Consider the following 102,728-nt stretch of genomic DNA (forward strand, 5'->3'; position numbering starts at 1 on the left):
CACCTGAACATGCCCGATAACGTGTTCCTGCATGGGCGTCCCGACTACCAGAAGATGCAGCTGGGCAAGACCGAGTCGCGCACCGAATGGCACTATGAGCAACGCAAGGACGACAGCGGCAAGCTGACCTGCCTGCACACCACCGCCACGTTCAAGCCCCATGGCGGCACGCTCGAAAGGGCCACCAGCAGCCTGCACAGCGCCCTGCGCAATCAGCTCATCGACGCGCAAGACACCAATGGCGTGATCACCCGTTATGGCTATGACACTGTCAACCGGCTGGTCGCCGAAACCGTAGCGCCGGACCAGCCCGAGTACACCGCCACCCGCGGCTATCGCTATGGCAGGGTCACGGAAAACCAGCGCACGCTGTGGTACGCCGAGACGACCGACGTCAACAAGGTGGTCACCCGCACCTACCATGACGGGCTCAATCGCCCGGTGCGCGAAGAACGCACCCTGAAGGCGCTGGACGACCCGCAGTCCACCATCACCCGCAAGGTGTGGGAAACCACCTACGACTCGCTTGGCCGCGTCGCCAGCAAAACCCAGTTCGACTACCTGCCCGCCGCGCCTGGCAGCGACAACAGCGACGAGCAGGTCATCGCGCTGACCTCACACTTCAGCTACGGCACCTGGGGGCAACGCTGCCAGGTGCTGCAACCGGATGGCGTCAAGCTCATCAGCCAATTCTCGCCCTTCGGTGCCGACGGCAACAAGATCGAGCAGTGGCAGGAGCGCCCTGACCAGCCGGGCATCAAGCAGCAACACCGTGTGACCGAATACAACCGCTTCGACAAGCCGGTTTACGAATACCGCCTGCATCTGCCCGCCGATGCCGAAGAAGGGGCCAAGCCGGTTCAAGTCGACCGCACCGACTACGTCTACGATGGCCTGGGCCGGGCCGTGACGGAAACGCTCAGCTTCGCGCCCGAGCACAACCTAAAGCCGCGCGTTACCGAGTACAAATATGACCACTGGGCCCGCCTGTTCGAAACCGTGCGTGCCGATGGCAGCGTGCTGACGCGCACCTTCGACGAACGCAGCACCGCTGAACTGACCACCCTGCTGACAGTGCAAGATCGCAGCGGCGCACCGGCAAGGGCCGTGTGCAAACGCACGTTCGACGGCCTCGAACGCCTGACCAGCATGGCGGTAGGCCCGCGCCTGGAAACTTACCAATACCAGGGCCAGACCGACCTGATGGACTCACGCACCATCAGCAACACCGACCCGGCCCGCAACGACCCACGCAAGCACGTCGAGCGCTACCAGTACAAGCCGGCGCTGACCCTCCAGCCCACCCATATCACCGCCACGCTCGAAGGCACGCCAGAGCCGCACGCCGCCAACGAAGCCGAATTCGCCTTCCGCCCCACCAGTGCCGAAGTGGTCAGCGCCGACAATGCCAACGGTGGCCGCGCCTACACCTACACCGACCAGGGCTACCTGGCCGAGGAACAGTGGAGCGTAGACGACAAGGAACAGTACAAGATTCACAACCAGCACTCCCTGCAAGGGCGCCTGCGCTACCGCAAGCACAGTGACGGGGTCGCCTGCCTGTATGCGTATGACTCGCTGGGGCGGGTAACCACCGTCACCCAGGGCCACCTGCAGGCCAGGCTCGAATACAACAGCCTGGGCCTGCTGGAAACCACCACCACCTGCGATACCCGCGAGCCAGCACGCTTTGTGCGCACTACCCAGACCTACGACGACCTGGGCCGTGAACATCGGCGCACGCTCGAAACGCAGGACCACAAGCAAGTACTGGTGTTGAAATGGCTGGATGGCACGACGCTGCAATCACGCACCCTGTACAACGACAGCGATGCGAACGAGGACGCGTTCCTGCGCAAGGAAGTGTTCGAATATGACGAGCTCAATCGCCTCCGGGCTCACGATTACCAGGGTGACTGGGGCACCATACCCAAGGAAGACGAACGCTGGCAGGCCTTGCCGTGCAATACCAAAGGCCGCTCGATCTACTCGCAAACCTTTGCCTTCGATGCCCTGGACAACCTCGAGCGCTGCGTGACACGGTTTGCCGATGGCAGCAAGGACACCGCGCGCTTCACCTATGCCAACGACGACAGCTTCCAGCTGACCGAGGTGACCCACACCCACGCGGACTACCCGGCCACGCAAAGCTTCCGCTACGACACGCGCGGCAACATGCTCAACGACGAGCAGGGGCGCACCCTGGAGTACGACCTGCGCGGCCGCCTGGAACGCGTGCTGGAAGCAGACGGTAGCGAACTGGCCCGCTACCTGTACGATGGCCATGACCAGTTGCTGGCCAGTGTGCACGGTGGCAGCCGCGTGGTGCAACGGCGTTACCAGGACCATCGCCTGGACACTACCCAGGAAGGCAACCTGCTGACCCAGTACCTGCTGGAGGGCAACCATGCCCTGGCGGTGCAGCGCTCGGACGCACCTACCGACCCGCTGTTGCTGCTGACCGACAATGCCGGCAGCATCGTCACCGAGGCCGACCGCGAAGGCACACGTCATGCCAACTACAGCGCCTATGGCGAACGCCCTGACGACAATGGCATGCGCTGCCTGCTGGCGTTCAATGGCGAGGTGCGCGAGGAAGCCCTTGGCTGGCACCTGCCCGGCAGCGGCTACCGCGCCTACAACCCGATGCTGATGCGCTTCCACAGCCCCGACTCGCTGGCACCGGAAGAAGCAGGGGTCAACCCGTACCAGTATGCCCTGGGCAACCCGGTCCGGTGGCGCGACCCTACCGGGCATAAGGTAAGCCCGATTAGCGGCGACAGGGCGCCTCATTACCAGGATGATTCAGGCAACAGAATAGTGAGCACACTCAAAACGATAATCGTAGCGCTTTCGGCCGTGGTCCTCGTCGGGTCGATCATCGCTGCGCCATGGGGCCCCCCTTTGACGCTTCAATTTGGACTGGCCTGGACCGGTGTCGCTTTTCAGGGTGTTGGTCTGGCCCTGCAGATTGCGGGCACAGCCACTCAAAAGAAAAACCCAGAGCTTTCCAACAAGTTAAGCTATGCGGGTTGGGGGGTTACCGCAGTTGGGATGCTATTCACTGGAGCTTCTGTTGTAAGGGGGATTAAAAAACCCACCATTTCGAACTGGCGAAATAGAAGGCTTCATCAGGCTCGGGTGAGGGACCATCAAATAACGGGAGACGCTACCAGACAAAATCCGCGATCGATGCGAAATTCTCTGACACAAGAGGATAATATATCACTGCAGGAAATCCGAGCACATCGCCCGGCTTCACCCGGTGGTTCGAGGGTTCTACCAGATTATTCGCCTCCAGCCTATGAGCCGTCATCATTTTCATATAATCCACCGCGAGAAACTTCGCCGTCTCCACCATCATATGATGACTTGTTTCCAAAACCTACGCCACACCCTGCAACATCTAACGCTATGGATACCAGGATGGATGACCCTGTAAGGCAATCTCAAAGCGCCCGTTCAACCCGCACTTGAGCTTCCCCATCTGAAACGATGAGGTTAACAGAATCGCCGGGGCCGCTTTGCGGCCCTTTCGCGACACAAGGCCGCTCCTACAGGCCATGTTCCATCCGGGGCCTGCGCTGTACCAGTGGGAGCGGCCTTGCGTCGCGATGGGCTGCAAGGCAGCCCCAAGGGCTCTGAAGTGAATCAGCGAGCTCGCCAGCCCGAAGGAAATGATTACAATGCGCGCCCCAACCTGAAATATGTTTTTCCCATGAAATCACTGCTTTACGCCGTATCCTTACTCTTTTCCTTCACCCTCCCCGCGCTTGCCAGCCCGCCGGCGACCTTCACCGAGGCCAAGGTGGTGGCCAAGCAGAAGGTGTACATGGACCAGGCCAGCAGTGCCATGGGCGACCTGTACTGCGGCTGCAAATGGGCCTGGGTGGGCAAGTCTGGCGGGCGTATCGATGCTGCCTCGTGCGGCTACCAGGCCCGCAAGCAGCAGAACCGCGCCGAACGCACCGAATGGGAGCACATCGTGCCGGCCCATACCTTCGGCAACCAGCGCCAGTGCTGGAAGAACGGTGGCCGCGAGCATTGTGTGGATGACGACCCGGTGTTCCGCGCCATGGAGGCCGACCTGTTCAACCTGTACCCGGCAGTGGGCGAGGTCAACGGCGACCGCAGCAATTTCAACTACGGCATGGTTGCTGGCAATACAGGGCAATACGGCCAGTGCTCCACCAAGGTCGACTTCGTGCAGCGTGCTGCCGAACCACGTGACGAGGTGAAAGGCCTGGTTGCCCGCACCACCTTCTACATGTACGACCGATACAAGCTGAGCATGTCGCGCCAACAGCAGCAGTTGCTGATGGCCTGGGACAAACAGCACCCGGTTTCGGCCTGGGAGAAGGAGCGTAACCGGCGCATTGCCGCGATCATGGGGCATGCCAACCCCTTCGTGACCGGGGAACGCAAATGGACTGCCAACTACAAGCCGGTCGGCGGCGGTGTGGTGCAAGCGGTGCCGGCGAAGGCCGCCAAACCTGAGGCCAAGCCGAGCCTGGCCAGTGCCGGGTCGGTGGGGGCAGTGCTTGGCAACCGCAACAGCCATGTCTATCACCTTTCCGTCGGCTGCCCGGGCTATAACCAGGTTGCCGCGAAGAACCAGGTCACCTTCGCCACCGAGGGTGAGGCGCAGGCAGCGGGTTATCGCAAGGCGGGCAACTGCCGCTGATCGCCTTGTTCGGGGCCTGCGCGGCCCCATTTGCAATCGGCTTTGCATCGCGAGTGGGCTGCACGGCAGCCCACCCAGGATGACCACCCGTCGCCCAGACGGCACCCCGCCCCCTGCCTCCAGCCCAACGAATGACAGATCATCCGCTAAGGAGACGTTCCATGATCCGCATTCGCCCCTTCTCTCTGTGCCTTGCCCTTGCCCTGGCCAGCGTCACTGGCACCAGCTTCGCCGCAACCGACACAGACACCGATAGCCGCCCGCAAACCGACCAGCAGGGTGGCAAGACCGCCGGTGAAGGCAGCAGCGTCAACAGCCCTGGCAGCAGCAAAGCCAACGACAGCAGCGACACCGGCAGCAACAGCGATGCCGCCGACGGCGCCGCAGGCGGCTCCAACAGCACTGGCGAAGCCACCGGCTCCGGTGCCGGGCATTCGGGTGGCACCGCCGAGGACCAGGACAGCCATTGAGGCCGGCCTGGGCTACACTGCGCCGGAACGCCCTGCCGAGGATTCGCCATGAACCTCAAACCCTGGCTGCTCACCGCCCTGCTGCCGTGCAGCGTCTTGGCCGTCGCCGGCGGCCAGGGCGCGCTGTCGATCAGCTCATCGTCTTTCACCGATGGCGGCGTGATCGCCTTGCAACAGGTTGGCCCGGACCCGGCCTGCGGTGCTGGTGAAGAGCGCACTCCGCAACTGAGCTGGGAAAACCTCCCCGCAGGCACCCGGTCGCTGGCACTGATCATGTTCGACCCAGACGGCGGCAAAGGTATTGGTGTGGTCCACTGGATCGCCTACAACATCGACCCGGCCCAGGATGGGCTGAAGGAAGGCGTGGCCGGGCTGACCGGGCAAGGGGTGACGGTGGGGCGCAACTCGCGGGGCACGCTCAGCTACCGAGGCCCCTGCCCACCCGCCGGCGACAACCCGCACCACTACGCGCTGACGCTGATCGCCACCGACCTGCCATTGGGTACCCTGCCCGAAGGCCTGGACCGCAGCGGTCTGCTGCAACTGCTGCAAGGCCACGCGCTAGGGGCGCAGAGTCTGGTCGGGCGCTATGGCCATTGAACCAGGCAGTACAGGAACAATTGATCATCCCCATAGCACTTATCCATTGAATGGCCCAGCCGAACTGAAGTAAGCTCGGGTTCATTCACTGGAGAGCAACATGCCGAAACACACCCGCAACCACGCCAACCACACCGGTCGCACCCTGCGCCCTGTGCTGGCCGTTGCCGGCTGCGTGGCACCTGCCAGCTATTACTTCGGGTATTGGTTTAGCCACTAGGCGCCGATACCCACACGGCGCCCACCTTCGAGGGGCCGCCGAACATGAGAATACTCAAACCCCCGGTCGGCTCCCCGACCGGGGGTTTTGCTTTTCAGGCCTTTGAACAACACCGATTCACATTGAGGACAGATTCATGAACTACGCCACTTACTACGCAAACACCTTCGCCTGGCGATTTAGCCAATCCCGTTCGGGCCAGCCTGCCGCCTCCGTTCGGTCTTGCACAGGTGGCAATGCAGCAACCAATACGAATTCAACGATCTGTCGAACACCTCGATAGGGCCGACCACGCGGGCCAGAACCCGCCGTCCGCCCAGGGAAAAACGCCATGCAAGCTTCCAGCCTCGCCCTGACCCAGCCACAAGCAGCCAACACCACCGTCAGCCAGCGCCTGCCCAGCCCGCACCTGCTCAAGCAGCAAATGCCGCTGTCGAGCGAACTTACTCAGCAAGTCCATGCCCACCGCCAGGCCATCCGCGACATCCTCGAAGGCCGCGACCAGCGCCTGCTGGTGATCGTTGGCCCGTGCTCTATCCACGACCCGCGCTCGGCCCTGGAATACGCCGACCGCCTGGCCGCCCTCAGCCGCGAAGTCGACGACAAGCTGCTGTTGGTGATGCGCGCCTACGTCGAAAAGCCCCGCACAACGGTCGGCTGGAAAGGCCTGGCCTACGACCCGCATCTCGATGGCAGCGACGACATGCACGCCGGCATCGCCCTGTCCCGCGGGCTGATGCTGAACATGATCGAACGCGGCCTGCCGGTCGCCACCGAACTGCTGCAGCCAATGGCCGCCGGCTACTTCGATGACCTTCTGGCCTGGGCCGCGATTGGTGCGCGCACTACCGAGTCGCAAATCCACCGCGAAATGGTCAGTGGCCTGGAGTTGCCGGTCGGCTTCAAGAACGGCACCGACGGCGGCATCGCCATCGCCAGCGACGCCATGCGCAGCGCCGCCCACCCGCACCGCCACTTCGGCATGGATGCGCAAGGCTACCCGGCCATCATCGAGACCTTGGGCAACCCGGACACCCACCTGGTGCTGCGCGGCGGCCACAAGGGCCCGAACTTTGACGCCGACAGCATCGCCATGGCTCGGCAGGCGCTGGCCAAGGCCGGGTTGCAGGCGCGGATCATGGTCGATTGCAGCCATGCCAACAGCGGCAAGGACCCGGCGCGCCAGCCGGCGGTATTCAACGATGTGCTGGAGCAGCGCCTGGCCGGCGACCGCTCGATCGTCGGGGTGATGATCGAAGGGCACCTGTTCGACGGCTGCCAGGCGCTAGGCAAGGGTGCGCTGAAATACGGCGTGTCGATCACCGACGGCTGCCTGGGCTGGGCCTCGACCGAAACCCTGTTGCGCGAGGCGGCACAAAAACTCTAGGCAGCGGGTTGCAAGCCTGGCGAGACATACCCCGGACAAGTGCGCTAGGCTTGCCTTTTTTACCCCAAGGAGCAGTACCCATGGCCCGTGCAACCGCCCGCCACATCCTGGTCAGCAGCGAAGATAAATGCAACGAACTGAAAGCCCAGATCGAAGCAGGCGCCGACTTCGCTGAAATCGCCAAAGCCAACTCCACCTGCCCGTCCAGCCGCCAGGGCGGTGACTTGGGCTCGTTCGGCCCAGGCCAGATGGTCAAGGAATTCGATACCGTGGTGTTCAGCGCCCCGATCAACACCGTGCAAGGCCCGGTGAAGACCCAGTTCGGCTACCACCTGCTGGAAGTGACCAGCCGCCAGGACTAAGTCCGCGCAGCCGATGAAATCCCCTGTGGGAGCGGGCGAGCCCGCGAATGCGTCAGCCCGTACAACGAGGCTACCTGATCTGACGCATTCGCGGGCACGCCCGCTCCCACAGAGATTGTGGTGCCTGCTCCTGCTTTGCCTGGCTTTCAATGCCCACGCTGCCTCCACCCACGCCCTCACCGTCTACGGCGAAGCCCCCCGCTATAACGCCACCTTCCAGCATTTCGACTACGTCAACCCGAACGCCCCCAAGGGCGGCATCCTGCGCCGCTCGGCCATCGAGATCGGCCAGTTCGACCATATCCTGCCGTACATCGACAAAGGCATCGGTGTCAGCGAGGTCGATGGCCTGCTGTACGCACCACTGGCCGTGCGCTCGTTCGATGAACCCTACACCGTCTACGGCCTGATCGCCCGGCGCATGGAGCGCGGACCGGAGGATGCCTGGCTGCGTTTCGAGATCGACCCACGCGCCACATTCGCCGATGGCAAGCCGGTGCGCGCCGAGGACGTACGCTTTACCTTCGAACTGCTGATGAGCAAGGGCAGCCTCAAGTACCGCACCCAGTTCGCCGATGTTGCCGCTGTCACCGTGGAAAGCCCGCACAGCGTGCGCTTCGACTTCAAGCCCGACCACGGCCGCACCCTGCCGCTGGACCTCGCCAGCCTGCCGGTACTGCCCGAGCACGACTGGCAGCAGCGCGATTTCGCCAACGGCGCCGGCTTCGACAAGCCGGTCGGCAGCGGGCCGTACCGTATCGGGCGCATCGACAACGGTCGCAGCATCACCTTCGAGCGCGACGCCAACTGGTGGGCGCGCGACCTGCCGGTCAGCCGTGGCCGCTACAATTTCGCCAAGCTGCGCATCGAGTACTTCGGTGATACCGAAGTGGCGCGACAGGTGCTCAAGGGCGGCGGCTACGATTACAACCGCGAATTCTCCGCCACCGCCTACACCCTGGGCTACAACGGCGCGCAACTGGACGACGGGCGCCTGCAGCGCGCCCACCTGGGCCCGGCCAAACCGCAGGTGGCCCAGGGCTTCGTGTTCAACCTCGATCGGCCGCAGTTCAAGGACCGCCGCGTGCGCCAGGCGCTGGGCATGCTGTGGGACTACGAATGGAGCAACCGGCAGATGATGCGCAACATGTACATCCGCCAGCAGAGCGTGTTCTCCAATACCCCGCTGGCTGCCCGCCAACTGCCGGATGCCGGCGAGTTGAAACTGCTCGAACCGTTGCGCGGCAAGGTGCCGGACGAAGTCTTCAGTACCGTGTTCACCGCCCCGGTCACCGATGGCTCGGGGATCGTCCGCAAGCAACAGCTGGAGGCACTGGCGCTGCTCGAACAAGCCGGCTGGCGCCCCGAGGGCGACCGGCTGGTGAACAGCCAGGGCACGCCGCTGGCGTTCACCTTCCTCAACGGCCAGGCAGGCATGGAGCGCCTGCTGCTGCCGTGGAAGCGCAACCTGGCCCAGATTGGCGTGACACTGGACATCCGCAACGTCGATTCGGCCCAGTACGTCAACCGCCTGATGGCACGTGACTACGACATGATCGTGACCGGCTACCCGGTCACCCTGTCGCCCGGCGCCGAGCTGTACAACTATTTTGGCTCGGCAGCAGCCCACGACCCTGGTTCGAACAACCTGATGGTGCTGCAGGACCCTGCCGTGGACCACTTGATCGACGGCCTAGTGCGCGCCGACAGCCAGGCCGACATGCTGCACCACGCCCATGCCCTGGACCGGGTGCTGCAATGGAACTACTACTGGATCCCCAACTACTACCCACCCGGCAGCTCCACCGCCTGGTGGAACCGCTTCGGCCTGCCCAAGGTCCAGGCTGCCTATGACGAAGGCCTGGACACCTGGTGGGAAGTCAGCCCCACTGCGCTGACCAACGCGCAAATGGCCGAACGCCGGAAATCCTCGCCATGACTACCTACATCCTGCGCCGCCTGTTGCTGATCATCCCCACGCTGCTGGCGATCCTGCTGGTCAACTTCGCCATCGTCCAGGCTGCACCGGGTGGCCCGGTGGAACAGGCGGTGGCACGCCTGCAAGGCATAGGCGGCGGCGCTCCTGGTGCCCGGGCCGAAGTGGTACACGGCGAGTCACGAGCCACCCGTGGCCTGGACCCGAAACTGATCGAGGAAATCAAACGCCAATACGGCTTCGACAAGTCCGCCCCCGAGCGCCTGTGGTTGATGCTGGGTCAGTACGCTCGGCTGGACTTCGGCAACAGCTTCTTCCGCGGCGCCAAGGTCACCGACCTGATCCTCGACAAGTTGCCGGTCACCCTGTCGCTAGGCTTCTGGGCCACGCTGATCACCTACCTGGTGTCGATCCCGCTGGGCATCCGCAAGGCGGTGCGCCATGGCAGCCGCTTCGATGCCTGGAGCAGCGCGCTGATCGTGGTCGGCTATGCCCTGCCCTCGTTCCTGTTCGCCCTGTTGCTGATCGTGCTGTTCGCCGGGGGCACCTCGCTCAGCTGGTTCCCGGTGCGTGGCCTGGTCTCGGACAACTTCGACGAACTCAGCCTGCTGGGCAAGGTCGCCGACTACTTCTGGCACCTAGTGCTGCCGGTCGGTGCCTTGGTGATCGGCGGCTTCGCCACCCTGACGCTGCTGACCAAAAACGCCTTCCTCGACGAGATTTCCCGGCAATACGTGGTTACCGCACGCGCCAAGGGCCTGAGCGAGCGCCGGGTGCTGTATGGCCACGTACTGCGCAATGCCATGCTGCTGGTGGTAGCCGGGTTGCCGCAGGCGTTGATCACGGTATTCTTCGCCGGCTCGTTGCTGATCGAGGTGATCTTCTCGCTCGACGGCCTGGGCCGCATGAGTTACGACGCGGCCGTGTCGCGGGATTACCCGGTGGTGTTCGGCACGCTGTTCATCTTCACCCTGGCGGGCCTGCTGATCCGCCTGATCGGTGACCTGTCGTACACCCTGCTCGACCCACGTATCGACTTCGACGCGAGGGCGCGCTGATGCTTTCACCGATCTCCCGTCGCCGCCTGCAACGCTTTCGCCGCAACCGCCTTGGCTGGGTTTCGCTGTGGCTGTTCGCCGCCCTGCTGCTGCTGAGCCTGTGTGCCGAGCTGGTGGCCAACGACAAACCGCTGCTGCTCGCCTACAAGGGCGACCTGTACGTGCCGGCGCTAAAGCGCTACACCGAGCAGCAGTTCGGCGGCCAGCTGCCGTTCCAGCCAGACTACCGCAGCGCCTATGTACGCCAGCTGATCGAGCAGCAAGGTGGCTGGATGCTGTTCGCACCGATCCCGTTCAGCGCCGATACCCCCAACTACGACCTGCAGGTGCCCACCCCCAGCCCGCCGAGCGCAAGCAACTGGCTGGGCACCGACGACCAGGGCCGCGACGTGCTGGCCCGGGTGCTATATGGCATGCGGGTATCCTTGCTGTTCGCCTTCGCCCTGACCGTGGTCAGCGTACTGATAGGGGTGGCAGCCGGGGCCCTGCAAGGCTATCACGGCGGCTGGGTCGACCTGGTCGGCCAGCGCTTGCTGGAAGTGTGGTCGGGGTTGCCGGTGCTGTACCTGCTGATCATCCTCAGCGGCTTCGTCGAGCCGGACTTCTGGTGGCTGCTGGGGATCATGGCGCTGTTCTCCTGGCTGACCCTGGTCGATGTGGTACGCGCCGAGTTCCTGCGCGGTCGCAACCTGGAATATGTGAAGGCCGCCCGGGCGCTGGGGTTGCCAGACAGCCAGGTGATGCTGCGGCACATCCTGCCCAATGCCATGAACGCGACGCTGACCTATGTGCCGTTCATGCTGACCGGGGCGATTACCACCCTGACAGCACTGGATTTTCTCGGTTTCGGCATGCCGGCCGGGAGTGCTTCGCTGGGTGAGCTGGTGACCCAGGGCAAACAGCACCTGGAGGCGCCATGGCTGGGCTTTACCGCGTTCTTTGCGCTGGCGGTGATCTTGTCGTTGCTGGTGTTTATCGGCGATGCCTTGCGCGAGGCGTTCGACCCCAGGGGATAGGTTTTCAGGCCTGGCCTCTTCGCGGGTGAACCCGCTCCCACAGGTACCCCACAGTCCTCAAGATTTGTAGTGAACTTGTGGGAGCGGGTTCACCCGCGAAGAGGCCGGGCCTGCTTTTACAGATTTCAGGATTTCTACCCATGCACGACAGCGACAGCCTCAAGGACTACCCCCAGGTACGGCAACTGGCCATTCGCTCGCTGTTCGAGATAATCGAGCAGTCCAGCGAGGGCACGGTAATCGTCGACCGCCAGGCGCGCATCGTCTGGATGAACGAACGCTACGCCCGACGCTTTGGCCTGGCCGACGCCGCCAGTGCCATCGGCCAGCCGTGCGAGGCGGTGATCCCGGGCAGCCTGATGCGCGAGGTAGTGAGCAATGGTCGGCCAATCCTGCTGGACATGCTCGACACCCCGAACGAGCCGCTGGTGGTAATGCGCCTGCCCATCCACGACGACCAAGGTGCGCTGATCGGCGCCATCGGCTTTGCCCTGTTCGATGAGTTGCGCAGCCTGTCGCCACTGCTAAAACGTTACTCCAGCATGCAGCAGGAGCTGGCCTCTACCCGCTCGCAATTGCGCGCCCGCCAGGCCAAGTACAGCTTCGCCCAGTTTGTCGGCAGCAGCGCCGCCAGCCTGGAGGCCAAGCGCCGCGCCCGGCGTGGTGCAAGCAGTGATTCGCCGGTGTTGCTGCTGGGCGAAACCGGCACCGGCAAGGAGCTGCTGGCCCATGCCATCCATGCGGCGTCGGCGCGGGCACACAAGGCGTTTGTCAGCATAAACAGCGCGGCAATCCCCGAGACATTGCTGGAAGCCGAATTCTTCGGCACTGCCCCCGGCGCCTTCACCGGCGCCGACCGCAAGGGCCGCAGCGGCAAGCTGCAGCTGGCCGAAGGCGGTACGCTGTTCCTCGACGAGATCGGCGACATGCCGCTGGCGCTGCAGAGCAAGCTGCTGCGGGTGTTGCAGGAGAAGGAGTACGAGCCGGTAGGCTCGAACCAGATGCTGCGCAGTGATGTGCGCATCATTGCCGCCACCTCCATCGACCTGCAGGCGGCCATCGCCCGCGGGGCATTCCGCGCCGACCTGTATTACCGGTTGAACGTGCTGCCGATCGAAGTGCCGCCCCTGCGGCAGCGGCTGGAGGACCTGCCGGCGCTGTGCGAGGCCATCCTGGGCGAACTGGGCAGCCAGTACGAGCTGGAGGCCGAAGCGCAGCAGCTATTGGCGCGGCATGCATGGCCGGGGAACATTCGCGAGCTGCGCAATGTGCTGGAGCGGGCCACGCTGCTGGCGGATCAGCCGCGGCTGGGGGTGGCGGATCTACGGGCGGCATTGGGGCCGTTGAGCCCGGTGGCGGGTGAACCTGTGCGGCAGAGCTACCGCGAAGCCTGCGCTGAGTTCGAGCGCAAGTTGATTGCCGGGGCCTTGGCTGAGCATGAGGGAAATGTGCCAGAGGCCGCGGCAGCGTTGGGGCTGGGGCGGTCGACCTTGTACAAGAAGATGGTGGCGCTGGGACTTTCGTCTCCAATTGGAGACTGATGTTTCTGATTTGAGATTGCTGCGAGGGCTTCGCCCTCGATCGCGACACAAGGCCGCTCCCACAGACGGTATGCGATCTCCTGTGGGAGCGGCCTTGTGTCGCGATAGGGCCGCAAAGCGCCCCCAAAAATCTCAAGTCAGAGACAAAAATCCACTAGAAAACAAAATACTCACATAAATCAACAAGTTAAAAACTGGCACGATTCCCGCTATCTCCTGCTCACCGATAAAAACAAGACTCACCCAGGAGACCCACCCCGATGACCGTGCTCATCGCACTCGCCGCTCTGGCCCTGCTGATGCTGGCCGCCTACCGCGGCTACAGCGTAATCCTCTTCGCCCCCATCGCCGCCCTCGGTGCGGTACTGCTCACCGACCCGTCCGCCGTGGCCCCCGCATTCACCGGGGTGTTCATGGAGAAAATGGTCGGTTTCATCAAGCTCTACTTCCCGGTGTTCCTGCTGGGGGCCGTGTTCGGCAAACTGATCGAACTGTCCGGCTTCTCGCGCTCGATCGTGGCTGCTGCAATCCGCGTGCTCGGCACCCGCCAGGCGATGCTGGTTATCGTGCTGGTCTGCGCCCTGCTCACCTACGGCGGCGTGTCGCTGTTCGTGGTGGTGTTCGCGGTGTACCCGTTCGCCGCCGAAATGTTCCGCCAGAGCAACATCCCCAAGCGCCTGATCCCGGCAACCATTGCGCTGGGCGCGTTCTCGTTCACCATGGACGCCTTGCCCGGCACCCCGCAGATCCAGAACATCATCCCCAGCACCTTCTTCAACACCACCGCCTGGGCCGCGCCCTGGCTGGGCCTGATCGGCACGCTGTTCGTGTTCTGCGTCGGCATGGCCTACCTGCAGCGCCAGCGCAACAAGGCCCAGCGCGCCGGCGAAGGCTATGGCAGCGACTTGCGCAACGAACCGGAAACCGCTGCCGACCTGGCGCTGCCCAACCCGTGGCTGGCCCTGTCGCCGCTGCTGCTGGTAGGGGTGATGAACTTGCTGTTCACCCACTGGATCCCGCAATGGTATGGCCCCAGCCACAGCCTGCAACTGCCCGGCATGAGCACGCCGGTGCAAAGCGATGTGGCCAAGCTCACTGCCATCTGGGCGGTGCAGGCGGCGTTGCTGGTGGGCATCCTGATGGTGCTGGTGTGTGCCTTCGGCGCCATTCGTACCCGCCTGGCCGAAGGCACCAAGAGCGCCGTGGGCGGTGCCTTGCTGGCGGCCATGAACACCGCCTCGGAATACGGTTTTGGCGCAGTGATCGCCTCGCTGCCGGGCTTTCTGGTGTTGGCCGACGCCTTGCGCGGCATCCCCAACCCGTTGGTCAACGAAGCCATCACCGTGACCCTGCTGGCTGGTATCACCGGCTCTGCCTCGGGCGGCATGAGCATCGCCCTGGCGGCCATGGGCGACAGCTTCATCGCCGCCGCCAACGCCGCCAACATCCCGCTCGAAGTGCTGCACCGGGTGGCCGCCATGGCCAGCGGTGGCATGGACACCCTGCCGCACAACGGTGCGGTCATCACCCTGCTGGCCGTGACCGGGCTGACCCACCGCGAGGCCTACAAGGACATTTTCGGTATTACCCTGATCAAGACCCTGGCGGTGTTCGTGGTCATTGCCACGTTCTACGCCACCGGCATCGTCTAAGGAGCTTTGCATGACCCTCAAAGGCAAGACCGCACTCGTCACCGGTTCCACCAGCGGCATTGGCCTGGGCATTGCCCAGGTACTGGCCCGCGCAGGCGCCAACATCGTGCTCAACGGCTTCGGCGACCCAGCCCCGGCGCTGGCCGAGATCGCCCGGCACGGGGGGAAGGCAGTCCATCACCCGGCCGACCTGTCGGATGTGGCCCAGATCGAAGCGCTGTTCGCCCTGGCCGAGCGCGAGTTTGGCGGCGTCGACATCCTGGTCAACAACGCCGGTATCCAGCACGTGGCGCCGGTGGAGCAGTTCCCGCTGGAAAGCTGGGACAAGATCATCGCCCTCAACCTGTCGGCCGTGTTCCACGGTACGCGCCTGGCCCTGCCCGGCATGCGCGCGCGCAACTGGGGGCGCATCATCAACATCGCCTCGGTGCATGGCCTGGTCGGCTCCACCGGCAAGGCGGCCTATGTGGCAGCCAAGCACGGCGTGGTCGGCCTGACCAAGGTGGTCGGCCTGGAAACCGCCACCAGCAACGTCACCTGCAATGCCATCTGCCCTGGCTGGGTGTTGACCCCGCTGGTGCAGAAGCAGATCGACGATCGTGCTGCCAACGGTGGCGATCCGCTGCAAGCACAGCACGATCTGCTGGCAGAAAAACAGCCATCGTTGGCCTTCGTCACCCCCGAACACCTGGGTGAGCTGGTACTATTCCTGTGCAGCGAGGCCGGTAGCCAGGTTCGCGGTGCCGCCTGGAACGTCGATGGTGGCTGGTTGGCCCAGTGACGGGCGGCCTGGGCCTGGCGACGGTCTTGCATTCGTTTATCTGCAAGGAGGCCCTATGCGCCCTACCCCAATGACCGCGATCCTGGCCCTGACCCTGGCTACCGCCGCACCCGCGATGGCAGCCAGCCTGAAGGACGTCGCGCCCTACCCCGAGGCGGAAAAAGGCTTCACCCGGCAGGTCATCCACCTGCCGGCCCAGGCTGATGAATCGGCCTATCAACTGGAAATCCTCGCCGGCAAGACCCTGAAGGTGGACTGCAATCGCCAGCGCCTGGGCGGCAGCCTGGAGGAACGTACCCTGGAAGGCTGGGGCTACAGCTACTACCGCCTGGACAAGGTCAGCGGCCCGGTCAGCACACTGATGGCCTGCCCCGATGGCAAGAAGACCGAGGCCTTCGTGCCAGTGGTCGGTGAAGGCTTCATGCTGCGCTACAACAGCAAGCTGCCGGTGGTGGTGTATGTGCCCAAGGACGTCGAAGTGCGCTACCGCGTCTGGACCGCGTCGCAGGACGTGCAAAAGGCTAAAGTAGAGTAAACGGCGCGGCATTCTGTGCCGCGCAGGGCCGTTCGCGATTCTTGTAGGAGCGGCCTTGTGTCGCGATCGGGCTGCAAAGCAGCCCCGGCAATTTTGCTGTAACGCTGAAATCCTGGGGCCGCGCTGCGGCCCTATCGCGACACAAGGCCGCTCCTACACAGGAAGGCCTACATCCGGCAGCAACAGGAGGTTCGGCATGAACGATGTGCTCTGGCGCCCCTCCACGGCGCAGATCGAGGCCAGCCGGATGGATGCCTTCCGCCGCCGGGTCAACCTGCGCTACAACCTGCAACTCGACGACTACCAGGCGCTGCACCGCTGGAGCATCGAGCAGCGCTCTGCCTTCTGGCAAACCCTTGCCGACTATTTTCACGTTCATTGGCATACGCCGCCGAGCCAGGTGCTCAGCGAAGGGCCGCAGATGCCCGATGCCCAGTGGTTCACCAATGCCACCCTCAACTTCGCCGAACACCTGCTGCGCCGCCGCGACGATCGCCCGGCCCTGGTCGCAGTGCGCGAAGACGGCCAACGCCAGCTGTTCACCCATGCCCAGCTGGCCGCCCAGGTAGCCGGCCTGCAAACAGCCTTCAAGGCCGCCGGCATCGTCCCCGGCGACCGGGTAGCCGCGGTCATGCCCAATACCTGGCAAACGCTGGTGGCCATGCTTGCCTGCACCAGCCTCGGTGCGGTGTGGTCCAGCTCCTCACCCGAGTTTGGCGTACACGGCATCATCGACCGCTTCGGCCAGATCGAGCCCAAGCTGCTGATCGCCTGCGCCGGGTACCAGTACGCCGGCAAGGCCATCGACCAGGTGGACAAGGTCAACCAGGTGTGCGCGCAACTGCCCGGGCTGGAACGGCTGATCGTGGTGCCCCATACCCGCAGCGGGACGCGCGCCGACGAATTCCAGGCCGCCAACGTCAGCCTGTGGGACGAGTTCTTTCAGCCCGGCGGTGAACCCCGCTTCACCCCGCTGCCCTTCGATCACCCGCTGTACATCCTGTATTCCAGCGGCACCACCGGCGTACCCAAGTGCATCGTCCACCGCGCTGGCGGCGTGTTGTTGCAACACCTGAAGGAACATGGCCTGCACAACGACCTGAAGGCCGATGACGTGCTGTTCTACTACACCACCTGCGGCTGGATGATGTGGAACTGGCTGGCCAGCGGCCTGGCGGTGGGCGCCACGCTGGTACTGTACGACGGCTCGCCCTTCCATCCCGGCCCCGAGCGGCTGCTGGACCTGATCGACGCCGAGGGCATCCAGGCCTTCGGTACCAGCGCCAAGTACCTGGCGGCGCTGGAGCAGGCGGGCCTGGAACCTGCGGCAAGCCATCGCCTGGCGCGCTTGCGCCTGCTACTGTCCACCGGCTCGCCGCTGTCGCCACACAGCTACGACTACGTGTACCGCAAGATCAAGGCCGACCTGTGCTTGGCATCGATGTCCGGTGGCACCGATATCGTTTCTTGCTTCGTGCTGGGCAACCCGACCCTGCCAGTGCGCCGTGGCGAGATCCAGTGCAAGGGCTTGGGCATGGCGGTGGAAGTGTGGGACGAGCATGGCCAGCCGGTGGAGGGCGAAAAAGGCGAGCTGGTCTGTACGCGCAACTTCCCGTCCATGCCGCTGGGGTTCTGGAAGGATGCGGACGGCAGTCGATACCACGATGCCTACTTCAGCCAGTTCCCGGGAGTATGGGCCCAGGGCGACTATGCCGAACAGCGTGCCGATGGCGGCCTGGTGATTCATGGCCGCTCCGATGCCGTGCTCAACCCCGGCGGGGTGCGCATTGGCACGGCGGAGATCTACCGCCAGGTGGAAAAGGTCGAGCAGGTGCTGGAAAGCGTGGCCATCGGCCAGGACTGGCAAGGCGACGTGCGGGTAGTGCTGTTCGTTCGCCTGCGTGACGGCCTGCAATTGGATGAGGCCCTGCGCCAGCATATCCGCCAGGTAATCCGCCAGTACACCACGCCCCGCCATGTGCCGGCGGTGATCGCCCAGGTCGATGACATCCCGCGTACCATCAGCGGCAAGCTGGTGGAGTTGGCGATTCGCAACGTGGTGCATGGCTTGCCGGTGAAGAACACCGATGCCCTGGCCAACCCCGAGGCGCTGGAGCAGTTTCGGGATCGCGAGGAGTTGCGCACCCCGTCATGAAGGTATTCACCGTCATTGTGGGAGCGGCCTTGCGTCGCGAAAGGGCTGCAGAGCAGCCCCGGGATTTCAGCAGCGAAGCATAGATTTCTGGGGCCGCTTTGCGGCCCTTTCGCGACGCAAGGCCGCTCCCACATTGGCCTCAACTCGACTCGATCAGGCATAATGCGCACTTTTTTGCCCCCCCGAAGCACAGGTACCCCATGAAAGCCCAAGCCCGCCACATCCTGGTCAAGACCGCTGATGAAGCCGAAAAGCTCAAGCAGCGCATCGCCAATGGCGAGGCTTTCGACGTGCTCGCGAAAAAATTCTCCATCTGCCCTTCGGGCAAGCGCGGCGGCGACCTGGGCGAGATTCGCCCTGGCCAGATGGTCGGCGCCATCGACCAGGTGATCTTCAAGAAACCTCTGCGCGTGGTCCACGGGCCGATCAAGAGCAAGTTCGGCTACCATCTGGTGCAAACCTTCTACCGCGACTAAGCGCGGCGCGCAGCCAGCAGCCCGAGGCCGGCGCAGCCCAGCAATGAGGCGCTGACCCGGTTGAACAGCCGGCGTGGGCCGGGCTGGCTGAACCAGCGCTGCAGGTACGCCCCCAGGCCGGCGTAGATGGCGATGGCGGCCCACTCCAGCAACAGGAACAGCACGCCCAGCCAGAGGAATTGCTCGCTCACCGGGGTGCCACTGCCGACCGAGACGAACTGTGGCAGGAAGGCGGTGAAGATCAGGATCGCCTTCGGGTTACCAGCGGCCACCCAGAACTCCTGGCGTGCCAGGCGCCAGGTGCCGCGGGGGTGATCGCTTGCCACCACCGCCTCGCCAACCGGTGCCCGCCACAGTTGCCAGGCGATATAGAACAGATACGCCGCCCCCACCACCTTGATGGCCAGGAACAGGTATTCGCTGGTGTGCAGCACCACGGCCAGGCCCATGGCCGCCAGGGCGATCATGCCGCTGAAGGCGACGATGCGCCCGCCACCGGCCATGCAAGCCGTGCGCAGGCCGTAACGGCTGGCATTGTGCAGCGACAGCAGGTTGTTCGGCCCCGGCGCCATGTTCAGGGCGAAACAGGCGGGGATGAAAAGCAGCAGGCTCGAGAGGTCCATCATTGTTTTCCTTTGGCGACAGGCGTCTATTTCGGCGGGTAGCGGGCCTTGCGGTCAAGTTACAGCCAGCGGAAAAAACTGTATGGGTGCGCGGCGCCTGTTAAGCTGCCGAACATATCGAGGACCCTGTGATGCCCCGTTCCCATGCCGCGCTGTGGCGCGACCCGGCGCTGCCGCATGTCGAAAGCCGCCGCGCCTGCCATAGCCGCGCCTGCTACAAGGCCCACAGCCACCCGACGTTTTCAATCGGTGTGGTGGACGCCGGCCACAGTCATTTCACCGGTGCCGGCAACGGCCAGCAACGCCTGACACCCGGCACGCTGGTACTGGTCCCGGCCCGCCGGGTACATGCCTGCAACCCCGAGCCCGGGCAAGCGTGGAGCTACCAGATGTTGCATGTGGATGCCGACTGGCTGGCACAGCTGCACCTGGAGTCCGGGCTGGAGGGTGCCGGGCCCGGCGAGCCGGCACGTATCTGCCAGGTGCCGGAGGTGTATCGGCTGTTCTGCGAACTGAACAGCCTGCTGTTCTCCAACGCCAGCCATGGTGAGAAGGATGCGGCGCTGATTGCCTTTCTGGGTGACCTGGACTGTGTCAGGCTCGCGCCGCTGGCGCCGGCACCGGCCCTGGGGGCGAGCGAGCTGAGCGGGCTGATCGCGCACATCGAGGACCAGGACCCGGCGCAGTTGAGCCTGGCGGTTCTGGCCCGGCAAGCCGGGCTTGGGCGCTACCAGTTGATTCGCGCATTTCGCGCGGCCACCGGGTTTACGCCGCATGCCTACCTGCTCAATGCCCGAATCAACCGGGGGCGACAGTTGTTGGGGGAAGGACAGGCCCTGGCGGAGGTGGCCTATAAGCTCGGGTTTGCCGACCAAAGCCATTTCCAGCGGGTGTTCAAGACCCATGTGGGGGTGACACCGGGGCAGTATCGGGATCTGCACAGCCGCTGAGACCATGGGGGCGCTTTGCGCCCCTTTCGCGACACAAGGCCGCTCCCACATTGAACGGCGTACGCAGCACCTTGTGGGAGCGGCCTTGTGTCGCGAAAGGGCTGCGCAGCAGCCCCGGCAATGGGCCTGCAATATTGTTCAATACGGCATGAACGCCGAAGGGCAGAGTCAGGCTTTCCGCCAGAGCCGCCCACCCCATGCAACAATTCCTGATCATCGCCCTCGCCCACTTCCTTGCCCTGCTCTCTCCCGGCCCGGACTTCTTCCTGGTCGCACGCACCTCGGTCAACGCCGGCTGGCGCATCGCGAGCGGTGCCTGCCTGGGTATCGCCCTGGCCAACGGCGTGTTCATCGCCATGGCCTTTACCGGCCTGTCGGTACTGCAGGAAGGCAGCCTGCTGTTCACCATCCTGCAACTGGCCGGCGCCGGCTACCTGCTGTACATCGGCACCCTGTTCCTGCGCCATGCCGGGCAAACCAGCCTGGGCGCAGTCGCTGGCAAGCAGACAGTTCAAGGGTGGTGGCGGGGATTGGGCATGGGGTTCCTGTCCGGCATTCTCAATCCCAAGAATGCGCTGTTCTATGCCAGCCTGGTCAGCATGGTTGCCAGTGCCAGCGTTGCCTGGAAAGCAACCTGTGCCCTGTGGATGTTCGGCATCGTGCTGCTATGGGACCTGCTGGTTGCGATAGCCATCGGCAACCCGCTGGTGCTGCGGCGCTTCGCCCGCTGCCTGCCGTGGCTGGAGCGGGCCTCCGGGGTCATGCTGGTGCTATTGGCTGTGGCACTGTTGTTTCATCTGGCCTGGGGCTGACCAGTTGCAGGGTGCGCATGTCCATCAAGGTGAAATGGCCACTGGCCCAGCCCCCGGTATCCAGGTGCCAGACGTTGCCCAGCTGCTTGGCCTCCAGCACCGGCGTGTGGCCCACCAACAAGGCACGCAGGCCCTGCACGGGCTGGGTATCGCCTAACTTCAGCCGGCGCCGTGACCATTGGCACACTTCTCGTACCTTGGGGTCGTCATCCAGCTCCAGCCAAGTCCTCAGCACTGTCCAATCGGCATACGGGCTGTCGGCATGCAGCAGGCCTACCAGGCCCGCCGCACTTTCAACTTCTATCGCAATCGGCAGTTGCTCGAAGCGCTCCACGAAACCCAACTGCCGGGCCCGCGGCAGGTCCAGAAACCAGCCGCCGCCAGCGGCGCGATACATGTCCAGGTCGAGCCGCCCGCCGCGAACGCGGGTGATTGCCAGGGCCTCGTGATTACCTTGCACGGCATGGAACCAGGGCTGCGCCAGCCATTCCAGCGCCGCCTCGCTGTCTGGGCCACGGTCGACCAGGTCACCCACGCTGAACAGGCGGTCCACGGCCGGATCGAACCCCACCGCATCCAGGCATTGCTGCAGGCGCTGGAAATGACCATGGATATCGCCAACCGCCAGGTCACGCCCCCGCAGGTTGGCAATCAGACGCCGAAACCGTGCCATTACAATCTTCCTCTGCCGTAGCGCCATGCCAAGGGTAAAATGGAGGCATGCGCAATCTGCCCCGGAGGTGCATCATGCGTACCACCCTAGTGTGTGCCGTGCTCATGGCGCTGTCACTGGACAGCATGGCACAAGGTACCCCGGCCGCGCAGGTCGAGGTACGTTTCGACCATCCGGAAAAATTCCGTGATGCCAGCCTCGACAGCCACGGGTACGAGCGTGGCGCCGACGCCTATGTGATGAAAACCTTGAGCCAGTACCTGCAGAAGCTTGGCCAACGCTACCTGCAACCCGGCCAGCAACTGGTCATCGATATCCGCGACATCGACCTGGCCGGGCGTTTCGAGCCCTGGCACGGCCAGGCCTACGATGTGCGTTTCATGCGTGAAATCACCTGGCCGACCATCGACCTCAGCTACACCCTCAGCCAACCGGGCAAACCCGACCAGCAGGCGCAGGAGCGGGTCAGCGACAAGATGTATCTCAGCCGCCCGGGCCGGGTCACGAGCAGCAGCGACCGCCTGTATGCCGAAAAGGCCATGCTCGACGACTGGTTCCGCCAGCGCTTCGCCGTCCACTCGGCTTCCTGAATATCCCTTCACTGGAACAGGCGATGGTGCCGGTAGTATGCTCGGCCCTTCAACCTGTACCAGGGAAGGGTCATTCATGAAGTCGTGTGCCGTGCAACTGGCATCGCTCAAGGGCGATGTGCAAGCCAACCTCGAACGCCACCTGGCCTGCATCGAACAGGCCGCAGCCCTTGGCGCCGAACTGGTGGTGTTTCCCGAACTGTCGCTGACCGGCTATGAGCCGACCCTCGCGCGCCAGGCCGCCCTGCCAGTCGGTTCGGCGCGGCTGGACCCGCTGCAGGCAGCCTGCGACCGCTTTGGTATCACCGTCGCCGTGGGCCTGCCACTGCCGACACCTGACGGCATCCGTATCGGCATGCCAATTCTCAGCCCCGGGGCACCGCGCCAGGCCTATGCCAAGCAGCGCCTGCATGATGACGAACTGCCCTGGTTCACCCCAGGCGATCAAGCCTTGCTGCTGCAGGTGGGTGCGCACCGGGTAGCGCCTGCGATCTGCTACGAATCGATGTTCATGGCCCATGCGGCAGCCGCGCGGGAACATGGCGCCGACCTGTATCTGGTCAGCGTGGCGAAAACCGCCAAGGGCATCCGTGAGGGTTATCAGCACTACTCCGAGGTGGCTCGTGAGCTGGGCATGACGGTATTGCTGGCCAACTGCGTGGGGCCGGCCGACACCTTCATCGGCGCCGGCGGCTCGGCGGCCTGGGACAGCCAGGGGCGCTTGCTGGCCAGCCTGGACGACCACAGCGAAGGGCTGATCGTGCTGGATACCGCTAACGGGACTGCCATGGCGGTGCCGTTGGCCCTGCAACCGGCATGATCTATCTGTTTCTGGCGTTGCTGAGCTATGCCTGTACCTACTACCTGACGGGGCTGCTCATCCAGGGGCAACTGGCCGATGTGGCCGAGGGATTGCGCCACCGGCCTGATGCGCCGACACCCGGCGAATACCTGCGCGCAGTGAGGCCCCATGCACGCCGGGCCCATCGGCAGTACACCCTGCTGGCTGGCTCGGCATTGGCCGTGCTGGTCTGCCTGGCTGCCAGCTGGTTCTGTTGACGCTTACAGGTCCAGTGCCAGACTTTGCCGGCCCTCCAGCGCCAGCAGGTACTGCTTTGCCGCCAGGCCGCCGGCAAAGCCGGTCAGGCTGCCCGAAGCACCGATCACCCGATGACACGGGGCGATGATCGAGATCGGGTTGCGGCCATTGGCGGCGCCTACCGCACGCACTGCACTGGGGTTGCCGATCTGCCGGGCGATGTCGCTGTAGCTGCGGGTTTCACCGAAGGGTATTGCCAACAGCGCGGCCCACACCTGACGCTGGAATTCGGTGCCGGCAAAATCCAGCGCCAGGTCGAAGCATTGGCGTTTCCCGGCAAAGTACTCGCCGAGCTGGCTGGCGGCTTCCCGCAGTACCGGGCACTGGTCATCACGGTGCAGGGCGCCAAGGCGCACACGGTTTTCCCGCTCCTCCTCCCAGAGTACGGCTGCCAGGCACTCGCCGCGTGCCACCAGGGTCAAGGTGCCGACGGGCGACTGCATGAAGGTGAATGCGCTGGACATAAGCAGGCTCCTGCCAGGTTGCGATCGACCTACTGTACGCATCCACAGCCCTGCCTGCATCCGCTTTCTTGCTCAGGCAATTGTGCGTAGCCGGTGCCAACCACCGCGTCGCCTGCTTCGCGGGTGAACCCGCTCCCACAGGGAACCCCACCGCCGAAAGAATGCGCAATACCTGTGGGAGCGGGCGCGCCCGCGAACACCGGCGTAGCCGGTGCCAGCCACCGTGTCGCCTGCTTCGCGGGCATGCCCGCTCCCACAGGGAACCCCACCAGCCGAAAGAGTGCGTAATACCTGTGGGAGCGGCCTTGTGTCGCGATGGGCTGCGAAGCAGCCCTAAAATCCCGAGCCTCAATAATAGGTCCGGGGTTGCTCATCAGCCTTGTTCAATACCGTCCCCACCAGGTTCACCCTTGCCAGGTGATGAAGGCAATCCTCGATTTCCTTCCTGTTGTTCATACCGTTGGCCACCACCAGCAGCACACAGTCGAACTTGGGTATCACAGTGATCGCATCGTCAGAACTGAGCAACGGCGGCAAATCGAAAATGCAGATACGCGACTCGTAGCGGTTGCGCAGTTCGCTTATCAGGTTGTTCACTTTGGGCGACGACAGCATTTCGGTAGACAACGGCACCGGTACCCGCGTGGGCAGTACCACGAACCGAGGTAAGGTCGGGTTGACCAGGCAGTCCTGCAGCTCGGCCTTGTCCGTCAGAAACTCGTTCAACGCCTGGTCCATGGGCAGGCCCAGGCTGCTGCCGACCTTGGGCCGACGCAGGTCGAAGTCCACCAGCAACGCGGTCTTGGTGGTGTGGTGGGCGATGCTCATGGCCAGGTTGATCGACAGCACCGTCTTGCCCGCTTCAGGGGTTGGCGAGGTAATGGCCAAGGTTCGCCAGCCATTCTCGTCCATGGTCCTGAGCACTTGCGTGCGCAGCAGGTCGATCGGCCCATTCATGTTGGAGTTCTTGTTGTAGGCGACGATACGGTGACGCTCAAGGTGCTCCGCGCGCAGCGGCACCACCTTGGTGTTCACGTAATCGAACTGGCCAGGCACTTCCGCCAGCGCCGTACCTGGGGCGGGTGACAAGGCCTGCGGGGTACCCGGGGTAACCTGGTGAAGATTATTGCCAACAGCCGACGTGGTCCTGTCCATCACTGCTTTCCTATGCAAACCGAGACATGACTTTGAACAACAGCACATCCAGTGGCATGTAGAACACGTGCACCAGCACCACCATGATAGCCGTCAGCGCCAGTGCCGCCAGGATCAGCCAGTTGCGCCAACGCTTGCGCCTGGCCACATCGGCCTTGGTATCGATGTATGGCAGCGCCACCAGCACCCGTCTGCCCAGCAGGTTTTCCAGGGCACCGACGCCGCGAATGCGCTGGTTGAACATTTCCATCAGCATCACCAGCGCACCGCCACCTGCCGGTGCCAGCACCAGGCCCAGCGCCGCGATTTTCTTGCGGTTGGGCTTGATCGGTTTCTCGGGCATCAGCGGTGGCTCCAGCAGTACGAAGCGCTCGGCCTTGTTCTCCTGCTCGAGGCTCTCGGTAATCTTCGCGCCCATTTCCTTGGCGCGGATTTCCTCGTACTTCTTGCGCGCGTTGTCGTGGTCACGCATCAAGGTCACCAGGCCACGCTCGACCTGCGGCGCCTCGAGGATTTCGGCCTCGTAGCCTTCCATCTTGCGGGTCAACTCGCGCTTCTGCTCGGCCAGCGAAGCGATGCGCTCCTGCGCCGCGCTCATCTTGGCGCGCACGCGAGCGACATCGAGGCCGACCGTGGAAGCCGCCGCCGTGCGGCTGCCACTGGCTTCGAGCGCCTGAATCCTGCGCTTGACCGCCACCACATCAGGGTGGGCTTCCTTGTAGCGGCTCAGCAGCCGGGCATACTCGGCCTTCAGGCTGGGCAGGTCCTGGGGCTGGTCGGCACTGGCCGCCCTGGGCCCTTCGCCGGCCTTGGTGGCCAGCCCGGCACTGGCCGCAGACAGTTCCAGCTCAAGGTAACGCAATTCTTCCTGGGCGGCCTTGTAGTCACGGTCAACCTCGCGGAACTCCAACTCCGAGCGTGACAGCATGTTCATGCGCAGGGTCTGGTGCTCGGGCAAGGCATTGGCGTGGGCCTGCTTGAAATCCGCCAGCTGGTTTTCCAGGCTGGCAAGCTCCGCCCCCAGTTTGTTCGCCTCCTGGGTGAGGAACTCGGTGGTTTCATTGGCCCGCTCGGTACGCTGCTTGAGGTTCTCGTTGAGGAACAGCGTCACCAACTCGTCGGCGACTTCCTTGGCCACCTCTGGCTGCTTGTGCTCGAAGGACACATTGAACGCCACGGTCGCTTCACCGCGCCCGCGTACAAAGGTGGTGAGGGTCTCGACCACGACGGCACTGCGCATGTGGTCGATCTTGTCGCTATCGCTGAAGCGCTTGTCGGGGAACAGGTTGTACTTGTCGATGATGCGCAGCAGGTTCTCGCGGGTCATCACCCGCTGGCGAATCACTTCGATGCGTTCATCGGCAAAGCTTGTGTTGTTGGTCGATACCAGTTCGGGGGAAATCTGTTGCGACTCCACCAGGATGGTACCGGTCGACTGGTAGATCGGCGGCACCATCACTGCGACTGCGACGGTCGCGGCCAGAATGACTACGATGCTCCCCCCCAATAACAGGGCCCGGTCCTTGATTATGGCGATGTAATCTCTGAGGGAGAGCTCGTAGTCGGACTTCATGGGGCCACCTGCCTGAAGTTCAGATGTCGGGGTACCTGTACGTCAACGTCAAACCCACGATAGTAGCGTTCGCATCGGCTTCGTGATCCTGCTGCCGTTCCTTGTACATCAGCGACAGGCGCAGGTCCCAGTACGGCGAAAACTGGCGGCTGGCCCACACGCTGTAGGTCTGCAGGGTGTTGGGGGTCTGCCCTTTGCTGTCTTGCCAGGCAGCGTCCGTACCCACCCGGGTCAGTTCGCTGACGGCGTAACTCCACACACCGCGCACCTGGTCAAGCTCGGCGAAGCCGCCTTCGGCGCTGGCCACAGTGCTGCGTTCGGCGGTGAAGCTGGCGTCGGCACGCACACCGGTGTACAGCAGCGCAACCCCACCCTCCCCGCGTCGGCCACCCTCGTCGCCGGAAACCTCGGTAACCCCCACATGCGCATCGGCGCTGAGGCGTTTGGAGAACTGGTACTTGACCCCGACCGCCGGGCTGTAGCTGTTGGACGCCGTCGCCGTCTGGTCCTGCTCGGGCTCATAACGCCGGGCGCCGAAGCGGCTGTACAGATCAGCCCGCTCGCTCCAGGCGTAGGTCCAGGTGAACACGTTGCCCAGTTCTTCGTAACCCGTCAGCGTACTGATGTCATAACGGGCACGGTTGTAGGTGGTTTCGTTGCTCAAGGTGCTGCGTTCGGAAACCGCCTGGCTCCAGTTGCCGGTCAGCGTATACAGCTTTTGCGTGCCATCGGTGGTAACCACGCCGGTATCCAGCACCGTTCCCGACAACGTCGAGCTTTCGTTGTAACGCGCCAGCAGGCCAAACCGCCCGCGCTCTGTCTGACGCTGCCAGCCCAGGCTTACGTCGGGGTCCTCACGGTTGTCGACCACCGCGGTGTCGGACGAGCGCAATACATTCATGCCCAGCCCCAACCTCAGTTCGTCCCGGTCGAAGGTACCGATCAGGGTGTAATCCGGCGCGATGATCGTGCGCGTTATGCCCTTTTCACCCGACGACAACAGCAAGGGATTGCTGTCATGTTCGACGGAAGTCGGTACCACCACCGTAGACTGCCAATTTGCTGCCAGGACTGGGTCCGCAAACGGCAACACCAAGATTGCCGTTGCAATGCTAGTTGTTCTGAGAAGAGGCATTAAGTGTTCTTATTAAAGGCAAGATCAAGGAACGACCAGCGTATCGCCAGCCTGCAGTTGGATGTTGGTGGACATATCCCGGCCAGACACCAGGTCTCTATATCGCACGGGCAGGATTTTTTGGGAAGCGCCGGTGCCACGCACCACTTTGATTTCGCTTTCATCGGCAAACTTGTCCAGGCCGCCCGACATGCTCAGGGCCTGCAGCACTGCGGTAGGGCCTGCCATCTGTACCGGCCCGGGCTTGATCACTTTGCCTTGTACATAGACCAGGTTGCCGGCGATGCTCTTGACGACAACGCTGACGTTCGGGTCGGGGAGAAACTTCTCGAGTTTGGCAGCCACCTGTTTTTCAACGGCCGTTACATCCAGACCGGCAACATCTATGCGCCCGGCCAGGGGGAACGTGATACTGCCATCGGGAAGTACGGTAGCTTCCTGGCGCAGGCTATCTTCCTGCCACACCGAAACCATCACTACATCGCCGGGGCTGAGCAGGTAGGTAGCACTGTGCGGGTCGGCCTTACCGGCACCAGACCACACCATCAGCATGCAGAACGCGGCAAACATTGAACGCACCATGAGGGTCCCTCCGGCCGAAAAGGCCCGACAAAGAGCACTGAATGAGAACAGCACACCAACTCTCGCTCCGCTTCGCGGCATACGCCAACCGCGATGGCCTCGATCTTCCGAAGGCCTTGCCTTGACGCTCTGCAGCCTGGGCTGTGCTGCCTGCAACCGTGGACCTGCACGGGCTACTGGCAATATAGCAACGGCTGGGGAATTGACAAGCCAGGCCCCGGGCCGCTGGCGTCAAGGGTAAAAACCCAGGCTGGCGGACTCATATATTTCTTCTGTTGGCGACTGCCACAAAGCCAACCACAGCAAATGCAAAGAACCACCCTGCGGTTGAAACAGGGATGATACTGTTCTGATTGATATACAAATCCGCCGCACGCGCCGCGCCACTCAACAGCGCCAGCAAAGACATCGACTTGATAATCAGAGCCGTGCGCATACGCCCCCTCCTTTAAAGAGGAAAATCAACTATTTGTTGGCGTGGTGTTCGGGAGTTGTTTCACTGTTGAATTGAGCTTATGAACACAATGACATTGCGTCAATGATTCGACACTATAATAAAATTCAATGAGCACCGGGCAGCGTCGTCAAAATATCGACGCGCAAGACGAGCATGGCCCGCTGCCTTAGTGGCGCCAAAGTTTCATCGCTGAGAAAGGCAGGCTGCGGGGCACTTCAGCGCCCCGGCGCCCTATTCGTCTGGGTGGTGTACCACGACCAGCAATTGCGCCGGCAGCGGCCCCACCGACCTTAGCCGGTGTGGTGTCTGGGCATTGAAATGCAAGGCATCACCTTGCTCCAGCAGCACCCGCTCGCTCATGAAGTCCACTTCCACCTGGCCGACATGGACGAACAGGAATTCTTCGCCCAGGTGTTCCTTGAATGTGGGGTCGCTGAATTCGGTCGGCGGCTGGATCAGGAACGGCAGCAGGCTGCGCTGCCCGACCTGGCTGGTGAGGGCAGCGTACCCCGGCCCTGCCCCATCCCCTACCAGGGCCTGGCGCTCGCCATGGCGCACCAGGCTGTAGCGGCTCTTGCCGGCCTGCTCTTCGGCGAACAGTTCTTCGACATTGACATTCAGTGCCCGCGCCAGCTTCAGCGCGGCGGCGATCGAGGGGGTATTGAGGCCGCGTTCGACCTTGGACAGGTAGCTCTTGGTCATGCCGGTCTTGTCGGCCAGCAGCTCCAGGGTCATCCCCAGTTTCTTTCGCAGCAGTTTCAATCGGATAGACATGTGACGCGTGTTTCCCAGGCGAAGGCAGCCTGGCCATCATACGTGGACTGCCAGGGAAATGCTGGGGCTGCTGTGCTGAGCCTTGTAGGAGCGGCCTTGTGTCGCGATAGGGCTGCAAAGCAGCCCCGGCAATTTGTGCACTATTGCTGAAACCCTGGGGCCGCTTTGCGGCCCTATCGCGACACAAGGCCGCTCCTACAAAAGCCAGCGCAGGCCTAGGGTTACGGCATCACCGGCGGCAGGTACTGCAACGTCGTGCCCAATGCCCACAGCAACACCAGCACCAGCGGCACGTGCACCAGCAACTGCACGAACGAGAAGCCGATCAGGTCGCGCGCCTTGAGTCCCAGCACCCCCAGCAGCGGCAGCATGTAGAAAGGGTTGATCAGGTTCGGCAAGGCTTCGGCGGCGTTGTAGATCTGCACTGCCCAGCCCAGGTGATACTGCAGGTCATTGGCCACCAGCATCACGTAAGGCGCCTCGATGATCCACTTGCCACCGCCCGACGGGATGAAGAAGCCCAGCACCGCCGAATACACGCCCATCAGCACGGCATAGGTGTCATGAGTGGCGATCTGGGTGAAGAACAGCGAAATGTGGTGGGCCAGGGTCTGCTCGTCGACGCCCTTCACCTGGGTGAGGATGGCAGCAATCGAACCATACAGCGGGAACTGGATCAGCACCCCGGTTGTGGTCGGAACCGCGCGCGCCACCGCATCGAGGAAGCTGCGCGGGCGCCAGTGCAGCAAGGCACCGAGCATGATGAACAACAGGTTGTAGGTATTCAGCCCGGAAATGGCAGTAATCGCCGGCTTGGTGGCGAACTCCTGGTACAGCCAGCCGGCGGCCAGGGCCACTAGCAACAGGATCAGGATGGGGCTGTGTTCCAGCCACTCGCCCGGGCGGGTGCGCTGAGGTGCCGGTGGCGCGGTGAAGCTGGGGTCTACCCCGCAGTCCTGGGCGCTGCGCGCGCTGTTCGGGCCCGGGGCCGTGGCGTAGGCGATCACCAGCGAGACCACCACCAACGCTGCCAGCATCACGCCGGACTGCCAGAGGAAGATGGTTTCGGTGAACGGGATTACCCCGGTAATCGACAGGATCGACGGTGGCAGGCTGGCCGGGTTGGCCTGCAGTTGCGCAGCCGATGAAGACAGGCCCAGCGCCCACACCGCGCCCAGGCCCAGGTAGGCGGCAGCGCCGGCTGCGCGGTAGTCCATCTTCAGTTCGGTGCGCCGAGCCAGGGCCCGCACCAGCAGGCCGCCGAACACCAGCGACAGGCCCCAGTTGAGCAGCGATGCCAGCATCGAGATCAGCGCCACCCAGCACACTGCCGAACGGCCATTGCCGGGGATGCGCGCCAGGCGGTCGATCAGACGCGCGGCGGGCGGCGAGCTGGCCACCACATAGCCACCGATGACCACGAAGGCCATCTGCATGGTGAACGGGATCAGGCTCCAGAAGCCATCGCCAAAGGCCTTGGCGGTGTCGGTCGGCTTGGCGCCCATGGCCAGGGCGCCGATGCACACCAGCAGCACAGCCAGGGCGGCAAACACCCAGGAATCGGGGAACCAGCGTTCGGCCCAGTTGGAGCAGCGCAAGGCAAAGCGGGCGGAGCGGCTGTCTTGGATTTCAGCGGCCACAGTTCAATTCCTTTTATTGGTTTTATGGGGTAAAGCAGCATTGCCAGACAACACAAAACCCTGTGGGAGCGGGCGTGCCCGCGAATGCGTCGGTAATTTCACCGCAGCATTCGCGGGCACGCCCGCTCCCACAGGGTAGGATTGTGTAATGCCTTAGAAAGTCATTTCCTTCACATCATCCGGCACGATCAGTTTGCCGGCGGTCTTCTCGATGATTTCCTCAACGCTCACCCCGGGCGCGGTCTCGCGCAGGATGAAGGCGCCGTCTTCGATTTCCAGGTAGGCCAGGTCGGTCAGCACCTTGCGGATGCAGCCAGCGCCGGTCAATGGCAGGCTGCACTGGGGCAGCAGCTTGGACTCGCCATCCTTGGAAGCGTGGGTCATGGTAACGATGATGTTCTCGGCGCCGGCCACCAGGTCCATGGCACCACCCATACCCTTCACCAGCTTGCCCGGGATCATCCACGAGGCGATGTTGCCTTGCACATCCACTTCGAATGCGCCGAGCACGGTCAGGTCGACATGGCCGCCACGGATCATGGCGAACGACTGTGCCGAATCGAAGATGGAAGCACCGCGGCGGGCGGTGACGGTCTGCTTGCCGGCGTTGATCATGTCGGCATCGATGGTGCTTTCGGTGGGGAATTCGCCCATGCCGAGCAGGCCGTTTTCCGATTGCAGCATCACATCCATGTCGGCGGGTACGTAGTTGGCCACCAGGGTCGGAATGCCGATACCCAGGTTGACGTAGTAGCCGTCCTTCAGTTCACGGGCGACGCGTTGTGCCATCTGTTCGCGGGTCAGTGCCATGGTCAGGATCTCTTTGTTGTTCTGGTAGATGGCGCTCAGGCCTTGACGGTGCGCTTTTCGATACGCTTTTCGAAGGTGCCGACGATGACGCGGTCCACGTAGATGCCCGGGGTGTGGATCTCGCTGGGCAGCAGCACGCCAGGTTCGACTATCTCTTCCACTTCGACCACGGTGATCTTGCCGGCGGTGGCCGCCAGTGGGTTGAAGTTTTGCGCGGTGTTGCGGTACACCACGTTGCCGTAGTGGTCGGCCTTCCAGCCCTTGACGATGGCGAAGTCGCCGGTGATGGATTCTTCGAGGATGTACTTGCGGCCGTTGAATTCGCGCACTTCCTTGCCGTCGGCAACCGGGGTGCCGTAGCCGGTGGCCGTGTAGAAGGCCGGGATGCCGGCGCCACCGGCGCGCATCTTCTCGGCAAGGGTGCCTTGCGGGGTCAGTTCCACTTCCAGCTCGCCGCTCAGCAACTGGCGTTCGAACTCGGCGTTCTCGCCCACGTAGGAAGCGACCATCTTGCGAATCTGCCGGTCTTCCAGCAGCACGCCCAGGCCAAAGCCATCGACACCGCAGTTGTTGGAGACCACGGTCAGGCCCTTGACGCCCCGGCGCTTGATTTCGCTGATAAGGTTTTCAGGGATGCCGCACAGGCCGAAACCACCAGCCAGTACCGTCATGTTGTCGGTCAGGCCTTCGAGGGCCTGTTCATAGGTTGCAACGCGCTTGTCCAGTCCGGCCATGCTGATCCGCCTTTTGTAGTTGTTGAACCGACGAGGCTGTCGGTGAGCGTGTGGGGACATCTTCACCGCAAGCGACTGATTTGTTAATTTTGTTTTCATCATCGATTGATAACTTTTGCAAAACAACCAAAAGGCCTGTCATGAACGTCAAGCAACTGCGCGCCTTTGTCGCTGTGGCCAAGTTCCAGAGCTTCGCCCAGGCCGGTGAACACCTGCATGTCTCGCAACCGGCCCTGAGCCTGACCATCAAGGCCCTGGAAGAAAACCTTGGCGGCGCCCTGCTCAGCCGCACCACGCGCAGCGTCAGCCTGACTGCCGAGGGCGAGGTACTGCTGCCGCTGGCACGGCGCCTGCTGGCCGACTGGGATGACACCGAAGAAATGCTGCGCCAGCGTTTCACCCTGCAACTGGGCAGGGTTTCGGTGGCGGCCATGCCGGCCTTTGCCGGCAACCTGCTGCCCCATTCGCTGAAGGTCTTTCGCCAGCGTTACCCGAAGGTCAACGTCACCGTGCACGATGTGATCAACGAACAGGTACAGGAACTGGTGCGCCATCGCCGCGTCGAACTGGGCATCGGCTTCGAACCGGACAACATCGATGGCCTGGATTTCCACCCGTTGTACATGGACCGCTTCGTCGCCGTGGTGCCCGCCGATTCGTCCTTGGCGCAGCTGCCCCAGGTCAGTTGGGCCCAGTTGCTGGCCGAAGACTTCGTGGCCCTGCAGCGGCCTTCGGCGGTGCGCCTGCTAATGGAGCAGAACGTGGCCGCCCGCCACGGCAAACTGGCGGTGGCTTTCGAGAGCCACCAGTTGACGACTATTGGCCGAATGGTTGCCAGTGGCCTGGGGGTCAGCGCCGTGCCTGCGCTGTGCATCAACCAGATGCAAGAGCTGGGCGCTCGCTGCGTAACCCTGGTCGAGCCCACGGTCGAGCGCCGCATCGGCGTGATCGCCCTCAGCGAACACAAGCTTTCCACGGCGGCGCAAGCGCTGCTCGAGGTACTGCTTTCCAATACCCGCATCCCGGAGGTGACATGCGTTACGTGAAACTGGCAGGTTCGAGCGTTCCGGCCATTGGCCAGGGCACCTGGCACATGGGGGAGGATCCGGCCCGCAAGGCGGCCGAGGTGGCGGCCCTGCAACAGGGTATTGAACTTGGCCTGAGCTTGATCGATACCGCCGAGATGTATGGCGAAGGTGGCGCCGAACAAGTGGTCGGCCAGGCCATTGCGGGGCGCCGCGACCAGGTGTTCCTGGTCAGCAAGGTGTACCCGCACAATGCCAGCCGGCGCGGTATGGCGGCGGCCTGCGAGCGCAGCCTCGCTCGCCTGGGCACCGACTGCATCGACCTGTACCTGCTGCACTGGCGTGGCCAGCACCCACTGGAGGAAACCGTCGAGGCCTTCGAGCGCTTGCGCGAGCAAGGCAAGATCAAGCACTGGGGTGTTTCCAATTTCGACGTCGACGACCTGCGCGAACTGCACAACCCCGATTGCGCCACCAATCAGGTGCTGTACAACCCGGCCCAGCGTGGCATCGAGTTCGACCTGTTGCCGTGGTGCGAAAAGCGCGCGCTGCCGACCATGGCCTACTGCCCGCTGGCCCAGGCCGGGCGCCTGCTGCAGCACCCGGTGCTGGCGGAAATCGCCGAGCGCCATGGCGCCACGGCGGCTCAGGTCTGCCTGGCCTGGGTGACCCGTGATGACGGGGTGATAGCCATCCCCAAAGCCGTGACGCCCGAGCATGTGCGGTTGAATGCGGCTGCGGGTGCGCTAACCCTGACCGGCGAAGACCTGCGGGCGATCGACCGGGCGTTCCCGGCACCGACGCGCAAGCAGCGGTTGGCGATGGTGTAGCGACTGTCGCGAAGAGAACTGAATTCGCAACCAATCCTCGTACCCTGTGGGAGCGGCCTTGTGTCGCGAAAGGGCCGCAAAGCGGCCCCAGGATTGATGCGCAACAGTTGAAATTGCTGGGGCTGCTTTGCAGCCCTTTCGCGACACAAGGCCGCTCCCACAGGAATCGCGCCGCCTTTTGGAATTTGAGCAAGACAGTTGCTCCCACAGAGACCGCGCAAAAACCAGGATTTTGCGTGAGGTGCCAGTGATCAATGGAAATCCCGGCTACGCACATCCAGCCCTTGCAACAACGGGCTCACATCCTCCAGCCGCCGTGCTATCAGGTGACGTACGCCCTTCTCCTGCTCCAGCCGCCCGCTGACCTTGAGCAACTGCGACCCCACCAGCGCCCGCCGCTGCCGTTCGGCAAGCTCCCGCCACACCACCACATTGACCATGCCGTGCTCGTCCTCCAGGGTGACGAAGGTCACCCCACTGGCGGTCTGGGGCCGCTGGCGGCCCACCACCAGCCCGGCCACGGCAATGTTGTCACCATGCCCGACATCCTGCAGCTCGCGCGAACTGCGACAGCCCAGCGCCCGCAGGCGTGGGCGCAACAAGGTCAAGGGATGCGGCCCAAGCGTGGTACCCAGGGTCTGGTAATCGGCCATCAAGTCCTCTGCCACGCTGGGAACGGGCAGTTCAACGGTGCTTTCCGGCAAGGCTTGCATATCGGCGAACAAAGGCAGTTGCGGCTGCACCGCCGCCACCTGCCAGCGCGCCTGGTGCCGGTCGCTGGCCAAGGCGCGCAGCGCGCCGGCATCGGCCAGGTGGGCGCGGGCACGCGGATCGAGCCCGGCACGCAGGCACAGGTCTTCGACATCGCGCCATGGCCGCTGCGCCCTCGCCTGCTCCAGGCGCCTGACGTCGGCCTCGGCAACGCCGCGCACCAGGCGCAAGCCCATGCGAATGGCCAGGGCCTCTCCAGGCTCAGGCTCGAGCGTGCAGTCCCAGTCACTGTGGCATACATCGACCGGCCTGACCTCGATGCCCTGGCGCCGGGCCTCTTGCAGCAACTGGTCGGGGCTGTAGAAGCCCATGGGCCAGCTGTTGACCAGCGCGCAGGTGAAAATCGCCGGTTCATGGCACTTGAGCCAGCTGCTGGCATAACACAACAAGGCAAAGCTGGCCGCGTGCGATTCCGGAAAGCCATAGCTGCCAAAGCCCTTGATCTGCTCGAAGATGCGCTCGGCAAACGCCAGGTCGTAACCATTGCGCAACATGCCCTGCACCAGCCGCTCGCGGTGCGGCTCCAGGCCGCCGTGGCGCTTCCAGGCGGCCATGCTGCGGCGCAACTGGTCGGCCTCGCCCGGGGTGTAGTCGGCCGCGACCATTGCCAGTTCCATCACTTGCTCCTGGAACAGCGGCACACCCAGGGTGCGCTCGAACACTGCCTTCAGTTGCGGCGAGGGGTACGTCACCGGCTCCTGCTTCAGCCGCCGGCGCAGGTAAGGGTGGACCATGTCGCCCTGGATCGGCCCGGGGCGGACGATGGCCACCTCGATGACCAGGTCGTAGAACTTTGTGGGCTGCAGCCGCGGCAACATGGCCATTTGCGCGCGGGACTCGATCTGGAACACGCCCATGGTCTCGGCACGGCTGATCATTTCGTAGGTGGCCCGGTCTTCGCCCGGTATGGTTGCCAGGGTCAGGTGACGGCCACGGTGGCGTTGCAGCAGGTCGAAGCAACGGCGCAAGGCGCTGAGCATGCCCAGCGCCAGCACATCGACCTTGAGCAGGCCGAGCATGTCCAGGTCATCCTTGTCCCACTGGATCACCGTGCGCTCCGGCATCGCAGCATTCTCCACCGGTACCAGTTCGTCCAGGGGTTGCTGCGAGATGACGAAACCGCCCGGGTGCTGTGACAGGTGCCGAGGGAAGCCGATCAGTTCACCGGCCAGCACCAGCACCCGGCGCAGCGAAGGGCTGCCCGCCTCGAAACCGGCCTCGGCCAGGCGCTGGTCATCGGGTATGCGATCGCTCCAGCGGCCACAGCATTTGGCCAGGGCGTCCACCTGGTCGGCGGGCAACCCCAGCACCCGTGCCACATCCCGCACCGCACCGGCGGCATGGTAGGTATTGACCACCGCGGTGAGCGCCGCCCGGTGCCGGCCATAGCGACGGAATACATACTGGATCACCTCCTCGCGCCGGTCGTGCTCGAAGTCCACGTCGATGTCCGGCGGCTCGTTGCGCTCGCGCGACAGGAAGCGCTCGAACAACAGGTGGTGTTCCATGGGGTCGAGCTCGGTGATGCCCAGCACGAAGCACACCACCGAGTTGGCGGCCGACCCCCGCCCCTGGCACAGAATGCGCTGGCTGCGGGCGAAAGCGACGATGTCGTGCACCGTCAGGAAGTAGCTTTCGTAGCCCAGCTCCTCGATCAGCGCCAGCTCCCTGGCCAGCACATCCCGCACCTTGCTGCTCGGCCCGCCTGGCCAGCGCAACGGCAAACCCTGCTGGCACAATTCGCGCAACCAGCTTGCCGGGGTATGCCCCTGGGGCACCAGTTCGCATGGATACTGATATTTCAATTCGCTCAATTCGAACTGGCAGCGCGCAGCGATGGCCAGGGTCTCGGCCAGCAGGTCGGCGGGATAGAGTTCGCCCAGTTGCGCCTGGCTGCGCAGGTGCCGCTCGCCATTGGCAAACAGGAAGCGCCCGGCCTCGGCCACCAGGCAGTGCTGGCGAATGGCGGTCATGCAATCCTGCAAGGCGCGGCGACCGCGCACGTGCATGTGCACATCGCCACAGGCCACGGCGCGGATGCCGACCCTGGCCGCCAGGCCGCGCAAGCGTTCAAGGCGCAAGGTATCGTCACTGCCGCGGTGCAGGTGCACGGCCAGCCACAGGCGCTCGCCGAACAGGCCATGCAGCCACTGCCCGGGGGTGGCATCACCGCTGTCATCGGCCACCCACAATGCCAGCAGGCCCTGATGGTGCTGCTGCAGGTCATCGCGAAACAGTTGGTAGTCGCCCTTCTGCGCCCGTCGCCGGGCCCGGGTGATCAGCGCGCACAGGTTCTGGTAGCCGGCCAGGTCCTGCACCAGCAGCACCAGCCTGGGGCCGTCCTGCAACTGCACTTCACTGCCCACGATCAGCCGCAGCTGGTGTTCCTTGGCCGCCTGCCAGGCACGGACGATGCCGGCCAGGGTGCATTCGTCGGTGATCGCCAGAGCCTGGTAACCCTGTTCGCGCGCGCGCCGGAACAGCTCGTCGGCGCTCGACGCGCCACGCTGGAAGCTGAAGTTGGACAGGCAATGCAGCTCGGCATAACCCGGGGTATTCATGCGAACCAGCCCTGCAGCCACAGCGGGCCGGCCTTGCCCAGGTCGCGGTAGGCCCAGCCACGCAGGCCGTCACGGGTTTCGATGCGGTAATAGTCGCGGCGCACATCGCCGCCATCCCACCAGCCCGATTCGATGCGCTCGGCATGGCCTTGCAGGCGATAGCCGGTCTCGTCCAGTGCCACAGGGGCCGACAGCAGCCAGCCAGGGCGGCTGCCTGGGGCGACCGGCATGTTGCCCTGGGCGCCCTGCTCTCCCGCTTGCCAGGCATATTCGGGGCGATGATCGGCTGCCGCGCTCAGGCCCTTGACCGCCTCATCGCCCAAGCGGGCGCGCAGCCGTTCGCGCAATTGTTCCCAAGGTTGCGCCTGTTGCGCACGGGGGTCGAACAATGCCTGGTGTTGCGGCACGAAGGGTGGCAGGTCCTCGGCAACCAGCCGCAGGTTGCGCACCGGTGCGGCAATGCGCAGCGGCTCCAGGCGCCCGCGCGCCAGTTCGAACAGCATCGCGGCATCGCGTTCGGCGGCCAGCAGGCCTACCTTCAGCACGGTATCCGGCCCTTCGGCATGCTCCAGGTACAGGCAGAAACGCTGCACGCCACAGTCCCGCCCGGCGAGGAACGCGGCAAGGTCGTTGAGCATGCGTCGCAGCGGGAACAGCAGGGCCTGGTGTGATTCAACATCGAAATTCAGCTCCAGCCGGGTCTCGAACCGGTCCGGTGGCTGGTAGAAGCCCAGCCCCAGGTTGCGCAGGCCGAGCAACTGGTCAAGGTGCAACTGCACCTGGGCCGCAAAGCGTCTGGCCAGGCTGTCGCGGGGCAAGGCCAGCACCTGGCCCAACTGGCGCAGGCCCATGCGGGCAAAGGCCTCGGCAGCCTGCGCAGGCAGGCCGATACGCTCGATGGGCATGCCCAGCAGCGCCGCACGGGTGGCCTCGGCGTCACTCACGGCCAGGCCATCGTGAGCGTTGGCAAGCATGCGCGCCGCCACCGGGTTGCTGGCCAGGACGATGCGCTGGCGCAAGCCCAGTTCCGCCAGTTCCTGGCGCAGGCGTGCCTCGAACAGCGGCCAGGGGCCGAACAGTTGCAGGCTGGAGCCCACCTCCAGCAACAGCGCCCGTGGATAGTGCAGGCTGACCTGGGCACTGAAGCGGTAGGCCCAGGCTGCCAGCAACTGTTGCACCTGGTCGATGCGCCTGGGGTCGGCTTCGACACAGCTGAAGCCATCGGCCAGCGCACGCGCCGCTGTCAGGGTTTGCCCGGCCCGCAGGCCGAGCGCGGCCGCCGCCGGGTTGACCGCCTGCAGTACGCGTCGCTGGGTCGGCCCGGCAAGCAGCACCAGAGGGGTATCGGGGTCGTCACGCTCACGCAGGACCGTGTCCAGCGCCAGCTGAGGGAACAGGATGCAGGCCCAGAGCATGTTGCATCAACCCCGCCCCGGGCAGGCGATGGGCAGCGCCGGTGGCATGCCGCCACGGCTTTTCAGCACGCGCCATTGTGCCGGACGGGTGTCGACGGCAATGCGCAAGGCTGCGGGTGAAGGGTTGTGCGCCGCCTGTTGCGGACGGCAGGCGAAGGCCAGCGCCTGGCCGGTTTCGGCAGCCACCTGCAAGCGCCGCAGGGCGCGGTCATCGGCACGTTCCGGCCAGCACAGCACCGCCGCACAACTGCCGGAGCGCAGGCACTGCTCGGCGGCCCACAGGGCATCGGCAGGTTCGGCGTCCACCTGTACCAGCCAGCGCAGGTCTACCCCCGCGGCCTGCCAGGCAGGGGCGTAAGGAATGAATGGCGGTGCCACCAGCACGATTCGACTGGCTTCAGCGCTCAAGCGGGCCAGGGTTGGCCACAGCAGCTGCAATTCGCCACAGCCGGGGCTGGCCAGCAACAGTTCACTGAGGGCAGCCGCCGGCCAGCCGCCTTCCGGCAGGCATTGATCAAGGGCTGCATGGCCCGTGGGCTGCAGGCCGAGCGGCCGCGCCTGGGCCTGCCGGCCGCGCCATACCCGGCGCTGGTCGAGCAACCTGTCGAGGTCGACCACCGCGCCCATCAGTCACGCCTCAGCAAGCCGCAGAACACGCCTTCGATGAAGAACTCCTGTTCAGGCCGCACATCGATGGGCGCATAGGCCGGGTTGCGTGGCAACAGCCGGTAATTGCCACCTTGGCGCTGCAGGCGCTTGATGGTCACCTCGCCGTCCAGGCGCGCGACCACGATCTGGCCATCGCGGGCGTCGGCCTGCTGGAGGATGCCGACCAGGTCGCCGTCGAAAATGCCATCGTCGATCATCGAGTCGCCACGTACCTTCAGCAGGTAGTCGGGGGTACGGCGGAACAGGCTGGGGTCGAGCAGCAACTGCTCGTGAATGTCGAGGTCCGGGCCGATGGGGGCGCCTGCCGCCACCTGGCCCAGCACCGGCACTTCGAGGATTTCCGGGCGGCGCAGCGGCTCGGCCAGGCGAATACCACGCGCCTGGTTCGGCGTGACATCGATGTAGCCGGCCTGGCACAGGGCGGTGATGTGCTTGCGCGCCACGCTGCGCGAGGCAAAACCGAAGCGCGTGGCGATATCGGCCAGGCTCGGCGGCTGGCCTTGATCGGCGATGCGCTCACGGATGAACTCGAAGATGGCGCGACGTTTTGGGGTAAGATTGTCCATGGAGCACATTTGTACTCTTTTCGGAGCACGCTGAACAGCCCCCTTCGTCGTCGCCTTCGCGGCTACGATCAAAAGCGATAGGTTGCCTGGACTGATACTCCATGGGCGTGATTTTCATATTCAGCCGTGTACTCAGGCTGGAGTCCGGTATTGTTTTCCTGCTTCACAGAAACCCTGGCATCCCAGAGGTAACCGTAGGCAAAATCAATGGTGAGGTCAGCGCTAGGCGAATAGGCGCCGCCCACGGTCACAGCTTGACGATCTCCGACCGGAATTCGCACGCCACGATCGGCATTTTCTACGGGTGCAGGGTCATAAGCGTAACCAGCCCTCAATAGCCACCGTGGGGTGACTTGGTTGGACACCCCTATCGCCGCCGACCATGTGTCATGCCAGTTCAACGACTCACCCACTTTCCCAAACCCGAGTAGTTGGCCGGTGGATGACACACCACTGTTGACCGCCTCAAACTTCTGAAGCCGGCTCCAACGGGTCCAGGTGGTTCCCAGATATCCGGTCCAACGGCTATTGAACTTGTGAGTGATAGAGGTATCCAGAGACTCTGGCATGGTGAGATCCACTGAGGCGTTATACTTTCCGTCCAGCGACAGTGCACTCGGCGCCCCGGACACCTCGGTATGCCCTTCGAGGTGGTAGCTGACTTTTGAATGATAAGTCACCCCCCAGCGTGTCGACGCATTGAAGTCGACAAGCAAGCCGACGTTATAGCCAATCGCGACATCATCGCCCTTGATGGTTACCAGCGTGTCCTGGCCATTGTTCATGGGGCCTGTAGCCAGATAGTTTTCAAGTTTCGCATTGAACCGATTGAACGTCGGTCCTCCACCAATCGACAAGACGTCATTGACGCGATAGGCGATGGTCGGTTGCAGGGTCATTTCCTTGGTCGTGCTGTAGGAGCCGTGGTAACGCCCCTGAAATGAACGTTCATAATCGTTGACCAGCCCACTCGGCGCATAGAAACCCAGGCCAATCGCTAACCGCTCGTTAATGGGTGTGGATGCATAGCCGAAGGGTATGGCCGCCAGAGGTACCGAGTCGCCTTTGTTCGTCCCTGAAACACTGCTCCGGGCATGGCTGATATCGTCGCTCACTGCGAGTGAGGCGAATCCACCGGACAGTTCACTGCGCTTCAGCTTGGTCAACCCGGCAGGGTTACCGTAGAGGGTGCTTGCATCCAATGCAGAAGATGACCTGCCTGCGTACGCTGTTCCGGCACTACTGGAACTTTGCTCGTTAAGAGCAATGCCATTGGCGCTTGCAACGCCAGAGGCACCAAGTACCAGCAACGAACCGAAGAGTTTGATCGATGGCCTCAGTAGCGCATGGCCGCCGATAAAGATTGAACGGTTTTCCAGTTTCATTTCCCACCTCTTATTATTGTTTTTGTTGCACGCAGACAAGGCTTCGCCTACCCGGACGATTTCCGCCGGGGGCAAGTGAATACATCTGCCTATAAAACCGAGCTATTTGTGCCAGCGATCGGCTGATTTTCAGGTGACGTTTTTAATGGGTCACCCACTCCACCTGGAAGTTGTAGCGACCAAGGAGTTGCGCCAGGATTTCCTTATGTTCACCGGCTTGAATGTGCGCGACCAGCCCACGCCGTTCGTCCTGGCGTACTTCAACGGCGATATGCCTGAGCCCCGCGTATTCCACTTCACGCCCGATCACCCTGCTGATCTCTCGCTGGTGCAAAGCCGGCTTGAAAATCTTCCCCACTGCCGTCAACGGCATTGTCTGGAGTATTTCAATACGCTTTGGTATCGCCGCCCGCTCGCTGATGTTGAGCTGGGCAAACGCTTCGAGCGTCTTCGCGTCGCAGCTGTGATCGGGCCGCAATTGTACAAACGCGACCGGAACCTCACCGGAATAGGCATCCGGGCTACCGATCGCTGCAGCCAGTGCCACGGCAGGATGCGCCTGCAAGGCTTCCTCGATCTGTTTCGGATCGATGTTATGGCCCCCGCGAATGATCAGTTCCTTCTTGCGCCCCGTCAGCCAGAAGTAGCCCTCGGCGTCCTGGCGCCCCAAGTCCCCGGTGTTGAGCCATCGTTGACCATCGATCTCGACCCACAAACCCCGGTTGTGGCCCTCCTCGAGGTAGCCGTTGAAGACATTCGGGCCTGAAAGCGAAATGACGCCAACCTCGTCTACAACGGCATCACGCAGGTAATGCCCCGCCTCATCGAGCAGGACCGAGCGCATTTGCTGATGAGCGATCCGAATGCCGATGGAGCCGATACGGCGTTCACCATGCGGCGGGTTGACCGAGGAAATGCAGGTGCCCTCGGTGAGCCCATACCCCTCGAGGATCTTGACACCAGTGCTACGTTCAAACTCACGGAACAGTTCCGCCGGCATGGGTGCGGCACCGCACACCGCATAGCGCAGCGTGGAAAGATCGCGGCCCTTCGATTCATGTTGCAACAGGGCCGCACACACCGTTGGAACGCACGAAAAGAAGTTGATGCCGAACCGCTCCACCATCTCCCAGAATCGTGCGATCACTCCATCGCCACGATAGCCGTCCGGTGTACCGAGGATGACATGCCCGCCCTGGGTCCAGGGCATCAGCCCGGTGACCATCTGCGCATTCACGTGAAACAGCGGAAGACCACAGAAGAACACATCGCCTTCGTTGTGCGGTTGCAAATGCGCCGCAGCCGCCCAGGCATTGAACACTTCCGAGCCATGGGTTCGCGCGGCAATCTTGGGCAGGCCGGTGGTACCCCCCGTGCAGATGTAGGAAGACAGTTCCTCCGAGCGGATTTGCCGCCCGCTTTTGAGGTGCGTGGCGGGCTGCCTGTCCATGAGCGCATGCCATTCATGGATCTCGATGTTGTCGTAACCAGCCCGCGCTTTCAGCGCCACCGCGTCAAGCGGGGCGCGCACGGGTTCGCTGAAGTAGTGGCTCATGCTGACCCATACGATCGACTTGACCGAGTGCAGGTGTTCCAGTTGCGATGCAAGCTTCGGCCACAGATCGCTCGCCGGTGCAAGGGTGATGACCACGGAAGCTTTCGCCGCGTTCAACAACCCGGCAATCTGCCTGGCCTCCAGCAGCGGATTGATCGCCATGACGATGCCTGCTGCCTCTGCACCCCAGATCGTGAAGTGGGTTTCGGGCAGGTTGGGAAGCAGAAACGCAATCACGTCACCGGGTTTGACGCCCAGGTCGTAAAAAGCATTGGCTGCACGGGTAACGTCCGCGAAGAGCTCGGAGTAGCTCCACTGGCGGGTACGGGACAAGTCAGCCGCGTCGGGCAAGAAGCTCAGCGCCGGGGCCTGGGGCCTGCGCTCAGCGGCAAGACGCAACGCCTCATACGTGCTCGAAGCCAATCCACGTTCCGCTAACGGAACCTGTTCAAGGTCGACGACATCCTGCAGTGCCCGGACCCGCATCACGCTTCCCCCACCACGCGGTTACGCTGTACGCCGAGGTCAATCACGCCATCGGCACTGCGAATACGCGCTTCGACCACATCACCGTACTTGAGGTACTGCGTGCGGCCTTCTTGCGCTTTGAGGAACAGCTTCCACTTCGTGGCTTCGGGCATCAGTGCAGCGATGCGCTGCTTGGCGGGGGATGGAATCGACAAGGCGCATCCCGCCGGTGTGCCGGTGGCAATCAGATCACCTGGGGCCAGGTCCTGCACGCCAGACAGCTCGGTCAGTGTTTCAGCGGGGCCATACACCAGGTTGGCAGTGCTATCGCTCTGACGCACTTCATCATTTACCGTAAGGCGCAGGTTCAGCGCCTTGAGGTAATGCATGTCATCGGGCCCCAGCAGGCAAAGGTACGGGCCGACTGGCCCGAAGGTGCGGAAACTCTTGCCTTTGTAGAACTGCATCTGCGGGATCTGGACGTCTCGCGCCGAATAGTCGTTGACGATGACCACGCCCGCAATGAACTCGTGCAGATTGGCCTCAGTGACAGAAACCGCACCGGTGATGGCGCGCTTCATGACCAGGCCCAGTTCGATTTCATAATCCAGGAAACGCACCGATTTCGGCTTGATGAGGACGCTGTCCGCTGGCACCAGGCAACTGGTCGCTTTGGTGAAAATCATGTTGTACTTCTTCGCGTCGGGGTCCATGCCCGACTCGATCATGTGCTGCCGGTAGTTTGCCCCTTGGCAAACGAACTGCTGATTACGGGTCAGCGGCGACAACAGCTTCACCTCATACTCGTCCAGCTCCTGGCCTTGCAGCCGTGCAAGCGCCTCGACGCGATTGTTGTTGATGAAATCGCCCGTGGTAGCGAAAGCGCCTGGCACAAGCGTGATACGGCCTTGGCGTATCACGCCCCAGTGGATAGCGTTTTCGAACTCAAAACGAACTACGTGCACGACAGACATGGAAGATACTCCTGAAGCAGCGTTTATCCCGGGCTCAGCGGCACGAGAACTTTGATGTTGTTCCGATGAAGAGCTGGCCAGGCCGTAAATCAACGTGCCGCCGGCTATGACGGCCCCGGCTTTGAGCAGGTCGCGCCTGCCGAAAGGCTCTGGTTTGCCTGACATGGCAGGCATTACCCAAACAGCCGCATGAGCGTGATCAGCTTGCGCAGAGTCAGGTCAGGGGTGCGCCGAAGGTTGCGCAACAGCGTGACCAGATTGGGTAGGCTGAGCCTGGGTTTGGTAAAGCTCCTGGGCATGCGCTGGCCCCATTGCGCCATCGCTTCGGGGCTCACGGGATGGATTCCGGTAGGACATGTGGCGGTGAAGATATCGCCGTCGCAGTAATGCTCGTGCTTGTCGCCCCATGGGTCCTGCCAGTAATCGAAGATCTGACTGCCGAGAATGTGCCGGCCGATCCCCCAGGAATGCTCCCAACCGCGATCTCGCATAACGCGCTGCCCCATGCCTACCGCATCGGCATCAACCACTTCATAGGCGCTGTGGCTGTAGGTCGCCATGAAGCCTTGTGCAATGGCCAGGGTATGGTGATCGGCCGGAATGTCACCGAGGTCCAGACGCATGAAGGCGACAATGGGTGAGCCATCGGGCAACACCTGGACATCGCTTGGGATAAAACCGAAATGCTGCGTGTACCAGGCGCAAGTGGCTTGGTACGCGGCCACCTCAAGCACGATATGGCCCAGTTTCAGCACCTCGGGGGGCGCGATGGGCGTGCGTTGCGTGGCGTTGATTCGCTGCTGTGCAGTGGCCAGGTTCCAAGACAGCGGCGCCCTGCTCGCCAATGCCTGGCTTGGCCCCTGCCCGTACACCGCCTCGACAATGAAGCCCGAAGGGTCGGTGAGGCTGACGAAATACCCTCCGCCCGGATGGGGCGCAGGTTGTACCGAGGATGCGCCAGGGATTTGCGCGAGTTTTTCCAGGTCCGCGCGCGATTGCACGGCCAGGCCAAACCCGACGAAGCGGGCCTGGTCCGCCTGGTGGATTCGGTAACAGTAGGGGCCGGGTTCAGTTGCGCGCAGGTACAGCGTATCGGCGCAGCGCTGACTGACGGTCAGGCCGAAGTCCACCAGAAACCCGGATGCCTTGTCCAGGTCGGGCCGTTGGAAGATCAGGTGGGTCAGCGCCTTGGCCCTGACTGTGGGCTGCAGATGGCGTGACGGCTGTGGCGTGGCCAACCGGGGTGTCTCATTGTGCTGATTCATTGTTGTTGTTTTCCAGTTTCTTGAGGCTGAGCGCTCCCGGACCCCGGAATGAACAGGGGTCGAGAATCTTCAAACAACGCGACTGCGTTTAGTCGAGAGGCGGCAGTACCGGCAGCTCCCGGGTTGACAGCTGCCTGGCTTCTTCCGGAGGTACACCCAATGCCCGTAGAACCAGTTCGGCGGTGTCAGCCCCCGCTTCGCGCCAGGTCCGGTGCCCCTCGAGGACCAGGAACATGGCACCGAGCACGCTGCTCGAGATCAGGCTAAGGACGCTTAGCAGCTGATCCTGGCGAAAGCTGTAGCGGCCAGCGGCAAGGCCGTTCAGCAGGTCGGTTGTCGCCTGGCTGGTAAACATCTCGCGTAGCGAGGCGTTGTGCATGGAGAACTTGTGGATGAATGCCCCCCATTGTGCGTCCTCATGGGCACGCCGTATGAAGAAGCGGATGCCATTCGCCAGCCGCTGAGCCGGGTCGGCAAGGTCCGCGAAGCTTTTTTCCACTCGCCCATGCATTTCAGCACTCAGTTGGGCCGCCACGGCGCCGAACAGTTGCTCGGTGCTCTGCACATGGCTGTAAATGGTGCCGCGCGCAACGCCGGCCTCCTGCGCGAGATCGCTGATACTGACGTCGACCGAACCGCGTTGAGAGAATAGGCGGACGGCCGCTTGATGGATTCGCCGCTGTACTGGATTCAGGCTGTGCACAAAAAATCTCCAGACTCATCTGAATCTAGATTGAACACTCGTGTTCAATTTTCGTCAACGAATTTTTTATTGAACACAGTTGTTCAATTCCAGACGACAAACCACCACCGACTGGAGGCTCCCCCAGTGCAGCAACAGTGACAAAGCAGGCTACTCAGACAGGCAGGGGTTTTGCGGCAATCTTGCTGGCTTTGGCAAGCGATACGCCTAGCGCCTGAAGAACCATTTTGGTGACCCGCACATCATGCCCTTCCACCGCCCGGCCTTCGACAACCGAGCGCATGGCGCCGGTTGTACAGGAGAGCACCAGGTCCAGGGCAACACCCTCATCCTCATAGGAAAACGTGCCCGCGCGAAGACCTTCGCGCAGATCGCCCAGCACATGCGTGGCCAGCCGTGAGCGCATGGCCTGATCGAAGTGGATGATGCGCAGCAAGGCGTTGGCCCACTGATGGTCAGCGGCGGCGCGGCAAATGAACATGCGCACACCGATGGAAAGCCGCTGCGCGCCGCAGGAGACATCGGCATTCAGGACGGAAATGGCATCGGAGAACTCGGCAGCCATGGCAATGCCCACGGCCTCCAGGACTTCCTCTCGCGTGCGAAAGTAGTTGTAGATCGTACCGTTGGAAACCGCCGCCTCCGTGGCGACCTCCAGCAGGGCGATTTCCCCGACTTCCTTGCGCGCGACAAGCCTCAATGCCGCATCCACCAGTCCACGGCGGGTGCGCTCGCGCTTTTTATGCCCTCTCGTCAGAGGCGGTGTCGCAGTATCTGGAAGCGGAAGTGGGGGAAGCATCATCAAACTCGCAGGCCGACAGGATCATTCAGGCTATGGACACGCTCGTCGCAGCAGCCCTTTCGCCCAGCAGCAACGCCCGACAATTTCGAAGCAGGCGCTCCGCTGCGGCACCCGGCGCATGATCCATGATAATGCGGTCTGGGCGCACTGCGGCGATCGTTCCCTTGGTAGCAAGGGGTAGAATCTCATGGTTCATGTCTTCAATGAAGTCGCATGTGCCGTCAGAGACTTGGCCGCGGGCTCTGATCTCCAGGAACAGCCCACCTTGATTGACCCACGAAGCGGCTTGCTCGCTGCTCAGTAACGACCTTGGATTCACACCGAAGCCAACCAGAGTCAGGTTATTTCGCAAGGCATCATCGCTAAGCACGATGTGCTTTTGCATGTTCCTCACCCACGCCTGCGGGAACAGGCTGCCATGAACCAGCTTTTCACCCCTGACATGCGCCGTGAACAGCCCGTGCCTGAACGTGTTTTCAGGCTTGATATCGAGTTGCTCGAAGTACCGTCTTGTTGCGGGTGTCAGTGCCAGCAGGCGCATCAGGCCATGGATCGCGAAGGCGGCGATCTTGTTCCTGGGCATGACCAGTCGCCCCATGAGTTTCGCCAGGTTGATCATTGCCTGGGCATGTGGGCGGCGCTCGACGTCATAAGTCTCGAGAATGGCAGGGGCCGCATGACCGCGCAGCACCCAGGCCAGTTTCCAGGCAAGGTTGGCGCCGTCCCGCAATCCGGCCACCAGGCCCTGGCCGACGAATGGCGGGGTAATATGTGCTGCATCGCCCGCCAGAAACACCCGCCCCTTGCTGAACCGGTTACAGCAGCGGGCGTGGAAGCGGTAGACCGCCTTGCGTTCGATTTCCAGTTCCTTGGGATCGATCCACGGCGCGATCAGGCGGGCAATGCTCTGCTCGCTTTGCAGCGCCTCGCGAGACTCACCCGGGCGCAGCATGAACTCCCAGCGCTCCCTGCCGCCGGGGGCAGGCATATGCGGCGTGGGGCGCTGCGGGTCGCAAATGAACTCAACGTGGTCGATAGCCGACGCATGACGATTCTTGACATCCACGATCAGCCAGTCCTCGGCATAGGTCTGGCCCTCGAACTCCTGACCGATCAATGCCCTGACCTTTGAACTGGCGCCGTCCGCCCCCACCAGGTATCGGGAGCGAACAGTATGAACCTGCCCTTCCTGATCACGTACCGTAGCGACCACGCAGTCCGCTTCGTGGATCAGGTTCTCAAGCTCGAAGCCGCCCAGGCTGGCCACCGACTTCAGGCGAGAAACCTGGTCGCGCATCGCATGCTCCAGGTCCGGTTGGTAGAAGGTCACGAGCTTGGGATGGCCATCGATGCACCCCTGAGTATCGGCACGGCCAAACTGCCCAAGGACCGGTGAATGCATTTTGACCTGAGGAATAACGATCTTTGCGAATGCATCTTCCGCAAGGCCGGCCAATTGCAGAATCCGCAAAGCCTCGTTGTCCAGCGCGATGGCCCTGGGCATCAACATCACCTCGTGAGCCTTGTCCAACACCAGGGTAGACACGCCGTAGCGGCCAAGCAGCGCTGCAATGGTCGCACCTACCGGGCCGTAGCCGACGACCAGCACGTCAACCTCGGCGGGAAGAAATTCGATCGCATTCTTGTTCTTGTTCATCTCGAGCCCTTGTTGTGATTGGGGTCATGAAGGCGCAAAGGCCTCATCGTCAGGCAGGATGAAGGTATGCAAAATTGAGAGAGTTTTCAATATTGATGTTTTCGTCATTGTTTTCTGCGATCATGCCATTCCCGCATCCGCCTGAGTCGAGATACCGGTAGTCCCACGTCGCCGACTCACTGGCTGCATGCACTGCGCCCAGTGCGCAGTGGTCCCGGGCACTACCCTTCCAGTCGCCACTGGGATTCGTTGCAATTCTGAGAAGTCATTGCCTTGGGTGTTGAATTTCGCCCGCCGGCACTCAGGGAAGCCGGACTCTCCGCCGGCAGTGCTCATCAATCGGGCGGGACAGCGCGAGGCACGTTTCAGTACCTCGCTTGCAAGGCCTGTTGCAGATCCCGGCGCAGCGACCCGACAGCCTCCAGCCCGACATGCAAACGCACCAGCGTACCCTGCACTGGCGTGGCAAAACGCCGATCTCCCAGGTCGCCAAGGGTCACCAGGCTCTCGTACCCGCCCCAGGAGGCGCCGATGCCGAACAGCCGCAAGCCGTTGGCGAACGCCTCTGCCCGGCCTTGGCTGCCGTCGACCAGTTCCAGGCTTAGCAGGCCGTTGCTGCCCTTGAAGTCCCGCTGCCACAAAGCGTGTCCGGGATGCTCCGGCAACCCTGGGTGATACACCCGTGCCACCTCCTCGCGTGCTTGCAGCCAGTGGGCAATTTCCAGCCCCTGGCGTTCGTGCACCAGCATGCGGCTGGCCAGGCTGCGGGCCCCGCGCAGCACCAACCAGGCATCGTCCGGGCTGACCGTGCAGCCGCAGGTATCGCTGCTGCGCGACAGCGCGGCGAAGGCCTCGCGGGTGGTACAGACACTGCCCATCATCACATCGCTGTGACCGGCGAGGTACTTGGTCAGGGCCATTACCGAGATGTCCGCCCCCAGAGCAAGCGGCTGGTGCAGGTAACCCGAGCCCCAGGTATTATCCACCGCCAGCAGGATCCCGCGCGGCTTGCACAACGCGGCCATGGCCGGCAGGTCGTTGAGCTCGTACAGCAACGAACTGGGGCTTTCGCTGTAGACCATGCGCGTGTTCGTCTGCAACGCTGCTTCCAGCCCCTGACCATCGGCGGCGAAGTACCCGACCTCGATGCCGAACGGCTGCAGCAGTTCGCGGGCCAGGCGGCGTACAGGGCCATAGACACCGTCGCTGATCAGCAGGTGATCACCTGGGCGCAGGTAGGCAAGGAATGTCTGGCTGATCGCCTGCAGGCCGGTGGCAAACAGCTTGCTGCGATAACCGCCCTCCAGTTCGCTGACCAGGTCTTCCAGCGCGAAAGCAGTGGGGTTACCCCGCGCGCCATAGCTCAGCACTCGCTGCTGGTCACGCTGGCCACGAGCCGCGCGAAGGTCGGCGATGCTGTCGAACAAGACGGTGCTCAGGCGACTGACCGGCGGGTTGACGCCATGGGCACCCGGGCCCGGCTCGCCGCGACCGCCATGCACCAGCCGGGTGGCCAGCGGGTCGCTGTGGGGCAACGGGGTGAAGCTGGCGATCTCGGCCGGGTTCATCTGCGAGATCAGGCCGGTTTCCCAGGCCAGGTAACGGCGGGCCGCGTCCTTGTTGCCGGCATGGCGGTCGTGAACGAAGAAGAGGAAATCGATGCAGGCCGCATCGTCCAGGCTGGTATCACCATCCACCTGCGGCCACTCGGCGAGCAATGCACGGGGGAACAGCCCTGCGCGCTGGCGCTGGGCGGCGGGCAGTTCACTGACGGCCAGCTCGGCAATGCGCGGGTCGTCGCAGATGAACACCAGGCGGCGGCCCTCTCCCCTCACCTGCTCGGCCAGGTTCGGGCGGATCGCCCACTTCGCGCCACGCAGGTGACGCTTGCGATAAGCGGTGCTCGCGCGCAGGTCGAGCAACAGGGCATCGTCCAGCTCGGCGGCACTGACCTCGGCCAGGGTCAGCGGCATGGCTGCCGGGCAAGACAAGGCCAGGCCACTGGCCAGGCCGCCTTCGAGCACATAGGCGTCATGGCCCATCTGCCTCAGCCAGCTGGCCACCACCGGGGCGCGCACACCATCATCATCGAACAGCACAACCCTCGCTTGCCGCACACCAATGTACAGGTCGGTGCCCTGGATCAACTGGCCACCCGGGCAGTGCTGGGCGCCGGGCAGGCTGCCAGCGATGAACTCCTCAGGTGTGCGCACATCACACAGGAACAGGCTGCGCTGCGGGTCCTGCTGCCATTGCCGTACCTGCGCCGCCGACACCCTGCGTACCCCGGCCTTTTGCGCCAGGGCCTCGGCACGGGCGCGCTGCTGCTCCAGTGCGGTGCCGCTGTGTGGCGGGTAGTGTTGCCGACCACCGTGCTCCAGCGGCAGGTCCACCAGGAACCAGCCTTGGGTGCCGTTCTCCAGTGCGTAGACCGGATTTTCGATGCCGAGGTTGATCAAGGTCTGGGCGCCGATAATGCTACGGGTGCGTCCGGCGCAGTTGATCACCACCGGAGTTTGCCGGTCGCTGACCAGGTCTTCCAGGCGATAGCTCAGCTCACCGTTGGGGCAGCAGACGGCGCCGGGTATGTTCATCTTGGCGAATTCGTCCAGCGGACGGCCGTCGAGCAGCACCAGCGGTTTGCCTTGGCGCTGCCACTCGGCCAGCTCCAGGGCGCTGATGCGCGGGGTGTGGCAGGCGTGCTCGACCAACTCACCAAAGGCCTTGGACGGCAGGTGTACGCCGGCGAACAGCTCGAAGCCCGCAGCCTGCCACCCCAGGCTGCCGCCTTCGAGCCAGTGTACTGCCGTGTAACCCAGGGCCTGCAGGCGCCGGGCACCGCGCTGCGCCAGTTCGCTGCCGGTTGCGTCATAGACCACCAGCCGCACCGCCGGGTTGGGCGCCAGGCGCGGGGCCTCGATTTCCAGCCGGCTGTACGGCAGGTTGACAGCGTAGAACAGGTGAGCTTCGCCGTACTGACCCTGTTCGCGCAGGTCGAACAGGGCGATTTCCTGGCCGTCGAACAGCCAGTCATGCAGGTGCGCAGGGGTGATGCTGGGTATCATGGGACGCAGTCCTTGGTCGATCAGGTTGGAAAATGCAGTGCCTGTGCCACTCTCTTCGCGGGTGAACCCGCCCCCACAAGGACAACTCAGTATGCAAGCGGTCCGCGTATCGTGTGGGAGCGGGCGTGCCCGCGAAGAATCCAGTGCGGTGCATGGCACCGGCCGCATACATCAAAGGCCATAAGCCTCGATCGAAGGCGCCATCTGTGACTTGTTGTAGTTCACCACACTGCCGTCGTCCTTGACGCCGTAGCGATTTTCCAGCGATTCCAGCGGCCGGCCATAAAGGTGGAAGTGCAAGGTCGGCTTATCGCCTTCGACGCGAATGCCATGCAGGTCCTCGCCCAGGAAAGCCACCGGCGTCCCCGGTTGCACCACGATCTCGCGCTCCAGTGCCAGTCGGGCGCGGGCCGGGTCGCTGCCGTCATCCTCGCGGCGGTACACCCGGTTCAGCTCCTGCCCCTCGACGGCAACGATGATCGCCCAGGTCTCGTGGTTGTGCGGCAAGGTCGCCTTGCCCGGCAGCAGCGAGTTGACGTACAGGGTCGGTGACTCGCCGTCGTCGTTAAGCCGGTAGCGGAACTGGGTTTCGCCGGTGGCGGCAACGGGCGCCGGGAAGCGCTCGAAGTTGAACAGCTCGCGGCGCTCGGCCAGGACTTCGAGCAGCACGATGATCTGCTGCAGCGCGGCGCGGTCGATGCCCCGCTCATGGATGGCGCGCACTTGCGCGAGAAATGGCTGAATCACGGAATCACGGGACATGCTCGGTCTCTCTTCTGGGTAGGCTGCAATCACACGCTGAGGCTGTAACGCCCCAGGTTGCTCAATACATCGGGCGCCGGACGGCTGGGGCGCTGGCCGCCCTCGCCCAGCGCATGCTGGAGGAACGCACGGGTACGTTCGTGCGTGGGGGCGCGGAACACTTGCTCAGCGCTGCCGTGCTCGACGATGCGACCGTGCTCGGTGAAATACACCTGGTCGCTGATCTCTTCGGCAAAACGCATTTCATGGGTGACCAGCACGCAGGTCATGCCCTCCTCGGTCAGCTGGCGAATCACCGCCAGCACCTCACCGACCATTTCCGGGTCCAGCGCCGAGGTTACTTCGTCGAACAGAATCAACCGCGGGCGCATGGCCAAGGCGCGGGCGATGGCCACACGCTGTTGCTGCCCGCCCGACAGTTCGCCCGGGAACGCAGCGGCCTTGTGCCCCAGGCGCACCTTGTCGAGCAGCGTCAGGGCCTGCTCACGGGCTTCGCTACGATCGCGGCCGAGCACCTTGGTCGGGGCGATCAGCAGGTTGTCGAGCACGCTCAGGTGCGGGAACAGGTTGTACTGCTGAAAAACGAAACCCACCTGCTTGCGCAGCGCGATCAGCCCGGCCTCGCCACGCAGTTGCTCGACCTGGGTGTCGCCAATGCGAATGCTGCCGCGTTGGGGCCGAAGCAGGCCGGTCAGGCAACGCAGGATGGTCGACTTGCCCGAGCCGGACGGGCCGATGATCGACACTGCCTGGCCGGCCTGCACATCCAGGTCGATGCCACGCAGTACCGGGTTGTCGGCAAAGGCCAGGTGCACGTCGCGTAGCTGGATCAGGGGTTCAGAAGGCATAACGGCGCTCCAGGCGTTGGGTCAGGCGGGCAATCGGGTAGCAATAGGCGAAGAACAGCGCCAGCACGCTGAAGTACACCAAGACAGTAAAACCGCTGCGGTTGACGGTGTTGGCGGCGACCTGGGCGCTGTCGATCAGGTCGTGCACGCCCACCAGTGAAGCCAGGGCGGTGCCCATGGTCACCACCGCGTACAAGTTCATCCACGGCGGCAACATGCGCCGCAGGCACTGCGGGAGGATGATCGAACGAAAGATCTGCCCGCGGCTGAAGGCCAGGGAGCGCGCGGCCTCCCACTGGGTGCCCGGGATCGAGGCGACCGCGCCGCGGAAGATCTCGGCCACATTGGCGCTGGCCGGCAAGGCCAGCCCCACGGTGACCTTGAGCCAGTCGGGGAACGCCACCCAGGTGCCGGCCACCTGCACATCAAAGGGGAACACGTAGGAGGTGAAGTAGATCAGCACCAGCCAGGGCGCGTTGCGAAACACCTGCACCCATAGCCGTGCCACCACGCGCAAGGGCGCCAGCGGCGACAGCAGCAACGTGCCCACCAGCAAGCCCAGCAACGTGCCCAGGCCGATGGCGCCGACGCTGATCTGGATATTCTGCAACAGGCCCGCGCCCAGGGTCGGCGACCAGTGCCACAGGGTGGCGAGGTTTTCAGTGGCCATAGCCAGGCATCCTCAGGCGCGCTTCCAGGGCGCGGCCGGCACAGTTGACTGCAAAGCTCAGCAGCCCGAAGTAGGCCAGGATGATGATCATCAGCTCGACGACGTTATCGCCCTGGGTCCAGATCATGATCGAGGCATAGGTGATGTCGTTGACGGCGATGGCCGAGGCCACGGCGGTCATCTTCACCAGGTCGATGAGGTTGTTGACCAGCGCCGGCAAGGCGAAGCGCACCGCCAATGGCAACTGCACCTGGAGCATTTGCTGGCGGCGGCTGAATGCCAGCGAACTGGCCGCCTCGAGGGTGACCGCCGGCACCGCCTCGATGCCGGCGCGAAGGGCTTCGGCATGGAAGGCGCCCTTGTGCAGCGAGATCACCAGCACCACCCAGGCGAATGGGGTCATGGGGTTGGCGCTACCCAGGCTCTGGTTGATGAGCATGTTCAGTACCAGAAACGCGCAGTACAGCTGCACCAACGTCGGGGTGTTGCGGGTGACCTCGATGAAGGCCCGCGCCGGCCACGCCAGCCAGCGCCGCGCGGAGGTCACCGCCGCGGCCAGCAGCACGCCCACCAGCAGGCTGCCGACGATGCCGCACAGGCACAGCCACAGCGTGGTCAGCGCGCCGTCCAGCAGCTTGCCGCTGGCGTAGGCGTCGAAGATGAAGCCATAGTCCAGGCCGAGCCGGGCGAGCTGCCCGACCAGCCAGTGCAGAGCATCGCTCATCAGGCGCCTTCGCCCAGCAACTGGGTGCGCAGTTCTACCAGCGCCGGCGAAGCCGGGGTGATGTGGTTGGCCTGCTCACGCTCGATCAGCCAGCCGCTGCGGTGCCACTGCTTGACGAGGGGATCCAGGCGCTGCTGGGTATCGCTCTCGCCCAGGCGCGTCCAGATCACTGACGGCGCCGGGTTGAGCTCGGGCGCCAGGGCGCGGTAGCCGCTCCACTCGCCGCCCTTGGCCAGCAGCGGGTTGATCAGCGTGGCGTCATGCACGGCGGCCACGCAGTTGTTGCCGCGCAGGGCCAGCAGCGATTCGGCGGAGGTCTTGAAGGCCTTGATGTCGGCGCCCAGTTGCACCAGAGGCTGGGTGTAACTGCTGCCCTGGCTGGTGCACACCGGCTGGCCCTTGAGGTCGGCCCAGGTCTTGATCGGGCTGGTGTCGACCAGCGCCGCAGTACCGCCGACGCGGTAGAACGGAGTGGGTACGTGGCCCAGCAGCTTGTCGCGCTCGGCGTTCCATTCCATGTTGGCGATCAACAGGTCGACCTTGCCCTGCTGCAGAAACTGCACGCGGTTGGCTGGCTGTACGGCCACCAGGTCTACTTCGACGCCCAGCTGGCGAGCCAGGTCGCGGGCCAGGTCGACACTGAAACCGACAGGCTGGCGGCTGACCGGGTCAATGGCACCGAACGGGCCTCCCGACAGCACAACGCCCACCGACAGCTTGTGGCGTTGCTGAATCTTGTCCAGGGTGGCGTCGGCCTGGGCCAGGCCGCTAGCGGCCAAGGTGGCGGTGGCCAGCAATGATGCGTACAGCCCGCGGCGGGCTACGGTGGACAGCGACATGTTAAAGCTCCTCATCCTGGCAGCCGGAACGCCCGGCCAATGAGGGCGCATGCTAGGAAGTTGCCGAGGTGAGGGGAAATTCAAATATTGACTATTCTTATAACTCGTCCTGTGTTGCCGAGCTGCCAGAATGGAATAAGCCAGCAAACACTGAGCAAGATAGACTTGCAACTTTGTTGACGCTGCCATAAACATAACGCTTCATTATGTTTTTTCGCCTGCCGTTAATGCAAAACTACCAATGGAAGCAGGCCTGCTTGCCAAATTGCCCGTTGTCGGCGTAACCCCCGAGACACGTCATCCGGCACATGGCTGCTGCTTTGCAACCACCCCATTCACCAAAGGCCCTGCCCCATGACCGCCCCCGCCCTTGACCTCGACCTGCTACGCACGTTCGTCGCCATCGCAGACCACACAAGCTTCGCCGAGGCCGGCCGCTCCCTGTCTCGCACGCAGGCTTCGGTAACCCAGCACATGCAACGCCTGGAGCAGCAGGTGGGCGTGGCGCTACTGCGCAAGCAGGGCCGGCACAAATCCCTCACCGATGCCGGCCGTCAGCTGCTGCGCCACGCCCGGCAGATGCTCGCGCTCAATGACGAGGCCCTGGCTGGGCTGCGTCACGACAGCCTGAGCGGCGTGCTGCGCATCGGCTCACCCCATGACATTGCCGACACCATCCTGCCGCCGCTGCTCAGCCATATCGCCCGCTCCGCGCCCAACCTGCGCCTGGAGATCGACGTTGGCCGCAGCCCGTTCCTGATGGATGACCTGCAGCGCGGCAAAATCGACATGGTCATCTCTACCCGCACCGCCCCCGGCCTGGAAGGCTTCGCACTGCGCGCCTCGCCGGTATGGTGGATATGCGCGGCCCACTATCAGCACCTGCCAGGGGAGCCCCTGCCACTGGTGCTGGTGGACGAACCCAGCTTGTACCGCAAACTGGCGCTGGAGGCGCTGGAGCAGGCCGGCATCGCCTGGCGCCAGACGTACCTGGCGTCGAACCTGATAGGCGTGAAGGCAGCGGTGCGCGCCGGCCTGGGCATTACTGCGCGCAGCCAGGAAATGGTCGGCCCCGATATGCGTGTGCTCGGGCAGAGCGATGGTCTTCCGGCACTGCCTGATGTGACCTACCACCTGTGGGTGCGGGCCAACAGTGCCAACCCGCTGGTCCGCCAGGCTTACGCAATGGTGCGGGCCAGCGTCGGGGTCGGGGTCTGAAGCGCATTGTTCGGTCAGTATCTGGCCGTAGGCCTTGCGGGCACATGCAGGGAAGTGTCAGGCCGGCAAACGGTGAATCTATATTCCGATAACGAATTACCAAATCAGCAATCAGTATTATGAGTTATATGAAAGCTACGTAGAATTGCGCTTGGCCTCTCTGTTTCAGATAAGGATCCCTCATGAGCCAAGCCGCTACCGTCATCGACTTCACCCTGTACCGCAAACGCAAGCTGGCCCAGCAACAGGGTCGCCTGCTCTGGGCGATGTATGCGCAGCAGGCCGGCTTTGCCATGCAGGCCGCGAGCGTCTGCATCATCACCTCGACAGCGCCGCGCCAGGCGTGAGCAGCATGGACGCCCCCAACCGCTTTCTGGTGACATCGGACGAAGCTGCGCTGCCGCTGCCCGGAGCTGTTGCAGAGGACGACGATGGTATCGGCCAGCGTGTCGCCAACAATCTCCAGCGTCTGCGTGCCAAGCGCCAGTTGTCGCTCGACGCCTTGGCTCGGGCCAGCGGGGTCAGCCGGGCGATGCTTGCGCAGGTCGAATCCGGGCGCAGCGTGCCGTCGATCCGCGTGTTATGCAAGATTGCCCGGGCCCTGAAGGTGTCTGTGGCGGCATTTCTGGAGCAGCGCGACTGCGCCGGGGTGACGCTGATGTCGGCGCGCGAGAGCAAGCGCCTGGTCAGTGCCACGGGGGCCTTCGTCAGCCGCGCGTTGTACCCGGTAGACGCGCCACAGCAGGTGGAATTCTACGAATTGCGCATCAGCCCGCTGGGTGAGGAACACTCAGCCGGGCATGGCCCGGGAGTGCGGGAGAACCTGGTGGTGGCCCAGGGTGCGCTGGAGATCAGCATAAACGAAGAGCGCTTCCTGCTCTCGACCGGCGATTCCATCCTCTTCTACGCCGACCAGCCGCACCGCTATCGCAATCCGGTGGACAGCGAGGCGGTGGCGTACCTGGTAGTGACCCATCCCGAAAGACAGGACTGAAGCAGAAACCGTGCAGCCCCTGTGCAAAAGGCCTACCTGCGCTCACGAGGCGGAACTACCGCCTTGATTGCGAAGAGACCGGCACCTGCAGCGCTTCCCTAACCCATTGACTTCGGGTCAGCAGGTGCAGCACATCATCGGCATGCCGTTGCAGCTCATCATCATCGGCATGCTGCAATCGTTCATCATCTTCATCATCAGCATGCAGCAGCTGTTCATCATCTGCATGCTCATACCTGCCATCGGCATCAGCTTACAGGTCATGCCGTCGGCCATGACAGTGCATTCCATCATGCATTGCATCATCGGCATCATCATGCCATTCATCGGCATCATGGGCATGGTCATCTGGTTCATGCACATCATCATCAGGTTGCCGCACTGCATTGTCATCGGCATGCCGCAGTTCATCATCATCTGCATCATTTCCGCGCTGTTGCGGAACATTGCCATGTCCATGCCGGCAGCAGGTTTCATGGTGCAGAGCATACCGTCGGCGACCATCTCGCAGCTCATGGTGGCCATCATCATCGGCATGCCAGCCATCGGCATCATCGGCATGGCGGTGTTCATCATCGGCATCTGCATTGCGTTCATCATGGTGAAGTCCTTGTTCAAGAGTGACGAGAGAAGATGCAATCAGGTTCGCTGATCGGCCTGAGAGCCGCAATATGGCGGCAAAGCAGCTACCGGCGCGGTGATCGAAAACTTCTCATCGTTCCTGCCAGGAAAATGAACGCGATAACGTCGAATGGGCAAATATAGCGAAGTATTTGTAGCGCCTGACGGCGAAACCGACAATATGGATATTCCCGGCGGTTCCAAGCTCATAACTTGCATGCATATTCGATCTAAGCCATGACGAAAAAAACCACCGCCAACTACCCTTTTACACACCGTGCTCAGGACGCCCCGTTCAACCGTCGGCTCAATGCGCCAATGGCTCGAACAGGTTCACATCCTTTGCATCCACTGCCTTGGGCAACAGCCCTTCGCGATAGAACGCATCGGCAATGCGCTGCTGCTCAGCCAGGTTCTGCGGCTTCACCGGCTGCACGTCGTAACTGCGACGGGCGTTCGCCTGCTGCACCGTAACGCTATCCAGATTGCCCCAAAGAGGGCCGAGAATACGCGCCGCTGCTTCCGGGTTGGCCTTGGTCCAGGCCCCGGCCTCACGCAAGGCCAGATAGAGCTGCTGCAACACGTCCGGATGTGCCTGGGCATAGTCGCTGCCCGCCAGGTAGTAACGCTGGTAGCTGGCAAGTTCGCTGCCATCGGCAAGGATGCGCGCGCGTTGCTGGCGCTGGGCACTGGCCACGTACGGGTCCCAGGTAACCCAGGCATCGACCTTGTGGTTTTCGAAGGCGGCACGGCCATCGGCGGGAATCAGGTAGGCCGGGGTGATGTCCTTGAAGGTCAACCCCGCCTTGGCCAGGGCCTGGATCAGCAGATAGTGGCTGCCGGCGGCCTTGGTCACCGCCACACGCTTGCCCTTGAGGTCGGCCAGGCTCTTGAGTGGCGAGTCCGCCGGCACCAGGATCGCCTGGGCCGTGGGTGACGGCGCTTCCCGGGCGAAGTAGGTCAGCTTCGCACCTGCAGCCTGGGTGAACACCGGCACCGTGTCGGCGACATCCGCCGACACGTCGACATTCCCCAGGTTCAGCGCCTCCAGCAGCGGCAGGCCGCTGGGGAATTCATGCCAGCTGATACGAATACCCTGGGCCTGCAGGCGCTGTTCCAGGCTACCCCGTGCCTTGAGCAGGGTCAGCAGGGTCGAGGACTTCTGGTAGCCAATACGCAGGGTCTGCTCGGCACTGGCAAGGCTCGGCAGCAAGGCGCTGGCCAGCACCGCCAGGCCTAGCTGGCGCAAGGGTTTCCAAGACATGAAATGATCTCCGGGTCAGGGTTGCGCAGCCAGTCTGGCGGCGTCAGGAAGGGTGAAACCGGTGGCGAAGGTGGGAGCAACGTCGAGGCGTTGGTTCATCAGGCCATGAGCGTGGTAGAAATCGGCAGTGTCCTGTTGCTCGGCCACGGTCTGCGGGCCTATCACCTGCCAGCGCAGTTGGCGACGCTCGAACTGCAGGCGGGCGGCATCCTCGGGGAAGCCGATGATCGCTGCGAGGGTCTTCGAGTAGCTGTCGAGGTGCTGGTTGGCCCACACCTGCGCCCCGGCCAGACGATTGAGGTAGTCCTGCAGCGCTGCACGCCGAGCCGGTTCAGCCAGTGCCTGGTCGGTGGCGGCGAGGAAGCTGTTGCCGCTGGACAGACCGCGGCCGTTGACCAGTACCCGGCCCTGCCCGCTCAGCTCGGCCAGCGCGGTGTAGGGCTCCCAGGTCGACCAGGCGTCCACCGAACCATTGGCGAGGGCGATCTTGGCATCTACCGGCCCAAGGAAGCGGAACTCCACGTCCTTCTCGCTCAAACCGGCCTGGTCCAGCGCCTTGAGTGCCAGATGATGGCCGATTGAACCCCGGCCGGTGGCAATGCGCTTGCCCTTGAGTTCGGCCGCATTGTGCAGCGGCGCATCCGGGCGCACCAGCAACGCTGTGCCGTAGGGGTCGGACTTGTCGACGGCGATGGCCTTGACTGGCGCCCCCGACGCCAGCACGAACAGCAGCGGCGCATCACCGATGATGCCGGCATCGATCGCACCGGCATTGAGCGCCTCAGCCAACGGCGCTGCGGCGGGGAATTCGGCCCAGTGGATGTCGTAGGGCAAGTCGCGCAAGGCGTCGGCAGCCTCAAGCTGGGCGCGCATGTTGCCCTTCTGGTCGCCGATGCGCAGGGTCAGGCGCTCGGCGGCGCTGGCCTGGCCCACGAGCAACAGTGCAGCGGCAAGGGTCAACAATTTCGTTCGAATGGACATGGCGCTCCTCGGTGTCTTGGCGGACGGCGTCATGCGGCCCGGTCAGGCGACTCTAGCGAGAACCATCAAATAAATTAAATTGATTTTAGGAATAACCTAATATGCATTTTCATCGTCACAAATCATACAGATGGCATTAACCGCCATTACGATTATGCTAATGCCTTATTTTCCCGTTCGAGCGCCGATTATGAAAATCGATGATATGGACGCCTTCGTCGCGGTCATTCGTTGCCAGTCCACCAACCTTGCCGCCGAGGCCCTGCAATTGACGCAACCGGCCATTACCCGCCGGGTGCAGAATTTCGAGGAAGACCTCGGCGCCACCCTTCTCGACCGCAACACCAAACCGCTCAAGCCCACCCCCATGGGACTGCGGGTGTACGAACAATGCAAGGCGATCCTGCGCGAGATCGACTCGCTGCGCGAACTGGTGGCCAATGATGGCGCACCGTCGGGCACCCTGCGCCTGGGCGTGCCGCAGACGCTGGGGGACGTGGTGCTGCTCGAAGCGCTGGCGCGGATCCGCGAAGCCTACCCACAGCTGCGTACCCAGGTCAGCAGTGGTTGGGGCAGCAGCCTGATCGCGCGCATGGAGAACGGCGAGCTGGACGCGGCTGCCGCGTTGTTCCCGCCAGGCAAGATCTTCCCTGAGGGCATCGCCAGCCAGTCCATTGCACGCATGCCGTTGAAGGTGGTGGCGGCCAAAGGCAGCGCTGGCAAACGCAGTTACAAACTCAAGGATTGCTACACCCGTGGCTGGGTGCTCAACCCCGACGGATGTGGTTTCCGCGCGGGGCTGCAGCGAGCACTGGGGGAACAGGGGCTGAGCCTGTCGATCAATCTGGAGACCTTCGGCACCGAATTGCAACTGGGGCTGGTCGCCAATGGCCAGGGCCTGGGACTGGTCCCGGAACCGTTGTTGCAAGCCAGCCGCCATCGCGATGCGCTGGATGTGCTCAACGTCAGCGATTTCAAGCCACAGGTGGACCTGTGGCTGTTCCATCCGCGCTATCTGGGCAACCTGCAGGAGCCGGTGGAGCTGTTTGGCGAAGTAGCCGGACATCGCATGCTGGGCTGAAATCCTCGCAGCCGTGTCGCTTCGCATTTAAATGCAATTTTTGCATACATAGATAACGACTAAATTCTTAAAACAAATAATTAGCATAGAACAAAAAAGACTTTTACAGCCTTCATCCATACGAATACGGTCTTAGGCAACACACGTCATTCAGGGATGAAACCCCATGAGTCACCCCTCTGAGAGCGCCCTCGCCGAGCTGACGCAGGCCCTCGCAGCCAATGCCGAGCGCTATGACCGCAGCGCCCAGTTCCCGCAGGACAACTTCGATCTGCTGCAACGTCACGGCCTGCTTGCCCTCACCGTACCCCGTGCCCTCGGCGGCGGTGGCGCCGAGCTTGCCAGCGCCCGGCGGGTGATCGGCGCGGTCGCCAAAGGCGACCCGGCCACCGCGCTGATCCTGGTGATGCAGTACCTGCAGCATTTTCGCCTGCAGGACGAAGCGCGCTGGCCCGAACACCTGCGCCAGCGCGTGGCCCGCGATGCCGTGCAGCACGGTGCACTGATCAACGCCCTGCGCGTCGAACCCGAACTCGGCACTCCGGCCCGCGGCGGCCTGCCTGCTACCGTGGCCCGGCGCACCGGCGAGGGCTGGCGTCTGAGCGGGCGCAAGATCTACTCCACCGGCAGCCACGGCCTGACCTGGTACCTGGTCTGGGGAAGAAGCGACGACGTCGACCCTCTGGTAGGCGGCTTCCTGGTGCACCGCGACACCCCCGGCATTAGCATCGTCGACGATTGGGACCACCTGGGCATGCGCGCCACCTGCAGCCATGAAGTGCGTTTCGATGATGTGCTGATCCCCCTCGATCACGCCGTCAGCGTCAGCCCGGCGAGCGCGCCGAAGGCCGAACTCGACGGCGACAGCCTGCTGTGGATGGCCGTGCTGCTGCCTGCGGTGTACGACGGTGTGGCCCGTGCCGCCCGTGACTGGCTGGCGGGCTTCCTCCAGCAGCGCAGCCCTTCCAACCTGGGGGCGCCGTTGGCCAGCCTGCCGCGCTTCCAGGAAGTACTGGGCCGCATCGATACCCTGCTGTTCGCCAACCAGAGCCTGCTCGACTCCGCCGCCGGCGGGCAGATCGCCGCGCCCCATGCCGGGCAGCTCAAGCATCTGGTCAGCGCCAACGCCATCCAGGCCGTAGAACTGGCCATCGAGGCTGCCGGCAACCCCGGGCTGTCCCGGCGCAACCCGCTGGAGCGGCATTACCGCGACGTGCTCTGCAGCCGCATCCACACTCCGCAGGACGATGTGGTGTTCGGCCAGGTCGGCCGTGCAGCGCTGTCAGGGGTACAAGCATGAGCCATTCGATCATTGCCAGCCAGCTCGACGCCCAGGCCAACCAGCAGCTACGCACTCACCTGCCGGACCATGAAGTGATCGACATCGCAGCTGGCCAGCTGGTACTCGAGGCCCCGGCCGATATATTCATCCTGCGCCCGATCAATGTACGTGGGCAGCGCGTCGACACCCCACCGCCTGGCTGGCCCTGGGGCCTGAAGTGGGTGCAACTGGTGTCCTCGGGCATTGACTTCTACCCCGACTGGGTATTCCACGGCGCACCGGTGACCAGCGGCAAGGGCGCCAACGCCGAACAGGTGGCGGAGTTCGCGCTGGCCCTGGCATTCGCCGCCGCCAAGCAGCTGCCGGGGCTCTGGGTCAAGGATGCCGACTGGCGCCTGACCCCACTGGCACCGTTGCGCGGCCGCACGCTGGGCATTCTTGGTTTTGGCAGTATCGGTCAGAGCCTGGCACGCAAGGCCGTAGCCCTGGGCATGCGGGTAACTGCCATGAGCCGCCCCGGCCAGGCCATTGCTGATGTGCCCGCGGTGGAGCAGGCCGCCAGCCTGCAACAGCTGTTCGCCAATAGCGACCACCTGGTACTGGCCGCCCCGCTCACCGCGGCCACCCGCGGCCTGATCGACCGTCAGGTGCTGGCCCATGCCCGGCCTGGCCTGCACCTGATCAATATTGCCCGTGGCGGGCTAATCGACCAGCAAGCCTTGCTCGATGCGCTGGACAGCGGCCTGGTCGGCCGGGCCAGCCTCGATGTCACCGACCCTGAGCCGCTGCCCGCCGGCCATCCGCTGTATCACCACCCGCGGGTGTTCCTGTCACCGCATACCTCGGCCATTTCCGAAGACGGCTACCCGGCCTTCCTCGACGCCTTCATCGCCAACTTCCACCGCTACCGCGAGCAGGCGCCCTTGGCCAACCTGGTCGATACCGCGCGCGGCTACTGATTACCGGAGAGCACCCATGAGTTCATTGTCTGCCGTCATCACCAGCACCGCCAACGTGCGCGACCGGGTCAGCGCCGAAGAGTGGGAGGTACGGGTCAAGCTGGCCGCCGCCTACCGCCTGGCCGCCCTGTTCCGCTGGACCGACCACATCTACACGCACTTCTCGGCTCGCGTACCAGGGCCTGAGGAGCATTTCCTGATCAATGCCTTCGGCCTGCTGTTCGACGAAATCACCGCCTCCAACCTGGTCAAGGTCGACGTCGACGGCACCCTGATCGACGACCCGCTGGGGCTGGGCATCAACCAGGCTGGCTACGTGATTCACAGCGCCATCCACCGCGCCCGCCCCGACCTCAAGGCCGTGCTGCACACCCATACCCGCGACGGCGCAGCGGTATCGGCCCAGCGTGACGGCCTGCTGCCGATCTCCCAGCACGCCCTGGCCTACTACAGCCGGGTGGTTTACCACGACTACGAAGGCGTAGCCCTGGACCTGGACGAACAACAGCGGCTGGTAGCCAACCTGGGCGACAGCAACATCCTCATCCTGCGCAACCACGGGTTGCTCACCGGGGGGATCAGCGTGGAGCACGCTTTCCGGGAACTGCATGGGCTGGAGCGTGCCTGCAACATCCAGGTGGCGGCCCAGGCCGGTGGCAACGACCAGCTGCTGCATGCTTCGCAGGCAGCGATTGCCAAGGTTCATGAGCAGTCGAAGCGGTTTTCCGATGGCAAGGGGGAAGGCATTCAGCGGCACTGGGATGCGTTGATCCGGCAACTGGACCGTGAGGGCCGCGATTACCAGGACTGACTGAGAGCTATCCATTAGCTGTGCTGGCCTGCAAAGGGGCCAGTACCGGAGAAACACAATTCACTGAAGGATCGCCCCATGCCCTCACTGCACCGCCTGTTCGCCATCGGCTCCCTGGCCCTGGCTCTCACCGCCTGCTCGCCGGCCGACACCCCGTCCGCCAGCAAGACCTTGAACATTGCCTTCTGGGGCGACAACACCACCCTGGTCAGCGTCGACCCCTTCCAGGTTTACTGGCTGGAGCATCGCGTGCTACTGCGCAACGTCGCCGAATCCCTTACTGACCAGGCCCCCGAGACCGGCCGCATCATCCCTTGGCTGGCGAAAAACTGGGAAGTCAGTGCCGATGCCCTGAGCTACACCTTTCACCTGCGCCAGGACGTCACGTTCAGCAACGGCGAACGCTTCGATGCCCATGCCGTGAAAACAGCCTTCGACAGTAACAAGGCCTTCGCCAGCCAGTTGCCCGCGACCTTCGGCGCCACCTACCTCGCCGGCTACGACCACGCCGAAGTGATCGACGACTTCACGGTCCGGCTGGTGCTGTCGCGGCCAAACGCGGGCTTCCTGCAGGCCACCTCCACCACCAACCTGGCAATCCTCGCCCCGGCTTCATACCGGCTGACCCCCCAGGAACGCTCGCTGGGCAAGATCGTCGGCACCGGCCCGTTCATCCTCGAGCACTACACCCCGGAGGTTGGCGCGCGCCTCGTCAAGCGCGCCGACTACGCCTGGCCGTCGGCCAACGTGCGCAATCAGGGCCCGGCGCATCTGGATGCGGTAGACATCAGCTACATCCCTGAGGAAAGCGTGCGCAACGGCTTGTTCCTGCAGGGCAAAGCCGACATCCTGTGGCCACGCAATCCGTTCTCTGAAGTCGACCTCAAGCTGTTCCAGTCCAGGGGCGCAACCATCCAGAGCCGCTCGCTGCCGGGCCCGGCGCTGAACCTCTACCCCAATACCCGCAATGATCGCGTGCTGGCCGACCGCCAGGTACGCCAGGCGCTGCAGAAGGCCATCGACCGCACCAGCTACGCGCGCACCGTATACAACGCTGCGTTCCCGGTGGTAAGCGGCGTGTACGACGTCACCACGCCCTACTTCAAGCCCCAGGCCGACAAGCTCGCCTATGACCCCCAGGGCGCCGAACAGCTGCTCGATGCCGCCGGCTGGCACAAGGGCGAGGACGGCTACCGGCACAAGGACGGCCAGCGCCTGACCCTGCGCTACAACCTGACACCGGCCGAAAGCGCCGGTGACGTGCTGGTACAGGACCAACTGCGCAAGGTCGGCATCGACCTCAAGCTCAACGTGCTGACCCGCGCCGAATGGGTGGCCGGCAACGCGGCCGGCAACTACGACCTGACCTCCACCTACATGACCCGCGCCGACCCGATCATCCTGCAGACCATTCTCGACCCGCGTGCAGCCAACAGCGCCACGGTGGCCACCAACACCTACGAGCCACCTACCCTGGCCAGGGCCCAGGCGCTGTTCGACAGTGGCATCACCGCCACCGCCGACTCGCAGCGGGCCCAGGCCTACGGCCAACTGCAGGACCTGCTGGTCGAGGAGGCGTCCGCATTCCCGCTGTACGAGCGGGTCTGGCAGGCCGCCACCGCGCCGCGGGTCAAGGACTTCCGCTGGACCGCCGAAGGCTTCGCCCTGCTCAGTGACATCCAGGTCGGCCAGCCATGAAGCGCTACCTGATCGGCCGGATCGGCCAGGCACTGCTGGTGCTGTGGGGCGCCTACAGCATCACCTACTTCATTCTTTACCTGCTACCCGGCGACACCCTGGCGATCATGCTCAGCGCCTCGGGCATGGAAGCCGACGGCCTGTCCCCTGAGGACCTGGCCAGGGCCCGCGCCTACTACGGCCTGGACCAGGGCCTGCTGGAGCAGTACTTCGACCTGCTTTGGCGAGCGCTGCACGGTGATCTCGGGCAATCGCTGTCGCTGGGGCGGCCAGTCACGGCGCTGCTGGCCGAGCGCCTGCCGCAAACCCTGGCCCTGGCCGGCGTCGCCGTCGCCCTGTCGCTGCTGGCCGGGGTCGGCCTGGCCTACCTGACCGCCTACCTGCAATGGCGGCCACTGAAGACCGCACTGGCGCGCCTGCCTTCGCTGGGCTTTTCGGTGCCGGTCTTCTGGATGGGTTTGCTGCTGATCCAGGTGTTCGCCTTCACCCTCGGCTGGTTCCCGGCCACCGGCAGCCAGGGCCTGGCCAGCCTGGTGCTGCCGGCGATCACGCTGGCGATTCCCAGCGCCGCGGTGTACGCCCAGGTGCTGCAACGGGGTTTCCAGGGCGTGTGGCAGGAGCCCTACATCACCACCGCCTTCGCCAAAGGCCTCAGCCGGGCCCAGGTGCAGGCGCGCCACGGCTTGCGCAACGCGGCCCTGCCGCTGCTGACCCTGGTTGGCCTGCAAGTTGGCAACACGGTATCAGGCGCGGTGCTGGTCGAGACCATCTTCTCGCGCAATGGCGTCGGACGACTGGCCCAGGAGGCCGTGCTGCGCCAGGACATCCCGGTGGTGCTGGCCATTGTCGCCGTCTCGGCCGCCGCCTTCGTGTTGGTGAACCTGATCGTCGACCTGCTCTACCCGTACCTCGACCCGCGCATAACCCACATGGCCAAGGTGAACTGAAATGACCGTCGATATTCCTCTGACCCCGGTCGACAGCAGGCCGCTCGGCAGCCTGCTTGTCAGCGACGCGGCCCGCCCCGCCGCCCCCTGGAAGCGTCGCACGCGCCTGCAGCGCGCACGGCAGCGCTTGACCCCGTTACTGCGCCGGCCCGGCTTCACCCTGGCTCTGCTGATCGTGCTGTTCGCCCTGCTTGCCGCCCTGGCCCCGCAATTGCTGACCAGCTTCGACCCTTACACCACCTCGCCCGCCGAGAAGCTCAGCGCCCCCAGCCTGACGCACTGGTTCGGCACCGACGAACTGGGCCGTGACCTGTATACCCGACTGGTCTACGGTGCGCGCCTGTCAGTGCTGGCAGCATTGCTGGCGGTGACCATCGCCCTGCTCGGCGGCCTCGGCCTGGGCGTGCTGGCCGGCTTTGCCGGCGGGCGTGTCGATGCAGCGCTGATGCGCCTGATCGACGTGTTGTTGGCGCTGCCCGGCCTGCTGTTGGCGCTGGCCATCGTCACCGCCATCGGCTTCGGCACGGTACCCGTGGCAGTCGCCGTGGGCGTCGGCATCATTCCCGGCTTTGCCCGTACCACCCGCGCCGAAGTGCTGCGCATCAAGACCCTGCCCTACGTCGAAGCTGCACGGCTGGGCGGTGCCAGCTGGGCACGCACGCTGCTGCGCCATGTGCTGCCCAATGCCTGGGGCCCGGTGGCGGTGCTTGCCACCCTCGACTTCGGCGCCGCCATACTGGCCACCGCAGGGCTTAGCTTCCTTGGTTTTGGCGCGGCACCACCAGCGGCGGAATGGGGCACGCTGATCGCCAACGGTCGCCACTTCCTGATCACCGCCCCCTGGGTATCCCTGCTGCCGGGGCTGTTCGTGGTGGCGGTGGTGTTCAGCCTCAACCACCTGGCGCGCAGTGCCGAGGAGCATGCCCGATGAGCCAGCCGCCCCTGATCGAGGTTCGCGACCTGAGTATCAGTTATGCCTTCGCCGGGCAACGTACCCAGGCTGTGCGCCAGTTGTCGTTCAGCCTGGGCCAGGGCGAGACCCTGGCCATCGTCGGGGAATCCGGCTCGGGCAAGTCGACCCTGGCCAATGCCCTGCTCGGCCTGTTGCCCGCCAATGCGCAGATCGACCAGGGCCAGCTGTGGGTCAACGGCGTCGATATGGCTGCAGCCAGCGAGCGCACCCGGCGTCAGTTGCGCGGGCAGACCATCGGCCTGGTGCCGCAGGACCCGATGGTCAGCCTCAACCCGACCCAGCGCGTTGGCAGGCAGATCGCCGAGGCCCTGTTGCAGGCCCGCGGCCGGCGCTACCCGGGGCTGGATGCCGAGGTGCTGGCAATGCTGTCCCTGGTCGGCCTCGACGACCCTGTACTGCGCGCCCGCCAGTACCCCCATCAACTCTCCGGCGGCATGCGCCAGCGGGTACTGATTGCCATCGCCCTGGCCGGCGAGCCCCGGCTGATCATTGCCGACGAACCCACCAGCGCGCTGGACGTGACGGTGCAGCGGCGCATTCTCGACCACCTGCAGCGGCTGGTAGCCGAGCGCGGCATCTCGCTGCTGATAATCACCCATGACCTCGGTATGGCCTGCGACCGCGCCGATCGCCTGCTGGTCATGCAACAGGGCCAGCGGGTCGAGCACGCCACCCCACGGCAGATCCTCTGGGGCACCCGGCAACCCTACACCCGCGACCTGCTCAACGCCGCCCCGGCCTTCGTGCCGCGGCGCAGGCCTGGCGCGCCAGCAGGCAAAGCAGCGCTGCTGCGCCTGAGCAATATTGGCAAGCGCTTCGTGCTGCCCGGGCAAGACAGGCATTTCACGGCCCTGCATGACCTCAACCTTGAACTGCACGCTGGGCAGACCCTGGCCATCGTCGGCGAGTCGGGCTCGGGCAAGAGCACCGCGCTGCGTATCGCCCTTGGGCTGGAAAAGCCCAGCCAGGGGTGCGTGGAGTTCGCCGGTGTTGACATAAGCAGCTGCAGCTGGCGGCAGTTGCGCCCCCTGCGCCAACGCATCCAGCTGGTACAGCAGAACCCGTTCGCCGCGCTTGACCCGCGCTTCACCGTGTTCGACAGCATCGTCGAGCCGTTGGTGTCGTTCGGCCTGCTCAAGGGCGAGGCACTTGAACGCAAGGCCCGCGAGCTGATCACCCGGGTGCACTTGCCGGTGCACTTTCTCGACCGCCTGCCCCGGGAGCTCTCGGGTGGTCAGCGCCAGCGGGTGGCGATTGCCAGGGCCTTGGCACTGGCACCGGAGCTGCTGCTGCTCGACGAACCGGTGAGTGCGCTGGACGTGTCGGTGCAGGCGCAGATCCTCGCCTTGCTGGATGAGCTGCAGCGTGAACTGGGAATGGCCTATGTACTGGTCTCCCACGACCTCGCGGTGGTAGCGAGCATGGCGGACCAGGTGCTGGTGCTGCGGCGCGGCCAGGTAGTGGAACAAGGCCCGGCGCTGCAGGTGCTAGGCCAGCCGGCCGACGCCTATACCAGGGCGCTGATCGAGGCGATACCAGGGCATTCGCGCAGCGTGCTACCCGTAGCGGTTTGACGTTATGCCGTGCAGCACGGTCGTGCTGCACGGACTTTTGATGCACATACGACAAGAGGTAGTGCTCGTGAGCAAACGACAGATTCATCTCGGTGCAATGATTCACGGTGTCGGCCACGGCTGGGGCGAATGGCGTCACCCCGATGCGCTGGCCGATGCCAGCGTCAACTTCGGCTTCTACAAGCACCAGGCACAATTGGCCGAGGCAGCGAAGTTCGACTTCGCCTTCATCGCAGACAGCCTTCACATTCACGCCCGCTCCAGCCCTCACTACCTCAACCGCTTCGAGCCGCTGACCATCCTCTCGGCACTGGCGGCGGTCACAACCCACATCGGCCTGGTGGCAACGGTCACGGTCAGCTATACCGAGCCTTTCCAGGTCGCCCGCCAGTTCGCCTCACTGGACCTCATCAGCGGCGGCCGCGCCGGCTGGAACGTGGTCACCTCATGGTTGTCGGGCACTGCCGACAACTTCGGCAAGGACCAGCACCCACCCCATGCCGTGCGCTACCGCATCGCCCGCGAGCATGTCGAGGTTGTCCAGGGCCTGTGGGACTCCTGGGAAGACGATGCCTTCACCCGCAACAAGCAGACCGGCGAATTCTTCGACCCGGCCAAGCTGCATACCCTGGGCCACCAGGGCGAGTTCTTCAAGGTCAAGGGCCCGCTGAACATCCAGCGCTCGCCCCAGGGCCAGCCGCTGATTTTCCAGGCTGGCGTGTCGGAAGACGGCCGAGACTTCGCCGCGCAGAATGCCGATGCGATCTTCGTCAACCCCGAATCGTTCAGCGATGCCCGCGCCTATTACCAGGACCTGAAACAGCGCGCCGCACGCCATGGCCGCGACCCGGACCAGTTGTTCATCCTGCCGGGCATCCGCCCGATTGTCGGCCGCGACGAAGCGGAGGTCGAACGCCGCTACCAGCAGGCCGTCGACCTGGTGAGCATCGAAGATGCCCTGGTCGCACTCGGCCGCCCGTTCAACGACTACGACTTCAGCCAGCATGCGCTGGATGCGCCGTTCCCCGACCTGGGCAGCCTCGGCGACAACAGCCACAAGGGCACCGCCGACCAACTGAAGCAACTTGCTCGCGCCGAGGGGCTGAGCCTGCGCGAACTGGCACTGCGCTTCTCCCGCCCTCGGCGTGACTTTGCCGGCACCCCCGAACAAGTCGCCGATGCCCTGCAGAGCTGGTTCGACAGCGGCGCCGCCGACGGTTTCATCATCAACTCGCTGCTGCCTGACGGCTTGCAGTTCTTTACCGAACTGGTAGTGCCGCTGCTGCAAGGTCGCGGCCTTGTACGCAGCGAGTACACCGGCAGCACCTTGCGCGACAGCTTTGGCCTGAGCGTACCGACCAACAGCAACACGTTGCGCCGCAAACAGCCTGCGGTTGCCTAACCCCCCCGGACGAAAAGGAGTTCCACTGCATGAGCCTCGAATTCATCGGCCTGATCGGCCCACAGGAAAGCAGCGAATCGCAAGCGCCGCGCGGGCCGCTGGTTGACCTGGACTTCATCAAGGCCTTCGCCCAGGCCCAGGAATACGCCGGCTTTGACAAAGCCCTGCTGGCCGTTAACACCAGTGCACCCGACTCGATGATCCTGGCCAGCTACGTCGCCGCACTTACCGAACGCATCGGCTTGCTGGTGGCGCATCGCCCTGGCTTCCAGGCACCGACTTTTGCCGCCCGCCAGTTCGCCACGCTCGACCAGCTCAGCCGTGGTCGCGCCTCGATCAACGTGATCACCGGTGGCGACAGCGGCGACCTGCAACGCGACGGTGATTTCCTCACCAAAGAGGCCCGCTACGCACGCACCGACGAGTACCTGCAGGTGCTGCGCGACACCTGGACGCAGACCACGCCATTCGACCACCACGGCGCGCATTACCGGGTGGAAGACAACCTGACCCTGGTCAAACCGGTGGGCCAGCTGCCGGTGTACTTCTCCGGGGCCTCGGACGCCGCGGTTGAAGTCGCGGCGAAGCACGCCGATGTGTACATGATGTGGGGCGAGCCACTGGAGCAGGTGCGCGAACGCATCGCCCACGTGCGCAAGGCCGCCGCCCGCTACGGGCGAGAGCAGCACATCCGCTTCAGCCTGTCACTACGGCCGATTCTTGGCGCCACCGAGGAAGAAGCCTGGGCACGCGCTGAGCGGATTCTGGCCGATGCCAGGCAACGCATCGGTATCCGTCAAGGCAACCGCCGCGAGAAGAACTTCGGCAAGAGCAACGTCGGTTCCGAGCGCCTGGTACAACTGGCCAGCCAACGCAAGGTACACGACACCCGGCTATGGACTGAGATCGCAGCACTGGGTGGTGGTGCCGGCAACTCCACCTCGCTGGTAGGCACACCCGAGCAGGTAGCCGAAGCGGCACTGGCTTACTACGAACTGGGCGTGAGTACCTTCCTGTTCCGAGGTTTCGAGCAGTTGCGCGATGCAGTGGAGTACGGGCAGGAGCTGATTCCGCGGATCCGCGCGCTGGTGGCCCAGCGTGAGGCAGGACGCAGTACGCGTTCTGCCTAGGCCCTTGCCGCCTGTGCATGCCCTTTTGCGACGCAAGCCTGCACTCCTGGATTTTGTAGGAGCAGCCTTGTGCTGCGAGAGGCCGGCACTGACCACGCATATCTACTGCCCGTACGGGCCTCTTCGCAGCACAAGGCTGCTCCTACAAAGGGCGCGCCAAGCGAGCGATATTCATCTGCAACCACCCCATAAAATCGCTATTACGCATTTTGATATATAACGATTATTAACAAAAAACATAATTAACATAGAACGAAAAAGCCTTTCACAGCTCCGTGAAAGTCCATTAGGTTCTGTAAACCGACCCCGATATGGCGGAGGCAAATGGATTTGTGCCAACCGTCGTCGGGTCTGTAGCTCCGATCCGCCTGCCCGTTGCGCACATCCGAATCCAAACTTTTTCGGAGCATGCGACATGGGATTGTCCCGTAGAGACCTGATCACCCGCCTCGCCGCCATTGGCGGTTATTCGGCGGCCCTGGGCGCACTGGGGCAGAATGCCCTGGCCGCCACCTTCCAGCCCTTGCAACTGGCCGCCAATGGCGGTAACGGCAAGCGCGTGGTGATTGTCGGCGCCGGTATTTCCGGCCTGGTATCAGCCTACGAGCTGCGCAAGGCCGGCTTCTCGATCACCGTGCTGGAGGCCCGCGAGCGAGTCGGTGGCCGAGTCTGGACCTTGCGCCAGGGCGACCGTATCGAGCACAACGACGGCACGGCACAAACCGTCGAGTTCGACCCGGGCCACTTCTTCAACGCCGGCGCTGCACGCCTGCCCAGCCATCACCTGACCATCCTCGGCTACTGCCGCGAACTGGGCGTGGAACTGCAAGTACTGGTCAACAGCAGCCGCAACGCCCTGGCCCAACCAGACCTGGCCCGCCCACCGCTGCTGCTGCGCCAGGCGGTCAACGATACCCGTGGCCATTTCAGCGAGCTGTTGGCGCGCAGTATCAGCCGCAACAGCCTCGACAGCGAGCTCGACGGCAGGCAGCGCAAGGCGCTGCTGGAGTTCCTCAAGGTCTACGGCGACCTCGACAACCAGCAGCAGTACCGCGGTTCCGTGCGCGCTGGCTACACCCGTTTCGCCGGCGCCGGCGACCAGACCCCGGTCCAGCGCCAGCCAGTGCCGCTGGACCAGTTGCTCGACAGCAACCTGCTGCTACCGTTGGTGTTCGACGAAATTCCAGAATTCTCCTCGACCATGTTCCAGCCGGTCGGTGGCATGGATCAGATTCCCCGCGCCTTCTACCGGCAGGTCAAGGACAGCGTGCGCCTGGGTGCCGAAGTGCTGGGGATAGACACAGGTGACAACGGCGCCAAGGTGGTGTGGCGCGACCGCAAGAGCGGCCAGCAACACATCGAACAGGCCGACTACGCCATCGTCACCCTGCCCCTTCCATTGCTGGCAAAACTGCCGAACAACTTCGATAACAGCTTCAGGCAAGCCATTGCCAGCGCCGAAGGCGACAAGGCCAACAAGGTAGCCTGGCAGTCACCGCGTTTCTGGGAAACCGACTTCCAGATCTACGGCGGGCTCAGCTATATCAACCACGAAGCGCGTACCCTGTGGTACCCGAGTGATCACCTCAACAGCGCCCAAGGCGTGTTGGTCGCCACCTACAACACCGGCGCAGTGGCCCAGCAGTTTGCCGCCAAGTCGCTGGACGCGCAAATTGCCTCCTCGCGCCATGCCGTGGAGTCGCTGCACCCTGGCCACAGCCACAAGCTGGGGCGGCCGGTGGTGGTGAACTGGTCGAAGATCCCCTTCAGCGAAGCGCCGTGGATCGTCCACGACGAAGTTGCCCAACCCGGCTACGACCTGCTCAACCAGCCCCAGGGCCGGACCTGGCTGGCCAGCGATGCCCTGGCCCATGGCGGAGTCGGCATCTGGCAGAACAGCGCCGCCGAATCCGCCCGCCGGGTGGTCGGCCTGATCGCCCGCCATGCCGCACAGACCACCCGCGGCGTTGCCGCCTGACAGTCACGGAACCTGACCCATGCCTCGTCTTCTTCTGCTTGCCGGAGTACTCATGTCGCTTACCCTCAACGCCCACGCTGACGGCATCCAGCGGGTCGCCCCGCCCGGCTCGAACTTCCCCATTTCGCAACTGGTCACCGTACCGGCCGGCAGCCAGCTGACCTTCGTCAGCGGCACCCTGCCGGACGTGACCGACCCCAAGGCCGCAAAAGGCAGTATCGCCGCCCTGGGCAACACCGAAACCCAGACCCGTTCAGTGCTGAACAAACTGCGCACGGCGCTGCGCAGCCAGGGCCTGGACCTGGGTGACATCGTCCAGCTGCGGGTCTTCCTGGTAGGCGACCCGGCCAATGGCGGCACTCTCGACTTTGCCGGGCTACAGGCGGCCTACACCGAATTCTTCGCCACCGCCGAGCAGCCACGCACGCCCACCCGTACTGCCATCCAGGTGGTGGCCTTGCCCCTGCCGGGGGCGCTGGTGGAAATCGACGCGATCGCGGCCAAGGCGCCTTGAGCGCGCCAGCCCAGCCTGACAAGGAACTGTATGCATGAAGCACGCGTTCAAATCTGCTCCTTTATTCAGTGTCGCCCTGGCCGCCGGGCTGCATACGGCCCCTGCCCTGGCCGACGAACCTGCCGCCCAGGCCTTGGGCACGGTGATTGTCACCGGTAACCGTGGCAGCGAGAAACGCACCGTCACCAGCAGCCCGGTACCCATCGATGTGATCAGCGCCAGGCAGTTGCAGGAAACTGGCAAGCCAGGCCTGATGGAAGCGCTCAGCGCCAGCGTGCCGTCGCTGACCCTGCCGGAAAAGACCGGCTGGGACGCCAGCGGCATGGCCCGCGCGCCCAACCTGCGCGGGCTGAATGCCGCCCAGGTGCTGGTGCTGGTGAACGGCAAGCGGCGCCATACCAGCGCCACCTTGAACATCAGCGGCATCAACGCCGGTGCCGCGCCCAGCGACCTCGACCTGATCCCCATCGGCGCCATCGACCATGTCGAAGTGCTGCGGGACGGCGCGGCGGCCCAGTATGGCTCCGATGCCATCGCCGGGGTCATCAACGTGATCCTCAAGGCCGACGCCAGCGGCACCGCCGTGACGACCGCTGGCCAAGGCTACGACGGCAAGAAACAGACCGTGCAGCAAAACCTCGACAAAGGCTTCGAGATCGGCCGCGACGGTATCCTGCACCTGGCCCTGGACGCCCGCAGCCAGAACGACGACAACAAGGCCAGTGCCAACGGTTACAGCCAGGCCGAAGCGCTGGACCGTGCCGGCAAGGTCACCTATGGCGGCTATGGGACGCCGAAGATCAACCTGCTCACCTTGGGCTACAACGCCGAACTGCCACTGGACGATGAGCTCACCTTGTATTCGTTCAGCACCTGGTCATACCGCAAGGCCGAGCAAGGTCAGAACTTTCGCCTGCCGACCATCGTCAACACGATCACCACCGGCCCCAATGGACGACCGTCCGGCTATACGCCCACCTGGTACATCGAGGAGTACGACTATCAGGCCGCCTTTGGCGCCAAAGGCCTGGCCGGCGAGTGGGACTGGGACCTGTCCAGCACCTACGGGCGCAACGAGGCCGAACAGGGTACCTGGAACAACCAGAACCCATCGCTGGGCGAGGCCACACCGAATCATTTCGAGTCCGGCACCTGGGTCAGTTCGCAGCTGACCAGCAACCTCGACCTGCGCCGCAGCTTCGAGGTCGGCCTGGCCAAGCCGCTGGACGCCTCCTGGGGCCTGGAGCAACGCCGCGATACCTACCAGGTGCAAGCCGGCGACTGGGCCAGCTGGGCCGACGGAGGCTACTGCGCAGCACCCGGCAACTGTGCTGCCTCCGGTGCCCAGGTCACCAACGGCATCTCCCCGGCCGAGGCAAGCAGCGCCAGCCGCAACAGCTACGCCGGCTACCTGGATGTAGGCTTCAATCCGCTACCGCAATGGTACTGGGGCGCCGCCCTGCGTTACGAGCATTATGACCGTGGTATCGGCGCGACCCGCAGCGGCAAACTGACCACCCGCTACGAGCTGACCCCGGCGCTGGCGCTGCGGGCCACGGTCAGCAACGGCTTCCGTGCGCCATCGCTGGCCAACAGCCTGTTCAGCGCCCGCTCCACCACCTACGGCGTGGTCGATGGCGTATACCAGTCGATCAACTACGGTGTGCTGCCGGTCGATTCGGCTGCCGCCAAGGCGCTGGGCGCCGAACCGCTGAAGCCGGAGAAGTCCACCAACTACAGCCTCGGCCTGGCCTGGCAGCCCGGCGAGCACGTGGCCTTCACCGCCGATGCCTACCTGATCAACGTGCGCGACCGCATCACCCTCACCGGTACCCTGCTCGGCCCCGAGGTCACCCAGGCCCTGCTGGCCAACGGTATCGACTCTACATCGGGCGGCCAGTACTTCACCAACGGTGCCGACACTCGCACCAAAGGCCTGGATCTGGTGGGCAGCTACGACCAGCAGCTGGGCCGCGGCGGCAGCGTGAAGTGGACGGCTGCATTCAACTGGAACGACACTGAAATCCTCGATTACAAGGAAAGCGTCAACATCCTCGGGACCGCGTACGAGCTGATGAACCGCCAGGCGCGCAACCTGCTGACCGAGGTACAGCCGCACACCAAGCTGATCCTCGGCGCCAACTGGCGCCTGGACCGCTACCGGGTCAACCTGGGGCTGACCCGCTACGGTTCGTGGCGCGAGGTGAATGCCGCCAATGACCGCTCGCTGGACCGCGAATACAAGGCGCGCTGGATCACCGACCTGGACCTTGGCTACCAGCTGACCAAGAACCTGGAAGTGGCGGTCGGGGCGCGCAACCTGTTCGATGTCTACCCCGAGCGCCAGGCGCCCAGTAGCAAGACCATGGTCAAGGGGTATGGGGTGTATTCGCCGTATGGCTTCACCGGGGGGTACTACTTCGGGCGGGTGACCTACAACTTCTGAAATTGCCGGGGCTGCCATGCAGCCCGGCGACTACCGGGTGAACCGCGGAATTGCCAACCCAAGGCTCTCGCGCAAGGTAGAACCTTCATAAGCCTTGCGATACACCCCACGCTCCTGCAGCAACGGCACCACCTCAGCAGTGAACCGGCGAAACTGTGCAGGGTGGCCAATGTAGATATTGAACCCGTCCACCGCCCGTGCTTCGAACCACGCGGCCATCTTCGCCGCCACCGTATCAGCCGAGCCGACAAAGGCTCCAGGCCGCAGCTGGCGACCGAACTCGACGGCCTGGCGCAGGCTGAAGCCCTTGTCCCGCGCCTGGTCGGCAATGCGTTTGGCATTGGTGAAGAAGCTGCTGCGGGCGTACTCCAGGCTCTCCTGAGGAAATGGCGCATCCAGGTCGTACTGGCTGAAATCATGCCAGCCGAAATTGCGCCCGAACTCTTTCAATGCCAGCTCGAAGCTGTGATCGGCCTGATGGTAGTGGCGCTCGATCTCGCGCGCATGTTCGTCGCTGTCGCCCACGTAGATTTCCGCACCCGGCAACACCAGTAACTGTTCCGGATCACGCCCCAGACGTGCGGCGCGGCCCTTGATGTCGCGGTAGAACGCCTGGCCCTGTTCGAGGCTGGCGGCATGGGTGAACACCACGTCGGCTGTGGCCGCCCCCAGCTCACGACCCTGCTCGGAATCACCTGCCTGGAAGATCACCGGCTGCCCCTGAGGTGAGCGCTGGATGTTCAGTGGGCCGACCACCGAGAAGTGTTCCCCCTTGTGCTCGAGCGCGTGCAGCTTGGCCGGCTCGAGGAAACGGCCACTGGCGCGGTCGCGGGGGAAGGCATCGTCTTCATACGAATGCCACAGGCCATGGACCACCTGCACATGCTCCTGTGCGCGGGCGTAGCGGGTGTCGTAGTCGTAGTGCTCGTCCAGCCCGTAGTTGCCGGCGGTGCCGGCGTCGCCGCTGGTGACTACGTTCCAGCCTGCCCGGCCCTTGCTGATCAGGTCCAGCGAGGCAAGCCGGCGGGCCACGTTGTAGGGCGCGTTATAGGAGGTGGTGAGGGTGCCGACCAAGCCGATATGACGGGTACTGACAGCCAGGGCCGAAAGCAGCGTCAGAGGCTCCAGGCGGTTGAGGTAATGGGAGGGCGAGCCAGGGGTGATGAACTGGCTGTCGACGATGAACACCAAGTCGAACAGCGCGGCCTCTGCCTGGCGAGCGATATCGATGTACCAGTCGATGTTGACGCTGGCATCGGCCGGCAGTTCAGGGTCAAGCCACAGATTGTGCCGGCCCGGGCCGCCGCAACCCATGGTCAGGGCGCCGAGTTTGATCTGTCGTTTACTCAAGGGGGAACTCCTTCGATCTGCTCGACGGCGCAGGCCAATGGGCTGCGCGATCAGAGCAGGCTGATTCAGTTGCGACTGATGGCAGGTTGGCCAAGGGCCGCGCCAAACGAGGTGTCGAAAAGGCTTGCCGCCGGGTAGGTCTTGATCAGCCCAAGCCCGGCAAAGAAGTCCACGGTCTTCTGTGCGTCGTCGATCACCTGCGGGTTCAGCGGTGCCAGGTCGGTGCGGGCACGGGCGAACCAGGCACGGGCGATGGCAGCGTCAGCACGGGTGCGCTTGGCCCAGGCATCGGCGTACGCCTCAGTGTTGGCGGCGTTGCCAAGGGTCCAGTCACGGGCTTTCTTCAAGCGCTGCAGGAAGTCGGTGATCTGCGCGCGCTTCTGCTCCACCGCCTTGCTGTTGGCCACCACGAAGCTCTGGGCCGGAATAATCCCTTCGGCAGTGGCCAGCACCCGGGCGCCCTGGCGCTCCTGCTGGGTGACATACGGTTCCCAGGTGGCAATCACATCCACCGAGCCACCGTCCAGGGCATGCGAGGCGTCCAGCGCACTGAGGTAGCGCAGTTCCAGCGCATCACGCGGGACCCCCGCCTTGTCCAGCGCGCTGAACAGCAACTGCTGGCTCCATGAGCCCTTCCAGATCGCTGCACGCTTGCCGCGCAGGTCCTGCAGGGTATGGATCGACGAGTCCTTGCGCGCCAGGATGGCGACGCCTTCGAGGTTCTGCCGGCTTACCGCGATTACCTTGATCGGCGCACCGAGGGCGCCAAGAAACAACGGCGGTGCATCGCCCAGCAAGCCGATGTCGAGGCTGCCGACATTGAGCGCCTCGGCCACCGGTGAACCTGCGGTGAACTGCTTCCATTCCAGGGTGTAGGGCAAGCCGTCGAGTACGCCCGCCGCTTCCATCACCGCGCGGGCGTTGTAGCTCTGGTCACCGACCACAAGGGTCTGGGCTGCGGCGGCAAGGCTGAAGGTGGTGGCCACCAAGGTGGCGGCCAATTGCTTGAAGTAACGCACGTTCGTCTCCAGTAACCCGCTTGGGGCATGTAGGCGATCCGCGCGTGCGGTCTCGTCAGGGTGGGCAATGCCAGCTCATGCGTTGCGCGCGACGAGCCTGGCAAGGGACGCATTCGCGCCTGGCCTGATTTGAAAGCAGAACAGCGCATCTGTAAATGCATTTTTTGCATATTAGCTTATGATAATTTTGCATTTTGATTATGGTTCACAGCTTTGCTAGGTTACTTCGAACCTATGAGCCGAGCCTTAACCATGAGCCATGACCTGCGCCCGGAGCGCCTGCGCCATTTCATCGAAAGCCTTGCCAGGCTGCTCGATCAACAGCCGGACGAAGCCACCCTTCTCGATCACGGTCACAACCTGCTGGCCGAACTGGTCGCCCATGACGACTGGCTACCGGATGACTTCGCCCAGCCCGACCCGCAGCGCTATCAGCAGTACCTGTTGCATTGCGACTCCCGCCAGCGCTTTTCGGTGGTGAGCTTTGTCTGGGGACCAGGCCAGCGCACGCCAATCCACGACCACCGGGTCTGGGGGCTGATCGGCATGCTCCGCGGCGCCGAGCATTCGCAAGGCTTCGCCCGCGACGAGGCAGGCGCGCTGCGGCCGAATGGTTCGCCGGTACGCCTGGTACCTGGCCAGGTGGAAGCGGTGTCGCCGCGCATTGGTGACATTCACCAGGTCAGCAACGCCTTCACCGATCAGGTATCGCTCAGCATCCACGTCTACGGCGGCAACATCGGCGCCGTCAAGCGCGCGGTCTACACCGAGGGCGGCAGCGAAAAGCCTTTCATTTCCGGTTATTCCAATACCCGCCTGCCCAATATCTGGGACCTGTCCAAAGAGAACCCTGCCCCATGAGCACCGTCACCACCCGCCATTACCACGACATCCGCCGCGCCCTGGTGGCCCGGGAGGAAGTGGCCCTGATCGACGTTCGTGAAGAAGACCCGTTCGCCCAGGAGCACCCACTGTTCGCCGCCAACATTCCATTGTCGAAGCTTGAGCTCGAAATATATGCACGGGTACCACGCCTTGACACCGCCCTTACCGTCTACGACGACGGCGAGGGGCTCGCTGACGTGGCAGCACAACGCCTGCTGGACCTGGGCTACCGCGACGTCGCAGTGCTGGAAGGCGGCCTGGCCGGCTGGCGCGCTGCCGGCGGCGAACTGTTCCGCGACGTCAACGTGCCAAGCAAGGCCTTCGGCGAACTGGTGGAGAGCGTGCGCCATACGCCCTCTCTGGCCGCCGAGCAGGTGCAGGCGCTGCTGGATGACGAAGCCGACATGGTGGTGCTCGATGCGCGCCGCTTCGACGAATATCAGACCATGAGCATACCCGGAGGCATCAGCGTACCCGGCGCCGAACTGGTACTGCGGGTGGCGGAACTCGCTCCCGACCCGGCGACCCGGGTGATCGTCAATTGTGCCGGGCGTACTCGCAGCATTATCGGTACCCAGTCACTGGTCAACGCGGGCATCCCCAACCCGGTGGCCGCCCTGCGCAATGGCACCATCGGCTGGACCCTGGCCGGCCAGCAACTGGCCCATGGCCAGGAGCGGCGCTTCGCCAAGGTCAGTGAGGGTACGCGCGCCAACGCTGCGCGCCAGGCGCGTGCAGTTGCCGACCGCGCAGGTGTGCTGCGCCTGGAGCGTAACGGGCTGGTCGACTGGCAGGCCGAAGCCACGCGCACCACCTACCTGTTCGACGTGCGTACGCCCGAGGAATACAACGCCGGCCACCTGCCCGGCAGTCGCTCGGTGCCGGGCGGCCAGCTGGTGCAGGAAACCGACCATGTGGCCAGTGTGCGCGGGGCGCGCATCGTGCTGGTGGATGACGACGGCGTACGGGCCAACATGAGCGCCTCCTGGCTGGCACAGATGGGCTGGCAGGTCGCCGTGCTCGACGGTTTGTCCGCAGAGCATTTCAACGCCACTGGCGAATGGCAGCCGCCGCTGCCCGAGCTGCCCGCCGCCAGCGAGATCGGTGTCGAGCAACTGGCCAGCTGGTTGCAGCAGGACGGCACTGTGCTGCTGGACTTCACCAGCAGCGCCAATTACGTCAAGCGCCATGTCCCCGGTGCTCACTGGGTGATCCGCGCCCAGCTGGCCGAGGCGCTGGAACGCCTGCCACAGGCCAGGCGCTATGTGCTGACCTGCGGCAGCAGCCTGCTGGCGCGCTTCGCCACACGCGATCTGCAGGCCCTCACCCGCACCCCGGTTTACCTGCTCAAAGGTGGCACCGCGAGCTGGATCGCTGCCGGACAACCGCTGGAAAGCGGCGAAACGCAGCTTGCCGTACCGCGCAGTGATCGTTACCGGCGCCCCTACGAGGGAACTGATAACCCTCGCGAGGCGATGCAAGGGTACCTGGACTGGGAGTTCGGTCTGGTTGAGCAACTCGCGCGCGATGGCACCCATGGATTCAAGGTGCTCTGAATCTGAATGCAAGTCCGAGGGGTTCGTCGGGGTTATCGTGGTAACAGGCGGCGATTAAAGGTCCAGGGCACCACCGAGCAAGGCGCCGAGCATGGCTGCAGCATCAGCGCGTTGCTCGTCCAGCAGACACAGCGGGAGGCCCTGCCAGGCTAGCTGCGATGCGGTCAGCCCCTCGCCCATCAAGGCCAGCGGACACGTGATGCCCATCTGCAACGAACGCAGGCGCTTGGCCAAGGCGGGGCTCACCTGCGCCTGAACCTTGATCACCAGTGCCGCAGGCTGCATCGCCGCACACAGTATGGGCAGCTCTTCCAGCGGCTGCCCGCAACCAAGCACTTCGATGCGTTGCTGCTCGCCGCTCAACAGCAGCCCGGCGCACAACAGCTGCAGTTCGGCTTGCCCCTCGCTGCCCGCCAGCAGCACGCGCGGTGCATCGGCCTGGTTCATCTGCAGACGCAGCAGCAGGCGGGCGCGCAGGAACATGTCCAGAAACAGCCATTGGCTCCGCTGGCCTGGCGCAGTGCCTGCAGCCAGGTCATGCCAGACCGGCATCAACACTTCACGCAGCGCGGTGGCCTTGGGCAAGATCGTGAACAACTGCCCATGGATGCTTTCCAGCGCTTGCGTATCAAATGCCTTGGTTGCGCGCACCACGGCGGCGCGCCAATCGTCAAAGGCCGAGTGCTGCTGCCCGGATGCCTCTGGCTGGCCTGCGAGAATATCGCCTACCTTGCTGATGGGCACGCCGCTGGCGGTCCAGCGCAGGATGTCGCGTATGCGCTGGACATCCCGGGCCGTATACAGGCGATGGCCACCCTCGGTGCGCTGCGGGCTGATCAGCCCATGGCGCCGCTCCCACGCACGCAAGGTCACCGGATTGATGCCGGTCAGGCTGACCACATCGCGCATGGGGAGCAAATCGGCTGGGGTGGCGTCAGTCATAGCAAGGGTTTATCCAGGTGGTTGCACATTCTAAACCCATAGGCACCTTCTGCGGCGAGCCTGCTTGGTTCATCATGCAACAAACGGCGCGAAGCCTTCTGCCGGAGGCCAAACTGCGCACATCGCATACGAAATGCCTGTAGGTGGCCCTATGATCAACGCAAAACTCCTGCAACTGATGGTCGAGCATTCCAACGAGGGCATCGTCGTCGCCGAGCAGGAAGGCAATGACAGCATCCTTATCTACGTCAACCCCGCCTTCGAGCGACTGACCGGCTATAGCGCCGAGGACATCCTCTATCAGGACTGCCGTTTTCTCCAGGGCGAGGATCATGACCAAGCGGCCCTCGCAACCATCCGCGAGGCGATCCGTGAAGGCCGCCCCTGCTGCCAGGTGCTGCGCAACTACCGCAAGGACGGCAGCCTGTTCTGGAACGAGTTATCCATTACGCCGGTGCGCAACGAGGCCGACCAACTGACCTACTACATCGGCATCCAGCGCGACGTCACAGCGCAGATCTTTGCCGAAGAAAAGGTCCGCGAGCTGGAGGCCGAAGTGGCGGAATTGCGCCGGCAACTGGGCCAGGCCGGGCGCTGAAAAAACCTGTACAAGATTGTTGACTTGTATAGATTTACGCTTAGGCTTCAGTTATACCTGTACAGCAGATCTTTTTTGTACAGGATTTTCTGGAGCTCAGCATGTCCGCGTACTTACAACAATTCGCCGAATGCTTCGCCAGCCTCGACGGGGGTAACCTCGACACACTTGAAAAGCTGTACAGCGAGGACATCACGTTCCGCGATCCGCTGCACCAGATACAGGGGCTGCCAGCCCTGCGGGCGTACTTCGCGCAGTTGTACGCCAACTCACACGACATCCGCTATGCCTTCTCCAGCATCGACGAAGTGATGCCTGGCCAGGGTTACCTGCGTTGGACCCTGCAGTTCCGGCACCCACGCCTGTCCCGCGGCCAGCAGCTCACCCTGCAAGGGTGCAGTTATTTGCAATGGCATGACCGGGTCCATTTTCACCAGGACTATTTCGACGCTGCGGCCCTGCTTTACGAACATGTCCCGCTCATGGGCGGTGCCATCCGCTGGCTCAAAGGCAGGCTCGCATGAGCCGCTGCTGGCTGACTGGCGCAAGCAGCGGTATCGGCGCCGCACTTGCGCAACACCTGCTGGAACAAGGCCATCAGATTGCTCTGGGCGCAAGGCATGCGGATCGTCTTGCGCCGCTGGCTGAGCGCTTTCCCGGGCAGGTAATGCTGGCCGTTGGCGATCTTGACGACCCTGTGCAGGTAGCCGCCATCGCAACCCGTATCGAGCAGGCCTGGGGAGCACTGGACAGGGTGATTCTAAATGCGGGCACCTGCGAGTATCTGGAGCCTGGCCATTTCGACCCGGCCTTGGTCGAGCGCGTGATCCGTACCAACGTCCTGAGTGTCAGCCACTGCATGGCCGCCGCCCTGCCCTTGCTTCGCGCCGGCCATCGCCCGCATCTTGTGGTGATGGGCAGTTCGGTGACCTGGCTGGCCTTGCCCCGCGCCGGCGCCTATGGCGCATCCAAGGCAGCCCTGCGTTACCTGGTGGAGTCACAGCGCATCGACCTGGCCCGCGAGGGCATCGCTGTCACCCTCGTCAACCCAGGCTTTGTCGACACACCACTGACCCGCCGCAACGATTTCCCCATGCCACAGCTTTGGTCGGCGCAGCGCGCCGCCAGGCACATTGCCAAGCGCCTGCCCGAACGCCCGCTGGAAATCAGTTTCCCTTGGCTTTTCACCCTGGTACTGCGCCTGCTCGGCGCACTGCCGGCGCGACTTCGCCTGGCGCTGGGGCAACGTCTTGCCCGTCATGAACAGGAATGATGATCCATGCGCATAGCCATTATCGGCAGCGGCATCGCAGGTCTGTCCTGCGCTCACCTGCTGTCACGCAAGCACGAAATCACAGTGTTCGAGGCCGAGCAATGGATTGGCGGCCATACGCATACCGTCGATGTGGCCTGGCAGGGCGAACACCATGCGATAGACACCGGCTTCATCGTTTTCAACGACTGGACCTACCCACACTTCATCCGCTTGCTCGACCAACTGCAGGTCGCCTCGCGGCCGACCGAGATGAGTTTCTCGGTGCATGACCCGGTCACTGGCCTGGAATACAACGGTCACGACCTGAACACGCTGTTCGCGCAACGTCGCAACCTGGTGTCCCCAGGCTTCTGGGGCATGCTTCGGGACATTCTGCGTTTCAATCGCCAGGCGCTCGCCGACCTGGATAACCAGCGTATCGATGCCAACGCTACCTTGGGTACCTACCTTCAGGCGCAGCGCTATGGGCAGCGCTTCATCGACCATTACATCGTGCCGATGGGGTCAGCGATCTGGTCGATGTCGCGCGCCGACATGCTCGGTTTCCCCCTCGCGTTCTTTGTGCGGTTTTGTCGTAACCACGGTTTGTTGTCGGTCAACCAGCGCCCACAGTGGCGCGTGCTTGAAGGCGGTTCGCGCAGCTATGTCGGGCCGCTGTGCCGACCATTCGTTGAACGCATCCGCCTCAACTGCAAGGTTTACCAGGTCAGCCGTGACGAAGGTGGCGTCACCCTGGTGAGTGCTGCCGGCACCGAACGCTTCGACAATGTAGTGTTCGCCTGCCACAGCGACCAGGCCCTGGCACTGCTGGAAAGCCCGAGCATGCAGGAGCGGGCCGTGCTTGGCGCCATCGGCTATGCCAGCAACGACGTGGTGCTGCATACCGATACCCGTCTGCTACCCCGCCGCAGGAACGCCTGGGCCAGCTGGAACTACCGCCTCGGCGGCCCGGAGCAGGCCCCTGCCGCGCTGACCTACAACATGAACATCCTGCAAGGTATCCAGTCATCGACAACCTTCTGCGTGAGCCTCAACCAGACCGCGCTGGTGGATCCGGCGCAGGTCATCGCCCGCTTCCGCTACGACCACCCGCAGTACAGCCTTGCCGCGTCCGCTGCGCAGGCGCGCCAGGCGCAACTGCAAGGCCGTCAACACAGTTACTTCTGTGGCGCCTATTGGGGCAATGGCTTCCACGAGGACGGGGTGGTCAGTGCGCTGAAGGTGGCCGCGCATTTCGGAGAACGACTGTGAACAGCAGCCTTTGCCTGGGCTGGGTCAGCCACCGGCGCGTGGCGCCGCGGCCCCACGCGTTCCGCTACCGCATCGGTATGTTCTACCTGGACCTGGACGAGCAAGCGTGGCTGATGGGCCTGTCACGCTGGCTGGGGCGCTGGCGCCTGGCGCCGCTGAGCTGGCGCCAGACCGACTACCTGCCAGCGCAGACCCGCCGGGGCGAGACGCTGGCCCAGGCTGCACGCTTGCTGGTGCGCAAGGCCACGGGACAGTTGCCTGAAGGCCCGGTGCACCTGCTCACGCAACTGCGCTGCTGGGGGCTGTCGTTCAACCCGGTAAGCTTCTATTTCTGCCATGACCGCGACGGCCACCTGACGGCGATCCTCCTGGAGGTGCGAAACACCCCGTGGCGTGAGCGCTACCACTATGTGCTGCCGGTACAAGGGAACCTGGCCAGGCCCTTCACCGTCACCAAGGCCTTCCATGTATCGCCGTTCATGCCACTGGACATGGACTACCGCCTGAGCTTCTGCCTGGACGCGGACCATGTACGCATCCACATGGAGAACTGGCAAGGCGGTCGCAAGCTGTTCGAGGCCAACCTGGCCTTGCACCGCCAGCCGCTGAACAGGGCGGCCCTGAACCGATACATCCTGGCCTTCCCCTGGATGAGCCTGCGCACCCTCTCGGCCATTTACTGGCAAGCGCTACGCCTGTTGTGCAAACGCACCCCCATTCATGACCACACCGCCAGCCAGGGGAACCTGGCGCTCGGCCAAACCTGCGAGGACCTTGATGATGCCGAATCCCACCTTGAGCGTTAGCAAGTTCGCAGGCCTTGCGCCATTGCTTGGCGGGCTGGCGCGAAGCGCCGTGCTTGCCCAGCTGGGCAAGCTGCGCCACGGCCACCTGCGCCTGCTCAGCCACGGGCAGCAATGGAGTTTCGGCGATGCCGACAGCCCCTTGCAGGCCGAGATGGAGATCCTCGATGACGCCGCCTGGGGCCTGATCGCCGGTAACGGCTCGATCGGTGCTGGCGAGGCTTACATCCACGGTTATTGGCGAAGCCCCGAGCTGGCGCTGGTGACTCGCCTGTTCGCTGCCAACCTTGAAGCACTCGATGCGCTTGAAGGTGGCCTGGCCCGCTTCGGCCGGCCTGCCCTGCGCCTGCTGCACCGGCTCAACCGGAACAGCCGGCGCGGCGCCCGGCGCAATATCCTGGCGCATTACGACTTGGGCAATGCCCTGTTCGAACGGCTGCTGGACCCGACCATGATGTATTCGGCAGCGCAATTCGAGCACCCCGGGCAGAGCCTGGAGCAGGCCCAGTTGCACAAGCTGGAGCGCATCTGCCAGAAACTCGAACTGCGCCCTGACGATCACTTGCTGGAGGTTGGCTGCGGATGGGGCAGCCTGGCAATCCACGCCGCTACCCAGTATGGCTGCAGGGTCACCACTACGACGCTCTCGGCGGCGCAGTACTGCCATACCCTGGAACGCGTTCAGGCCCTGGGGCTGGAGCACCGTGTGAAAGTGCTTCGCGAAGACTACCGCGACCTTCGCGGCAGCTTCGACAAACTGGTTTCGATCGAGATGATCGAAGCTGTGGGCCATCGTTACCTGCCGGTGTACTTCCGCCGTTGTGCCTCGCTACTCAAGCCCGAAGGCCTGATGCTGTTGCAAGCGATCACCATCCGCGATCAGCGCTATGCCCAGGCACGGCGGTCGGTCGACTTCATTCAGCGCTACATTTTTCCGGGTGGCGCCCTGCCTTCGCTGAGCGTATTGCTCGACACTGCCAGCCGGCACACCTCCCTCAATCTCATGCACATGGAAGATTTTGGCCTGGACTATGCCCACACGCTGCGGCACTGGCGGAAAAACCTGCGCCAGGCACGCTCAGAGCTCGCCGACCTTGGCTATGACGACAGGTTCCAGCGCCTGTGGGAATTCTACCTGTGTTACTGCCAAGGTGGTTTCGAGGAGCGCACCATCGGCGTTGCGCACCTGCTCTGGGCAGCGCCCCAGGCACGGCGCTCGCCCTTGGCTGACAGTGCCTGATGCCGGGCCGCTGGCTGGTCGCCAATGCCCTCTGGTTACAGGCCGGCTGGTGGGCCTGCGTGCTGGGCGCCGAACGCCCCTGGCTGTTGCTGCTGGTGATTCCGGGCCTGGCCATGCACCTGCACCTGTGCCCGGACGCCAACACCGAGGCCAAGGCGCTGCTGCGGGTAACGTCGGCTGGATGCCTGCTCGATAGCGTGCTGGGCGCGCTGGGCGTGTTCGGCTTCGGCACCTGGCCACTGCCGCCTTGGCTCGCACTGCTGTGGCTGGTGCTGGCCAGCGGCATGCGCCACAGCCTGGCATGGGCCGGCAGGTATTGGCGCCGTGGTGCACTGCTGGGCGCCATGGGCGGACCATTGGCTTATATAGGCGGCGCAAGGCTGACGGATGTCGCCTTGCCTTTAGGCCTGATGGAAACCGGCCTGCTACTGGTACCGATTTGGGCCTGCGCCCTGCCGCTGCTTGTGCGCCTGGCGGCAAAAGGCTGATGCCTGCCAGATAGCGACCGGGGGCGGCTGCGCAGCCCATCGACGCGGTTCGTCGCCACGACAAGCCAGGCTCCCACCTCGACCGCGCCGGCCTCAAGCCATGTGCAAATATCTGTAGGAGCGGCCTTGTGTCGCGATGGGCCGCGAAGCGGCCCCAGGTTTTCAGCTTTGCAGCAAAGATTGCCGGGGCCGCTGCGCGGCCCATCGCGACACAAGGCCGCTCCTACAAGGGCCAGTACTGGCTGAAGAGATATCCAAGACAGCTGCTCTCCCACCTCCACCGCGCCGGCCGCAAGCCATGCCAGCGATGAGGCCCTGGCTGGCAGCACACGGCTGCCACAGGGACAGCGTAAGACGTGAGGGCGATGCGGTCGAGGTGGGAGCCTGGCTTGCCGGCGATGGCCGTGAAGCGGCCCCAGCACTGGCAAACGGTTTTTTATACCTCCTGCGCCGTATCGAGCAGTGCCAGAAGTGACTGGCCACGCTGCCATACCGCATCGCGACGGCTGGCCGACATGCTGTCGAGACTACGATAGACCAGCGCCAGACGCGGGTTGGCCGAAAGCAGGGAGCGATGGCGAATGAGAAAATGCCAGTACAAGGCATTGAAAGGGCAGGCATTCTCCTCGACCAGCTGATCGACCCTGTAACTGCAAGCCTTGCAATGATCGGACATGCGCTGGATGTAACGACCACTGACGCAATAGGGTTTGGAGCCCAGATAGCCGCCATCGGCGTGCATCACCATGCCAAGCGTGTTGGGCAACTCGACCCAGTCGAAGGCATCCATGTACACCGCCAGGTACCACTCGCAAATCGCCGCAGGCACGATGCCGGCGAGCAAGGCGAAGTTGCCGGTAACCATCAGGCGCTGGATATGGTGCGCATAGCCCAGTCGTAGGGTCTGTCCGATGGCTTGCTCCATGCAGCGCATGCGGGTGCGTCCGGTCCAGTAGAACTCCGGCAACGCCCGCTCGTTGCCCAGATGATTGAGCCCGGCGTACGCCGGCATGCGCAGCCAGTAGATGCCTCGCACATACTCGCGCCAGCCGATCAACTGGCGGATGAAGCCCTCCGCAGCATTGAGCGGCACCCGCCCCTCGCGCCAGGCCTGGTCGACCTCATTGCACAGACAACGTACGTCCAGAAGGCCGATATTGAGTGCCGCGCTGATACGCGCATGGAACAGATACGGCTCGCCCTCCGCCATCGCGTCCTGGTAGTCACCGAAAGCCGCCAGGCCGAAATCCAGAAAATGCTGCCAGAGTTGTTGCGCCTCGGCATGCGTCACGGGGTAGTCGAAGCCGTCGATGGCCCCGTAGTGGTCGCGAAAGCGCTGGCGCACCAGGGCTACCACCGCTGCGGTGATCCCGTCCTGCGCGAAATGCGCAGCAAACGGCCCACGCAGCTTGCGGGGTAACGCCTTGCGATTGTCGCCATCAAAATTCCAGGCGCCACCCGCCGGGCTGCCGTCAGGTTCCATAAGCAGGCCGGTTCGCTTGCGCATGCCACGGTAGAAGTGCTCCATACGCAGCTGGCGACGCTCCCGGGCCCAGCGCGCGAAGGCTTCGCGAGAACACAGAAAACGTGTGTCGCGATGCCATACAAGCGGTAATGCAGCATCGCGCAACGCCTGCTCCAGGCGCCACTCACCGCACTCGGTGAGGTGGATGTGCGTGGCCCCCAAGGCGTGATACCAGCGCTGCAATTCGCCAACGATGCTACCGCTGTTGCCGTCAGCGTCGAGCTCCACATAATGCACCCGCCAACCGCGCTCACGCAGTGCCTGAGCGAAGTGACGCATGGCGCTGAATATCAGTACGATCTTCAGCGGATGATGCGGCACATACCGGGCTTCCTCCTGCACTTCCGCCATCAGCACCGCATCGCGGGCAGGGTCGAGAGCGGCCAGGTTTGCCAGGTCGAACGACAGCTGGTCACCCAGCACCAGGCCCAGGCGCATCGCTCGTGCTACCACTGGCGAGTCAGCGTCACACGCAGCGGCGCACCAGGGCCGTCACGGTGACCGCATATTTCATCCTGCACCACCTGCGGTACCGGCCGTTCAAGTTCCTTTGCTTCGCCGGTCGAGACCAGTTGGACAGGCGCGATCAGATTCATGGTTTCCCCTCTAGCAGACGCTGGCGCAGTTGTGGATCCCTGGCTCGCGGATCAAGCCAGATGGCAAAGAATGCCCGGGCAAACACCGGGTCGGCGATTGCGCGGCTGAGTTTGCCATCGACATAGAAGCGGCAGCCCTGCCCCGGCAGGTACAAGCCGGTGATGCGCATGCCAGGACGCACATCCACAAATGCCTGCTCCATTGCCGCGATCCACGCCGCGCGCCGCTGCGGCGTCACGCTGCCGGCATCCAGGCGGCGCATTTCCTCGAGGCTGGTCTGTACCAGCATGTCCTTGGACAATGCCCGGTGATAGACGAGCTCCAGGGCAAAAGGCCTGTTCCAGTCCTGAACCGGGCCTGCTGCCCATAACTGGGCGGTGTAAAGGCGCAGGCCAAACCAGGTGAACTCACCGACACCCAGCCGTTGTGCCCCCGGCAGCTCGGTTCGCCAGCCCGCCGTGGTCGACAGGGCAGTCAGTAGCAGGCAAAGGCCGGTCCAACGAGCAAGACGCGCCATACAGACCCTCAAGCGCCGCCAAATACTGTACGATATTATCATTATGTACAGTTATTTGATGATATTGCATAGATTTTGATGCGTGCATCTGGATGACATGGCGGCGCCTGCCGCCTATCAAGCGCGATCTCGAATCTAATGGTCTTGAGTGCGACACGCACTTCTGTGGGAGCGGGCTTACCCGCGAAGCAGGCGCCGCGGTGGATGGCACCGGCTGTGCCGGTGTTCGCGGGTGAACCCGCTCCCACAAAGTCCGCTGCAAGACGCAAGGTCGGCCACTAGCTGACGCTGGCCCTCGCTGGCTCACGGCGAAGTGCGGTCCAGGCCAGAGCGGCGATCCAAGCGACAGAAACGCCGTAATTGAGTCGCTGGTACAGGCCAAACCCATGACCGTCACTGAATGCCTTGGCCATCATTGCAACCGTCGCGAGAGCAAGGATTACACAGAGCGCCGAGAACCATTTGAACCCGGTCGATGACAGCAGTCTCTTGCTCAAGAAAAACCACAGACCGCTAGCCATAGTCAGCGAAAGAAACATCACCATTCCGGCAATGTTGTGTATCTGTTGAGAAGTGGAAGGCTGCGCAGGTACGCATCCCGCATCACAGGAGAAGTAACCTGTAGCGAAACTGGCCAAGCCGTGTAGCAATATGAACGCTGCGCTGACCAGAGCCAAACGCGAACCTGCGTACCGCCGCGCCAGACCCAAGGCGAAAAGCCCGAACAGTACCCCCAGGGGAAAATTGTTCACCCATGCGGAATAACTGTGGGTGGGAGCCCCAACCGCTCCTAGCTGGCTCATCGCCTGCTCGAAGTGGCTATAACCGGGGTAGCCAAACGAGGTAAGCGACACTCCAGCGAAGAGCCAGAATGGAATTAATAGCCCCAAGCTCAGCAATCTCTGATTAGTGGTATCCACGGCACACCTCTCCTTGGTCATGGCAGTGATCGATCCGTCTCTCACGAAATGCCTGATTCTAGAGGGGCCGCCGGCCGATGCGCCATCGATTTTCTTGCAAAACAGCTTGCGCATGCGTCACCTGTAGCCACCTCGATCCATGGATGACATCCAAGCCCCGACGCCTGCCCAGAACCTCCGAGTTTTACTCCTGCCTCACCCAACCACAGGCGCATGCTCGGCAATCAACTCGATTATCCAGTCGATAAACACCCGCACCTTGGCGCTGACATGGCGATTCGGCGGGAATGCCAGATACATCGGCATTGGCGCCATCTGCCAGTCTTCAAACAGCGGCAGCAGCTCGCCGTTGGCCAGGTGCGGCTTGGCCATGTACTGCGGTAGCCAGATTACACCCAGGCCAGCCAGGCCGGCGGCAAGGTACGCATTACCGTCGTCGACCGTCAGCTGCGAGCGACCCTGGGCTTCCATGCGCTCCTCACCCCGCTGCATCGCGTAGGGCAAGGCCTTGCCAGTACGGAACCAGAGGAAGCCGACGGTGGTGTGTCGGCTCTCCTCTAGCTCACGGGGGTGCACCGGCGTACCGAAGCGGTGCAAATAGCCGGGCGCGGCATAGATGCCGAGTTTCAGATCGCCCACATGCCTAGCCACAAGGGATTGATCGGTGATCTCGCCGCCACGCACCACGCAGTCGACGTTCTCACCAATGATGTCGACAATGCGATCGCTCGCGCCCACGGTCAGCTGAATTTCTGGATAACGTGCAAAAAACCCCGGCAAGGCTGGTATGAGCAGCATCCGCGCCAGTGGGCTGGGTACATCCACTCGCAGCCGCCCGCGCGGTGTCATCGACGCGCTGGACAAGCTGGTCTCGGCGTCGTCAATGTCGCCAAGTAGCCGGACGACGCGTTCGTAATAGGCCGCACCGTCGGCGGTGACGTTGACCTTGCGTGTGGTGCGGTTGAGCAGGCGCACACGCAGCCTCGCTTCCAGTTGCTGAACGAGCTGCGTCACGGTGGTCTTGCTCATGTGCAGTGTGGCTGCCGCCTTGGTGAAACTGCCAGTTTCCACCACGCGGACAAATGCCTGCATCGCATCGAAACGGTCCATCCCACGCCTCGCTCGTGCCTGGATTGTTTGGATTATACAAACAGTCATGACCAGCGCTGCCCGTTTATTCAGGTCGGTGGCCTTTCTTATAGTGGCTTCACCATAAACACCGGGCCGCCAGGGCCCCGAACGAGGTATGCAATGTCCAGCAAACGTGATGTCGTTTTCCCGCCTGACCGCCATGCATTGTATGAGCTCCACCGCTACTCGCCGGCGATTCGCTCCAACGGTTTTCTGTTCGTATCCGGCCAGGTCGGTAGCCGCAAGGACGGCTCGGCCGAGCCGGACCTCGCGGCGCAGGTTCGCATGGCCTTCACCAACCTCAACGCGATACTGGCCGAAGCCGGCAGTAGTTTCGAGGATGTGGTTGACACGACCATCTTCATGATCGACCCCGACTCGAAATTCGAAACCATCTGGGAGGTGGCGGCCGAATATTGGGGCGAGGCGCCCTATCCGACGGTGACCGCCATCGGCGTGACCTGGCTGTCCGGCTTCGACTTCGAGATCAAGGTGATCGCGCAACTACCGCAATGATGCTGAAGGCTATGTGGCGCGCAGGCGCCAACCCCGAGTTCGAGCACAGCTCTGCCAAGGCTGCCGTAGTCCAGTACACTTGGGAGGTCGCGAAGCTCACGTGACGCCAAAGGCAAAAGAATCTTCCTTCTGGCTCGCCCATGATTTCTGGACCTGGATACCCAATGCTGACTGCCCTGCTGTTCGACCTGGACGGAACCCTCACCGACACTGACACCTTGCACCTGCAGGCCTTTCGCCAACTGCTGCACGAGCATGACGGCCGCCAGCTGAGCCAGGCGCAGTTCGATGCCCAGGTCAGCGGCCGCGCCAATGGCGAGCTGTTCGCCGAGCTGTTTGCCGGTGCCAGCGCCGAGCAGTGCCAGGTGCTGGCCGACCGCAAGGAGGCGCTGTTCCGCGACATGTCGCCGTCTCTGGAGCCGATGCCGGGCCTTGTGCGCCTGCTGGAACATGCCCGGGCTCGCAACATCGGCATGTGCGTGGTGACCAATGCGCCACGGCTGAACGCCGAGCACATGTTGAACGCCATGGGCCTGGGCCAGCGCTTCGCGCATGTGCTGGTGGCCGAGGAACTGGCACGGCCCAAGCCAGACCCGTTGCCCTACCTGACCGGGTTGCAGCGGCTGGGTGCCGAGGCCGGTCAGGCACTTGCCTTCGAGGATTCGCTGCCGGGGGTGGCGGCAGCGCATGGCGCGGGGATCTTTACCGTGGGCGTGGCCACTACGCAGACGCCGGAGCGGTTGCTGGCGGCGGGGGCCGGGTTGGTGATCGATGATTTCAACGACCCACGGTTGTGGGCGTTGATCGAGCGTCGGGCTTGAGGTATGTGGTGGATTTGAGATCGAGCGCCGCCCGCGCGGCGCTTCGCAGCACAAGGCTGCTCCTACATTTGTTTCGGGCCAGTTATTCCTGAGGCGAAAACGCGCGGCCCCTCGGCGTCCATCTCGATATCGTGCCGGGCAAACAAGGCGGTCGCGTGCGCTGGCACAGGTGATACTGGCCCGAAACAGATGTAGGAGCAGCCTTGTGCTGCGAAGCGCCGCGCGGGCGGCGCTCGATCTCAAATCCACCATAACCCCCAAGCCGTACACCCCTAGGCCCCCATGCTGATCGACGAAGAACTGACCCTCAAGAAGCTGGAAACCTTCCTCGCCTTCATGCGCACCGGCAACCTCGGCCGCGCCGCTGTCGAGCTGGCCACCAGCGCCGTCAGCGTGCACCGCGCCATCCACTCGCTGGAAAGCGCACTACGCTGCCCGCTATTCAAGCATGAAGGCCGCCAGCTGATCCCGCTGGAAAGCGCCTACGTGCTGGAAAAGAAAGCCCGCCAGCTGATCCAGGACGCCGAGCAGATGGTCCGTCAGACCCGCGAGGCAGCCGGCTTCTATGCCGAACGCTTCCGCCTGGGCGCGCTCTACTCGCTGACGGTGAAAACCGTGCCCAAGCTGGTCATGGGCCTGAAGCTGCGTCGCAGCGAGCTCAACATCGACCTGACCCTGGGCTCCAACGTCGACTTGCTGCAGCGCCTGAAGAACCACGAGCTGGAGGCCATCCTCGTGTCGCTCGACGAAAGCGTCAGCGACCCAGCCTGCGAGCAGTTGCCGCTGTTCTCCGACGACATCTTCCTCGCCGTGCCCATCGATTCGCCCTTCGCCGAGCAGGCCGAGGTGGATCTGGCCGACCTGGCCGACTCCACCTTCATCACCCTGACCCAGGGCTTCGCCACCCACCGCGATGGCGCCCGGGTGTTCCAGCAGGCCGGCTTCGAACCCAAGGTGGCCATGCAGGTGAACGATATCTTCACCCTGCTGAGCATGGTCAGCTCGGGCGTGGGCTTTGCCCTGCTGCCAGGGCGTATCGCGGCGGTGTACGAAAACCGGGTCAGGCTGATTGCGCTGAAGCCGCAATATCGCTTGCAGCAGCATATCGGTGTGGTGTTCCTCAAGGCGCGGGAGCGGGAGCCGAATTTGCTGGCGTTGCTGGCAGAGTGTCGGATGTACAGCCTGGAGCGTTGAGGGGCCTCGGAACACAGCTTCTTTTGTTGTTTGCTGCACTGGCCTCTTCGCGGGTAAACCCGCTCCCACAGGTACCGAGCCGGCCTCGGGCAACCCACTTTCACTGTGGGAGCGGGTTCACCCGCGAAGAGGCCGGTACAGGCTGACTCAAACCACCAAGGCCCGCTGCACCTCCCCCACCGTTGTAGCCAGGCTGTTCAGGTGCAGGTTCAACACCCGTTCCACCGGTGCCTGGTCCAGCGGCCAGTGCAAGGCAATGCTCCCGGCCAGGCGCCCTTCGGCATGCACCGGCAGGGCAATTGCGCGGATCAGGAACGGCAAGCGCACCGGGTACTCCCAGTGCCCTTCGGTGCGCTGGCCGAACCCCTTGTTCGCTTCCGCCTCGATATCGCGCAGCACCGTCTCGTCGCCCACCCGCTCATGGGCCGCCAGGCGCTGCACTTCATCGACCGCCAACTCACCCAGACACGCACGTCCCATCGCCGAATGGAACAGGCTGGCATGATGGCCGACGATCTGGCAGGTGTGCGGGTAGCGCTTGCGCAATACCTGGGGAATGGCGCTTTCCATCACCTCCAGCCGCTCGCCGTCGAAACACGACAAGTCGGCCACCAGCCCGGTGCGCTCGCTCAATTCCAGCAACATGGGCGCGGCATGTTCCACCAGGCGCCGCTTGAAACGCAGCTGGCGGTCACCGAACAGGCGCCGCGCGCACAGCCGGTAACGCCTGTCGCTAAGGCCGCGGTAGACCCAGCCCTGCTCCTGCAAGGTGGCGAGCATGCGCGACACCGTGGCCTTGGGCAGCGCCGTCAGGTAATGCAGTTCTTCCAGGCCCAGGGCCTGGTGTTCTCCCAGCAGGTCGACGATGGCCAGCGCCCGCTCCACCGAACGCACGCCGCCACTGTCTGCCGTGATGCCCATGAGTGTGACCTCCCTGTAGCTGGATGGTCAGGATAGCCAGCAAGATCCGCGCCTGCCCAGCAGTTTCATGGCGCTTGCAGGCTCCCGGGTGGGCGCCGCGCTACCCAACGGGTGAGCTGTTCATGGGCATGGGCCAGCTGCAGCACCGCATGGTCGGCCTGGGCCGGGCCGATGATCTGCAGGCCCATGGGCAACCCGGCAGCATTGAAACCGACCGGTACGCTGATGCTCGGCAAGCCGGCCAGGGTCGGCCCTATCACCACTTCCATCCAGCGGTGATAGGTGTCCATCGTCCGCCCCCCGACCACCGTTGGCCAAGGTTGCCGTGCATCGAAAGGGAACACCTGGGCCGATGGCAACAGCAGGTAATCGTAACGCTCGAACAGCTTGCCCAGCGCCCGGTACCAGTCGCTGCGTACCACTGATGCCTGGTACACCGCCGCCGCGCTCAGTCGCAGGCCACCCTCCACCTCCCACTGCGCCTCGGGCTTGAGCAGCGCGCGCCTGCCCGGGTCGGCATAGGCCGCAGCGAGGTTGCCGTGCACCAGGAAGTGGCGATGGGTCAGCCAGCATTGCCACAAACGCGCCAGGTCGAACGCCGGCTGGCAGGCCTCGATCCGGCAGCCCAGTTCGATGAAGTCCGCCAGGGCCGCTTCGCACAGGCTCAGCACCCCGTCATCCATCGCCAGGTAACCGTCGTAGTCGCCCAACCAGCCGACCCGCACGCCGCGGAAATCGCGCTGCAAACCGGCGGCAAAATCGTGCCGGCCCTCGCTCAGCGACAACGGCGCCCGCGCATCGAAGCCTGCCTGGGTCGACAACAACCGCGCCACATCCACCACGCTGCGGCCCATCGGCCCCTCGGTGGCCAACTGCTGCACGAACAGTTCCGGCGCCGGCCCGTGCGGTACGCGGCCCTGCGACGGGCGCAGGCCATACACGTTGTTGAACGCCGCCGGGTTGCGCAGCGAGCCCATCATGTCGCTGCCGTCGGCGACCGGCAGCAGGCGCATGGCCAGCGCCGCCGCCGCTCCGCCGCTGCTGCCGCCGGCCACCTTGCCCGGGTCGTAGGCATTGGTGGTGGTGCCGAACAGGGTGTTGTAGGTCTGCGAACCAAGGCCGAACTCCGGCACATTGCTCTTGCCCACGATCAGCGCACCACTGGCCCGTACCCGCGCGACGCTGATCGCATCCTGCTCGGGCACCTGTTCGGCGAACAGCGGCGAGCCCAAGGTGGTGCGCATCCCGGCCGTGGCGGCCAGGTCCTTGATCGCCTGGGGCATGCCATGCATCCAGCCGCGCGAGTGGCCACGGGCCAGCTCGCGGTCACGCTCATCGGCCTCGGCCAGCAGCGCCTCGGCCGGGCGCAGCGACACCAGCGCATTGACCTGTGGGTTGAAGCGTTCGATATGCGCCAGATAAGCCTGCATCACCTCCCGGCACGACATCTGGCGGGCATGGATGGCCCGGGACAACGCCTCGGCATCGAGGGCAACGATGGGGTCGATGGCTAGCGGCATCACGGTTTCACTCCAAGGTTGAAAGCGGCAGGCTTGCTCGCACGGGGGGCTTCTTTCAGGCAATAGGTGCCCAGCAGTGTCAGCAGGCAGGCGAACAGCACATAGAACGATGGCGCCACCGGGGTACCGAGCACCTTGCTCAGCCAGGTGACGATCAACGGGGCGAAGCCGCCGAACACCATCACCGCCACGTTGTAGGCCACCGACACCCCGGTAGAACGCACCTCGACCGGGAACTGCTCGGCCAGGGCCGTGGGCGCCGGTCCGAAGAAGCCCCCGATGGCGGTGCACAGCAGCAATTGCATCACCAGCAGCCGCTCCAGCGACGGCGCGGCAGCCACCCACACATACAACGGGTAGACCATGACGAAGAACGCCAGAGTGAAGGCCATCAGCACCGGCCGCCGCCCCAGCCGGTCAGACAACGCCCCGGCCAGTGGGATCACCACGGTCATCAGCCCCACGGCAAGCATCTGCACCAGCAGCACCTGGTCCAGCGGCAGCCCCAGGTTCTTGTGAGCGAAGGTCGGCATGTTCACCAGCACCACGTAGAACGACACCGTCGCACCACAGGCCAGGCCCATCGACACCAGCAGGCTGCGTCGGTGCTCACGCAGCACCTGCCACAGGTTGGGCGACTGGCCCTTGGCCTGGCGGCGCGCCTCGATGAATTCCTCGGGTTCTTCCATGTGCTTGCGAATCCACAGCCCCACCGGGCCGATCAGCAGGCCGAGCACGAACGGGATCCGCCAGCCCCAGCTGTCCAGCGCCGCAGGCGTGCACAGGTGGGTGACCAGGGCCACCATGGCCGCCCCGGAGAACACCGCCAGGCACTGCCCTACAAGCTGCCACGAGCCATACAGGCCCTTGCGGTGGGCCGGCGCGCTCTCCACCAGGAATGCCGTGGCGCTGGCATATTCGCCGCCGGTGGCAAAACCCTGCAGCATGCGCGCCACCACGATCAGCATCGGCGCGGCCATGCCGATGGCCAGGTAGTCGGGGGCAAAGGCGATCATGGCAATGGACACGGTCATCAGCCGGATGATCATCTGCATCGCCGCCTTGCGGCCCTTGCGGTCGGAATACATGCCCAGCAGCACGCCCCCCACCGGGCGCATGAAAAAGCCGACGCCGAAGGTAGCCAGGGCCATCAGCAGCGAGGCGTATTCGTCGTCGGAGGGGAAGAACTGCCGGGCGATGATACTGGCCAGAAAGCCGTAAACGATGAAGTCATACCACTCCAGGGCGTTGCCGATGACGGCGGCGACCACTTGCCGGGTACGCGACACGCCGGTGCTCGAAGTCTGCATAGGAAACACTCCACACAATGATTGGGTGATCGCCCAGGCGCGGTCGCGCCCGGGTTCCAGCGGCAGTCGTCAAAAGGAAAGGTCAGGCGGGCGCGAGCCAGCGCTCTGCCAGCGCGCCCCAGTAGGCGGCGCCGGTCAGCAGGATGTCGTCGTTGAAGTCGTAGGCCGGGTTGTGCACCATCGGCCGCGATACGCCATTGCCGATGAACAGGTAGGCGCCCGGGCAGCGTTGCAGCATCCAGGCGAAGTCTTCGCTGCCCATCAGCTTGCGGGTGTTGCCATCCACTGCCTCGGCACCGAGCAACTCCACCCCCACCTGCCGGGCGAAGGCGTTTTCCGCGGCGTGGTTGACCAATACCGGGTAGGCCGGGCGGTGTTCGATGGTGGCGCGGCAGCCAAAGCTCTCGGCATGGCCGACGATAATGGCACGCACCCGCTCCAGGGTCTGCGCCCGTACCTCGGCGTTCAGCGCGCGCAGGCTCAGGCGCAGCAGCGCCTGCTGCGGGATCACGTTGGCCGCTTCGCCGGCCTGCAAGGCGCCGACGGTGACCACGGCCGCCTCCTGCGCATCGATATTGCGCGCCACCACGGTTTGCAGGGCCATCACCACACTGGCCGCCGCCACCAGCGGGTCGACGGTCAGGTGCGGCATCGAGCCATGGCCGCCAACCCCGTCCAGGGTCACCGTGAGCAAGTCTTGCGAGGCCATCATCGGCCCCTCGCGAAAGCCCAGGTGCCCGGCTGGCAGCCCGGGCATGTTGTGCATGCCGAACAGCGCATCGCAAGGGAAGCGCTCCAGCAAACCATCGGCCAGCATCGCCTCGGCGCCACCCTGGCCCTCCTCGGCCGGCTGGAAGATCAGCGTCAGCGTCCCGTCGAACTGCCGGGTCGCCGCCAGGTAGCGTGCGGCGCCGAGCAGCATGGTGGTATGCCCGTCATGGCCGCAGGCGTGCATGCAGCCTTGGTGCTGGCTGCTGTAGGCGGCGCCGGTGGCCTCGTGTATGGGCAGCGCGTCCATGTCGGCGCGTAGGCCCAGGCGGCGTGGGCTGTTGCCATTGCGCAGTACGCCGACCACGCCGGTCTTGCCGATACCGGTATGCACCTCATAGCCCCACGTTTCGAGCAGTTGGGCAACCAGTGCCGAAGTGCGGCTTTCTTCGAAACCCAGTTCCGGGTGAGCGTGGATATCGTGACGGATTGCGTGCAGGTCGCTGGCCACATCGTTCAGCCAGGCCAGGATGTGCTGATGTCGGGACATGTAGAGCCTCCTCGCGCGGGTGGTTTCCCGTTCTTGTTGTTCGCCTTGAGGTCACGACGGGTGAGGCAGGTCGTGCTTGGCTGACAGATAAGCGCGAGTGACGGGGGAGCACAATTGAATGTGGTTCCGCTGGGTGGAACTAGTGCAGGGTTTGAAAGCTCCAGTGCCTATGAGATCGAGCGCCGCCCGCGCGGCGCTTCGCAGCACAAGGCTGCTCCTACATCTGTTTCGGGCCAGTGAGTCCTGGGGCAATTGCGCGCGAGCCCCCGGTGCACGGCTCGATATCGCGTCGTATAAACAAGGCGGTCGCGCGCGTCTGGCACAGGCATGACTGGCCTGAAACAGATGTAGGAGTAGCCTTGTGCTGCGAAGCGCCGCGCGGGCGGCGCTCGATCTCATAGGCGCCAAAAAACTCAAACCATACCCTAGCGACCCCACAGCGCTTTACTGCTACCTTCATCNCCGACCCCAGCCAAGGACCGCCCCATGCCTCCACGCCATACGCCCCCAGCCGGCTTCGTCCGCGTCCGTGGCGCCCGCGAGCACAACCTCAAGAACATCGACGTCGATATCCCTCGTGACGCACTGGTGGTGTTCACCGGCGTGTCCGGCTCGGGCAAGTCCTCGCTGGCCTTCTCCACCCTCTACGCCGAAGCCCAGCGGCGCTATTTCGAATCGGTCGCGCCCTATGCACGGCGCCTGATCGACCAGGTCGGCGT

At 63.9% G+C, this 102,728-nt stretch carries 94 protein-coding genes and 1 pseudogene; 51 read left to right on the forward strand and 44 right to left on the reverse strand.

The features are described 5' to 3' along the window. The 15 genes from JV551A3_RS15790 to JV551A3_RS15865 form a co-directional block, all read left to right on the forward strand. A partial coding sequence (locus tag JV551A3_RS15790; RefSeq protein WP_133978903.1) for an RHS repeat-associated core domain-containing protein occupies positions 1-3,477 on the forward strand: 3,477 nt, incomplete at its 5' end. A gap of 241 nt (positions 3,478-3,718) precedes the next feature. Next, positions 3,719-4,684, forward strand: a complete 966-nt coding sequence (locus JV551A3_RS15795) for an endonuclease (RefSeq protein ID WP_133972433.1) — start codon at positions 3,719-3,721, stop codon at positions 4,682-4,684. Between the two features lie 161 nt (positions 4,685-4,845). Further along, the gene (locus JV551A3_RS15800; protein WP_133972431.1) at positions 4,846-5,154 is read left to right on the forward strand and encodes a hypothetical protein; all 309 of its coding nucleotides are present in this window, start codon (positions 4,846-4,848) and stop codon (positions 5,152-5,154) included. 48 nt (positions 5,155-5,202) lie between these two features. Next, positions 5,203-5,754, forward strand: a complete 552-nt coding sequence (locus JV551A3_RS15805; protein ID WP_133972429.1) for a YbhB/YbcL family Raf kinase inhibitor-like protein — start codon at positions 5,203-5,205, stop codon at positions 5,752-5,754. Positions 5,755-6,305: 551 nt separating this feature from the next. Beyond that, a complete protein-coding gene (locus tag JV551A3_RS15810; protein WP_133972427.1) occupies positions 6,306-7,361 on the forward strand; it encodes a 3-deoxy-7-phosphoheptulonate synthase in 1,056 nt (351 codons plus the stop codon). An 80-nt stretch (positions 7,362-7,441) separates the two neighbouring features. After that, positions 7,442-7,723, forward strand: a complete 282-nt coding sequence (locus tag JV551A3_RS15815; protein ID WP_039602126.1) for a peptidylprolyl isomerase — start codon at positions 7,442-7,444, stop codon at positions 7,721-7,723. A 13-nt stretch (positions 7,724-7,736) separates the two neighbouring features. Then, complete coding sequence (locus JV551A3_RS15820; protein WP_133978905.1) at positions 7,737-9,662, forward strand: extracellular solute-binding protein; 1,926 nt, start codon at positions 7,737-7,739, stop codon at positions 9,660-9,662. After that, a complete protein-coding gene (locus tag JV551A3_RS15825) occupies positions 9,659-10,717 on the forward strand; it encodes a microcin C ABC transporter permease YejB (protein ID WP_133972423.1) in 1,059 nt (352 codons plus the stop codon). The genes JV551A3_RS15820 and JV551A3_RS15825 overlap by 4 nt, the downstream gene beginning before the upstream one ends. Then, positions 10,717-11,733, forward strand: coding sequence for an ABC transporter permease (locus JV551A3_RS15830; RefSeq protein WP_133972421.1), 1,017 nt, complete (start codon positions 10,717-10,719; stop codon positions 11,731-11,733). Before JV551A3_RS15825 ends, JV551A3_RS15830 begins: the two co-directional genes overlap by 1 nt. Positions 11,734-11,873: 140 nt before the next feature. Beyond that, entirely contained in the window at positions 11,874-13,274 is a 1,401-nt protein-coding gene (locus JV551A3_RS15835) for a sigma-54 interaction domain-containing protein (RefSeq protein WP_133972419.1), read from the forward strand. A gap of 260 nt (positions 13,275-13,534) precedes the next feature. Further along, positions 13,535-14,926 carry a GntP family permease gene (locus JV551A3_RS15840; protein ID WP_133972417.1) on the forward strand — a complete coding sequence of 464 codons (1,392 nt, stop codon included), beginning with the start codon at positions 13,535-13,537 and terminating at the stop codon, positions 14,924-14,926. A gap of 10 nt (positions 14,927-14,936) precedes the next feature. Further along, on the forward strand, positions 14,937-15,707 hold the full coding sequence (hbdH, locus tag JV551A3_RS15845; protein WP_112253394.1) for a 3-hydroxybutyrate dehydrogenase: 771 nt from the start codon (positions 14,937-14,939) through the stop codon (positions 15,705-15,707). 55 nt (positions 15,708-15,762) lie between these two features. Continuing rightward, the gene (eco, locus tag JV551A3_RS15850) at positions 15,763-16,242 is read left to right on the forward strand and encodes a serine protease inhibitor ecotin (protein ID WP_133972415.1); all 480 of its coding nucleotides are present in this window, start codon (positions 15,763-15,765) and stop codon (positions 16,240-16,242) included. A gap of 196 nt (positions 16,243-16,438) precedes the next feature. Beyond that, positions 16,439-18,397 (forward strand): acetoacetate--CoA ligase, encoded by a 1,959-nt coding sequence (locus tag JV551A3_RS15855; RefSeq protein WP_133972413.1) that lies wholly within the window; start codon positions 16,439-16,441, stop codon positions 18,395-18,397. A 200-nt stretch (positions 18,398-18,597) separates the two neighbouring features. Further along, positions 18,598-18,873, forward strand: coding sequence for a peptidylprolyl isomerase (locus JV551A3_RS15865; protein ID WP_016715601.1), 276 nt, complete (start codon positions 18,598-18,600; stop codon positions 18,871-18,873). Here the strand turns inward: JV551A3_RS15865 and JV551A3_RS15870 are convergent. Then, positions 18,870-19,496 (reverse strand): LysE family translocator, encoded by a 627-nt coding sequence (locus JV551A3_RS15870; RefSeq protein WP_133972592.1) that lies wholly within the window; start codon positions 19,494-19,496, stop codon positions 18,870-18,872. The genes JV551A3_RS15865 and JV551A3_RS15870 overlap by 4 nt on opposite strands. A gap of 131 nt (positions 19,497-19,627) precedes the next feature. Between JV551A3_RS15870 and JV551A3_RS15875 the strand changes: the two genes are divergently transcribed. Further along, the gene (locus JV551A3_RS15875) at positions 19,628-20,446 is read left to right on the forward strand and encodes a helix-turn-helix transcriptional regulator (protein ID WP_133972409.1); all 819 of its coding nucleotides are present in this window, start codon (positions 19,628-19,630) and stop codon (positions 20,444-20,446) included. 197 nt (positions 20,447-20,643) lie between these two features. Continuing rightward, positions 20,644-21,258: a LysE family translocator gene (locus JV551A3_RS15885; RefSeq protein ID WP_133972405.1), complete on the forward strand. Its 615-nt coding sequence runs from the start codon at positions 20,644-20,646 to the stop codon at positions 21,256-21,258. On the opposite strand, the gene JV551A3_RS15890 is transcribed toward JV551A3_RS15885, so the two are convergent. Continuing rightward, the gene (locus JV551A3_RS15890) at positions 21,206-21,931 is read right to left on the reverse strand and encodes a metallophosphoesterase (protein WP_133972403.1); all 726 of its coding nucleotides are present in this window, start codon (positions 21,929-21,931) and stop codon (positions 21,206-21,208) included. The two genes, JV551A3_RS15885 and JV551A3_RS15890, sit on opposite strands and share 53 nt — an antisense overlap. Before the next feature lie 74 nt (positions 21,932-22,005). Between JV551A3_RS15890 and JV551A3_RS15895 the strand changes: the two genes are divergently transcribed. The 3 genes from JV551A3_RS15895 (at position 22,006) to JV551A3_RS15905 (ending at position 23,580) form a co-directional block, all read left to right on the forward strand. Next, on the forward strand, positions 22,006-22,521 hold the full coding sequence (locus JV551A3_RS15895; RefSeq protein WP_133972401.1) for a DUF3016 domain-containing protein: 516 nt from the start codon (positions 22,006-22,008) through the stop codon (positions 22,519-22,521). 76 nt (positions 22,522-22,597) lie between these two features. Then, positions 22,598-23,341 (forward strand): carbon-nitrogen hydrolase family protein, encoded by a 744-nt coding sequence (locus JV551A3_RS15900; protein ID WP_133972399.1) that lies wholly within the window; start codon positions 22,598-22,600, stop codon positions 23,339-23,341. After that, on the forward strand, positions 23,338-23,580 hold the full coding sequence (locus JV551A3_RS15905; RefSeq protein WP_133972397.1) for a hypothetical protein: 243 nt from the start codon (positions 23,338-23,340) through the stop codon (positions 23,578-23,580). The genes JV551A3_RS15900 and JV551A3_RS15905 overlap by 4 nt, the downstream gene beginning before the upstream one ends. Before the next feature lie 3 nt (positions 23,581-23,583). Here JV551A3_RS15905 and JV551A3_RS15910 read toward each other — a convergent pair whose 3' ends face one another. The 10 genes from JV551A3_RS15910 to JV551A3_RS15955 form a co-directional block, all read right to left on the reverse strand. Beyond that, positions 23,584-24,084 (reverse strand): methylated-DNA--[protein]-cysteine S-methyltransferase, encoded by a 501-nt coding sequence (locus JV551A3_RS15910; RefSeq protein ID WP_112253384.1) that lies wholly within the window; start codon positions 24,082-24,084, stop codon positions 23,584-23,586. A 348-nt stretch (positions 24,085-24,432) separates the two neighbouring features. Next, entirely contained in the window at positions 24,433-25,239 is an 807-nt protein-coding gene (locus tag JV551A3_RS15920; protein ID WP_112253383.1) for a CpsD/CapB family tyrosine-protein kinase, read from the reverse strand. A gap of 10 nt (positions 25,240-25,249) precedes the next feature. Next, entirely contained in the window at positions 25,250-26,812 is a 1,563-nt protein-coding gene (locus tag JV551A3_RS15925) for a GumC family protein (protein ID WP_133972393.1), read from the reverse strand. A gap of 19 nt (positions 26,813-26,831) precedes the next feature. After that, entirely contained in the window at positions 26,832-27,947 is a 1,116-nt protein-coding gene (locus tag JV551A3_RS15930; RefSeq protein ID WP_133972391.1) for a hypothetical protein, read from the reverse strand. 24 nt (positions 27,948-27,971) lie between these two features. Further along, positions 27,972-28,529 (reverse strand): polysaccharide biosynthesis/export family protein, encoded by a 558-nt coding sequence (locus JV551A3_RS15935; protein WP_085693486.1) that lies wholly within the window; start codon positions 28,527-28,529, stop codon positions 27,972-27,974. Between the two features lie 259 nt (positions 28,530-28,788). Continuing rightward, positions 28,789-28,965 carry an EPS-associated small membrane protein EppA gene (gene eppA, locus JV551A3_RS30680; RefSeq protein ID WP_166674253.1) on the reverse strand — a complete coding sequence of 59 codons (177 nt, stop codon included), beginning with the start codon at positions 28,963-28,965 and terminating at the stop codon, positions 28,789-28,791. A 252-nt stretch (positions 28,966-29,217) separates the two neighbouring features. Then, positions 29,218-29,760 carry a helix-turn-helix domain-containing protein gene (locus JV551A3_RS15940; protein WP_133972389.1) on the reverse strand — a complete coding sequence of 181 codons (543 nt, stop codon included), beginning with the start codon at positions 29,758-29,760 and terminating at the stop codon, positions 29,218-29,220. Positions 29,761-29,981: 221 nt separating this feature from the next. Beyond that, positions 29,982-31,400 (reverse strand): short-chain fatty acid transporter, encoded by a 1,419-nt coding sequence (locus JV551A3_RS15945; RefSeq protein WP_013972720.1) that lies wholly within the window; start codon positions 31,398-31,400, stop codon positions 29,982-29,984. A 153-nt stretch (positions 31,401-31,553) separates the two neighbouring features. After that, a complete protein-coding gene (locus JV551A3_RS15950; protein WP_112253377.1) occupies positions 31,554-32,210 on the reverse strand; it encodes a CoA transferase subunit B in 657 nt (218 codons plus the stop codon). Positions 32,211-32,245: 35 nt separating this feature from the next. After that, the gene (locus tag JV551A3_RS15955) at positions 32,246-32,944 is read right to left on the reverse strand and encodes a CoA transferase subunit A (protein WP_015270421.1); all 699 of its coding nucleotides are present in this window, start codon (positions 32,942-32,944) and stop codon (positions 32,246-32,248) included. Positions 32,945-33,084: 140 nt separating this feature from the next. On the opposite strand from JV551A3_RS15955, the gene JV551A3_RS15960 reads away from it, so the two are divergent. Both JV551A3_RS15960 and JV551A3_RS15965 read left to right on the forward strand, forming a co-directional pair. Further along, positions 33,085-33,990 carry a LysR family transcriptional regulator gene (locus tag JV551A3_RS15960; protein WP_133972387.1) on the forward strand — a complete coding sequence of 302 codons (906 nt, stop codon included), beginning with the start codon at positions 33,085-33,087 and terminating at the stop codon, positions 33,988-33,990. Beyond that, on the forward strand, positions 33,978-34,799 hold the full coding sequence (locus tag JV551A3_RS15965; protein WP_133972385.1) for an aldo/keto reductase: 822 nt from the start codon (positions 33,978-33,980) through the stop codon (positions 34,797-34,799). Before JV551A3_RS15960 ends, JV551A3_RS15965 begins: the two co-directional genes overlap by 13 nt. 251 nt (positions 34,800-35,050) lie before the next feature. Here JV551A3_RS15965 and JV551A3_RS15975 read toward each other — a convergent pair whose 3' ends face one another. From JV551A3_RS15975 to JV551A3_RS16055, 17 genes and pseudogenes are all read right to left on the reverse strand, one after another. Continuing rightward, positions 35,051-38,131: an error-prone DNA polymerase gene (locus JV551A3_RS15975; RefSeq protein ID WP_133972381.1), complete on the reverse strand. Its 3,081-nt coding sequence runs from the start codon at positions 38,129-38,131 to the stop codon at positions 35,051-35,053. Continuing rightward, complete coding sequence (locus tag JV551A3_RS15980; RefSeq protein ID WP_133972379.1) at positions 38,128-39,546, reverse strand: Y-family DNA polymerase; 1,419 nt, start codon at positions 39,544-39,546, stop codon at positions 38,128-38,130. Before JV551A3_RS15980 ends, JV551A3_RS15975 begins: the two co-directional genes overlap by 4 nt. A gap of 6 nt (positions 39,547-39,552) precedes the next feature. After that, positions 39,553-40,173 carry a translesion DNA synthesis-associated protein ImuA gene (imuA, locus tag JV551A3_RS15985; protein ID WP_041505915.1) on the reverse strand — a complete coding sequence of 207 codons (621 nt, stop codon included), beginning with the start codon at positions 40,171-40,173 and terminating at the stop codon, positions 39,553-39,555. Further along, positions 40,173-40,781 carry a transcriptional repressor LexA gene (lexA, locus tag JV551A3_RS15990; protein ID WP_112253473.1) on the reverse strand — a complete coding sequence of 203 codons (609 nt, stop codon included), beginning with the start codon at positions 40,779-40,781 and terminating at the stop codon, positions 40,173-40,175. Before lexA ends, imuA begins: the two co-directional genes overlap by 1 nt. Positions 40,782-40,849: 68 nt before the next feature. Further along, complete coding sequence (locus tag JV551A3_RS15995; protein ID WP_235874586.1) at positions 40,850-42,166, reverse strand: outer membrane protein transport protein; 1,317 nt, start codon at positions 42,164-42,166, stop codon at positions 40,850-40,852. A gap of 142 nt (positions 42,167-42,308) precedes the next feature. Next, complete coding sequence (locus JV551A3_RS16000; protein ID WP_133972588.1) at positions 42,309-44,207, reverse strand: acyl-CoA synthetase; 1,899 nt, start codon at positions 44,205-44,207, stop codon at positions 42,309-42,311. Then, positions 44,207-45,163, reverse strand: coding sequence for a fumarylacetoacetate hydrolase family protein (locus JV551A3_RS16005; protein ID WP_133972377.1), 957 nt, complete (start codon positions 45,161-45,163; stop codon positions 44,207-44,209). Before JV551A3_RS16005 ends, JV551A3_RS16000 begins: the two co-directional genes overlap by 1 nt. A gap of 173 nt (positions 45,164-45,336) precedes the next feature. Then, positions 45,337-46,428, reverse strand: a complete 1,092-nt coding sequence (locus tag JV551A3_RS16010) for a VOC family protein (RefSeq protein WP_133972375.1) — start codon at positions 46,426-46,428, stop codon at positions 45,337-45,339. A gap of 88 nt (positions 46,429-46,516) precedes the next feature. Further along, positions 46,517-47,131: a TetR/AcrR family transcriptional regulator gene (locus tag JV551A3_RS16015; RefSeq protein WP_133972373.1), complete on the reverse strand. Its 615-nt coding sequence runs from the start codon at positions 47,129-47,131 to the stop codon at positions 46,517-46,519. A 154-nt stretch (positions 47,132-47,285) separates the two neighbouring features. Next, positions 47,286-47,933: a TetR/AcrR family transcriptional regulator gene (locus JV551A3_RS16020; protein WP_029615448.1), complete on the reverse strand. Its 648-nt coding sequence runs from the start codon at positions 47,931-47,933 to the stop codon at positions 47,286-47,288. Continuing rightward, positions 47,933-49,590 (reverse strand): annotated as a pseudogene (mhpA, locus tag JV551A3_RS16025) (bifunctional 3-(3-hydroxy-phenyl)propionate/3-hydroxycinnamic acid hydroxylase MhpA). Before mhpA ends, JV551A3_RS16020 begins: the two are co-directional and overlap by 1 nt. A 365-nt stretch (positions 49,591-49,955) precedes the next feature. After that, positions 49,956-52,655: a cystathionine beta-lyase gene (gene metC, locus JV551A3_RS16030; RefSeq protein WP_133972371.1), complete on the reverse strand. Its 2,700-nt coding sequence runs from the start codon at positions 52,653-52,655 to the stop codon at positions 49,956-49,958. 171 nt (positions 52,656-52,826) lie between these two features. Continuing rightward, complete coding sequence (locus JV551A3_RS16035) at positions 52,827-53,417, reverse strand: cysteine dioxygenase family protein (RefSeq protein WP_133972369.1); 591 nt, start codon at positions 53,415-53,417, stop codon at positions 52,827-52,829. A gap of 29 nt (positions 53,418-53,446) precedes the next feature. Then, a complete protein-coding gene (locus tag JV551A3_RS16040) occupies positions 53,447-54,265 on the reverse strand; it encodes an amino acid ABC transporter ATP-binding protein (RefSeq protein ID WP_133972367.1) in 819 nt (272 codons plus the stop codon). After that, on the reverse strand, positions 54,255-54,935 hold the full coding sequence (locus JV551A3_RS16045; RefSeq protein ID WP_133972365.1) for an amino acid ABC transporter permease: 681 nt from the start codon (positions 54,933-54,935) through the stop codon (positions 54,255-54,257). The genes JV551A3_RS16040 and JV551A3_RS16045 overlap by 11 nt, the downstream gene beginning before the upstream one ends. Continuing rightward, complete coding sequence (locus JV551A3_RS16050) at positions 54,925-55,659, reverse strand: amino acid ABC transporter permease (RefSeq protein WP_133972363.1); 735 nt, start codon at positions 55,657-55,659, stop codon at positions 54,925-54,927. Before JV551A3_RS16050 ends, JV551A3_RS16045 begins: the two co-directional genes overlap by 11 nt. After that, complete coding sequence (locus JV551A3_RS16055) at positions 55,659-56,498, reverse strand: transporter substrate-binding domain-containing protein (protein WP_133972361.1); 840 nt, start codon at positions 56,496-56,498, stop codon at positions 55,659-55,661. Before JV551A3_RS16055 ends, JV551A3_RS16050 begins: the two co-directional genes overlap by 1 nt. A gap of 354 nt (positions 56,499-56,852) precedes the next feature. Between JV551A3_RS16055 and JV551A3_RS16060 the strand changes: the two genes are divergently transcribed. The 3 genes from JV551A3_RS16060 to JV551A3_RS16065 all read left to right on the forward strand — a co-directional run bounded on the left by JV551A3_RS16060 (position 56,853) and on the right by JV551A3_RS16065 (position 58,710). Continuing rightward, a complete protein-coding gene (locus JV551A3_RS16060) occupies positions 56,853-57,716 on the forward strand; it encodes a LysR substrate-binding domain-containing protein (RefSeq protein WP_133972359.1) in 864 nt (287 codons plus the stop codon). 182 nt (positions 57,717-57,898) lie between these two features. Then, positions 57,899-58,063 (forward strand): hypothetical protein, encoded by a 165-nt coding sequence (locus tag JV551A3_RS30685; protein ID WP_166674252.1) that lies wholly within the window; start codon positions 57,899-57,901, stop codon positions 58,061-58,063. Positions 58,064-58,068: 5 nt separating this feature from the next. Next, on the forward strand, positions 58,069-58,710 hold the full coding sequence (locus JV551A3_RS16065) for a helix-turn-helix domain-containing protein (protein ID WP_133972357.1): 642 nt from the start codon (positions 58,069-58,071) through the stop codon (positions 58,708-58,710). A 117-nt stretch (positions 58,711-58,827) separates the two neighbouring features. Here the strand turns inward: JV551A3_RS16065 and JV551A3_RS31015 are convergent, their stop codons facing one another. The 3 genes from JV551A3_RS31015 to JV551A3_RS16080 form a co-directional block, all read right to left on the reverse strand. After that, positions 58,828-59,310 (reverse strand): hypothetical protein, encoded by a 483-nt coding sequence (locus JV551A3_RS31015; RefSeq protein ID WP_166674251.1) that lies wholly within the window; start codon positions 59,308-59,310, stop codon positions 58,828-58,830. A 328-nt stretch (positions 59,311-59,638) separates the two neighbouring features. Continuing rightward, positions 59,639-60,595: an aliphatic sulfonate ABC transporter substrate-binding protein gene (locus tag JV551A3_RS16075; RefSeq protein WP_133972354.1), complete on the reverse strand. Its 957-nt coding sequence runs from the start codon at positions 60,593-60,595 to the stop codon at positions 59,639-59,641. Between the two features lie 15 nt (positions 60,596-60,610). After that, the gene (locus JV551A3_RS16080) at positions 60,611-61,576 is read right to left on the reverse strand and encodes an ABC transporter substrate-binding protein (protein WP_133972352.1); all 966 of its coding nucleotides are present in this window, start codon (positions 61,574-61,576) and stop codon (positions 60,611-60,613) included. Positions 61,577-61,766: 190 nt separating this feature from the next. Between JV551A3_RS16080 and JV551A3_RS16085 the strand changes: the two genes are divergently transcribed. From JV551A3_RS16085 to JV551A3_RS16145, 13 genes are all read left to right on the forward strand, one after another. Further along, positions 61,767-62,657 (forward strand): LysR family transcriptional regulator, encoded by an 891-nt coding sequence (locus tag JV551A3_RS16085; RefSeq protein WP_133972350.1) that lies wholly within the window; start codon positions 61,767-61,769, stop codon positions 62,655-62,657. 166 nt (positions 62,658-62,823) lie between these two features. Beyond that, positions 62,824-63,957, forward strand: coding sequence for an acyl-CoA dehydrogenase family protein (locus tag JV551A3_RS16090; protein WP_133972348.1), 1,134 nt, complete (start codon positions 62,824-62,826; stop codon positions 63,955-63,957). Further along, positions 63,954-64,898 carry a D-isomer specific 2-hydroxyacid dehydrogenase family protein gene (locus JV551A3_RS16095; protein ID WP_133972346.1) on the forward strand — a complete coding sequence of 315 codons (945 nt, stop codon included), beginning with the start codon at positions 63,954-63,956 and terminating at the stop codon, positions 64,896-64,898. The genes JV551A3_RS16090 and JV551A3_RS16095 overlap by 4 nt, the downstream gene beginning before the upstream one ends. 16 nt (positions 64,899-64,914) lie before the next feature. Then, positions 64,915-65,709 carry a class II aldolase/adducin family protein gene (locus JV551A3_RS16100; protein WP_133972345.1) on the forward strand — a complete coding sequence of 265 codons (795 nt, stop codon included), beginning with the start codon at positions 64,915-64,917 and terminating at the stop codon, positions 65,707-65,709. 78 nt (positions 65,710-65,787) lie between these two features. Beyond that, the gene (locus JV551A3_RS16105) at positions 65,788-67,407 is read left to right on the forward strand and encodes an ABC transporter substrate-binding protein (RefSeq protein ID WP_133972343.1); all 1,620 of its coding nucleotides are present in this window, start codon (positions 65,788-65,790) and stop codon (positions 67,405-67,407) included. Continuing rightward, the gene (locus JV551A3_RS16110) at positions 67,404-68,354 is read left to right on the forward strand and encodes an ABC transporter permease (protein ID WP_133972341.1); all 951 of its coding nucleotides are present in this window, start codon (positions 67,404-67,406) and stop codon (positions 68,352-68,354) included. Before JV551A3_RS16105 ends, JV551A3_RS16110 begins: the two co-directional genes overlap by 4 nt. 1 nt (position 68,355) lies before the next feature. After that, the gene (locus JV551A3_RS16115) at positions 68,356-69,285 is read left to right on the forward strand and encodes an ABC transporter permease (protein WP_133972339.1); all 930 of its coding nucleotides are present in this window, start codon (positions 68,356-68,358) and stop codon (positions 69,283-69,285) included. Continuing rightward, positions 69,282-70,901 (forward strand): dipeptide ABC transporter ATP-binding protein, encoded by a 1,620-nt coding sequence (locus tag JV551A3_RS16120; protein WP_133972337.1) that lies wholly within the window; start codon positions 69,282-69,284, stop codon positions 70,899-70,901. Before JV551A3_RS16115 ends, JV551A3_RS16120 begins: the two co-directional genes overlap by 4 nt. 67 nt (positions 70,902-70,968) lie before the next feature. Beyond that, positions 70,969-72,303 carry an LLM class flavin-dependent oxidoreductase gene (locus tag JV551A3_RS16125; protein ID WP_177421294.1) on the forward strand — a complete coding sequence of 445 codons (1,335 nt, stop codon included), beginning with the start codon at positions 70,969-70,971 and terminating at the stop codon, positions 72,301-72,303. A 29-nt stretch (positions 72,304-72,332) separates the two neighbouring features. After that, on the forward strand, positions 72,333-73,433 hold the full coding sequence (locus tag JV551A3_RS16130) for an LLM class flavin-dependent oxidoreductase (RefSeq protein WP_133972333.1): 1,101 nt from the start codon (positions 72,333-72,335) through the stop codon (positions 73,431-73,433). 415 nt (positions 73,434-73,848) lie between these two features. Further along, positions 73,849-75,411 carry a flavin monoamine oxidase family protein gene (locus JV551A3_RS16135; protein WP_133972331.1) on the forward strand — a complete coding sequence of 521 codons (1,563 nt, stop codon included), beginning with the start codon at positions 73,849-73,851 and terminating at the stop codon, positions 75,409-75,411. Positions 75,412-75,430: 19 nt separating this feature from the next. After that, positions 75,431-75,925, forward strand: a complete 495-nt coding sequence (locus JV551A3_RS16140) for a RidA family protein (RefSeq protein WP_166674250.1) — start codon at positions 75,431-75,433, stop codon at positions 75,923-75,925. A gap of 34 nt (positions 75,926-75,959) precedes the next feature. Continuing rightward, complete coding sequence (locus JV551A3_RS16145) at positions 75,960-78,371, forward strand: TonB-dependent receptor plug domain-containing protein (protein WP_133972329.1); 2,412 nt, start codon at positions 75,960-75,962, stop codon at positions 78,369-78,371. Positions 78,372-78,401: 30 nt separating this feature from the next. Here JV551A3_RS16145 and JV551A3_RS16150 read toward each other — a convergent pair whose 3' ends face one another. Both JV551A3_RS16150 and JV551A3_RS16155 read right to left on the reverse strand, forming a co-directional pair. After that, positions 78,402-79,721 carry an LLM class flavin-dependent oxidoreductase gene (locus JV551A3_RS16150; protein ID WP_133972327.1) on the reverse strand — a complete coding sequence of 440 codons (1,320 nt, stop codon included), beginning with the start codon at positions 79,719-79,721 and terminating at the stop codon, positions 78,402-78,404. Positions 79,722-79,786: 65 nt separating this feature from the next. Next, positions 79,787-80,740, reverse strand: a complete 954-nt coding sequence (locus JV551A3_RS16155) for an ABC transporter substrate-binding protein (RefSeq protein ID WP_133972325.1) — start codon at positions 80,738-80,740, stop codon at positions 79,787-79,789. A gap of 252 nt (positions 80,741-80,992) precedes the next feature. Between JV551A3_RS16155 and JV551A3_RS16160 the strand changes: the two genes are divergently transcribed. Beyond that, positions 80,993-81,601: a cysteine dioxygenase family protein gene (locus JV551A3_RS16160; protein ID WP_133972323.1), complete on the forward strand. Its 609-nt coding sequence runs from the start codon at positions 80,993-80,995 to the stop codon at positions 81,599-81,601. Beyond that, positions 81,598-83,181 carry a rhodanese-related sulfurtransferase gene (locus tag JV551A3_RS16165; RefSeq protein ID WP_133972321.1) on the forward strand — a complete coding sequence of 528 codons (1,584 nt, stop codon included), beginning with the start codon at positions 81,598-81,600 and terminating at the stop codon, positions 83,179-83,181. The genes JV551A3_RS16160 and JV551A3_RS16165 overlap by 4 nt, the downstream gene beginning before the upstream one ends. Positions 83,182-83,235: 54 nt before the next feature. On the opposite strand, the gene JV551A3_RS16170 is transcribed toward JV551A3_RS16165, so the two are convergent. After that, positions 83,236-84,123, reverse strand: coding sequence for a MerR family transcriptional regulator (locus JV551A3_RS16170; protein ID WP_133972319.1), 888 nt, complete (start codon positions 84,121-84,123; stop codon positions 83,236-83,238). A 151-nt stretch (positions 84,124-84,274) separates the two neighbouring features. Here JV551A3_RS16170 and JV551A3_RS16175 point away from each other — a divergent pair, with 151 nt between their 5' ends. The 7 genes from JV551A3_RS16175 to JV551A3_RS16205 all read left to right on the forward strand — a co-directional run bounded on the left by JV551A3_RS16175 (position 84,275) and on the right by JV551A3_RS16205 (position 89,779). Beyond that, the gene (locus tag JV551A3_RS16175) at positions 84,275-84,721 is read left to right on the forward strand and encodes a PAS domain S-box protein (protein WP_133972317.1); all 447 of its coding nucleotides are present in this window, start codon (positions 84,275-84,277) and stop codon (positions 84,719-84,721) included. A 101-nt stretch (positions 84,722-84,822) separates the two neighbouring features. Next, entirely contained in the window at positions 84,823-85,245 is a 423-nt protein-coding gene (locus JV551A3_RS16180; protein ID WP_133972315.1) for a nuclear transport factor 2 family protein, read from the forward strand. Further along, the gene (locus JV551A3_RS16185; RefSeq protein WP_133972313.1) at positions 85,242-85,994 is read left to right on the forward strand and encodes an SDR family NAD(P)-dependent oxidoreductase; all 753 of its coding nucleotides are present in this window, start codon (positions 85,242-85,244) and stop codon (positions 85,992-85,994) included. The genes JV551A3_RS16180 and JV551A3_RS16185 overlap by 4 nt, the downstream gene beginning before the upstream one ends. A gap of 6 nt (positions 85,995-86,000) precedes the next feature. Continuing rightward, a complete protein-coding gene (locus tag JV551A3_RS16190) occupies positions 86,001-87,248 on the forward strand; it encodes an NAD(P)/FAD-dependent oxidoreductase (protein ID WP_133972311.1) in 1,248 nt (415 codons plus the stop codon). Beyond that, a complete protein-coding gene (locus JV551A3_RS16195; RefSeq protein WP_133972309.1) occupies positions 87,245-88,054 on the forward strand; it encodes a DUF1365 domain-containing protein in 810 nt (269 codons plus the stop codon). The genes JV551A3_RS16190 and JV551A3_RS16195 overlap by 4 nt, the downstream gene beginning before the upstream one ends. Next, positions 88,029-89,291 (forward strand): SAM-dependent methyltransferase, encoded by a 1,263-nt coding sequence (locus JV551A3_RS16200; protein ID WP_133972582.1) that lies wholly within the window; start codon positions 88,029-88,031, stop codon positions 89,289-89,291. Before JV551A3_RS16195 ends, JV551A3_RS16200 begins: the two co-directional genes overlap by 26 nt. Continuing rightward, positions 89,291-89,779, forward strand: coding sequence for a DUF2878 domain-containing protein (locus JV551A3_RS16205; RefSeq protein WP_133972307.1), 489 nt, complete (start codon positions 89,291-89,293; stop codon positions 89,777-89,779). Before JV551A3_RS16200 ends, JV551A3_RS16205 begins: the two co-directional genes overlap by 1 nt. 436 nt (positions 89,780-90,215) lie before the next feature. On the opposite strand, the gene JV551A3_RS16210 is transcribed toward JV551A3_RS16205, so the two are convergent. The 5 genes from JV551A3_RS16210 to JV551A3_RS16230 form a co-directional block, all read right to left on the reverse strand. Beyond that, positions 90,216-91,742 (reverse strand): cryptochrome/photolyase family protein, encoded by a 1,527-nt coding sequence (locus tag JV551A3_RS16210; RefSeq protein ID WP_133972304.1) that lies wholly within the window; start codon positions 91,740-91,742, stop codon positions 90,216-90,218. Between the two features lie 8 nt (positions 91,743-91,750). Next, on the reverse strand, positions 91,751-91,900 hold the full coding sequence (locus tag JV551A3_RS30690; protein WP_166674249.1) for a hypothetical protein: 150 nt from the start codon (positions 91,898-91,900) through the stop codon (positions 91,751-91,753). Beyond that, the gene (locus JV551A3_RS16215) at positions 91,897-92,418 is read right to left on the reverse strand and encodes a chalcone isomerase family protein (protein ID WP_133972302.1); all 522 of its coding nucleotides are present in this window, start codon (positions 92,416-92,418) and stop codon (positions 91,897-91,899) included. The genes JV551A3_RS30690 and JV551A3_RS16215 overlap by 4 nt, the downstream gene beginning before the upstream one ends. Positions 92,419-92,696: 278 nt before the next feature. After that, complete coding sequence (locus JV551A3_RS16225) at positions 92,697-93,359, reverse strand: DUF998 domain-containing protein (RefSeq protein ID WP_372239049.1); 663 nt, start codon at positions 93,357-93,359, stop codon at positions 92,697-92,699. Between the two features lie 174 nt (positions 93,360-93,533). Continuing rightward, complete coding sequence (locus JV551A3_RS16230) at positions 93,534-94,448, reverse strand: LysR family transcriptional regulator (RefSeq protein WP_133972300.1); 915 nt, start codon at positions 94,446-94,448, stop codon at positions 93,534-93,536. A 141-nt stretch (positions 94,449-94,589) separates the two neighbouring features. Between JV551A3_RS16230 and JV551A3_RS16235 the strand changes: the two genes are divergently transcribed. The 3 genes from JV551A3_RS16235 (at position 94,590) to JV551A3_RS16245 (ending at position 97,000) form a co-directional block, all read left to right on the forward strand. Then, positions 94,590-94,985 carry a RidA family protein gene (locus JV551A3_RS16235; RefSeq protein ID WP_133972298.1) on the forward strand — a complete coding sequence of 132 codons (396 nt, stop codon included), beginning with the start codon at positions 94,590-94,592 and terminating at the stop codon, positions 94,983-94,985. 164 nt (positions 94,986-95,149) lie between these two features. Continuing rightward, the gene (locus tag JV551A3_RS16240) at positions 95,150-95,806 is read left to right on the forward strand and encodes an HAD family hydrolase (RefSeq protein WP_133972296.1); all 657 of its coding nucleotides are present in this window, start codon (positions 95,150-95,152) and stop codon (positions 95,804-95,806) included. A 282-nt stretch (positions 95,807-96,088) separates the two neighbouring features. After that, on the forward strand, positions 96,089-97,000 hold the full coding sequence (locus JV551A3_RS16245) for a LysR family transcriptional regulator (RefSeq protein WP_013972731.1): 912 nt from the start codon (positions 96,089-96,091) through the stop codon (positions 96,998-97,000). Positions 97,001-97,147: 147 nt separating this feature from the next. On the opposite strand, the gene JV551A3_RS16250 is transcribed toward JV551A3_RS16245, so the two are convergent. The 4 genes from JV551A3_RS16250 to JV551A3_RS16265 form a co-directional block, all read right to left on the reverse strand. Continuing rightward, positions 97,148-97,921, reverse strand: coding sequence for an IclR family transcriptional regulator (locus JV551A3_RS16250; RefSeq protein WP_133972294.1), 774 nt, complete (start codon positions 97,919-97,921; stop codon positions 97,148-97,150). 65 nt (positions 97,922-97,986) lie between these two features. After that, complete coding sequence (locus JV551A3_RS16255; RefSeq protein WP_166674259.1) at positions 97,987-99,441, reverse strand: amidase; 1,455 nt, start codon at positions 99,439-99,441, stop codon at positions 97,987-97,989. After that, entirely contained in the window at positions 99,441-100,751 is a 1,311-nt protein-coding gene (locus tag JV551A3_RS16260) for a citrate-proton symporter (protein WP_133972290.1), read from the reverse strand. Before JV551A3_RS16260 ends, JV551A3_RS16255 begins: the two co-directional genes overlap by 1 nt. Positions 100,752-100,833: 82 nt before the next feature. Then, a complete protein-coding gene (locus JV551A3_RS16265; RefSeq protein ID WP_133972288.1) occupies positions 100,834-102,009 on the reverse strand; it encodes a M20 aminoacylase family protein in 1,176 nt (391 codons plus the stop codon). Positions 102,010-102,495: 486 nt separating this feature from the next. Between JV551A3_RS16265 and JV551A3_RS16270 the strand changes: the two genes are divergently transcribed. After that, positions 102,496-102,728 (forward strand): hypothetical protein (locus tag JV551A3_RS16270; RefSeq protein ID WP_133978907.1); only part of this gene is annotated, 233 nt, incomplete at its 3' end.

Source organism: Pseudomonas inefficax, from assembly GCF_900277125.1.
Taxonomy (GTDB): domain Bacteria; phylum Pseudomonadota; class Gammaproteobacteria; order Pseudomonadales; family Pseudomonadaceae; genus Aquipseudomonas; species Aquipseudomonas inefficax.

Excerpts from the sequence above, each read along its gene's own strand:
- JV551A3_RS15795 (WP_133972433.1), top strand. The coding sequence starts at position 3,719 with ATGAAATCACTGCTTTACGCCGTATCCTTACTCTTTTCCTTCACCCTC.
- JV551A3_RS15800 (WP_133972431.1), top strand. The coding sequence starts at position 4,846 with ATGATCCGCATTCGCCCCTTCTCTCTGTGCCTTGCCCTTGCCCTGGCC.
- JV551A3_RS15805 (WP_133972429.1), top strand. The coding sequence starts at position 5,203 with ATGAACCTCAAACCCTGGCTGCTCACCGCCCTGCTGCCGTGCAGCGTC.
- JV551A3_RS15810 (WP_133972427.1), top strand. The coding sequence starts at position 6,306 with ATGCAAGCTTCCAGCCTCGCCCTGACCCAGCCACAAGCAGCCAACACC.
- JV551A3_RS15815 (WP_039602126.1), top strand. The coding sequence starts at position 7,442 with ATGGCCCGTGCAACCGCCCGCCACATCCTGGTCAGCAGCGAAGATAAA.
- JV551A3_RS15820 (WP_133978905.1), top strand. The coding sequence starts at position 7,737 with ATGAAATCCCCTGTGGGAGCGGGCGAGCCCGCGAATGCGTCAGCCCGT.
- JV551A3_RS15825 (WP_133972423.1), top strand. The coding sequence starts at position 9,659 with ATGACTACCTACATCCTGCGCCGCCTGTTGCTGATCATCCCCACGCTG.
- JV551A3_RS15830 (WP_133972421.1), top strand. The coding sequence starts at position 10,717 with ATGCTTTCACCGATCTCCCGTCGCCGCCTGCAACGCTTTCGCCGCAAC.
- JV551A3_RS15835 (WP_133972419.1), top strand. The coding sequence starts at position 11,874 with ATGCACGACAGCGACAGCCTCAAGGACTACCCCCAGGTACGGCAACTG.
- JV551A3_RS15840 (WP_133972417.1), top strand. The coding sequence starts at position 13,535 with ATGACCGTGCTCATCGCACTCGCCGCTCTGGCCCTGCTGATGCTGGCC.
- hbdH (WP_112253394.1), top strand. The coding sequence starts at position 14,937 with ATGACCCTCAAAGGCAAGACCGCACTCGTCACCGGTTCCACCAGCGGC.
- eco (WP_133972415.1), top strand. The coding sequence starts at position 15,763 with ATGCGCCCTACCCCAATGACCGCGATCCTGGCCCTGACCCTGGCTACC.
- JV551A3_RS15855 (WP_133972413.1), top strand. The coding sequence starts at position 16,439 with ATGAACGATGTGCTCTGGCGCCCCTCCACGGCGCAGATCGAGGCCAGC.
- JV551A3_RS15865 (WP_016715601.1), top strand. The coding sequence starts at position 18,598 with ATGAAAGCCCAAGCCCGCCACATCCTGGTCAAGACCGCTGATGAAGCC.
- JV551A3_RS15870 (WP_133972592.1), bottom strand. The coding sequence starts at position 19,496 with ATGGACCTCTCGAGCCTGCTGCTTTTCATCCCCGCCTGTTTCGCCCTG.
- JV551A3_RS15875 (WP_133972409.1), top strand. The coding sequence starts at position 19,628 with ATGCCCCGTTCCCATGCCGCGCTGTGGCGCGACCCGGCGCTGCCGCAT.
- JV551A3_RS15885 (WP_133972405.1), top strand. The coding sequence starts at position 20,644 with ATGCAACAATTCCTGATCATCGCCCTCGCCCACTTCCTTGCCCTGCTC.
- JV551A3_RS15890 (WP_133972403.1), bottom strand. The coding sequence starts at position 21,931 with ATGGCACGGTTTCGGCGTCTGATTGCCAACCTGCGGGGGCGTGACCTG.
- JV551A3_RS15895 (WP_133972401.1), top strand. The coding sequence starts at position 22,006 with ATGCGTACCACCCTAGTGTGTGCCGTGCTCATGGCGCTGTCACTGGAC.
- JV551A3_RS15900 (WP_133972399.1), top strand. The coding sequence starts at position 22,598 with ATGAAGTCGTGTGCCGTGCAACTGGCATCGCTCAAGGGCGATGTGCAA.
- JV551A3_RS15905 (WP_133972397.1), top strand. The coding sequence starts at position 23,338 with ATGATCTATCTGTTTCTGGCGTTGCTGAGCTATGCCTGTACCTACTAC.
- JV551A3_RS15910 (WP_112253384.1), bottom strand. The coding sequence starts at position 24,084 with ATGTCCAGCGCATTCACCTTCATGCAGTCGCCCGTCGGCACCTTGACC.
- JV551A3_RS15920 (WP_112253383.1), bottom strand. The coding sequence starts at position 25,239 with ATGGACAGGACCACGTCGGCTGTTGGCAATAATCTTCACCAGGTTACC.
- JV551A3_RS15925 (WP_133972393.1), bottom strand. The coding sequence starts at position 26,812 with ATGAAGTCCGACTACGAGCTCTCCCTCAGAGATTACATCGCCATAATC.
- JV551A3_RS15930 (WP_133972391.1), bottom strand. The coding sequence starts at position 27,947 with ATGCCTCTTCTCAGAACAACTAGCATTGCAACGGCAATCTTGGTGTTG.
- JV551A3_RS15935 (WP_085693486.1), bottom strand. The coding sequence starts at position 28,529 with ATGGTGCGTTCAATGTTTGCCGCGTTCTGCATGCTGATGGTGTGGTCT.
- eppA (WP_166674253.1), bottom strand. The coding sequence starts at position 28,965 with ATGCGCACGGCTCTGATTATCAAGTCGATGTCTTTGCTGGCGCTGTTG.
- JV551A3_RS15940 (WP_133972389.1), bottom strand. The coding sequence starts at position 29,760 with ATGTCTATCCGATTGAAACTGCTGCGAAAGAAACTGGGGATGACCCTG.
- JV551A3_RS15950 (WP_112253377.1), bottom strand. The coding sequence starts at position 32,210 with ATGGCACTGACCCGCGAACAGATGGCACAACGCGTCGCCCGTGAACTG.
- JV551A3_RS15955 (WP_015270421.1), bottom strand. The coding sequence starts at position 32,944 with ATGGCCGGACTGGACAAGCGCGTTGCAACCTATGAACAGGCCCTCGAA.
- JV551A3_RS15960 (WP_133972387.1), top strand. The coding sequence starts at position 33,085 with ATGAACGTCAAGCAACTGCGCGCCTTTGTCGCTGTGGCCAAGTTCCAG.
- JV551A3_RS15965 (WP_133972385.1), top strand. The coding sequence starts at position 33,978 with ATGCGTTACGTGAAACTGGCAGGTTCGAGCGTTCCGGCCATTGGCCAG.
- JV551A3_RS15975 (WP_133972381.1), bottom strand. The coding sequence starts at position 38,131 with ATGAATACCCCGGGTTATGCCGAGCTGCATTGCCTGTCCAACTTCAGC.
- JV551A3_RS15980 (WP_133972379.1), bottom strand. The coding sequence starts at position 39,546 with ATGCTCTGGGCCTGCATCCTGTTCCCTCAGCTGGCGCTGGACACGGTC.
- imuA (WP_041505915.1), bottom strand. The coding sequence starts at position 40,173 with ATGGGCGCGGTGGTCGACCTCGACAGGTTGCTCGACCAGCGCCGGGTA.
- lexA (WP_112253473.1), bottom strand. The coding sequence starts at position 40,781 with ATGGACAATCTTACCCCAAAACGTCGCGCCATCTTCGAGTTCATCCGT.
- JV551A3_RS15995 (WP_235874586.1), bottom strand. The coding sequence starts at position 42,166 with ATGAAACTGGAAAACCGTTCAATCTTTATCGGCGGCCATGCGCTACTG.
- JV551A3_RS16000 (WP_133972588.1), bottom strand. The coding sequence starts at position 44,207 with ATGCGGGTCCGGGCACTGCAGGATGTCGTCGACCTTGAACAGGTTCCG.
- JV551A3_RS16005 (WP_133972377.1), bottom strand. The coding sequence starts at position 45,163 with ATGTCTGTCGTGCACGTAGTTCGTTTTGAGTTCGAAAACGCTATCCAC.
- JV551A3_RS16010 (WP_133972375.1), bottom strand. The coding sequence starts at position 46,428 with ATGAATCAGCACAATGAGACACCCCGGTTGGCCACGCCACAGCCGTCA.
- JV551A3_RS16020 (WP_029615448.1), bottom strand. The coding sequence starts at position 47,933 with ATGATGCTTCCCCCACTTCCGCTTCCAGATACTGCGACACCGCCTCTG.
- metC (WP_133972371.1), bottom strand. The coding sequence starts at position 52,655 with ATGATACCCAGCATCACCCCTGCGCACCTGCATGACTGGCTGTTCGAC.
- JV551A3_RS16035 (WP_133972369.1), bottom strand. The coding sequence starts at position 53,417 with ATGTCCCGTGATTCCGTGATTCAGCCATTTCTCGCGCAAGTGCGCGCC.
- JV551A3_RS16040 (WP_133972367.1), bottom strand. The coding sequence starts at position 54,265 with ATGCCTTCTGAACCCCTGATCCAGCTACGCGACGTGCACCTGGCCTTT.
- JV551A3_RS16045 (WP_133972365.1), bottom strand. The coding sequence starts at position 54,935 with ATGGCCACTGAAAACCTCGCCACCCTGTGGCACTGGTCGCCGACCCTG.
- JV551A3_RS16050 (WP_133972363.1), bottom strand. The coding sequence starts at position 55,659 with ATGAGCGATGCTCTGCACTGGCTGGTCGGGCAGCTCGCCCGGCTCGGC.
- JV551A3_RS16055 (WP_133972361.1), bottom strand. The coding sequence starts at position 56,498 with ATGTCGCTGTCCACCGTAGCCCGCCGCGGGCTGTACGCATCATTGCTG.
- JV551A3_RS16060 (WP_133972359.1), top strand. The coding sequence starts at position 56,853 with ATGACCGCCCCCGCCCTTGACCTCGACCTGCTACGCACGTTCGTCGCC.
- JV551A3_RS30685 (WP_166674252.1), top strand. The coding sequence starts at position 57,899 with ATGAGCCAAGCCGCTACCGTCATCGACTTCACCCTGTACCGCAAACGC.
- JV551A3_RS16065 (WP_133972357.1), top strand. The coding sequence starts at position 58,069 with ATGGACGCCCCCAACCGCTTTCTGGTGACATCGGACGAAGCTGCGCTG.
- JV551A3_RS31015 (WP_166674251.1), bottom strand. The coding sequence starts at position 59,310 with ATGATGAACGCAATGCAGATGCCGATGATGAACACCGCCATGCCGATG.
- JV551A3_RS16075 (WP_133972354.1), bottom strand. The coding sequence starts at position 60,595 with ATGTCTTGGAAACCCTTGCGCCAGCTAGGCCTGGCGGTGCTGGCCAGC.
- JV551A3_RS16080 (WP_133972352.1), bottom strand. The coding sequence starts at position 61,576 with ATGTCCATTCGAACGAAATTGTTGACCCTTGCCGCTGCACTGTTGCTC.
- JV551A3_RS16085 (WP_133972350.1), top strand. The coding sequence starts at position 61,767 with ATGAAAATCGATGATATGGACGCCTTCGTCGCGGTCATTCGTTGCCAG.
- JV551A3_RS16090 (WP_133972348.1), top strand. The coding sequence starts at position 62,824 with ATGAGTCACCCCTCTGAGAGCGCCCTCGCCGAGCTGACGCAGGCCCTC.
- JV551A3_RS16095 (WP_133972346.1), top strand. The coding sequence starts at position 63,954 with ATGAGCCATTCGATCATTGCCAGCCAGCTCGACGCCCAGGCCAACCAG.
- JV551A3_RS16100 (WP_133972345.1), top strand. The coding sequence starts at position 64,915 with ATGAGTTCATTGTCTGCCGTCATCACCAGCACCGCCAACGTGCGCGAC.
- JV551A3_RS16105 (WP_133972343.1), top strand. The coding sequence starts at position 65,788 with ATGCCCTCACTGCACCGCCTGTTCGCCATCGGCTCCCTGGCCCTGGCT.
- JV551A3_RS16110 (WP_133972341.1), top strand. The coding sequence starts at position 67,404 with ATGAAGCGCTACCTGATCGGCCGGATCGGCCAGGCACTGCTGGTGCTG.
- JV551A3_RS16115 (WP_133972339.1), top strand. The coding sequence starts at position 68,356 with ATGACCGTCGATATTCCTCTGACCCCGGTCGACAGCAGGCCGCTCGGC.
- JV551A3_RS16120 (WP_133972337.1), top strand. The coding sequence starts at position 69,282 with ATGAGCCAGCCGCCCCTGATCGAGGTTCGCGACCTGAGTATCAGTTAT.
- JV551A3_RS16130 (WP_133972333.1), top strand. The coding sequence starts at position 72,333 with ATGAGCCTCGAATTCATCGGCCTGATCGGCCCACAGGAAAGCAGCGAA.
- JV551A3_RS16135 (WP_133972331.1), top strand. The coding sequence starts at position 73,849 with ATGGGATTGTCCCGTAGAGACCTGATCACCCGCCTCGCCGCCATTGGC.
- JV551A3_RS16140 (WP_166674250.1), top strand. The coding sequence starts at position 75,431 with ATGCCTCGTCTTCTTCTGCTTGCCGGAGTACTCATGTCGCTTACCCTC.
- JV551A3_RS16145 (WP_133972329.1), top strand. The coding sequence starts at position 75,960 with ATGAAGCACGCGTTCAAATCTGCTCCTTTATTCAGTGTCGCCCTGGCC.
- JV551A3_RS16160 (WP_133972323.1), top strand. The coding sequence starts at position 80,993 with ATGAGCCATGACCTGCGCCCGGAGCGCCTGCGCCATTTCATCGAAAGC.
- JV551A3_RS16165 (WP_133972321.1), top strand. The coding sequence starts at position 81,598 with ATGAGCACCGTCACCACCCGCCATTACCACGACATCCGCCGCGCCCTG.
- JV551A3_RS16170 (WP_133972319.1), bottom strand. The coding sequence starts at position 84,123 with ATGACTGACGCCACCCCAGCCGATTTGCTCCCCATGCGCGATGTGGTC.
- JV551A3_RS16175 (WP_133972317.1), top strand. The coding sequence starts at position 84,275 with ATGATCAACGCAAAACTCCTGCAACTGATGGTCGAGCATTCCAACGAG.
- JV551A3_RS16180 (WP_133972315.1), top strand. The coding sequence starts at position 84,823 with ATGTCCGCGTACTTACAACAATTCGCCGAATGCTTCGCCAGCCTCGAC.
- JV551A3_RS16185 (WP_133972313.1), top strand. The coding sequence starts at position 85,242 with ATGAGCCGCTGCTGGCTGACTGGCGCAAGCAGCGGTATCGGCGCCGCA.
- JV551A3_RS16190 (WP_133972311.1), top strand. The coding sequence starts at position 86,001 with ATGCGCATAGCCATTATCGGCAGCGGCATCGCAGGTCTGTCCTGCGCT.
- JV551A3_RS16200 (WP_133972582.1), top strand. The coding sequence starts at position 88,029 with ATGCCGAATCCCACCTTGAGCGTTAGCAAGTTCGCAGGCCTTGCGCCA.
- JV551A3_RS16205 (WP_133972307.1), top strand. The coding sequence starts at position 89,291 with ATGCCGGGCCGCTGGCTGGTCGCCAATGCCCTCTGGTTACAGGCCGGC.
- JV551A3_RS16210 (WP_133972304.1), bottom strand. The coding sequence starts at position 91,742 with ATGCGCCTGGGCCTGGTGCTGGGTGACCAGCTGTCGTTCGACCTGGCA.
- JV551A3_RS30690 (WP_166674249.1), bottom strand. The coding sequence starts at position 91,900 with ATGAATCTGATCGCGCCTGTCCAACTGGTCTCGACCGGCGAAGCAAAG.
- JV551A3_RS16215 (WP_133972302.1), bottom strand. The coding sequence starts at position 92,418 with ATGGCGCGTCTTGCTCGTTGGACCGGCCTTTGCCTGCTACTGACTGCC.
- JV551A3_RS16225 (WP_372239049.1), bottom strand. The coding sequence starts at position 93,359 with ATGACCAAGGAGAGGTGTGCCGTGGATACCACTAATCAGAGATTGCTG.
- JV551A3_RS16230 (WP_133972300.1), bottom strand. The coding sequence starts at position 94,448 with ATGGACCGTTTCGATGCGATGCAGGCATTTGTCCGCGTGGTGGAAACT.
- JV551A3_RS16235 (WP_133972298.1), top strand. The coding sequence starts at position 94,590 with ATGTCCAGCAAACGTGATGTCGTTTTCCCGCCTGACCGCCATGCATTG.
- JV551A3_RS16240 (WP_133972296.1), top strand. The coding sequence starts at position 95,150 with ATGCTGACTGCCCTGCTGTTCGACCTGGACGGAACCCTCACCGACACT.
- JV551A3_RS16245 (WP_013972731.1), top strand. The coding sequence starts at position 96,089 with ATGCTGATCGACGAAGAACTGACCCTCAAGAAGCTGGAAACCTTCCTC.
- JV551A3_RS16250 (WP_133972294.1), bottom strand. The coding sequence starts at position 97,921 with ATGGGCATCACGGCAGACAGTGGCGGCGTGCGTTCGGTGGAGCGGGCG.
- JV551A3_RS16255 (WP_166674259.1), bottom strand. The coding sequence starts at position 99,441 with ATGCCGCTAGCCATCGACCCCATCGTTGCCCTCGATGCCGAGGCGTTG.
- JV551A3_RS16260 (WP_133972290.1), bottom strand. The coding sequence starts at position 100,751 with ATGCAGACTTCGAGCACCGGCGTGTCGCGTACCCGGCAAGTGGTCGCC.
- JV551A3_RS16265 (WP_133972288.1), bottom strand. The coding sequence starts at position 102,009 with ATGTCCCGACATCAGCACATCCTGGCCTGGCTGAACGATGTGGCCAGC.